This is a genomic window from Pseudomonas sp. NPDC089996 (assembly GCF_044748405.1).
Classification (GTDB): Bacteria; Pseudomonadota; Gammaproteobacteria; order Pseudomonadales; family Pseudomonadaceae; genus Aquipseudomonas.
In genome coordinates this window covers 1-113,325 of the sequence record NZ_JBIVGA010000005.1, presented here as the reverse complement: position 1 = coordinate 113,325, position 113,325 = coordinate 1, and the positions used below count along the sequence as shown (strand labels likewise).

The 113,325-nt window shown below is 63.6% G+C and carries 99 protein-coding genes and 1 pseudogene (1 of these 100 only partly in view); 49 read left to right on the top strand and 51 right to left on the bottom strand.

Features of this window, described 5'->3' with window-relative positions; translation table 11 throughout:
- Positions 1 to 1,488, bottom strand: the 5' portion of a protein-coding gene (locus tag ACIPW4_RS10640) for a glycosyl hydrolase family 5 (protein WP_400657435.1). The gene continues 1,113 nt to the left of window position 1, outside the view; only the first 1,488 of its 2,601 coding nucleotides appear in the window; it begins with the start codon at positions 1,486 to 1,488; its stop codon lies off the left edge, out of view.
- A gap of 4 nt (positions 1,489 to 1,492) precedes the next feature.
- Complete coding sequence (locus tag ACIPW4_RS10635; protein ID WP_400657433.1) at positions 1,493 to 3,019, bottom strand: O-antigen ligase family protein; 1,527 nt, start codon at positions 3,017 to 3,019, stop codon at positions 1,493 to 1,495.
- Positions 3,020 to 3,503: 484 nt separating this feature from the next.
- Here ACIPW4_RS10635 and ACIPW4_RS10630 point away from each other — a divergent pair, with 484 nt between their 5' ends.
- The 11 genes from ACIPW4_RS10630 to ACIPW4_RS10580 all read left to right on the top strand — a co-directional run bounded on the left by ACIPW4_RS10630 (position 3,504) and on the right by ACIPW4_RS10580 (position 15,622).
- The gene (locus ACIPW4_RS10630) at positions 3,504 to 4,970 is read left to right on the top strand and encodes an FAD-dependent oxidoreductase (protein ID WP_400657432.1); all 1,467 of its coding nucleotides are present in this window, start codon (positions 3,504 to 3,506) and stop codon (positions 4,968 to 4,970) included.
- 121 nt (positions 4,971 to 5,091) lie between these two features.
- Positions 5,092 to 5,709, top strand: a complete 618-nt coding sequence (locus ACIPW4_RS10625; protein WP_400657430.1) for an acyltransferase — start codon at positions 5,092 to 5,094, stop codon at positions 5,707 to 5,709.
- Positions 5,702 to 6,658: a glycosyltransferase family 2 protein gene (locus tag ACIPW4_RS10620; RefSeq protein ID WP_400657428.1), complete on the top strand. Its 957-nt coding sequence runs from the start codon at positions 5,702 to 5,704 to the stop codon at positions 6,656 to 6,658. Before ACIPW4_RS10625 ends, ACIPW4_RS10620 begins: the two co-directional genes overlap by 8 nt.
- A gap of 8 nt (positions 6,659 to 6,666) precedes the next feature.
- Positions 6,667 to 7,191, top strand: coding sequence for a serine O-acetyltransferase (locus tag ACIPW4_RS10615; protein ID WP_400657426.1), 525 nt, complete (start codon positions 6,667 to 6,669; stop codon positions 7,189 to 7,191).
- A gap of 28 nt (positions 7,192 to 7,219) precedes the next feature.
- Positions 7,220 to 8,197, top strand: coding sequence for a glycosyltransferase (locus tag ACIPW4_RS10610; protein WP_400657424.1), 978 nt, complete (start codon positions 7,220 to 7,222; stop codon positions 8,195 to 8,197).
- 7 nt (positions 8,198 to 8,204) lie between these two features.
- Entirely contained in the window at positions 8,205 to 9,152 is a 948-nt protein-coding gene (locus ACIPW4_RS10605) for a DUF535 family protein (protein ID WP_400657422.1), read from the top strand.
- Between the two features lie 22 nt (positions 9,153 to 9,174).
- Positions 9,175 to 10,377, top strand: a complete 1,203-nt coding sequence (locus ACIPW4_RS10600) for a glycosyltransferase (RefSeq protein ID WP_400657420.1) — start codon at positions 9,175 to 9,177, stop codon at positions 10,375 to 10,377.
- Positions 10,374 to 11,561 (top strand): glycosyltransferase family 2 protein, encoded by a 1,188-nt coding sequence (locus ACIPW4_RS10595; RefSeq protein ID WP_400657419.1) that lies wholly within the window; start codon positions 10,374 to 10,376, stop codon positions 11,559 to 11,561. The genes ACIPW4_RS10600 and ACIPW4_RS10595 overlap by 4 nt, the downstream gene beginning before the upstream one ends.
- Positions 11,561 to 12,322, top strand: coding sequence for a WecB/TagA/CpsF family glycosyltransferase (locus tag ACIPW4_RS10590; protein ID WP_400657417.1), 762 nt, complete (start codon positions 11,561 to 11,563; stop codon positions 12,320 to 12,322). The genes ACIPW4_RS10595 and ACIPW4_RS10590 overlap by 1 nt, the downstream gene beginning before the upstream one ends.
- 183 nt (positions 12,323 to 12,505) lie before the next feature.
- Positions 12,506 to 13,927, top strand: a complete 1,422-nt coding sequence (locus tag ACIPW4_RS10585) for an undecaprenyl-phosphate glucose phosphotransferase (protein WP_400657416.1) — start codon at positions 12,506 to 12,508, stop codon at positions 13,925 to 13,927.
- Positions 13,928 to 13,960: 33 nt separating this feature from the next.
- Entirely contained in the window at positions 13,961 to 15,622 is a 1,662-nt protein-coding gene (locus tag ACIPW4_RS10580; RefSeq protein ID WP_400657414.1) for a phosphoethanolamine transferase, read from the top strand.
- On the opposite strand, the gene ACIPW4_RS10575 is transcribed toward ACIPW4_RS10580, so the two are convergent.
- The gene (locus tag ACIPW4_RS10575; protein WP_400657412.1) at positions 15,623 to 16,567 is read right to left on the bottom strand and encodes a LysR substrate-binding domain-containing protein; all 945 of its coding nucleotides are present in this window, start codon (positions 16,565 to 16,567) and stop codon (positions 15,623 to 15,625) included.
- Positions 16,568 to 16,713: 146 nt separating this feature from the next.
- Between ACIPW4_RS10575 and ACIPW4_RS10570 the strand changes: the two genes are divergently transcribed.
- The 3 genes from ACIPW4_RS10570 (at position 16,714) to ACIPW4_RS10560 (ending at position 18,742) form a co-directional block, all read left to right on the top strand.
- On the top strand, positions 16,714 to 18,090 hold the full coding sequence (locus ACIPW4_RS10570; protein WP_400657411.1) for an L-serine ammonia-lyase: 1,377 nt from the start codon (positions 16,714 to 16,716) through the stop codon (positions 18,088 to 18,090).
- Positions 18,091 to 18,279: 189 nt separating this feature from the next.
- A complete protein-coding gene (locus ACIPW4_RS10565) occupies positions 18,280 to 18,456 on the top strand; it encodes a hypothetical protein (RefSeq protein ID WP_400657410.1) in 177 nt (58 codons plus the stop codon).
- On the top strand, positions 18,437 to 18,742 hold the full coding sequence (locus ACIPW4_RS10560) for a helix-turn-helix domain-containing protein (RefSeq protein WP_400657409.1): 306 nt from the start codon (positions 18,437 to 18,439) through the stop codon (positions 18,740 to 18,742). Before ACIPW4_RS10565 ends, ACIPW4_RS10560 begins: the two co-directional genes overlap by 20 nt.
- Positions 18,743 to 18,834: 92 nt before the next feature.
- On the opposite strand, the gene ACIPW4_RS10555 is transcribed toward ACIPW4_RS10560, so the two are convergent.
- The 3 genes from ACIPW4_RS10555 to ACIPW4_RS10545 form a co-directional block, all read right to left on the bottom strand.
- On the bottom strand, positions 18,835 to 20,130 hold the full coding sequence (locus ACIPW4_RS10555) for an NAD(P)/FAD-dependent oxidoreductase (RefSeq protein WP_400657408.1): 1,296 nt from the start codon (positions 20,128 to 20,130) through the stop codon (positions 18,835 to 18,837).
- A 14-nt stretch (positions 20,131 to 20,144) separates the two neighbouring features.
- Complete coding sequence (locus ACIPW4_RS10550) at positions 20,145 to 21,233, bottom strand: polyamine ABC transporter substrate-binding protein (protein ID WP_400657407.1); 1,089 nt, start codon at positions 21,231 to 21,233, stop codon at positions 20,145 to 20,147.
- Positions 21,234 to 21,302: 69 nt separating this feature from the next.
- Positions 21,303 to 22,661: a glutamine synthetase family protein gene (locus tag ACIPW4_RS10545; RefSeq protein ID WP_400657405.1), complete on the bottom strand. Its 1,359-nt coding sequence runs from the start codon at positions 22,659 to 22,661 to the stop codon at positions 21,303 to 21,305.
- Between the two features lie 152 nt (positions 22,662 to 22,813).
- Here ACIPW4_RS10545 and ACIPW4_RS10540 point away from each other — a divergent pair, with 152 nt between their 5' ends.
- Both ACIPW4_RS10540 and ACIPW4_RS10535 read left to right on the top strand, forming a co-directional pair.
- On the top strand, positions 22,814 to 23,713 hold the full coding sequence (locus tag ACIPW4_RS10540) for a helix-turn-helix domain-containing protein (RefSeq protein ID WP_400657404.1): 900 nt from the start codon (positions 22,814 to 22,816) through the stop codon (positions 23,711 to 23,713).
- Positions 23,714 to 23,895: 182 nt separating this feature from the next.
- The gene (locus ACIPW4_RS10535; protein WP_400657402.1) at positions 23,896 to 25,809 is read left to right on the top strand and encodes a hypothetical protein; all 1,914 of its coding nucleotides are present in this window, start codon (positions 23,896 to 23,898) and stop codon (positions 25,807 to 25,809) included.
- A 72-nt stretch (positions 25,810 to 25,881) separates the two neighbouring features.
- Here ACIPW4_RS10535 and ACIPW4_RS10530 read toward each other — a convergent pair whose 3' ends face one another.
- Positions 25,882 to 27,267: an aldehyde dehydrogenase family protein gene (locus ACIPW4_RS10530; protein WP_400657400.1), complete on the bottom strand. Its 1,386-nt coding sequence runs from the start codon at positions 27,265 to 27,267 to the stop codon at positions 25,882 to 25,884.
- A 107-nt stretch (positions 27,268 to 27,374) separates the two neighbouring features.
- Here ACIPW4_RS10530 and ACIPW4_RS10525 point away from each other — a divergent pair, with 107 nt between their 5' ends.
- The 4 genes from ACIPW4_RS10525 to ACIPW4_RS10510 all read left to right on the top strand — a co-directional run bounded on the left by ACIPW4_RS10525 (position 27,375) and on the right by ACIPW4_RS10510 (position 30,210).
- Complete coding sequence (locus tag ACIPW4_RS10525) at positions 27,375 to 28,241, top strand: LysR family transcriptional regulator (protein ID WP_400657961.1); 867 nt, start codon at positions 27,375 to 27,377, stop codon at positions 28,239 to 28,241.
- Between the two features lie 60 nt (positions 28,242 to 28,301).
- Positions 28,302 to 28,745, top strand: a complete 444-nt coding sequence (locus ACIPW4_RS10520; protein WP_400657398.1) for a carboxypeptidase regulatory-like domain-containing protein — start codon at positions 28,302 to 28,304, stop codon at positions 28,743 to 28,745.
- A 10-nt stretch (positions 28,746 to 28,755) separates the two neighbouring features.
- Positions 28,756 to 29,499, top strand: a complete 744-nt coding sequence (locus ACIPW4_RS10515; RefSeq protein ID WP_400657396.1) for a phytanoyl-CoA dioxygenase family protein — start codon at positions 28,756 to 28,758, stop codon at positions 29,497 to 29,499.
- Between the two features lie 189 nt (positions 29,500 to 29,688).
- Complete coding sequence (locus ACIPW4_RS10510; protein WP_400657394.1) at positions 29,689 to 30,210, top strand: acyloxyacyl hydrolase; 522 nt, start codon at positions 29,689 to 29,691, stop codon at positions 30,208 to 30,210.
- A 132-nt stretch (positions 30,211 to 30,342) separates the two neighbouring features.
- Here ACIPW4_RS10510 and ACIPW4_RS10505 read toward each other — a convergent pair whose 3' ends face one another.
- The 3 genes from ACIPW4_RS10505 to ACIPW4_RS10495 form a co-directional block, all read right to left on the bottom strand.
- Positions 30,343 to 32,478 (bottom strand): TonB-dependent siderophore receptor, encoded by a 2,136-nt coding sequence (locus tag ACIPW4_RS10505; protein ID WP_400657393.1) that lies wholly within the window; start codon positions 32,476 to 32,478, stop codon positions 30,343 to 30,345.
- A gap of 241 nt (positions 32,479 to 32,719) precedes the next feature.
- Positions 32,720 to 33,610 carry a universal stress protein gene (locus ACIPW4_RS10500; RefSeq protein ID WP_400657391.1) on the bottom strand — a complete coding sequence of 297 codons (891 nt, stop codon included), beginning with the start codon at positions 33,608 to 33,610 and terminating at the stop codon, positions 32,720 to 32,722.
- A gap of 151 nt (positions 33,611 to 33,761) precedes the next feature.
- Positions 33,762 to 34,670, bottom strand: coding sequence for an RHS repeat-associated core domain-containing protein (locus ACIPW4_RS10495; RefSeq protein ID WP_400657390.1), 909 nt, complete (start codon positions 34,668 to 34,670; stop codon positions 33,762 to 33,764).
- A 116-nt stretch (positions 34,671 to 34,786) separates the two neighbouring features.
- Between ACIPW4_RS10495 and ACIPW4_RS10490 the strand changes: the two are divergent.
- Positions 34,787 to 34,927: pseudogene (locus ACIPW4_RS10490) on the top strand (manganese efflux pump); the annotation flags it as partial.
- Between the two features lie 77 nt (positions 34,928 to 35,004).
- Positions 35,005 to 35,193 carry a hypothetical protein gene (locus ACIPW4_RS10485; RefSeq protein ID WP_400657973.1) on the top strand — a complete coding sequence of 63 codons (189 nt, stop codon included), beginning with the start codon at positions 35,005 to 35,007 and terminating at the stop codon, positions 35,191 to 35,193.
- Positions 35,194 to 35,293: 100 nt separating this feature from the next.
- On the opposite strand, the gene ACIPW4_RS10480 is transcribed toward ACIPW4_RS10485, so the two are convergent.
- Positions 35,294 to 36,643, bottom strand: coding sequence for a hypothetical protein (locus ACIPW4_RS10480; protein WP_400657388.1), 1,350 nt, complete (start codon positions 36,641 to 36,643; stop codon positions 35,294 to 35,296).
- Between the two features lie 560 nt (positions 36,644 to 37,203).
- On the opposite strand from ACIPW4_RS10480, the gene hisN reads away from it, so the two are divergent.
- Positions 37,204 to 37,995, top strand: a complete 792-nt coding sequence (gene hisN, locus ACIPW4_RS10475; RefSeq protein ID WP_400657386.1) for a histidinol-phosphatase — start codon at positions 37,204 to 37,206, stop codon at positions 37,993 to 37,995.
- Positions 37,996 to 38,104: 109 nt separating this feature from the next.
- On the top strand, positions 38,105 to 38,836 hold the full coding sequence (locus ACIPW4_RS10470; RefSeq protein WP_400657384.1) for a hypothetical protein: 732 nt from the start codon (positions 38,105 to 38,107) through the stop codon (positions 38,834 to 38,836).
- 65 nt (positions 38,837 to 38,901) lie between these two features.
- On the opposite strand, the gene ACIPW4_RS10465 is transcribed toward ACIPW4_RS10470, so the two are convergent.
- A complete protein-coding gene (locus ACIPW4_RS10465; RefSeq protein WP_400657383.1) occupies positions 38,902 to 39,882 on the bottom strand; it encodes a LysR family transcriptional regulator in 981 nt (326 codons plus the stop codon).
- A 360-nt stretch (positions 39,883 to 40,242) separates the two neighbouring features.
- Here ACIPW4_RS10465 and ACIPW4_RS10460 point away from each other — a divergent pair, with 360 nt between their 5' ends.
- The 5 genes from ACIPW4_RS10460 (at position 40,243) to ACIPW4_RS10440 (ending at position 45,971) form a co-directional block, all read left to right on the top strand.
- On the top strand, positions 40,243 to 41,403 hold the full coding sequence (locus tag ACIPW4_RS10460) for a glycine betaine/L-proline ABC transporter ATP-binding protein (protein ID WP_400657381.1): 1,161 nt from the start codon (positions 40,243 to 40,245) through the stop codon (positions 41,401 to 41,403).
- 23 nt (positions 41,404 to 41,426) lie between these two features.
- Positions 41,427 to 42,380, top strand: coding sequence for a glycine betaine/L-proline ABC transporter permease ProW (proW, locus tag ACIPW4_RS10455; RefSeq protein ID WP_400657378.1), 954 nt, complete (start codon positions 41,427 to 41,429; stop codon positions 42,378 to 42,380).
- Between the two features lie 65 nt (positions 42,381 to 42,445).
- Positions 42,446 to 43,474: a glycine betaine/L-proline ABC transporter substrate-binding protein ProX gene (proX, locus tag ACIPW4_RS10450; RefSeq protein ID WP_400657375.1), complete on the top strand. Its 1,029-nt coding sequence runs from the start codon at positions 42,446 to 42,448 to the stop codon at positions 43,472 to 43,474.
- A 144-nt stretch (positions 43,475 to 43,618) separates the two neighbouring features.
- Positions 43,619 to 44,674 (top strand): GlxA family transcriptional regulator, encoded by a 1,056-nt coding sequence (locus tag ACIPW4_RS10445; RefSeq protein ID WP_400657373.1) that lies wholly within the window; start codon positions 43,619 to 43,621, stop codon positions 44,672 to 44,674.
- Between the two features lie 340 nt (positions 44,675 to 45,014).
- Positions 45,015 to 45,971, top strand: a complete 957-nt coding sequence (locus ACIPW4_RS10440) for an AraC family transcriptional regulator (RefSeq protein ID WP_400657371.1) — start codon at positions 45,015 to 45,017, stop codon at positions 45,969 to 45,971.
- 6 nt (positions 45,972 to 45,977) lie between these two features.
- Here the strand turns inward: ACIPW4_RS10440 and ACIPW4_RS10435 are convergent, their stop codons facing one another.
- Both ACIPW4_RS10435 and ACIPW4_RS10430 read right to left on the bottom strand, forming a co-directional pair.
- Positions 45,978 to 47,129: an acyl-CoA dehydrogenase family protein gene (locus tag ACIPW4_RS10435; protein ID WP_400657370.1), complete on the bottom strand. Its 1,152-nt coding sequence runs from the start codon at positions 47,127 to 47,129 to the stop codon at positions 45,978 to 45,980.
- A gap of 16 nt (positions 47,130 to 47,145) precedes the next feature.
- On the bottom strand, positions 47,146 to 48,216 hold the full coding sequence (locus tag ACIPW4_RS10430) for an enoyl-CoA hydratase/isomerase family protein (protein WP_400657368.1): 1,071 nt from the start codon (positions 48,214 to 48,216) through the stop codon (positions 47,146 to 47,148).
- A 299-nt stretch (positions 48,217 to 48,515) separates the two neighbouring features.
- On the opposite strand from ACIPW4_RS10430, the gene mdcA reads away from it, so the two are divergent.
- From mdcA to madM, 9 genes are all read left to right on the top strand, one after another.
- Positions 48,516 to 50,177: a malonate decarboxylase subunit alpha gene (gene mdcA, locus ACIPW4_RS10425; protein ID WP_400657366.1), complete on the top strand. Its 1,662-nt coding sequence runs from the start codon at positions 48,516 to 48,518 to the stop codon at positions 50,175 to 50,177.
- A complete protein-coding gene (locus ACIPW4_RS10420; protein WP_400657364.1) occupies positions 50,177 to 51,133 on the top strand; it encodes a triphosphoribosyl-dephospho-CoA synthase in 957 nt (318 codons plus the stop codon). Before mdcA ends, ACIPW4_RS10420 begins: the two co-directional genes overlap by 1 nt.
- Before the next feature lies 1 nt (position 51,134).
- Positions 51,135 to 51,434 (top strand): malonate decarboxylase subunit delta, encoded by a 300-nt coding sequence (locus tag ACIPW4_RS10415; protein ID WP_400657363.1) that lies wholly within the window; start codon positions 51,135 to 51,137, stop codon positions 51,432 to 51,434.
- A complete protein-coding gene (locus ACIPW4_RS10410) occupies positions 51,427 to 52,275 on the top strand; it encodes a biotin-independent malonate decarboxylase subunit beta (RefSeq protein WP_400657362.1) in 849 nt (282 codons plus the stop codon). The genes ACIPW4_RS10415 and ACIPW4_RS10410 overlap by 8 nt, the downstream gene beginning before the upstream one ends.
- Positions 52,272 to 53,063, top strand: a complete 792-nt coding sequence (mdcE, locus tag ACIPW4_RS10405) for a biotin-independent malonate decarboxylase subunit gamma (RefSeq protein WP_400657361.1) — start codon at positions 52,272 to 52,274, stop codon at positions 53,061 to 53,063. The genes ACIPW4_RS10410 and mdcE overlap by 4 nt, the downstream gene beginning before the upstream one ends.
- 1 nt (position 53,064) lies before the next feature.
- Entirely contained in the window at positions 53,065 to 53,679 is a 615-nt protein-coding gene (locus tag ACIPW4_RS10400; protein ID WP_400657359.1) for a malonate decarboxylase holo-ACP synthase, read from the top strand.
- On the top strand, positions 53,676 to 54,593 hold the full coding sequence (gene mdcH, locus ACIPW4_RS10395; RefSeq protein WP_400657356.1) for a malonate decarboxylase subunit epsilon: 918 nt from the start codon (positions 53,676 to 53,678) through the stop codon (positions 54,591 to 54,593). The genes ACIPW4_RS10400 and mdcH overlap by 4 nt, the downstream gene beginning before the upstream one ends.
- Before the next feature lie 63 nt (positions 54,594 to 54,656).
- Positions 54,657 to 55,058 carry a malonate transporter subunit MadL gene (madL, locus tag ACIPW4_RS10390; RefSeq protein ID WP_400657355.1) on the top strand — a complete coding sequence of 134 codons (402 nt, stop codon included), beginning with the start codon at positions 54,657 to 54,659 and terminating at the stop codon, positions 55,056 to 55,058.
- A 5-nt stretch (positions 55,059 to 55,063) separates the two neighbouring features.
- Entirely contained in the window at positions 55,064 to 55,828 is a 765-nt protein-coding gene (gene madM, locus ACIPW4_RS10385) for a malonate transporter subunit MadM (protein ID WP_400657354.1), read from the top strand.
- 6 nt (positions 55,829 to 55,834) lie between these two features.
- On the opposite strand, the gene ACIPW4_RS10380 is transcribed toward madM, so the two are convergent.
- Both ACIPW4_RS10380 and fni read right to left on the bottom strand, forming a co-directional pair.
- Positions 55,835 to 56,749 (bottom strand): LysR substrate-binding domain-containing protein, encoded by a 915-nt coding sequence (locus ACIPW4_RS10380; RefSeq protein WP_400657352.1) that lies wholly within the window; start codon positions 56,747 to 56,749, stop codon positions 55,835 to 55,837.
- Between the two features lie 51 nt (positions 56,750 to 56,800).
- Complete coding sequence (gene fni / locus ACIPW4_RS10375) at positions 56,801 to 57,847, bottom strand: type 2 isopentenyl-diphosphate Delta-isomerase (RefSeq protein WP_400657349.1); 1,047 nt, start codon at positions 57,845 to 57,847, stop codon at positions 56,801 to 56,803.
- Between the two features lie 223 nt (positions 57,848 to 58,070).
- Here fni and ACIPW4_RS10370 point away from each other — a divergent pair, with 223 nt between their 5' ends.
- Both ACIPW4_RS10370 and ACIPW4_RS10365 read left to right on the top strand, forming a co-directional pair.
- On the top strand, positions 58,071 to 58,919 hold the full coding sequence (locus ACIPW4_RS10370; protein WP_400657347.1) for a LuxR C-terminal-related transcriptional regulator: 849 nt from the start codon (positions 58,071 to 58,073) through the stop codon (positions 58,917 to 58,919).
- A gap of 85 nt (positions 58,920 to 59,004) precedes the next feature.
- On the top strand, positions 59,005 to 60,399 hold the full coding sequence (locus tag ACIPW4_RS10365; RefSeq protein ID WP_400657345.1) for an aspartate aminotransferase family protein: 1,395 nt from the start codon (positions 59,005 to 59,007) through the stop codon (positions 60,397 to 60,399).
- An 86-nt stretch (positions 60,400 to 60,485) separates the two neighbouring features.
- On the opposite strand, the gene ACIPW4_RS10360 is transcribed toward ACIPW4_RS10365, so the two are convergent.
- From ACIPW4_RS10360 to ACIPW4_RS10350, 3 genes are all read right to left on the bottom strand, one after another.
- Entirely contained in the window at positions 60,486 to 62,486 is a 2,001-nt protein-coding gene (locus tag ACIPW4_RS10360; RefSeq protein WP_400657343.1) for a U32 family peptidase, read from the bottom strand.
- Positions 62,487 to 62,620: 134 nt separating this feature from the next.
- The gene (locus ACIPW4_RS10355; RefSeq protein WP_400657340.1) at positions 62,621 to 64,720 is read right to left on the bottom strand and encodes a TonB-dependent receptor family protein; all 2,100 of its coding nucleotides are present in this window, start codon (positions 64,718 to 64,720) and stop codon (positions 62,621 to 62,623) included.
- A 58-nt stretch (positions 64,721 to 64,778) separates the two neighbouring features.
- On the bottom strand, positions 64,779 to 65,144 hold the full coding sequence (locus ACIPW4_RS10350; protein WP_400657959.1) for a RidA family protein: 366 nt from the start codon (positions 65,142 to 65,144) through the stop codon (positions 64,779 to 64,781).
- Between the two features lie 134 nt (positions 65,145 to 65,278).
- On the opposite strand from ACIPW4_RS10350, the gene ACIPW4_RS10345 reads away from it, so the two are divergent.
- Entirely contained in the window at positions 65,279 to 65,974 is a 696-nt protein-coding gene (locus ACIPW4_RS10345) for a tRNA (adenine(22)-N(1))-methyltransferase (RefSeq protein WP_400657339.1), read from the top strand.
- Between the two features lies 1 nt (position 65,975).
- On the opposite strand, the gene ACIPW4_RS10340 is transcribed toward ACIPW4_RS10345, so the two are convergent.
- Positions 65,976 to 66,236, bottom strand: a complete 261-nt coding sequence (locus ACIPW4_RS10340) for a DUF2790 domain-containing protein (protein ID WP_400657337.1) — start codon at positions 66,234 to 66,236, stop codon at positions 65,976 to 65,978.
- A gap of 121 nt (positions 66,237 to 66,357) precedes the next feature.
- Here ACIPW4_RS10340 and ACIPW4_RS10335 point away from each other — a divergent pair, with 121 nt between their 5' ends.
- Positions 66,358 to 67,290: a LysR family transcriptional regulator gene (locus ACIPW4_RS10335; RefSeq protein WP_400657336.1), complete on the top strand. Its 933-nt coding sequence runs from the start codon at positions 66,358 to 66,360 to the stop codon at positions 67,288 to 67,290.
- 149 nt (positions 67,291 to 67,439) lie between these two features.
- On the opposite strand, the gene ACIPW4_RS10330 is transcribed toward ACIPW4_RS10335, so the two are convergent.
- The 3 genes from ACIPW4_RS10330 to ACIPW4_RS10320 form a co-directional block, all read right to left on the bottom strand.
- Positions 67,440 to 67,991: a YbhB/YbcL family Raf kinase inhibitor-like protein gene (locus ACIPW4_RS10330; protein ID WP_400657335.1), complete on the bottom strand. Its 552-nt coding sequence runs from the start codon at positions 67,989 to 67,991 to the stop codon at positions 67,440 to 67,442.
- 48 nt (positions 67,992 to 68,039) lie between these two features.
- Positions 68,040 to 68,339: a hypothetical protein gene (locus ACIPW4_RS10325; protein WP_400657332.1), complete on the bottom strand. Its 300-nt coding sequence runs from the start codon at positions 68,337 to 68,339 to the stop codon at positions 68,040 to 68,042.
- 112 nt (positions 68,340 to 68,451) lie between these two features.
- Positions 68,452 to 69,747, bottom strand: coding sequence for an MFS transporter (locus tag ACIPW4_RS10320; RefSeq protein WP_400657331.1), 1,296 nt, complete (start codon positions 69,745 to 69,747; stop codon positions 68,452 to 68,454).
- Between the two features lie 412 nt (positions 69,748 to 70,159).
- Here ACIPW4_RS10320 and ACIPW4_RS10315 point away from each other — a divergent pair, with 412 nt between their 5' ends.
- A complete protein-coding gene (locus tag ACIPW4_RS10315; protein WP_400657329.1) occupies positions 70,160 to 71,035 on the top strand; it encodes an AEC family transporter in 876 nt (291 codons plus the stop codon).
- Between the two features lie 16 nt (positions 71,036 to 71,051).
- Here ACIPW4_RS10315 and ACIPW4_RS10310 read toward each other — a convergent pair whose 3' ends face one another.
- From ACIPW4_RS10310 to ACIPW4_RS10175, 28 genes are all read right to left on the bottom strand, one after another.
- A complete protein-coding gene (locus tag ACIPW4_RS10310) occupies positions 71,052 to 71,684 on the bottom strand; it encodes a hypothetical protein (RefSeq protein WP_400657327.1) in 633 nt (210 codons plus the stop codon).
- 138 nt (positions 71,685 to 71,822) lie between these two features.
- Positions 71,823 to 73,154 (bottom strand): MFS transporter, encoded by a 1,332-nt coding sequence (locus ACIPW4_RS10305; protein ID WP_400657325.1) that lies wholly within the window; start codon positions 73,152 to 73,154, stop codon positions 71,823 to 71,825.
- An 85-nt stretch (positions 73,155 to 73,239) separates the two neighbouring features.
- The gene (locus tag ACIPW4_RS10300; protein ID WP_400657323.1) at positions 73,240 to 74,178 is read right to left on the bottom strand and encodes a hydroxymethylglutaryl-CoA lyase; all 939 of its coding nucleotides are present in this window, start codon (positions 74,176 to 74,178) and stop codon (positions 73,240 to 73,242) included.
- A complete protein-coding gene (locus ACIPW4_RS10295; RefSeq protein WP_400657320.1) occupies positions 74,175 to 75,368 on the bottom strand; it encodes a CaiB/BaiF CoA transferase family protein in 1,194 nt (397 codons plus the stop codon). Before ACIPW4_RS10295 ends, ACIPW4_RS10300 begins: the two co-directional genes overlap by 4 nt.
- A 228-nt stretch (positions 75,369 to 75,596) precedes the next feature.
- Complete coding sequence (locus tag ACIPW4_RS10290) at positions 75,597 to 76,502, bottom strand: LysR family transcriptional regulator (RefSeq protein ID WP_400657319.1); 906 nt, start codon at positions 76,500 to 76,502, stop codon at positions 75,597 to 75,599.
- 7 nt (positions 76,503 to 76,509) lie between these two features.
- Positions 76,510 to 77,643: an HlyD family secretion protein gene (locus ACIPW4_RS10285; RefSeq protein WP_400657318.1), complete on the bottom strand. Its 1,134-nt coding sequence runs from the start codon at positions 77,641 to 77,643 to the stop codon at positions 76,510 to 76,512.
- Complete coding sequence (locus ACIPW4_RS10280) at positions 77,640 to 79,289, bottom strand: MFS transporter (protein ID WP_400657317.1); 1,650 nt, start codon at positions 79,287 to 79,289, stop codon at positions 77,640 to 77,642. The genes ACIPW4_RS10285 and ACIPW4_RS10280 overlap by 4 nt, the downstream gene beginning before the upstream one ends.
- A 203-nt stretch (positions 79,290 to 79,492) precedes the next feature.
- Entirely contained in the window at positions 79,493 to 81,247 is a 1,755-nt protein-coding gene (locus ACIPW4_RS10275) for an L-lactate permease (protein WP_400657314.1), read from the bottom strand.
- Between the two features lie 201 nt (positions 81,248 to 81,448).
- Complete coding sequence (gene uvrA, locus ACIPW4_RS10270; RefSeq protein WP_400657312.1) at positions 81,449 to 83,956, bottom strand: excinuclease ABC subunit UvrA; 2,508 nt, start codon at positions 83,954 to 83,956, stop codon at positions 81,449 to 81,451.
- A gap of 187 nt (positions 83,957 to 84,143) precedes the next feature.
- Positions 84,144 to 85,232 (bottom strand): type VI secretion system protein TssA, encoded by a 1,089-nt coding sequence (gene tssA / locus ACIPW4_RS10265; protein ID WP_400657310.1) that lies wholly within the window; start codon positions 85,230 to 85,232, stop codon positions 84,144 to 84,146.
- A 95-nt stretch (positions 85,233 to 85,327) separates the two neighbouring features.
- Positions 85,328 to 85,846 carry a type VI secretion system tube protein Hcp gene (locus tag ACIPW4_RS10260; protein WP_016499518.1) on the bottom strand — a complete coding sequence of 173 codons (519 nt, stop codon included), beginning with the start codon at positions 85,844 to 85,846 and terminating at the stop codon, positions 85,328 to 85,330.
- A gap of 144 nt (positions 85,847 to 85,990) precedes the next feature.
- Positions 85,991 to 88,483, bottom strand: coding sequence for a type VI secretion system membrane subunit TssM (gene tssM / locus ACIPW4_RS10255; RefSeq protein WP_400657308.1), 2,493 nt, complete (start codon positions 88,481 to 88,483; stop codon positions 85,991 to 85,993).
- Positions 88,480 to 89,388: a type VI secretion system-associated protein TagF gene (tagF, locus tag ACIPW4_RS10250; RefSeq protein WP_400657306.1), complete on the bottom strand. Its 909-nt coding sequence runs from the start codon at positions 89,386 to 89,388 to the stop codon at positions 88,480 to 88,482. The genes tssM and tagF overlap by 4 nt, the downstream gene beginning before the upstream one ends.
- Entirely contained in the window at positions 89,385 to 93,185 is a 3,801-nt protein-coding gene (locus ACIPW4_RS10245) for a type VI secretion protein IcmF/TssM N-terminal domain-containing protein (RefSeq protein WP_400657304.1), read from the bottom strand. Before ACIPW4_RS10245 ends, tagF begins: the two co-directional genes overlap by 4 nt.
- A gap of 30 nt (positions 93,186 to 93,215) precedes the next feature.
- Positions 93,216 to 93,935, bottom strand: coding sequence for a type IVB secretion system protein IcmH/DotU (gene icmH, locus ACIPW4_RS10240; protein ID WP_400657301.1), 720 nt, complete (start codon positions 93,933 to 93,935; stop codon positions 93,216 to 93,218).
- On the bottom strand, positions 93,932 to 95,275 hold the full coding sequence (tssK, locus tag ACIPW4_RS10235) for a type VI secretion system baseplate subunit TssK (protein WP_400657298.1): 1,344 nt from the start codon (positions 95,273 to 95,275) through the stop codon (positions 93,932 to 93,934). Before tssK ends, icmH begins: the two co-directional genes overlap by 4 nt.
- Entirely contained in the window at positions 95,272 to 95,994 is a 723-nt protein-coding gene (tssJ, locus tag ACIPW4_RS10230) for a type VI secretion system lipoprotein TssJ (protein WP_400657296.1), read from the bottom strand. Before tssJ ends, tssK begins: the two co-directional genes overlap by 4 nt.
- Before the next feature lie 24 nt (positions 95,995 to 96,018).
- Positions 96,019 to 98,616 (bottom strand): type VI secretion system ATPase TssH, encoded by a 2,598-nt coding sequence (gene tssH / locus ACIPW4_RS10225; protein ID WP_400657293.1) that lies wholly within the window; start codon positions 98,614 to 98,616, stop codon positions 96,019 to 96,021.
- On the bottom strand, positions 98,613 to 99,683 hold the full coding sequence (gene tssG / locus ACIPW4_RS10220; RefSeq protein WP_400657290.1) for a type VI secretion system baseplate subunit TssG: 1,071 nt from the start codon (positions 99,681 to 99,683) through the stop codon (positions 98,613 to 98,615). The genes tssH and tssG overlap by 4 nt, the downstream gene beginning before the upstream one ends.
- Positions 99,647 to 101,467, bottom strand: a complete 1,821-nt coding sequence (tssF, locus tag ACIPW4_RS10215; protein ID WP_400657287.1) for a type VI secretion system baseplate subunit TssF — start codon at positions 101,465 to 101,467, stop codon at positions 99,647 to 99,649. The genes tssG and tssF overlap by 37 nt, the downstream gene beginning before the upstream one ends.
- Positions 101,467 to 101,949, bottom strand: a complete 483-nt coding sequence (gene tssE / locus ACIPW4_RS10210; protein ID WP_400657285.1) for a type VI secretion system baseplate subunit TssE — start codon at positions 101,947 to 101,949, stop codon at positions 101,467 to 101,469. The genes tssF and tssE overlap by 1 nt, the downstream gene beginning before the upstream one ends.
- A gap of 26 nt (positions 101,950 to 101,975) precedes the next feature.
- Positions 101,976 to 103,478 (bottom strand): type VI secretion system contractile sheath large subunit, encoded by a 1,503-nt coding sequence (tssC, locus tag ACIPW4_RS10205; protein ID WP_400657283.1) that lies wholly within the window; start codon positions 103,476 to 103,478, stop codon positions 101,976 to 101,978.
- Between the two features lie 14 nt (positions 103,479 to 103,492).
- Entirely contained in the window at positions 103,493 to 104,032 is a 540-nt protein-coding gene (tssB, locus tag ACIPW4_RS10200) for a type VI secretion system contractile sheath small subunit (protein ID WP_400657281.1), read from the bottom strand.
- A gap of 63 nt (positions 104,033 to 104,095) precedes the next feature.
- Positions 104,096 to 104,845 (bottom strand): hypothetical protein, encoded by a 750-nt coding sequence (locus tag ACIPW4_RS10195; protein ID WP_400657279.1) that lies wholly within the window; start codon positions 104,843 to 104,845, stop codon positions 104,096 to 104,098.
- 470 nt (positions 104,846 to 105,315) lie between these two features.
- Complete coding sequence (locus ACIPW4_RS10190; RefSeq protein ID WP_400657278.1) at positions 105,316 to 105,618, bottom strand: immunity protein Tsi6 family protein; 303 nt, start codon at positions 105,616 to 105,618, stop codon at positions 105,316 to 105,318.
- A gap of 25 nt (positions 105,619 to 105,643) precedes the next feature.
- The gene (locus tag ACIPW4_RS10185) at positions 105,644 to 105,907 is read right to left on the bottom strand and encodes a hypothetical protein (protein ID WP_400657276.1); all 264 of its coding nucleotides are present in this window, start codon (positions 105,905 to 105,907) and stop codon (positions 105,644 to 105,646) included.
- 75 nt (positions 105,908 to 105,982) lie between these two features.
- A complete protein-coding gene (locus ACIPW4_RS10180; RefSeq protein WP_400657275.1) occupies positions 105,983 to 106,300 on the bottom strand; it encodes a hypothetical protein in 318 nt (105 codons plus the stop codon).
- 30 nt (positions 106,301 to 106,330) lie between these two features.
- Positions 106,331 to 106,627, bottom strand: a complete 297-nt coding sequence (locus ACIPW4_RS10175; RefSeq protein WP_400657273.1) for an immunity protein Tsi6 family protein — start codon at positions 106,625 to 106,627, stop codon at positions 106,331 to 106,333.
- A 563-nt stretch (positions 106,628 to 107,190) separates the two neighbouring features.
- Between ACIPW4_RS10175 and ACIPW4_RS10170 the strand changes: the two genes are divergently transcribed.
- The 6 genes from ACIPW4_RS10170 to ACIPW4_RS10145 all read left to right on the top strand — a co-directional run.
- Complete coding sequence (locus tag ACIPW4_RS10170; protein WP_400657270.1) at positions 107,191 to 108,207, top strand: hypothetical protein; 1,017 nt, start codon at positions 107,191 to 107,193, stop codon at positions 108,205 to 108,207.
- Between the two features lie 5 nt (positions 108,208 to 108,212).
- Complete coding sequence (locus tag ACIPW4_RS10165) at positions 108,213 to 108,911, top strand: hypothetical protein (RefSeq protein WP_400657267.1); 699 nt, start codon at positions 108,213 to 108,215, stop codon at positions 108,909 to 108,911.
- Between the two features lie 33 nt (positions 108,912 to 108,944).
- Positions 108,945 to 110,801: a type VI secretion system tip protein TssI/VgrG gene (tssI, locus tag ACIPW4_RS10160; RefSeq protein ID WP_400657266.1), complete on the top strand. Its 1,857-nt coding sequence runs from the start codon at positions 108,945 to 108,947 to the stop codon at positions 110,799 to 110,801.
- Between the two features lie 10 nt (positions 110,802 to 110,811).
- Positions 110,812 to 111,396 (top strand): hypothetical protein, encoded by a 585-nt coding sequence (locus ACIPW4_RS10155; RefSeq protein ID WP_400657264.1) that lies wholly within the window; start codon positions 110,812 to 110,814, stop codon positions 111,394 to 111,396.
- Between the two features lie 35 nt (positions 111,397 to 111,431).
- Positions 111,432 to 111,899: a DcrB-related protein gene (locus tag ACIPW4_RS10150; RefSeq protein ID WP_400657262.1), complete on the top strand. Its 468-nt coding sequence runs from the start codon at positions 111,432 to 111,434 to the stop codon at positions 111,897 to 111,899.
- Between the two features lie 5 nt (positions 111,900 to 111,904).
- On the top strand, positions 111,905 to 113,325 hold a 1,421-nt coding region (locus ACIPW4_RS10145), incomplete at its 3' end, for a DUF6531 domain-containing protein (RefSeq protein ID WP_400657260.1).

The window sequence follows — 113,325 nt, the reverse complement described above, 5'->3', positions numbered from 1 at the left end:
GGCGTAGAAGCGCTGCTCCAGGTCGTTGAGAAACAGCTTCGAAGGGCCGTGTTCCCAGGCGCGCCAGGTCTTGTCCGCCGGCAAGTCGTGGCGCTGGGCGAAGGCTTTGGCCTGGTCCATGTAGAGCCGGCTGTGCTTGGGTACATTCTTGTCTGGCAGCAGCGCATTGCCGAAGTGATGGGTGACGTCGTTCTCGTTGGTAATCAGCACGGCAGCGATCGCCGGGTCGTCCTTGTAGGCGAGCCCGGTGTAGCTGTTAACGTGGGTCAGGTATTGCTCGGCAAAGCGCTTCATCGCCTGCTGCATGGTGACGTTGACGAACAGGTAGCCTTTCAGGTTGGCGACACCGTGGTCCTTGGGCAGCTCGTCGAACCCGTATATGTTGTCGGCGGCGGTGAGCGGACGCGATACATGCAGGTCGAGCCATACGTAGATACCCTCGTCCTTGAGGCTCTTGATCCACAGGTCGAGTTTCTTCAGCGATTCGGCGCTGAGCTGCTGGGTGTCCTTGATCTGCTGCAGGTCACCGAAGATGTTCGGCGTCACCCAGGGGGAATCGTGGTGGTGCAGGCGCACGAGGTTGAAGCCCAGGGCCGACAGGCGCCTGGCCTGTTGCCTGATTTCTTCGTCGGGGGTGCGGAACAGTGAATAAGCCGACAGGTTGGTGCCCCAGAAGCGCGCCGGGGTGCCGTCGGCGAACACCAGCTGTTCGCCCTCGGCCTTGACGAAGCCGCGCTTGCCGGCCGGTTTTTCCGGCGCGTTGAGGAACGACAGGTCTACCGGTGAGGTGCGCCAGTCGAGCTGGTCATCCGGCCATGTGCCGGGGTCGGTCATCCCGAAGCGTTCAGTGGCGGTCTGGCCGATGCTGATATCCCCGCTCACGCTCAGCTGCGCCTTGATCCGCTGTTGCCCGGCCTTGATCGGGTCGGTGTAGAAGAAGGTGCGTACCTGATCGGTGTTGCCACGTTCGAAATAGACCTTGGCCAACGGGGGATCGAAGCGCATTTCCACGTGCGGGCCCTTGGGTTTGTTGCCCCACGACCAGCCGCGATTGTCAGGCAGCAGCACTGGGTCGCCCATTTCCCCGGCAATCAGCGCAGGATCGAAGCGCCAGACGATACCGCCTCCCATCACGTCGCTCTGCCTGCTGTGCGCCTGCAGGTCGAAGTCCCAGGTAAGGGTTTGCGCCTGGGGCTTCTGGATGTCTGCCTTCAGGTCGAAGTCCAGCTCCTTGTTGCTGCCGGTCAAGGTGTAGCGGTAGGGCCCATCGACCTTGAGCGTCGGGTAGAACCCGGTCCAGCCCCAGTCCTCGCCCCAGAAGTCGAAGCTCGATACGAAGGCCGGGCCGCCGCCGCGGGTGAGCGTGGGCAGGCCGTTCTGTTCGTCGACACGCACGGTCCATTCGGATGCCCAGCTGCCCATGGGCAATGCCAGCAAACCGACCAGTAACGATGTGCGGGTCCATGTACACAGGGCGAAACTGGGCATCGAACTACCTCGGTTGAAGGTTGATGGAGGTCACCTGGCGGGTATCTGCCGCGGTCTGGCGGTGCATCATCTGGATATAGGCCACGCTGAGCCCGGCAATCGACCAGTACACGATCGGGATGACCGTGATGCTGCTGACGGTGAAAATGGTCACCAGGATTCCCAGCAAGGTCGCCAGCAACACCCGCCCCAGCAGGCGGTACGGGTCTGCGTTGTCACTGATGCCGCGCATCGCCTTGCGGATCCCCAGCAGGATGCAGGTGAAAAAGCCCAGGAACAGCCCCAGCCCCACCAGGCCAATGCGCAGGGCCAGGCCGACGTACGTGTTGACGATGTCGATGATGCCTTCGCCCTGGATCATCGATTGCATTTCCGGGGTGCTGCGGTAATCGAAGGAGCCGAACAGCGGGTTGCGCTGGATGACGATCCACGAGTTGTCCAGCAGGCGTTCGCGGTAGGTGATGTTCTCCGTGTCCACCTTGCCGATGAAGGGCAGCAGGTCGAGCACCTTGTCGCCACCGGGCATGACGCTCAGCAACGGTAGGCTCAGCACGCCGGCCAGGGCCAGCAACGACAGACGCGGCACGGCATGCCTGCCCAGCGCGATGAACACCACCACGATCACGCCGGCGCCTATCCAGGGGCCGCGAGAGAGCGGGGCGAACAGCCCGGCGGCCAGCAGCAGGGCGCCCAGATAACGGTGCAGCGGTTTTTGCACGAAATGCTGCACGAACAGGAACAGGCCGATGGCCACGGCCATCACGTAACCGAGCACGATGGCCTGCCCGGTGGTGACACTGGCCCGCAGCGAGCCGCCACGGCTCAGGTAGGCCTTCATGTCCCATTGCAGGCCCAGGGCATCGATCAGCGCGTTGTACAGAAGCCAGTGACGCACGTATTCGGCCACCCCGAGCAGCGCCAGCAGGAAGGCGGCAAGCACGAATGCAAGCAGGGCGTCCTTGAAGTCGCTGAGCTCACGCAAGCCACGGCTGGCCACGTAATAGGGCAGGAACACATCGATGTACAGGCTCAGCACCTGGCGCAGCGTATCGGTAACGGTGGTTTCGCGCAGCGCCAGCGCGCTGGTCAGCACCAGGCTGGCCAGCAGCAGCTTGTCGGGCAACAGGCGGCCGAAGCGAATGCTTTCGTTCTGCTTGCGCAGCACCAGGGCCGCAGGCAGCAGCACGCACAGGGTCAGGACGCGCTGGTGGTTGATGTCGAACAGGTAGTTGATCACGCCAAACCCGGGAATCTCGGTCATGGCGGGCGGGATCAGGAACAACAGCATGAAAAACAGCGCCAGCGGGTTGTGCTCGCGGCGCCTGGCGACCAGCAGGATGACCGTGGCGGCGCCGGCATACAGCCAGAAGCTGTGGGCAAAGAACGCCACCAGGGTCAGGATGAACCACAGGTTGCGACGTCGCTTGAATGCCGTCAGGGGGATCAGGTCCGTTGCCGGACGCCGGGCCATGAAGAAAACCACACTGGCCACAAGCACAATGACGACCAGGGCTCTTAAATGTTCAGGCATGGGTTGTAGGCACCTATCCCTCGGTGGGCTGGAAGAAGGCTAGCATCGTGGCTAAATGAAACTATAGTGACTTCTAGCCATTCGGTCGGAGATTGAAGTCATGCAGTCGATTGAAGTTGTGGCGATGCGAAGCTCCCGGTACAGGCGCGTGGCGCAAGTTGTGCCTATGATTGCGGTAGGGGCACTCTGTGCCGCATTGCCGACGCGCTTTTTCGATTGACCCTGATGGTCGCCCGACGAGGCCCGCAGCAGTGCGCGGGGCATAAGAAAATCAACGCAATGGGGCTTTGATCATGGGGACGCTGCAGTTTTGCACTCCGTTGCTGGGGCGCAGAGGCTTTCTTCGCAATTGTGTCTTGCTGGGTGCCGGGGCGGCGGTGTTCGGTGTCAGCGCCAAGGCGGCGCGCGCACCAGCGCCAGGCGGCGGCTTCGTCATCATCAATGGTTGGGTGTTGCCGGTGGGGCACTTCCAGGATGGGCGCTCATGATCAAGGATTACGACACCGACAAGACCCTGCGTGATACCTACGACTTCTGCATCATCGGCGCAGGCCCTGCCGGGATAACACTGGCCTTGCACCTGGCCGGGGCCGGGTGGAGTGTGGCGCTGCTCGAAGGTGGCGGGCGCGAATACACGCCGCGCTCGCAAGAGCTATACAAGTGCACCTCCACCGGCCTCGAGCTGTATCCCGGGGAAGCCCGGCTGCGCTACCTGGGCGGCACCTCCAATCACTGGATGGGCCGCTGCCGGCCCTTCACCGCTTCGGATTTTGCCGTGCCACCGCCGGTCGACATGCCCGGTTGGCCAATCACCTACGCGGAAATCGAGCGCTACCTGCCGGGTGCGATGGACATCGTCGATCTGCCACAGGGCGCGGAATTTCGTGCGGTGAACACAGGCCTGAACGGTGGTGAATTCGATGCCGACCGTTTCCTGCTCAGCCCGCCAACGCGCTTTGCGCAGAAGTACGCCACGGCGCTGGCCGAAACGCCTGGGCTGGAGGTGTTCATCAACTGCAACTGCGTGGACCTGCAGTTCGATCAGGCTGCGGGCCACCTCAAGGCTGTGCAGGTATCCGACTACGACGGCAAGCGCCAGCCTGTCACTGCGCGCAACTACATCCTCGCCATGGGGGCCATTGAAAACGCCAGGCAACTGCTCAATAGCCAGTCGCTGGCCCAGGCGGGGGTGGTGCGCGAGGACGGGCTGGTCGGCCGCTGCTTCATGGAACACCTGAATATCGAGATGGGCACGTTCATCCTGCGCAACGGTGAAGACAGCGAACCGCGCCAGTACTTCACCACCGATGCCTTCGTCGCCGAGTACCATGCAGGCAAGGGCAACGTACTGGCTTCTGTGCTGGACGATGTGCGCACTTACGGCCGTACGGCCGAGGTGAAGCACTTTCTGGAAAACCTCGCGTGTGACATGGGCGTGGCCAGCAAGATCGAGTTCGTTGCCAAGTTCAGCTGCCCGGGCGATGGCGTGATCACCACGCTGATCGAGCAGTTTCCCAATGTACAGAGCCGTATCTCGTTGCTGGACGAGCAGGATGAGTTGGGTGTGGCCAAGGTGAATGTCAACTGGGTACTGAGCGCCGACGACCGGCATACCATCAAGTGCATCGGCAGCGAGCTGGCCAAGCAGTTCGCCGAAATGGGCCTGGGTTACGTCAAGCTCAGCGATTACGTCTACGACACCAGCCTGCCGCTGAGGTTGTCACCCCACGCCCACCACATGGGCACCACGCGAATGGCGGCTACGGCGAAGGACGGGGTGGTCGACCGCAACTGCAAGGTGTTCGGCACCGAAAACCTCTATGTCGCGGGCAGCAGTGTCTTCGCCACCGGCGGGGCCTCGAACCCGACCATGCCGCTGCTGCAGTTCGCCTTGAGGCTGGCCGACCACCTCAACGAGAAGATGCGCGCGGCAACAGGGACGGCGGCTTGAACCGGTTGTATCGAAGTAGCGATGTGCAAGGGTTGAGTGCAACAGGGTCAGCACCTACAAGAACGAGACCCTGTTCGCCTCAGGGACAGTCCAGGATCGCTTGATTTGCGAGGCTTGCCATATGTTTGGATGGATACGCAGTGCAGTGGCGCATTATGCCAACACCACCGGGCGAGGCGTTACGGCCTACCTGAAACTTTGCAAGCCAACTCCGAGGCAGTGGGGTGAGTTCCAGTACCGATGGGGCAAGTTCTATTCCGTGGGCAACAACTTTCACATGAATGTCGGTTGCAACGTCACCGACCCTGCACTGGTACGCATCGGCAACAACGTCGGCCTGTCCGACTGCACGCTGATCGGTCATGACGGCGTGGTGGCGCTGATCGAGCTCTGCTACGGCGGGAAACTGGATTCGGTCGGCGTCATCGACGTCAAGGACAACAGTTTCATCGGCCACGGTGCGATCGTCATGCCGCGCGTGACCATCGGGCCTGATGCGGTGGTGGCTGCCGGTGCCGTGGTGACCAAGGACGTAGCGCCCGGGACGGTGGTCGGCGGTAACCCGGCCAAGTTCATCTGCACCACTGAAGACCTGATCAAGCGGGTCGAAGAACGTTGCAACGCCTACCCCTGGATAGACCTGATCAAGCAACGCAAAGGCTCCTTCGATCCGTCGCTGGAGTCAACCTTGGCGATGCACAGGCGTCGCTACTTCTTCGGGGACGGCAGCAATGGATAAGAAGCCTGTCGATGTGATGGTGGTCAACTTCAACACCGCGTCGTTGCTGCAGCCGATGTTCGATGCACTGCGCGCCGCCGGCGGAGAAGCCTTGGCCAGTTATCTGGTGGTGGACAATGCCTCGGTCGACGACTCGGTGGAGCGCCTGGGCAAGGTCTGCCCTGAAGCCCTGCTGCTGAGCAACAAGCTCAATGTCGGCTTTGGCCGTGCCAACAATCAGCTGCTGGCACACCTGCAGGGCAAGTATGCGCTGTTGCTCAACACCGACGCTTTCGTGGCGGTGGACAGCCTGCAGAAAACCGTCGACTACATGGAAGCGCACCCGGAGTGCGGCATTCTCGGTGTGCGCCTGGTGGGCCGTGACGGCGATCTGCAACCGAGCTGCCGTTATTTCCCGACACCGTTGAACGTATTCGTCAGCCGCACCGGCCTGGGGCGTTTCTTCCCGGGCCTGAAGATGGTCGACGAGATGGACTGGGACCACGCCTCGGTGCGTGAGTGTGACTGGCTGCCCGGATGCTTTTACCTGGTGCGCCGGGAAGTGCTCGACCAGGTGGGGCTGTTCGACCCGCGCTACTTCCTTTATTACGAGGAGGTGGACCATTGCAAGCGGGTGAAAGCGGCCGGCTGGAAAGTGGTGTACTTCCCCGACACCACCGTGGTGCACATTGGCGGTGAAAGCTCCAAGTCGGTAGCCGAGCTGGAAGCGGCGAGCCGGCAGATATCCGGTTACCAGATCGAGAGCGAACTGCTGTATTTCCGCAAGCACCACGGGACGGCGGGGCTGGCCTTGCACATGCTGCTGGTAAGCCTGGGCGACCTGGTGCTGGCGCTCAAGGCCTTGCTCAAAGGGCGCGGCCTGCCTGCGATCAAGGCATGCTGGCGGCATACCCGCGCGACCTGGTCGCTGTTGTTCAAAACCCAGTTTGCCAGCCAACCCACACGGTAGGTGCAACCATGTTCGACAACATCCGCGCCGACTTGCGCGCTCATGGTGGTGATTGGGGTGCCCAGGGGTTCTGGGTACTGGTGGTGTACCGCTTCGGTCGCTGGCGCTATGGCGTACGGCCGGCCTTGCTGCGCAAAGTGTGCTCCTTTGTCTACAAGGTGCTGTTCAAGTTCGTGCAGATCATCACCGGGGTCGAACTGCCCTGCGAAGTGGTGATTGGCCGCAACTTCGTCATCGACCACTTCGGTGGCATCGTCATCAGTGGCTATGCACGCTTTGGCGATGATTGCCGGATTCGCAACGGCGTGGTGGTGGGCCTGAAGAATGTCGACGAACCCATCGCACCGGTGTTCGGCAACAACGTGGATATCGGCGCGGGGGCCAAGGTGCTGGGCAATATACGCATCGGTAACAACGTGGCGATAGGCTCGAACGCGGTGGTGTTGATCGATGTGCCGGACGACTCCCTGGCTGTGGGGGTGCCCGCGACCATCAAGTCGCGCAAGCACAGCGAAGCGATGCAGTACACCTGACCCAGCCCGAAGCGGACGAGTGAAGCCCATGGTGACCGGTATTGGAGTGGTGGTGATCGGCCGCAATGAAGGGCAGCGCCTGGAGCGCTGCCTGATGTCCCTGGTGGGGCGCGCGGACCAGTTGGTGTACGTGGACTCTGGCTCCTCCGATGGCTCGGTGCAGCTGGCGAAGCGGCTTGGCGTGGAAGTGGTGGCGCTGGACATGACGCAACCCTTTACCGCTGCACGGGCACGTAACGAAGGCTTCGCCTGCCTGCAAGCCATCGTGCCGAGCATCCGCCATGTGCAGTTCGTCGATGGCGACTGTGAGGTCGATGGCGCCTGGCTGGGCAAGGCCCAGGCATTTCTCGACCAGCACCCGGACGTGGCGGTGGTCTGTGGGCGGCGCCGTGAGCGCTTCCCGCAGCGCTCGGTGTACAACCTGCTGTGCGATCTGGAATGGGACACGCCGGTGGGGGAAGCCAAGGCCTGCGGGGGCGATGCGCTGATGCGTGTCGATGCCTTCATGGCGGTGTCCGGTTATCGCCCGGACTTGATCGCCGGTGAAGAGCCAGAACTGTGCGTGCGCTTGCGTGCCGATGGCTGGAAGGTCTGGCGCCTGGCCGAAGAAATGACCCTGCACGATGCCGCCATGACCCGTTTCGGGCAATGGTGGCGGCGCAGCCTGCGGGCGGGCTATGCCTATGCCGAAGGTGCTTACCTGCACGGGCAGACGCCGGAACGCCATTGGCTGCGTGAGTCGCGGCGCGCCTGGCTATGGGGCCTGAACCTGCCGCTGGCGATCCTGGCGGTGAGCCTGTTGTCGGGCGGTTGGGGGCTGTTGTTGTTGCTGGTCTATCCGTTGCAGATCGTACGCCTGGCCCGCCGTGGTGGGCGTTCGACGCGCGAAAACTGGTGGCAGGCGGTGTTTCTGGTGCTGGGCAAGTTCCCTGAGATGCTCGGCCAGGCGAAGTTCCTGCTGAACAGGTATGCGGCCGGCAAGGCGCTGCTGATCGAGTACAAATGACATGTCGATGACGTTCAGATCGTTAGCCAAGAGTGTGCTCACCTTGCAGCCCGGCTATTCGCTGCGCGCGCTCAACAACAAGTTCAAGTTGACCGTGTCGATGGCCCGGGAATGGCCGGGCTTGCAGGCCTTCGCCCAGCGCATGTCGCGGGCACTGGGCAAGGACCGCTTCGAGCGGTTGGGCGTCGACTGCATCGGCGTCGTGCAGTGGCCCTACATCAGCAAGTGCTGGAGTGCGCCACAGCGGCTCGAAGCGGTGGCGTCGCACTATGAGGTGGTGGCGGCGCAGTGTGCCCCGTTGCTGCTGTTGCAGCGTGACGAGCACCGGCAGCTGTGCGACCTGTCGGCCTATTCCAGCGGTTGTAGCCTGGTGCTCGACCGGCCCATCTGGTTCAAGCGTGAGGGGGAGCTGGTGATCAACCTGTTCCAGGGCGAACTGCGCGTGGCCTCGCTCGCGTTCACCCTGTGCCGGGAAAAGGCGGGTCTGTGCCTGTACATCGGTGCAGTGCAGGGCATTCACAAGGGCGTGGACAGCGACACTTCGCTGACCATCTACCGCGACCTGACCAAGGACTTCGAAGGCTTGCGCCCCAGAAGCCTGTTGATCGAGGCGATCAAGTGCGTCGCTAGAACGCTGGGGGCCGAACGCATCTATGCGGTGGGGGATGAGTATCGGCACCATCGCCATCCCTATTTTGGCGCCGACAAGCACCAGGATCTGGCAGCCAACTACGATGTGATCTGGCAGGAAAACGGCGCCGAACCCTCGGACCGGGAGGACTTTTTCAACATCCCGCTGGCACCCGCGCAGCGCGCGGCAGAGGAAGTCGCGGCCAAGAAACGGGCGATGTATCGCAGGCGCCACGCGTTGCTGGATGACGTGTTTGGCCAGATACACACTGCCCTGGCCGGCAGCGCTGTGCAGCAGAGCGCGGCCGGCCTGGCCATTCAGTAAACGGACACAGATTCGGGGCACTATGCGCATTGCTTATTTCATCAATCAGTATCCCAAGGTCAGTCACAGTTTCATCCGCCGCGAAATACTGGCGCTGGAGCGCCAGGGCATCGAGGTTCAACGAATCGCTTTGCGTGGCTGGGATGCCGAACTGCACGACGCCGAAGACCTGGCCGAACGGGACAAGACCCGCTATGTGCTGCAGGAGGGGTTGCGGGGCTTGCTGAAGCCGCTTTACGAGGTGATACGGGCACAGCCCCGGCGGTTTCTTGCAGCCCTGAACCTGGCGCTTCGCCTGGGTTGGCGCGCTGATCGCCCGTGGCCCTACCACTTGGTCTACCTGGCCGAAGCGTGCAGGGTGGTGCAGTGGCTGCAGGCATCGGCTGCCGAGCATGTGCACGCGCATTTCGGCACCAATTCGACCGAGGTGGTCATGCTGGCCAATGCCCTGGGCGGGCCCGCCTACAGCTTCACCGTGCATGGGCCGGAAGAGTTCGACAAGGCGCAGCTTCTGCACCTGGGCGAGAAGGTGAGCCGGGCAGCATTCGTTGCCGCCGTCAGTTCGTACGGGCGCAGCCAGTTGTTCCGCTGGGTCGCACATGAACACTGGGGCAAGGTCAAGGTGGTGCATTGCGGCCTGGAGCGTGGCTTCCACGAAGGCGCTGCGCAGGCTCCCGCGCAGGCGCCCCGGCTGGTCTGCGTCGGGCGTCTGTGCGAGCAGAAGGGCCAGTTGCTGCTGATCGAGGCTGCACACGCCTTGGCGAGCCAAGGTGTGGCCTTCGAACTGGTACTGGCAGGCGACGGTGAACTGCGGGGCCCGATCGAGGCGCAGATCGCCCGGCACGGCTTGCAGGCGCAGGTGCGCATCACCGGCTGGATCAGCAGCGCGCAGGTGCGGGATGAAATCCTTGCCGCGCGGGCCCTGGTCTTGCCCAGCTTCGCCGAGGGCTTGCCGGTGGTCATCATGGAGGCCATGGCATTGCGGCGGCCAGTGCTTACCACCTACGTGGCCGGTATTCCCGAACTGGTACGCCAGGGGGAGAACGGCTGGCTGTTCCCGGCAGGTTCGGTCGAGGCGTTGACCGAGGCCATGCTCGACTGCCTGCAGCAACCGGTGCCGGCACTGCAGCGCATGGGCGAGGCCGCTTACCAGCGCGTGCTGCAGCGCCACGACATCGATACCGAGGCAGCCAGACTGATCGGCCATTTCCAGGTGCCGGCATGATGGCCCTGTTGGGCGGGTTGCTGGCGCTGGCGGCGGTGCTGCTCCTGTTGCCGACACTGGTGCTGTTCATCCAGGTGCTGCTGGCCTGCCTGCCTGCGCCTGCGCGGGTTGTCCGGCAAGGCGCTCATGTCCGGGTCGCGGTGCTGGTGCCCGCGCACAACGAGGCATCGCTGATCGCCTCCACGCTCGCCAGCATCAGGCCGCAACTGCGTGAAGGCGACGAACTGCTGGTGGTCGCGGACAACTGCACCGACCAGACCGCAAGCCTGGCCCGCGCGGCGGGCGCGCAGGTGGTCGAGCGCCAGGATCAGCAGCGGCGGGGCAAAGGCTATGCATTGGATTTCGGCGTACAACACCTGCGCCAGTCGCCCCCCGACGTACTGATAATCATCGATGCGGACTGCCAGGCAGGCGCGGGTGCGCTCGAGCGACTGGCGCGCTGTTGCGTCGACAATGCCCGGCCCGCGCAAGCGCTGTATCTGATGCATGCTCCGGCGGGAGCAGGGTTGAAAGTGCAGGTTGCGGCTTTTGCCTGGCGAGTGAAGAACCTGGTGCGCCCGCGTGGTTGGGCGCGGGCGGGCTTGCCCTGCCAGTTGATGGGCTCGGGCATGGCATTTGTCTGGCAAGACTTGTCGGACGTCAACCTGGCAACCGGCCATCTGGTCGAAGACCTGAAGCTGGGCCTGGAGTGTGCCGCACTCGGCAAACCGCCCCTGTTCTGCCCGGAGGCTGTAGTCAACAGTCACTTCCCCTCCAGCCAGGAAGGCCTGAACATCCAGCGCAAACGTTGGGAGCATGGTCACCTGGGGGTTGTGCTGGCCGAGGGGCCGAGGTTCCTGGGGCGCGCGCTGGTGCAACGCAACTGGCCGCTGTTGGGCATGGCCGCGGACCTGGTGGTGCCGCCGCTGGCGCTGTTGTCATTGCTGCTCATGGTGCTGTTCGCTGTCACTTGGTTGGCATTCTGGATTTTCGGCCTGCTGCTGCCTGCGCTGCTTGCCACCGTGGCGCTGGGCCTGTTGGGCACTGCCGTGCTGCTGGCGTGGCTGCGCTTTGCGCGGGAGCTGATCCCGTTTTCGGTACTGCTGTATGCGCCGTTCTATGCCGCCAGGAAGATTCCCCTGTATCTGGGGTTCCTGCTCAAGCGCCAGGTGGACTGGGTGCGTTCGAAACGGGATGACAGTTGATGGCAGATCAGGGCTGGCTGCAACGCTGGAAGACGATCATGGGCAGACTGCGGCTGGTACAGGATGCAGCAGACGAGCAACGGCTGCTGGCGTCGCTCTGTTCGGCGCAGCGCCCCACCGTGCTGGGCTTCGTCAACGCCCATGCCATGAACCTGGTCGCCGGCAAGCCGGATTACTGCCAGGCACTGGGGGCGGCCGACGTGCTGCTGCGCGACGGTGCCGGCATGGCAATACTGCTGCGGCGCCTCGGCTCGGCTCCCGGGCTCAACATGAATGGCACGGATTTCATCCCCAAGCTGTTGGCGGCCTTCAATGGCCGGCGCGTTGCGTTCTGGGGGACGCGCGAGCCGTTCCTGTCCGAGGCTGCCCAGCGCTGCGAAGTGCAGTATGGCGTGCACGCGGTATCATGGCACGATGGCTTTGCCGAGGTCGACACTTACCTCGACCTTGCCCGGCAACACCAGCCAGCATTGATCGTGCTGGGCATGGGGATGCCCAAGCAGGAACAGCTCGCGGTGCGGCTGGCCGCGCTCGACAACCCCTGCCTGATCGTCTGCGGCGGGGCCATCGTGGACTTTCTGGGGGGCAAGGTAACGCGAGCGCCTCACTGGGTGCGACGGCTGAACGGTGAGTGGGTCTTCAGGCTGCTGAAAGAGCCGAAGCGGCTGTTCACACGTTATGTGGTTGGCAATCCGTTGTTCCTGTTGCGAGCGCTGCGGTATGCCAGGGCACCTGTGCATGGGGTGCAGCGACGAAGCTGAGTGCTGCCTGTCGGGGAGGCCAATCTGCCCCGCCGCAAACGCAGGGTGCTGCTACAGTGATATCAAACGATGCGGGGCACCGTGTCGCACATTTTCAAAGGTTTTTCAGGTACCTGAGGTGAGTTTCCATCGCTTCGTTGTGATGGTCCGGCAATTGCCACACACAGTCAGTGAGGCCTTACGATGGTGTTCGAACCCAGAAGCAGTCGGTCGTTGCTCCAGCGAAGAAGTAGCGTCAGTAACGCCATCCAGGCGGGCCTCGACGGGATTGCCGTCACCAGTGTCGCGTGGTACCTGATCTACGACCAGTTCGGTTACATCACCTCGGACTATGTGATCATGCTCCTGCTGCTGATCGGTGCGCTGGCGGTCATTTATGACCACTATGCCATCTACCGGAGCAACGTGGGGCTTTCGGTCAAGGCTTTCAGGCTGTTCAAGGCCTGGTCGGCGACGTTCTGTTTCCTGGTGGTCATCGCCTTCCTGACCAAGCAGAGCGAAACCTACTCGCGCCTGCTGGTCGTCCAGTTGTTCGTGATCGGTTATATCGTCCAGTTGTTCCTGCACGTGGCCATGCGCGAGTTGCAGAAGCGCTTCACGGCCCATGCGCGGCTGGATAATGCGCTGATCATCGGCAATGGCGACCTGGCCAACTTCCTCTATCAGAAGATCAGCAACAACCCGTGGTTCGGCGAGCGGGTGATGGGCTGCATCTGGGTCGACCAGGAAGAGAATCAGGGGCGCGAGGGGCAGGATGCAAAACAGCGTCTGCCGGTGTTGGGCAGCATTGCCGACCTGGACGAGATCATTGCCCAACATGGCATCCGCACGGTGTACCTGGTAACACCCCTTGGGGGCTCGGCAGTCATTCAGGATGTGTACCTGAAGTTGCTCGACAAGTGCATTGCGGTCAACTGGGTACCGGATATCTTCTCGTTGCGCCTGATCAACCATAGCGTGCGTGAAATTGCCGGGATACCGGTGCTGACCTTGTCGGAAACGCCACTGACCGGCACCAGCCTGTTCCTGAAAAACCTCGAAGACCGCGTGCTGGCCGCGCTCATCTTGCTGTGCGCATCGCCGGTATTGCTGACGGTCGCGCTGATCATCAAGTTCGACAGCCCGGGGCCGGTGTTCTTCCGCCAGTCCCGCACAGGCTGGACCGGGGAATCGTTCCGTATCTGGAAGTTCCGCAGCATGCACGTGCATCAACCGGAAAACGGTGTGGTCGCACAGGCGCAGCGCAATGACCCGCGGCTGACCCGGGTCGGGGCATTCATTCGGCGCACCAGCCTCGATGAACTGCCGCAACTGTTCAATGTGCTGACCGGCGACATGTCGCTGGTCGGCCCGCGGCCCCATGCCTTGCAGCACGACACGCTGTATTCGCCGGACATCGTCGACTACTTCGCCCGCCACAACATCAAGCCCGGCATGACCGGCCTTGCGCAAGTGCGCGGGTACCGGGGCGAAACCAAGGACATCGAGCAGATGATCCAGCGGGTCAACTCGGATATCGAGTACATCAACAACTGGTCGTTGTGGCTCGACTTCGTGATCCTGGTGCGAACGGTGAATGCCTTCACTGGCAAGCAAGCTTATTGACGCCGACATTCGGCGTGGCTTTGGGGAGGGGGTATGAGCAACTTGTCAGCGGGGAGGGCAGGTGCTGCCAGGCTGTTGGCAGCCGAGTGGCCGTCGCTGGTGCTGTGGGGGTTTCTGTTTTCGCCGCTGTTCGCCAGGCTGCTGGCGGACTGCCAATGCGCGAAGATCGACCTGCTGGTGTTGTACACCTTTGCCATTTCATTTTTGTGGCTGCTGGCAATCCGCTTCGTATCCGCCAACCAGTTCAAGGTGCACCTGCTGCTGTTGCCTTTCTACCTGCTGGCGAGCATCGACCTGTTCGTGGTGCTGAACTTCGGTTCGCGCCTGACCGCGGCCTATTTGTTCATAGCCTTGACCAACTACAAGGAGGCGACGGACTTCTTCGCCACCTACTGGCGTTCGATCGCCGGCATCCTGGCCGTGTTCGCAGTGTGCTATGGCGCCGGGCTGGCCGGCTTGCACGGGCGTCGCCTGTACCGCAACAGGGCCATTTTTGCCCTGGCGCTCAGCGGCTTGCTGCTGGGCTATGGGGCTTACTTCTACAAGACCGTCAAGGTCAACTCGTTGGGTAAAGGTGCCGTGCTGGACCTGGTGGCGAAAGACCAGAGCACGCCAGTGGGCTACCTGTCGCAGATCGGCCTGACGGCGGCCTTGTATGTGGAGTCCAAGGGATATGTGAAACAGCGCCTGGAGTCGCAGGTGAAGATCACCAGCATTTCGGAGCAGGCCGACATCGAGACGCTGGTGTTCGTCATTGGCGAATCTTCGCGCCCGCACAACTGGTCGTTATACGGTTACCCCAACAGGACCACGCCCCACCTCGACCAGCAGCCGGGGTTGTTCAAGTTCAACCGCATGTGCACCACCGCGCCTTACACCTCGGTTGCCGTGCCTTCGCTGCTCAGCCTGGAGCCCATTCGCAACTGGGACCTGATCGCCTCGAACAAATCACTGGTGGGTATCCTCCGCGCCGCCGGTTACGACACCTACTGGCTGTCGTCGCAGGAGGTGGACAGCTTTGGCGGCATCATTCCGCAGATCGCCGCAGAAGCTCAATACCGTCAATACCTCGAGCGCAGCTATGACGGTGCGTTGATCCCGGTGGTGCAGAACGTGCTGGGCAAAGCCAATGGGCGGCGGCAGGCGATATTCATCCATATCAAGGGCAGCCACTTCGAGTATGCGCGGCGGTTCCCCAACGACTTTGCCCAGTTCAAGCCAGCCAGCGCTAGCCAGAAAGACCGGATCACCGCCGATTACGACAACTCGGTCCTGTATACCGACTGGTTGCTGTCGACGATCATGCAACAACTGACGGCGAGCCAGCGCAAAGCGCTGCTGGTTTTTTCATCGGACCACGGCGAGAACCTTCTGGATGACAGCCGCAACCTGCTGGGCCATGGCATGGGCAATGAATACGACCTGTCGACCTCGGCGTTTGTCTGGTCCACCGGCAACCTCTCGCCGGAGCAAGCGGGCAAACTTCAGAAGTTGAAAGCCAGGGAGGATCAGCAGGTCAGCATCGCCTCGCTGCCGCATACGCTGCTGAACATGACCGGGATCTCCATGCCCGGCTACGACAGTACGCAGGACTTGCTCAGCGATGACTTCAAGGCCTCGCAATGCCCGCATTTGCTGGGTACCGGCTATGTGCCTTCGTTCAACTTCGACATCAAGCACATCGCCGCCGAGTGATCAGGGGGTCAGCGCCAGTGGGTGCAAGGCCCGAAAGCCCTGGGCCTCTTCCACCAGCCAGTCATGCACTGCACGGGCGCCGGGCTGGTTCAACCCGCCCGGCGGGTAGTGCACCATGTAGCGCTTGTGATTGGCGATGGGGGCGCCGAACGGCACGATCAACGCCCCGCGTTCAAGCTCGTCATTGAGCAGTGTGCGCCGGGCGATGGCCACGCCGATGCCGGCGATCGCCGCTTCGATGGTCAGGTGGTTGCGGTTGAAGGTATGCCCACGGCGCACATCCAGCCCGGTGGCGCCGATACCCTCCAGGTAGAACTCCCATTCCGCGTACTCCGAGCTGCCGCGCCAGGCGGTGATGTCGTGCAGCAGCGGGTAGTGCGCCAGGTCTGCCGGGCCATGCAGCGGTGGGCGGCCACGCAGCAGCGCAGGGGAGCAGACCGGAAAGATCTGTTCGTCCAGCAACGGGGTCGACAGCATGCCGGGGTAACTGCCGTCGTTGAGGTCGATGGCCAGGTCGAAGTCACCAGGGTGCAGGGCCTGGGCGCTGTCTTCGGCCACCAGGCACAGCTCGATGTCCGGGTAGCGCTGCTGAAAGCGCGGCAGGCGGGGCGTAAGCCACTTGGCCAGAAACGAAGGAATCGAGCGCAGGCGCAAGGTGCCGCGGATTTCCCCGGCATCCAGGCGCAGCAGTTCGGCCTCGATGCTGCCGTAGGCCTCGGTCACGGTCTGCGCCAGGCGCTGGCCCTCGGCGCTCAGTTCGACACCCCGCGCCCGGCGCAGGAACAGTTTGTAGCCCAGGCGCTCTTCCAGCTGGCGCATCTGCTGGCTCACCGCGCCGGGGGTGATGTGCAGTTCTTCGGCGCAGCGGGTGAACGACAGGTGCCGCGCCGCACAGGAAAAGACATGCAGCCAGACGAACATCTGGCCATTGAGTTGTCGCCGCATCGTTTAGTACCGCTAAAGCCTTGCTTAGGAAGTTTCGTTGGTCATCTGCCGATGAGCACGGCAGTATCGCGCAAATTCGCAGTACCGTTCAATTTTCTCAGATAACCGTGCGGCAGCTTTTAGCGCCGGCACGGTCAGGCATTAGCATGGCTATCAGTGTTTTCGACCTTTTCAAGATTGGCATCGGCCCGTCCAGTTCCCATACCGTAGGCCCTATGCGGGCGGCAGCGAGCTTTTCCCAGGCATTGCGCGAGCAGGGCGTGCTGACGCAGGTGCAGCGTGTCGAAGTGCGCCTGTACGGTTCGCTTTCCGCCACCGGGGTAGGCCATGCCACCGATCGCGCCTGCCTGCTCGGCCTGATGGGGCAGTGGCCGGATCGCATCGACCCGGCCACCATCGAACCGCGCATCCATCAGTTGCTGCAGGAGCAGTGCCTCATGCTCGATGGCAGCCATCCGCTGCAGTTCGAATACGCCCGCGACATGCTGTTGCTGGACGAGAGCCTGCCCTATCACCCCAATGCCATGACCCTGGAGGCCGTGGGCGGGCAGGGCAGTCTGTTGCAGCAGACCTACTATTCCATCGGTGGCGGCTTCATTGTCGAGCAGGCCGAGATCGACACACCGCACACCGAGGCCAATGCCGTTCACCTGCCGTACGAGTTTTCCAGCGGGGCCGAATTGCTTGCCCTGTGCAAGGCCAATCAGTTGAGCGTTGCCCAACTGATGCTGGCCAACGAATGCGCCTGGCGCCCGGAAGCCGAGGTGCGCGAAGGCCTGCTGCGGATCTGGGCGGCGATGCGCGATTGCGTCGCCAACGGCCTGCGCAACGAAGGCATCCTGCCCGGTGGGCTCAGCGTCAAGCGCCGAGCCGCACGGCTGCACCGCAGCCTGCAGGAAGCCGGGCAGCCCAATGTGATCGGATCGACCTTGAGCGCCATGGAGTGGGTCAACCTGTTCGCCCTGGCGGTCAATGAAGAGAATGCCGCCGGCGGGCGTATGGTCACCGCGCCCACCAATGGTGCTGCCGGCATCATCCCGGCCGTTTTGCACTACTACATGAAGTTCAACCCCAGCGCCTGCGACGACGATGTGGTGGCGTTTCTGCTGGCTGCTGCTGCCGTCGGCATCCTGTGCAAGAAGAATGCGTCGATCTCCGGTGCTGAAGTCGGCTGCCAGGGCGAAGTCGGCTCGGCGTGCTCGATGGCCGCCGCGGGCCTGGCCGAAGTGCTGGGCGCCACACCGCCGCAACTGGAAAACGCCGCCGAAATCGCCCTGGAGCATAACCTCGGGCTGACCTGCGACCCGGTCGGCGGGCTGGTCCAGGTGCCGTGCATCGAGCGCAATGCGATTGCGGCGGTGAAGGCGATCAATGCGGTGCAGATGGCCCTGCGTGGTGACGGCGAACACTTCATCTCGCTCGACCGGGTGATCCGCACCATGCGCGATACCGGTGCCGACATGCATGCCAACTACAAAGAGACTTCGCGCGGCGGCCTGGCGGTGGCGTTCGTCGAATGTTGACCGGGGTTTCGCCGGCAAGCTGACTGGCCAGCCAACGGCCTGGGCCACCGGCTCCTGTCAATGGCCGGGCTGACGCGGGCAGTGCGGAGTGTTGATATTTCCTACCTTACATCTCGAATGTGCTACCTATGCAATTGCTGTAGATGTTGGAAAGCTATGCCCGTAACGGGTATGGTTAGGAGACCGCTCATGGAGATGCTCAAGCGCAAGGACTCCAAGAGCGACAAGGCCAACATCACGCTGGAAGAACAAAAGGCGTTGCGCTTTGCCGGGAAGGTTTTTCTGGATCTGTGCCCGGTTGCCTTGAGGCTGGCATTGCAATCAGGAGTTTTGATGGAGGTCTGTTGTGAGCAGCAAATTGATTGAATCGTTGCGTGAAGATTTAACCACGCTTCATGAGGCAGGGGCTGTTGGCAAGGTCACGCTGCGGGATTTCGAGATGCTGTGTCCTGCCCCCGTGCGCGATTTCAGTGCGCTGGATATTCGCCACCTGCGAGAAACGCTGAATTTCAGTCAGCCTGTGTTCGCCTTGCATCTGCATACCAGCGCCTCTACGGTACGCAAATGGGAACAGGGTGAAACGCGTCCGGCAGGCCCTGCCTTGAAGTTGCTAAATGTCATTGCAAGCAAGGGCTTACAGGCAATTCTTTAAGTTGTTTATGCGGTTTTAAGCTTTATGATTAAAAGCCTATAAATCAGACAGTTAGAAGATTTTGTTAATCTGATTTATAGGCCTGCGCCCGCTTACCCAAACGCTTCCCGCAAGCGATACCACAACATACCCAATGCCAGTAACGGCGAACGCAGCGCCTTGCCGCCAGGGAATGTCAGGTGTGGCACTGCGCTGAATACATCCAGCCCCTGGCTCTGCCGCTGCGCGATCCCTTCGGCCAACAGCTTCGCCGTCCAGTGGGTGACATTCAGCCCATGCCCGGAATAGCCCTGGGCATAAAACACGTTCGGGTGCTGGCTCAGCCGCCCCACCTGCGGGAAGCGGTTGGCAGTGATGCCGATCATGCCGCCCCACTGGAAGTCGATGCGCACCTCGGCCAGTTGCGGGAACACTTTGAGCACCTTCGGCCGCATGTAGGCCGCGATGTCCTTGGGGTCGCGCCCGGAATAGTGGCAGGCGCCGCCGAACAGCAGGCGGCGGTCGGCGGTGAGGCGGTAGTAATCAAGGCCGACTTTCTGGTCACACAGGGCCATGTTGTGCGGGATCAGCCGGCTGGCCAGCGCCTCAGGCAGCGGCTCGGTGGCCACCACATAGCTGCCGGCTGGCAGCACCTTGCCGCTCAGCCGTGGCTCCAGCTCGTCGAGGTGCGCGTTGCAGCCCAGTACCAGGCTTTGCGCCCGCACCTTGCCCCGTGCCGTGTGCAGGGTCACCGTGGGGCCATGCTCGATCCGCAGCACCGGGCTCTGCTCGAAGATGCGCACCCCCAGCCCCTGGGCCACGCGCGCCTCGCCCTGGACCAGGTCGAGCGGGTGCAGATGACCCGAGCCCATGTCCACCAGGCCGCCGGCATACTGGTCGCTGGCGACGATCCCGTGCATGGCCTCTGGCCCGATCAGGCGAGTTTCGTGGCGGTAGCCAAGCCTGGCCAGCGCTTCTTGTTCATCCCTGAACGCAGCGAACTGCGCCGGCGTATTGGCCAGCTCGCAAAAGCCCCAGCGCAGGTCGCAGGCAATTGCGTATTGTTCGATGCGCCGTGCCACCAGGGCCACCGACTCGATGCCGGCCTGCTCCAGGTAGCGCACACCGTCCTGGCCGACGTAGCGGGCAAAGCCGCTGACATCATGGCCGATGCCGCGAATCAGCTGGCCGCCGTTGCGCCCGCTGGCGCCCCAGCCGATGCGCCGGCCTTCCAGCAGCACCACGTCGAGCCCGCGTTCGGCCAGTTCCAGCGCGGTATTGACCCCGGTCAGGCCGCCACCGACCACGCACACGTCAGCCGTCAGTTCGCCGTCGAGGCAGGGATAGGGCGCCGCGTTACGTGCCGTGGCGGCGTAGTACGACGCAGTATGTTGGGTATCGAAAGGCATGGCGCGTTCTCGGCTCAGCGGTTGGACTTGATCTTGCTCCAGGAGCGGGTCATGACGCGCATGATCTTCGGGCTCGGGGTACTGGAGATGTACAGCTTGTCCAGCACCGCCTGGGGTGGGTAGATCTCGGGGTTGTCGACCAGCGATGGGTCCATGTAGGCCTGGGCATCCGGGTTGGCGTTGGCGTAACCCACCGTGGCGCTGACTTTGGCGATCACTTTGGGGTCGAGCAGGTAGTTGATGAAAGCCAGGGCCTGTTCGGGGTTGTTGGCGTCCTTGGGGATCGCCAGCAGGTCGAACCACAGGTTGCTGCCTTCCTTGGGGATGCTGTAGGCGATCTTGACCCCGTTTTTCGCCTCCACGGCGCGGTTGGCTGCCTGGAACACATCGCCGGAATAGCCGAAGGCCACGCAGATATCGCCGTTGGCCAGGTCCGAGACGTATTTGGAGGAGTGGAAGTAGGTGATGTACGGGCGCAGTTCCAGCAGGCGGGCTTCTGCCTTGGCATAGTCCGCAGTCTTTTCGCTGCGCGGGTCCAGGCCCAGGTAGTTGAGCATTGCCGGGAACAGCTCGTCGGGCGAGTCCATGAAGGCCACGCCGCATTGCTTGAGCTTCTTCAGGTTCTCCGGTTCGAACAGGGTCGCCCAGGAGTCGATATGGTCGATGCCCAGCGCAGCCTTGACCTTTTCCACGTTATAGCCGATGCCGTTGGTGCCCCACAGGTAGGGCACCGCATATTGGTTGCCTGGGTCGTTCTGCTCGAGCTGCTTGAGCAGCTTCGGGTCCAGGTGCTGCCAGTTCGGCAGCTTGCTGCGGTCCAGCGGCAGGAACGCACCGGCCTGGGCCTGGCGAGCCAGGAAGTGGTTCGAAGGCACCACCACGTCGTAGCCTGTGCGGCCGGCGAGCAGCTTGCCCTCCAGGGTTTCGTTGGAGTCGAACACGTCATACACGACCTTGATCCCGCTGCTGGCCTGGAAGTCGGCCAGGGTCGTGTCACCGATGTAGTCGGTCCAGTTGTAGACGCTCACACTGGGCGTGGCCTGGGCGGCAGCGCCGAACAGCAGGGCGAATGTGGCGGGGATCAGGGCTTGCAGATGACGCATGTGGACACCTCGTTGGTCTTGTTTTTCGAGTGGGGTGCAAAAGGGGGCGCGCCTGGCGCCCCAGGGTAATCACACGCTCAGCAGCAGGAACTCACGCTCCCAGGAGCTGATCACCCGCTTGAAGTTCTCGTGCTCGGCGCGCTTGACCGCCACGTAGCCCTGAACGAACTGCTTGCCCAGGTATTGCTGCACGGTCTCGCAATCTTCCATATGCTGCAGCGCGTCCTCGATGGTGATCGGCAGCCGCAGGTTGCGCCGTTCATAGGCACGGCCCTGTACCGGCGCGCTTGGCTCGATCCTCTCGACCATGCCCAGGTAACCGCACAACAGGCTGGCGGCGATTGCCAGGTAAGGGTTGGCATCGGCGCCCGGCAGGCGGTTCTCGACGCGCATGGCATCGGGGCTGGAGGTGGGTACGCGCAGGCCGGCGGTGCGGTTTTCCTCGCCCCACTCGACGTTCACCGGTGCCGAGGTGTCCGGCAGGAAGCGGCGGAACGAGTTGACGTTCGGCGCAAACATCGGCAACAGCTTGGGGATGTACTTCTGCAGGCCACCGATGTGGTGCAGGAACAGCTCGCTCATGCTGCCATCGTCATTGGCGAACACCGGCTTGCCGGTGGCGATGTCGACCACGCTCTGGTGCAGGTGCATGGCGCTGCCCGGCTCGTCGGTGATCGGCTTGGCCATGAAGGTGGCGGTGACGTTGTGCTTGAGCGCGGCTTCACGCATGGTGCGCTTGAACACGGTGATCTGGTCGGCCAGGTCCAGCGCGTCGCCGTGGCGGAAGTTGATCTCCATCTGCGCCGGGCCGTCTTCATGGATCAGCGTGTCCAGGTCCAGGCCTTGCAGTTCACACCAGTCATAGACGTCTTCGAACAGCGGGTCGAATTCGTTGGCGGCGTCGATCGAGAACGACTGGCGCCCGCTTTCGGCGCGGCCCGAGCGGCCCAGCGGCACTTGCAGGGGCAGGTCGGGGTCTTCGCAGCGCTTGGTCAGGTAGAACTCCATTTCCGGCGCGACGATCGGCTGCCAGCCCTGGTCGGCATAGAGCTTGAGCACCTTCTTCAACACGTTGCGCGGCGACAGCTCGATCGGGTTGCCCTGCTTGTCGAAGGTGTCGTGGATGACGATGGCGGTAGGCTCGATCGCCCACGGAATCTGGTAGACCGCCGTCGGGTCGGGGCGGCAGATCATGTCGATGTCGGCCGCATCGAGCAGGTTGTAGTAGATGTCGTCATCGACGTAGTCGCCGGTAACGGTTTGCAGCAGCACGCTCTCTGGCAGGCGCATGCCGCGTTCGTGGAGGAATTTGGCGGTCGGTGCGATCTTGCCGCGGGCGATGCCGGTCAGGTCGCTGATCACGCATTCGACTTCGGTGATGCGGTGTTCTTTCAGCCAGGTGGACAGCTGATCGAAAGGGGCGTTCATACAGACCTCTTGGTTGGGTTTTTATGTGCGCGGTAAGTGCCGGTGACTTCCCAGGTGGCGCGCTGGAGACTATCTTGCTCGCAGGCCCGCGAAGCCATCTATCCACTTTCTTCGGCAATGAATGCACCAAAAGAGTGCAAATAGGATAAAGCGTGACAACGCCCCATGCCTTGCAGGTGCAGGCTTTCCACACCTCGGATGTCACCGAACAGGTGCGCGCCACCCCCGGCTGGCAGCAGCAATACCGGCAGATGTCGCCAGGGCATTTCAGCGGCCAGCTGCGCTGCCTGGGGCTCGATGGCGTGGAGGTGTACGAAGAGCGCCTGAATACCCGGGTCGAGCAGTTCTTCCGTGCGCCGAGCGGTTCGTTGGCGTTCTGTTTCGACCAGAGCGAGAACAGCCTGTACCTGCTTAACGAACAGAGCCGCAACATCTGGATCACGCCAGAGAACTACCAGGAGGTGGCGGTGGTGTTCGACCAGGCCTTCCTCGCCAGCCATGGCCTGGACCCGCAGCGGCTCGACGGCCTGTTCATGGTGCCGCTGGGCAGCGGGCAGAATGCCTTGTTCGGCAGCTGGCTGAGCGCCACCTTGACCCGCCTTGGCCAGGCTGACTGCCCGCTGCAAGGGCAGGCTCTGGCCGAGCAGTTACTGGAGGACTGCCTGTTCATCCTCGACAACGCCTGCCAGCGCTTGCAGGGCGGAGCGCTGGGGCGTCGCGGCGAGGAGCGGGCGATCATGCAGCGGGTCAGCGAGTGGGCGGCAGACTGCCCGGAAGAAACCCTCAATCTGGTGGAGCTGGCCGACGTGGCCGGCGTGTCGCTGCGCCAGCTGCAGCAGGCGTTCAAGGCGTTCACCGGGATGCCGCCGGCGCACTGGCTGCGGTTGCGCCGGCTCAACGGCGCGCGGCGGGATTTGTTGCGCGGTGGTGAGGTGACCGTGGCCGAGGTGGCCATGCGTTGGTCGTTCTGGCATTTGGGAAGGTTTTCAGAGAGTTACCGGCAGTTGTTCAAGGAGTTTCCGAGTGAGACACTCAAGCGGCGCAGGGGTTGAATAGTGAACTGCCTGTACTGGCCTCTTCGCGGGTAAACCCGCTCCCACAGAGAGACCACACGCATTGAGCGCAGTGCAGTACCTGTGGGAGCGGGTTCACCCGCGAAGAGGCCAGTACAGACAACCCAGCATTCCCATTGGAAAATTGCTATCGTGCCCGGCAGTTTCCACCCGAGGTCCCGATGTTCTACCTGCCTTTGCCCAGCGACCAGGCCGACCGCCTGGCCAGCGCGCTCACCGCCACCGACTTTTTCCCCAGCGCCAGCCTGCTGGAGGCGGCCGCCGTGCTGTTCGTGCAGAACCTGCCGCGCCAGCCGGCCAGCGCTTCGGCGGACGCGCAGGAACGCCGCTTCGCCGAGATCGTGCGCATCGCCAATGAGGTCGAGGGCGCCGCCCCGGGGCGCTTCCAGGGCCAGGTAGCACAGCATTTCGACCGCGAGGCGTTTGCCATGGGGCTGGGCATGCTGGGCGAGAACGGCGTCGGCCTGGTATCGGCCGAAACCGAGTACCAGGCCGACGAGTGCCTGGACGCCGATGGCCAGTGGAACTTCCAGTTCGCTGACACCTACCGCCAGCGCGTGACGCCGCTGCATCCGGTGTACCTGCCATCGCTGGCCAGCGACCTGCTGCTCAGCGACCAGCAAAACCGCTTGCTGCGCGAGTTTCTTAGCGGCGTCGACGAATCGGTTGCCGTGCAAGGTTTCGCCGGTACCGGCAAGACGTTCCTGATCCACCAGTTCGCACGCCTGCTCGACCCCCAGCGCACGCTCTTGCTGGCCCTCACCGAAGGCCAGCTGCGGGCATTGAAGGCTCGGGTCAAGGATGCCCAGGCCTACACCGCGTTGACCTTCGGCCAGCTTGCCGACGAAATCCTCAACCGTGACCTCACCAGCAACGGCTGGCGGCTGCGCGACCCGTACCGCACCAAGTTGTCCTGGCGTCCGCAGGAGGCGCAGGTGGTGCGCTGGCTGAACATCCCCGACATCGGCCCGCTCGCTGCATGCGATGTGGTGGCCCTGTGCATCAAGGCCGTGCGCAGCTTCTGTCGCAGCGGTGACAGTCAGCTGCAACTGCATCACTTACCCTGGGCCGGGCCGGGGACCACGCCGCTGGACCAGGAAGTGCTGCTGGAAAAGGCCCGCCTGTACTGGCAAGAGCTGATTCGCCCCTCGGCGCGCGAGATCCAGCTGCCGGTGCGCGACTACCACCGGGTCAAGTTGTTGTCGTTGACTGCCGAGGTGATCGACAGCCGCTACAGCCACGTCATCGTCGACGAAGCCCATGAACTGTCTGCGCCAATGCTCGCGGTGCTCGACCGCAGCCCGCAGTCGGTCATCGCCCTGGGCGACGATCTGCAGAACCTCAATGGCCTCAGCCCGCACCATGGCCATTTCATCCGCCAGCGCTACATCGACCATTCGCTGCGCGCCGGCCCGGCCATGGACGGCGTGCTGAACCCCTTGATTCAGGCGCACCCGGCGGCCATTCAGGCAGCCTTCAGCGGCAGTGCCGAGCATTACACCCGGGTGAGCTTCTTCGACACGGTGGCGGTGCCCGAGCAACCGACCGCCTTGATCGTCGATGATGAATGGGGCCTGTTCGGCTGGTTCCAGCGCCTGACCCACCAAGGGGTACCCTTCGTGCTGCTGCAAAGTGCGCGCAAGGACTTCGAACTGTTTGTCGAGGATTGCATCGAGCTGTACCGCTTCGGCACCCGGGCACGCCACCCGATGCTGTTCCGTTACCCTAGCTGGCAGGCGCTGGAACAGGACAAGGGCGACGACAAGGCTTTTGTCGCCGTGGCCGGCATGCTGCGCAAAGGGTATACCGCCGAGCATTTTGCCAAGGCCAAGAGCCGCTACCGCTGGGACAAGGCGCCGAAGCTGTTTCTTGGGCGGGTGCGCGATGTGAAGAACATGGAATTCGCCCGGGTGATGGTGTCGCCGGAGCTGATGGTGGCGCCGACCACGGCGGGCAACCGCAACGAGCGGGCGCGGATGCTGGCGGGGTTGTATACCGCCTGTTCGCGGGCGCGGCATGAGCTGATCGTGCCGGGGGGGATGCTGGACTGGGTCAAGGACCAGGTCCGGGATTGAAGATTTGGGGCCGCGTTGCGGCCCTTCGCGGGCGTGCCCGCGAAGGGCTGCAAAGCAGCCCCAGTTGATGAATCAGTTGCGATCCAGCCACACGGTCTGGGCATTGGTAAACTCGCGCACACCAAAGTGCGACAGCTCACGCCCGAAACCACTCTTCTTCACCCCGCCAAACGCCACACGGGGGTCGGAGGCGCAGTAGCCGTTGATGAACACGCCACCGGTATCCAGCGCTGCGGTCATGCGCTCGGCCAGCGCATAGTCGGCAGTGTAAATGGTCGACGCCAGGCCGAACTCACTATCGTTGGCCAGCTCCACTGCATGGTCGGCATCACGTGCAGTGATGATCGCCGCTACCGGCCCGAACAGTTCCTGCTTGAAGGCGGTCATGTCCGGCGTGACGTTGGCGAACACGGTCGGTGCGTAGAAGTTGCCCACGCCTTCGACCTTGTTGCCGCCCAGCAGCAGGGTGGCGCCTTCGGCGAGCGTCGCCTGCACCTGGCCGTCCAGCTCGTCGCGCAGGTCGTAACGGGCCATCGGGCCGATGTAGGTATCATCTTCCAGCGGGTTGCCGAGCTTCAGCTTGCGCGTGGCTTCGACGAACTTGCGGGTGAATGCCTCGACAACGCTCTCTTCAATGATCAGGCGCTTGGCAGCGGCGCAGACCTGGCCGGTGTTCTGGTAGCGGCCAATCACGGCGGCCTGCACGGCAGCGTCCAGGTCGGCATCGGCCAGCACGATGAACGGGTCGGAACCGCCCAGTTCAAGCACGCATTTCTTCAGCGCCGCACCCGCCTGGGCGCCGATGGCCATGCCGGCGCGCACGCTGCCGGTCAGGGTCACGGCGGCGATGCGCACGTCGTTGATGGCGCGGGTGACACCTTCCGGGGTGACGTTCAGCACCTCGAACACGCCTTGGGGAATACCGGCGTCCTTGAACAGCTCACCCAGCAGGTAGGCGCTGCCCATCACGTTCGGCGCGTGCTTGAGCACGTAGGTGTTGCCCGCCAGAATCGCCGGTACCGCACCGCGCAGCACCTGCCAGACCGGGAAGTTCCACGGCATTACCGCGAGAATGGGGCCCAGCGGGCGGTATTCGATGCGGGCCTTTTCGACCTGGGTCGGCTCGGCGGCAAGCATCGCCGGGCCGTGCTCGGCATACCAGCGGCACAGGCCGACGCACTTGCCGACTTCACCCCGGGCCTGGGCGATCGGCTTGCCGATTTCGCGGCTGATCATCTGCGCGAAGGCTTCGGCCTTGGCTTCGAGGGTGCTGGCCAGGGCGAGCAGGTATTCGCTGCGCTGACCCAGCGACACCTGGCGCCACTGGCTGTAGCCAGCCTTGGCACGTTGCAGCGCCGCTTCCAGTGCGGCGTCGGTGTCGAACGGGTAGGCGCCGATCTGCTCGCCGCTGAAGGGGTCGACGGAGATGGCGTGGGTCAGGCTGCTGATCGCACTCATGGCTGGAGACTCTCGTTGTTGTTAATCAGTGACGCCAGACTAGTGGGCTATGGCTTTAATGAAAACTGAATAATAATGAGCGAAACATTCACGTTTGGAGAATGACCGTGGACCTGGTGCAACTGGAGATCTTCAAGGCAGTGGCAGAACAGGGCAGCATCAGTGCCGCCGCCCAGCATATCCATCGGGTGCCGTCGAACCTGACCACGCGCATCAAGCAGCTGGAAGAAGATCTCGGCGTCGAGCTGTTCATCCGCGAAAAAAGCCGCCTGCGCCTGTCACCGGCCGGCTGGAACTTTCTTGAATACACCCGACGCATTCTTGACCTAGTACACGAGGCGCGGCTGACCGTGGCCGGCGAGGACCCCCAGGGCACCTTCGCCCTGGGGTCGCTGGAGAGCACGGCGGCGGTGCGCATTCCGGCCCTGCTGGCCGCCTACAACCAACGCTACCCCAAGGTCGACCTCGACCTGTCCACCGGGCCTTCCGGCACCATGCTCGAAGGTGTGTTGGCGGGGCGCCTGGTGGCGGCCTTCGTCGATGGCCCGGTGCTGCACCCCACGCTCGAAGGCATGCCGGTGTTCGAGGAGGAGATGGTGATCATCTCGCCGCTCAACCACACCCCTGTTACCCGTGCCCAGGACGTCAACGGCGCGAGCATCTACGCCTTCCGAGCCAACTGCTCGTACCGCCACCACTTCGAGAACTGGTTCGTCCAGGACCAGGCGGTGCCGGGCAAGATCCACGAAATGGAGTCGTACCATGGCATGCTCGCCTGCGTCAGCGCCGGCGCCGGGCTGGCCATGCTGCCGCGCAGCATGCTCGACAACATGCCCGGCTGCAGCACGGTCTGCGCCTGGCCGATGCAGGAACAGTTCCGCTACCTCAAGACCTGGCTGGTGTGGCGTCGTGGCACCGTTTCGCGCAGCCTGAGCATGTTCGTGAAACTCCTCGAAGAGCGCCGAGCGGCGTGAACGTCCGCATTTGAGAGGGTCAAACGTCAGGTAAGCCATCTCCTTGAGGAGGAGCTGACCATGCGTAACCATCACTATGCTTTGGGCGCGACATTGCTGATCACGCTGGCGATGCCGTGGACCCTGGCCGCAGCGGCGGACCTGAACGCGCCCATCGACATGCAAGCCGTGCAGTTGCAGCCCCAGGAGCAGAACGGCATCCGCTACCTGGAGGGCGGCATCGGCCAGGACGAAGCCAATGCCATGCGCAACACCAAAGGCTACGACCTGCATGTCGAGCTCTCGACCGGGCCGGATGGCAAGTTCCAGAGCGGCGCCACGGTCGATATCCAGAATGCACAGGGCAAGTCGCTGTTGAGCGTGCAGGACGCCGGCCCATTGCTTTATGTGCAACTGCCGCCGGGCCAGTACAAGGTCATCGGCCAGGCAAACGGCACCACCGTCCAGCAACAGGTGAGCGTCAGCGGCAAGGCACCGGTCACGGCCAACCTGAACTGGCGGTGAGCGCTGGCTGATGAACATCGATGGCCAGCTGCAGCATTTGCACGTGCAAGGCTACGTGTGGCTCCCAGGCGTACTCGAACCACTGCGCATCGCCTTGTTGCGCTGCGCCATCGATGACCTGCAGCCCATTCACTGGGATTACCAGGGGCTGCTGGAACATTACAAATGCGTCTTCAATCGCAACCCGTTATGGCTGCCGTTTCTCGACCTGCCGCCCGTGATCGAATTGGCCGAAGCGGTGCTTGGCGAGGATTGCCATGTCATCGGCCAGACAGCCTGGCGCAGCCACCCAGGCTACCCCGGCATGGCATTGCATCTGGATCACCTGCCACTGGCGCTGCCGCCTTGGCTACGTGAGCGCAGCGATTTCAGCCTGCCTGCGCACATCCTCACCGCGCAGCTGTATCTCAGCGACATCGACCTCGACGTAGGCCCCACCTGGATCGTGCCCGGTAGCCACCGCGCTGCGCGCCCTCCGCAGCCCGGCGAACAGCGATGGCGGAACCACGAGGCGCAGCCGGTGCTGTGCCAGGCGGGTGATGTGCTGGTGTTTCGCAGCGATGTCTGGCACAGCGGCGGGGCCAACTGCAGCACGCGTGTGCGAGACATGCTGCAGGTGCATTACGGCCGGCGCATGGTGGCGCAGAAGTTTTCCCCGTACCTGCGCTGGCAGTTCAACCCGCAGGTGCTCGAGCAGGCGACACCTCGTCAGCGCCGCCTGCTGGGTGAGCATGACGAAGCCGAATACGACTGAATCAGACAATAGTGGCAATTGACTTTCAACTTTCTGATTATCTGGACAATAATCAGAAAAGTATTACGTCGTGTGACCGGCTGGATGCACCGATCACCGGAAAAGTCGAGGGGCTCAAGCCCCCATCTGCCTGCAGACGTTGCCCGTCGGCAACGATTTGCTCGTGTTGACCATCAGGAGAAGTCATTGATGAATACCCGTTTCGCCAGCACGCTGGCTGCCGCCGTATTGGCCCTTGCCGGTGCGAACCTGGCCCAGGCCGCGCAGGTTTCCGGTGCCGTGGGGGCCACCGGTCAGGGCGATATGACCTACCGTATCGGCCTGTCGTTCGACTGGGACAAGAAGTGGCTGGAAAGCGATATTGGCTACGTGACCGGCTATTGGGATGCCGGTTACACCTACTGGGAAGGAGGCGACGCCAGCGGAGCTCACTCGCTGTCATTCAGCCCGGTGTTCACCTATGAATTCAACGGTTTCACCTACACCCCCTACCTCGAAGCGGGCATTGGCCTGGCAGTGTTCTCCAAGACCGACGTGGGCGACCAGCGCATGGGGTCGGCGTTCAACTTCGAAGACCGCATCGGCTTTGGCCTGAAGCTGCCGGGTGAGCAGAAGGTTGGCGTGCGTGCAATCCACTACTCCAACGCTGGCATCAAGCAACCCAACGATGGGATCGAGTCGTACTCGCTGTTCTACAGCAAAGGCTTCTGATGTCGGGGGCCGCTTCGCGCCCTTTCGCGACACAAGGCCGCTCCTACAAGTACAGCGCAGACCTCACGGATGGCGCCGTAATTGTAGGAGCGGCCTTGTGTCGCGAAAGGGGCGCGAAGCGGCCCCAGCATTCTAGAAGGTGTAGGCAACCCCAGCCTGAACCGTGCGTGGCGCCCCCGGGTACACGTAGGTATTGAACGCCCCTTCGTCATACCCCTTGTTGAACACGTTCTTCACGTCCAGATTCAAGCGCACATGCTCGTTGACCTTGTAGAAGCTCAGCAGGTCGACCACGCTGTAGCGCTCCATGGTGTAGGTGCTCGCCGCCGTCTGCCCGGCCCGGTCATCCACGTACTTCACGCCAACCCCTAGCCCCAGCCCCTTGGCCAGCCCGTCCTGGAACTCGTAGGTGTTGAGCAGGCTGAAGCTGTTGCGCGGTATGTTCGCCAGGCGCGTCCCGGTGGGGATCGTGTTGTCCTTGGTCACCTCGGCGTCGACGTAGGCGTAGCCGCCGATCATCCGCCATTCCGAGGTCAGGTTGCCGGCGATATTGATATCCAGGCCGCGGCTGCGCACTTCACCGGCCGGGACACTGTAGGTGCCGCTCGGGTCGTTCGGGTCGCGGGTCAGCACGTTTTCCTTGACGATGTGGTAGATCGCCGCGTCCACGCTCAACTGGCGGTCCAGCGCTTCCCACTTCACGCCCAGCTCGTATGACTTGCCTTTTTCCGGGTCGAAGCCAGTGCCTTGCAGGCTGGCACCGCTGTTGGGCTTGAACGAGCGCGCGGTGTTGGCGTAGACGGCAACGGTGTCGGTCAGGTCGTAGATCAGGCCGAAGCGCGGGGTGACACCGTTCTCGCCTTTGTTGAAATCACCGGCGTTGTTCAGCTTGTTGTCGTAGTCATGCTCGAAGCGTTCGAAGCGTACGCCGGCCAGCACCTTGAGGCGTTCGGTCACTGCCACCTGATCCTGGATGAATGCAGCCCAGGTCTGAAGGTTTTCCTTGTCCCAGGTGGTGGTGCGGGTCAGGGCAGGGCGTGGCTGGCCCAGCACCGGGTCGAAAATGTCGATCGGGTAGGCGCCGCTACCCGCAGCCGAACGCTGGATGATCGAGTTGTAGTCGTAGTCTTCGTATTCGATGCCGGTGAGCAGGGTATGAGCCCAGCCGCCGGTGTCGAAGTGGCCGGTCAGGTTGAGCTGGTAGTCGCGGTCGGTCCACTCCAGCTTGCGGTAGTTGAAGTTGCGCCCCAGGGTGCGGCCATCGGCCTGCAGGCCATTGGCTTCCACGGCGTTGCCCTTGAGCGAGCCGTCCAGCCATTGCATGCCGCCGCCCAGGGTCCAGTTGTCGTTGAGCAGGTGCTCGAAGCGCAACTGGGCCATATCGTTGTCGTTGTGCAGCAGGTTGTCGCTGCCTTTTTCCCAGATGTTGGTGTCGCGCGAGGCTGTGCCGATTTGGCCAGGCAGGCGGGTCAGGCCACGGTCCAGCGGGTGGTTGTTGCGCATGAAGTCGCCCTCGAAGATCACCTTCGTGGCGTCGTTGACCTGCCAGCTGATCACCGGCGCGACGTCGTAGCGTTCGCTTTCCACATCGTCGCGGAAGCTGTCGCCGCCTTCTCCCAGCACATTCAGGCGATACGCCAGCGAGCCGTCGCTGTTGAGCGGGCCCGTAGCGTCAAGGGTGGCGCGGTGCATGCCCTGGTCGTCGAACTGGCTGCCCAGGGTCACCTTGGGCTCGACCAGTGGCTGCTTGCTGACCACGTTGAAGGTGCCGCCGGGGTCGCCACGGCCATACAGGCTGGTGGCCGGGCCGCGGATCACTTCCAGGCGCTCGACGGTGTTGGCATCGGGTGCGTTGGGGTAGCCGCGGTTGATCGGGAAGCCGTTGCGGTAGAACTCACCGGTGGTGAAGCCGCGCACGGTGAAAGTAGTCAGGCCCTGGCCGCCGAAGTTATTGGCGCGGCCGACGCCACCGGCATAGTCCAGGCCGTCCTGCAGGCGAGTGGCACCGGTGTCTTCGAGCACATCCTTGGGCACCACGCTGATCGACTGCGGCGTCTCGTGCAGGGCCGTGTCGGTGCGTGTGGCACTGGCCGATCGGTTGGCCTTGTAGCCCTGCACCGGGCCATCGGCGCGCTCGCTGTCGGCGCTGCTGGTGATGTTCAGGGCCTGGAGTTCGATCTGGCCGCTGTCGCTGAGCGACTCGGACTCGGCAAAGGCCAGCGGGGAGATAGCGTGGAGCACACAAAGCGAAACGAACGTGCGACGCATCGACGGTACGATCCTGGAGTAGGGCGCTGATGGGGAGTGTGGGAAGCGTCGGAAAAATACTACGAATCATTATCAGATGCATTATTTTTATATGGCACTGGTGTGCCAGATACCATGTGCTTTGCAGGCGCGGCCTCTTCGCGGGTAAACCCGCTCCCACAGGAGCCTCGCAGCCTTCAAGCTGGTGGTATACCTGTGGGAGCGGGCTTGCCCAAAGAGGCCAGTCCAGGCAATCCGGATCTCAGCGAGAGCCCTTGATGGCCAGCACATTGCACAACGGATGCTCCAGCACATGCGCCGTGGTCCCACCCAGAAACGTCTGCATCGCATCATGCCGATGGCTGCCCATCACGATCACATCCACCCGGCTGTGGCTGACGAACTGGGCAATCGCACGGATCGCCGGTCCCTCGACGAAATGCCGGCGCTCCAGCGCAATCTGGTGATGGTCGCCCAGCCTATTGAACGCCGCACGCTGCGCCGTGCGTACGCTGCCATCGAACCCAGGCATGGTCACAGTGCCGGCCCCAAAGTCGGCGATATGCGTCCTCGCCGCATCGCACACATGCAGCAGGTGCAATTCGGCGTTGCACTGCAGTGCCAGGGCATGGGCGCTGTGGATCACCTGATCGTCCAGATGCTCGCCTACCCCGTGGCAGTTGAGGTCTACCGCCGCCGCGATCTGCCGGGGCAGTGGCAGGCGGATATCGCTGACCAGGTGCACGGCCACCGGGCTTTCCTTGAGCAGTTGCCAGTCCAGCGGCGTGACCAGCAGGCGCTTGAGCACCGGTTCGTGCTGCACATCCTTGACAAGCAGGTCGCAACCCAACTGCTCGATACGTTCCAGCACGCTGCCCAGCGGGTCGCGGGTCAGCAGCAGTTCGGTGGAGACATCGAGCCCGGCATTGCCCAGTTGCTCGGCCTCGTCGGCCAGCCACTGACGGTTGTCGCCGAGCAACCGCTCACGCTCGTGGCCGTCGCTCATCAGGCCGAACGTGTCGACATCGTCGACGAATACATTGATATCCAGCAGGGCGCCACTGGACTCGGCCAGCGCCGCCGCGCGTTGCAGCGCCGGGCTATGGCGCATTTGCGGGCCGAGCATGACGAACACACGCTTGAACTGGCTCATCGCACACCTCCACGTGTAGCAGCCCCCACCAATAAAAGAACTGCAACGACCTTCCCAGTGGGCTCAAGGCACGGGGCAGTCACGCAATAATTCTAGTGGTTGGGCGCCATGACAGATCTGAAATCGGATGAGCAGTTGGGACTGACTGACTTCACTGTTTACGAAGTGTTCTCATTGCATGATCGAGTTTACCCAGGAAGTCTTCCGTCGCCTCAAAAATCATGAAGGCTTCTGCGGTATCTTCAAGCGTTTTGTGGCGCTTGAAAAAAGATTGCATCCACTCTTTTTCTCTGAAAGACAGATCGAGTACCTCGGTTTGATAATGCCGAAACCCGGAGATTTTTATTTGCTTCTTGGTAAGCGGGATCAAAGGCAGTTGTTCTCTGGCTTGTGCATAAAGCTCGATGTTTTGGAAAAGGTCGACTTCTCCTTTTGGTAGGCTAATGCTTGCGGAGTATGGCGTGAGCTTCGCGCGTAGAGTTGATCCTTTGGCGAGATCCGTATTTGAACGTTTCGCCACCAGCCTTTTTGGCGGATAACTCGCCGAGGTAAAGCGCCATGGGATTTTATTTCCACTGCCCCACATGACATCATGGCCGCGAATGAATAACCGACGCACCCGCCCCGAAGGGTCCGAGTAGTTTACCGGATCGCCTCTGCAATAGGCGTAGCTATTAGGGCCTGCGGTGGTTGAGAAGGGTGAAGACTCATCCGGAGAATAAAATCTCATGCTGCCGGGGTTATAGATGCGACGCTGTCCGAGCAGATACAAGCCACCGGCCGGCCCATGATGTTCACCGTTGTAGCCCGTTAGGATGTGTATCGGAACGAGGGCATTCAGGCCATAAGGTGTATAAGCAATATCAAATGATTCGCGTTCGGTGCGTGCCGTGAGGGGGGAACAGTGAGAGTCGATAGCAAAGAGAAGGGGGGTGATCAGTTCGCTGTGTAATTCAGCAAGGGTGAATTGAAAGTGCCGAAACGCGGTTCGAGAGCACTGACCGTACACGGTATTCTTCAAAAGCATGCTGGCGAAAAAGTAGAGAGTTTTACTGTTCACTTTAGGGGGCCTGACAGTCATAGGGTATAAATGGTTTCTCCTTCATGACATTGTGGCAACTAGCAAAAATATTAGGTGACACGCTTTGCCAAGGTCGTCAGAGAGCGACCCTGTGCATGGCTCAGCGCACTGGCCTGATCTTTGGCGTGATCGAAGCGATAACCCCCGTCATCGGCTGGCCGCTGGGCCAGGCCGCCAGCCAGTATGTCCAGCAGTGGGACCACTGGATCGCCTTTACCCTGTTGTTGTTGCTTGGCGCGCTGAGCGGCATCCGCGCCCGAGGACCTAACCGAGCTTTTGTAAAAACTTCGGGTCGCTCGCCACGCGGCGCCTGGTGGCCAGCCCGGGGATGTTCCGCGAGGCGTTCAAGATGGCCTGGATCGTGCTGGTCTCGCACCGCATGCGCACCTTGCTGACCATGCTCGGCATCGTCACCTCGGTGGCGTCCATCTCGGCCATCGGTGAAGGCGCCAAGGGCTATGTGGTCAAGGACAGAGCCGGCGAGGAATGCGGCGCGGCTTGATCCGATCGAGGCGTTGGCGCGGGACTGATTCGATCCTGGCAGAGCAGCCCTGAACCTTACAGGGCTGCTCTGCCAGCGTGCTACTGGTTGAATGCTGGCCTCAAGCAAATAGCTTGGCGACCCGTTCGAGATAGGGTTGAGAAAAGGCCGTTGGGAACTCAGATAGAACCCGGATGGCATCTTGCTCAAGGAACAGAGCATTGGCAGTGCGCAAGTCGCGGCCGTAATCGAAATAGCCACCGGTGCCGAACGCCTGATCGAGTTGGCCATTGGCGTGCAAGCGCACAACATTCATTTCTTGATTCGACGCCTTGAATTGAGCGCCCGCCAAAACGATCCGGCTTTGCGCATCAGTATGCACCTCAACCATTGCCAGACCAGATTCCGGCTCGCGTTGCAACTCAAGCGCCTGGCCGCCATTGAACGTGACGTCGCGTTTGCCATCACTGGTGTAGCAGAAAACGTTGGTTGGGTTACGGTTTGGAGTCCATACCGCCCGAGTGATGATTAGTCGCTCGTTACTGGCCTCGAACCCTGTGACCAGTAGATCGACATACCCGAACAAATCGATTTCACCTTGGCCATCAGCAAATTGGAGGTCGAGCGAACCATCGCGCTTGTACCGCAACACGACCACGCGCGCTTGCGCGTTGCGAGCCAGCAGGAAGAAGCTGCCGTCTGCTTGGAAAACGCCGTGTAACATATGCACGGATGTGTTGTTCTTGTCTTTGAGATTGATGCAAGATTGCTGGATCCCCGTGTGCAGGTCGAATGACGCGATCCAGACGTCCTCGCTGATAATGTTCGCGAATTCATCTTCAAGTGTCTGCGGGTAGAGCACTTGGATATTACCGCCAATCACCGCAATGGGCCTACGATACCGGGAGATAAAGGGCATCACCGTTCGACTGATGGCCGGTGCCCCAGCTGGCTTCGGCGATTTTCTGCATTTTGTAGAGTCTGAGGTTGGGATCGGAGTCCACGGCTCGCCTGGTTCCAGCCAAGTGATACCGTTTTTGCCAAAGTTGGGCACCGCCTTGAAGGAGCTGCCATAGCGAGCCACGCTGACTGTCGAGAGCGATTGATAAGTTGTATAGTCATAATAAGATGGCTGGCCCAGTGCCAGGTATTCTTGTTGTTCATCGATGATGGCTGACGTCAGCGATAAGTATTGATGGCTTGAGGCGGGCGCCTCTTCATTTATGACGACTTTGACATGGCCGGTGTCCTCGTCCCACGTCCCATCCTTCAGCACTTTGGTAAACATCAAACTTGCCTCGGGGCCTGAGCCTGCACTATGACCACAAAAAGCAAGGCCACCATCGCCGAGTGTATCCAGTGCGATTACCTGAAGGGACTCAATATCGGGGTTCCGGCCTTTTTCAGGGGGAACGGTGGCAAGGCCGCCATTTCCAAATTCAGGGTCGAGCGTTCCAGGTTGACGTGTCATGGCTTAGTCCTACCGCAGAATGAGGCCCCATCCTAGATACCGTCACAACTTTGAGAAACTAGCAGAAATGGCAGGTAATCTCGCGGGGTGATCTTGCTCCAACGGGATGCAATCGTGTGGCGGCGGCCTGGCGACGCGGGAGGCCGATACTGTTCTTCAACCTTAGGCCTCGGCATACATCCAGCGCCTCTGGCGCTTGAGGTTCGACCGACACCTGGCGAATCTGCATGGCATCGATAGTCAGGTGAGCCTGGATCATGTTGTACAGCATGCGCGGAAACTGCCGGCTGCCGGAGCTGGCAGTGACTTTGCCGACCTGTGAGTAGAGCAAGTGCGAATTCATCGCGTCATGGATGAGGTCCGGTGGTGTGGATCCCGTGTGGTTGCTGGCCAGTGTCCTGGGCCTGCCGCGGGAGGTGCATGGTATCCTGGTGCAACAATTGAGTGACCGTTAAATGAAGCGGCATTGGCAATATGATGTCGCCTAATGGCAAGCGTCTACTGCCACGCGGCTTGTCGGGTATGATGCAGCCCCGACATTTCCCACGAGGCCTGCCCCCATGTCCCTGAGCGCTGAACAGATCGGCGAATTCCAAGCCTTCGCCGAACAGCTGGCCGATGCCGCTGCGCTGGCGATCAAGCCGTATTTCCGTGCCAGCCTGGAAGTCGAGGACAAGGGCGGGCGCCTGTACGACCCGGTGACCGTCGCCGACAAGGCGGCCGAAGATGCCATGCGTGGGCTGATCCAGGCGCGTTACCCGGCGCATGGCATTCTCGGTGAAGAGGCTGGCGTGGCGGTGGGCAGCAGCCCGTTGACCTGGGTGCTCGATCCGATTGACGGCACTCGGGCCTTCATCACCGGCCTGCCGCTGTGGGGCACGCTGATCGCCCTGAATGACGGCACCCGCCCGGTAGTGGGGGTGATGAACCAGCCATTCACCGGCGAACGTTTCGTCGGTACCCCGGCCGGCGCCTGGCGCAGCGGCACGCCGTTGAAGACCCGTGCTTGCGCTGACCTGGCGGCAGCCACGTTGATGTGCACCACGCCGGACATGTTCGACACCGCCGAGCGCAAGGCGGCCTTCGAAGCGGTGGCCAGCAAGGCGCGGCTGATGCGTTACGGCGGTGATTGCTATGCGTACTGCATGCTGGCCTCGGGCTTTGTCGACGTGATCGTCGAAGCGAGCCTGCAGCCGTATGACGTGCAGGCGCTGATGCCGATCATCGAAGGGGCGGGCGGGGTGATCACCGCCTGGGATGGCAGCAGTGCGCAGCATGGCGGCTGTGTGGTGGCCTGTGGTGACCCGGCGCTGCATGCGCAGGTGGTGGAGATACTGCGCCACGCCATGTAATCCGCTCAACGGATTGAGCGGGCACCGCACTTTTTCCGCATTTCGGGCTCTATGCTTGGCCAGGCCGTACCGATCCTCGGAACGGCCGCCGAATCCCGACCCGGTGCCGATGGTTGCAAGCAATCCCCGATTTTTCCCACGTCTGCTGCTGGCAGGCGCCCTGATTGGCCTGGCCGGCTGCAGCCAGCAGCAGGGTCACGACATCGTCAGCCAGTTCGGCGACGGCAAGCCCAGCGAGCTGTTTCAGACCAGCGTCGACCGCATGGCCACGCTTTCCATGCGCGACAATTTGCAGAGCCTGTATCTGTTGATGAACAAGCTGTACCTGCGCAACCCCAACCAGGTGAAGATGTCCGGCTTCCTGGACGCCGCCACCGCCGAGCGGCAGATCCGCATCGCCATCGAGCAGCGCCAGCCCCTGCCGCAACTGGGCAACCGCCGCGACCTTGCCGCCTTGAGCTATGCCCTGAGCCCGGAATTTCGCGGCGACCGGGTCGGCGCCTTCATCTATGCGATTGGCAGCATGCTGATCACCGCCCACGGCGGGCGTACCGAGTTCTACATGACCGATGCCATCGACCCGCTGTTCGTCAACAACGCGGCGCGCAACATCGAGAAGGCGACCTGGATGCTCAGCCAGCGCCAGGATGCCAACGGGGTATTGTTGCTGTTCTCCAACGAGATATCGGAGGAGGGCAGCAACCTGAGTTTTGCCGTGGAGTTCGGCAAGATCGTGGCGCGCCTGGATTTGCTGGCGGAGCTGCTGGATGAGCGCTATCGGCGGATTGGGCTGAATTATGCGCAGAGTTTGTTGTTGATGAATTTTTTGCCGGTGCAGTAGGTTTCGGGGCCTAAGTGCTCGCCACAAGCTTTGCAGCGCCTGCAAGACTGAAGGCGAAAATCCCATCAGGCGCCGCGCAACGCCTCCAGCAACGGCTGAAACTCCTGCAGCAACCACTCGCGCAAGCGCCGACAACTGGAGTCATGCTCCTTCTCTTCGTTGAACGCGAGGAAATGGAACGTGTCCTTGAGCACCAACTCCTGCTCCACCGGCCGCACCAGCAAACCCTGGGCCACCAGTGGCGTGATCAGGTGATGCCACCCCAGCACCACCCCCTGGTTGTTCAGCGCCAGTTGCACCAGCACGTTGTAGTCGTTGGCATTGAAAAAGTGCGGCGCGGTGCTGGCGCGGCTCTTCAGGTCGACATCGTGCAACGCCAGCCAGACGTTCCAGTCGACGTGCTCGGCCACCTGCGAGCGGCCATAGGGGGTGAGGTTGAGCAACGTGCCGTCGCGCAAGCCTTCCAGCGTGCGCAACTCGGGGTGCGTAGCCAGGTAATGCGGTGTGCACACCGGGTAGATCACATCATGGTTCAGTGGGTGCGAGCTGTAGCCCGCCTGCACCTTGCCCAGCTTGGTGATGTAGATGTCCGGGCGCACGCCGGGCTCCATCGACAGGAAGTTCTGCGTGGTCACCAGGTTGATATCGATGTCCGGGTGCTCGTCGAGGAAGCGGGGCATGCGCGGCCCCATCCATAACGCGGCAAACGCCGGCGAGCAGCACAGGGTGACCACATGCCGGGTGTTGGTGTTGCTGCGGATGCGTTCGGCGGCCTGGGAGATGTTGACGAACGACAACTGCACCGCATCGAAGAAGATCGAGCCGGCCACGGTGAGCTCCACCGCCCGGCCCACACGGGTGAACAGTTCGGCGCCGAGGTAGGTTTCCAGCTCGCGGATCTGCCGGCTGACCGCGGCCTGGGTCACGCAGAGGGCCTCGGCTGCACGGGTGAAGTTCTGGTACCTGGCAGCAGCGACGAAGACTTTCACGGCGCGCAGCGACGGCATCTTGATCAGCGTCTGATCGGGTTCGGAGTGTCTGACCATGGTCGTGGGGCAAGGTCCTTCGCTTAGCCAGGTGGGTCACTCTAGCCTGTCAAAGGCCCGGCGGTAAATGCGCGGGCGCTCTGGCACCGTGCGCGCAGGCCGATTGATAACTTCAGGTAATGGTTAGCGCCATGCAAATGTCGTTGGACCAGCTCTGGATCAGGGCCTAACGTAAAACACACGGCGCGGCATTCGCGACAGCGATGTCGAATAATTTTTGAAGCAGGACATTCTGCGTGCCGGTTTTGACTCACGTTCGAATTTGAACGGACTGCCAAGCGTACTCGCACTGATCTCTACCCGCCTTATTGAAAGTGCGAAGTTCAAAGATTGGTTAATAAGCATAATAAAGAGGGTCGTATGAGCCATGCCGATGAGATTCTTTCGGTAAAAAACATCTTCAAGGTATTCGGGCCCAACCCCGACATGGCCATGGAGATGCTCCGCAAGGGCGCCGACAAGAACGAAATCTTCAGCAAGACCGGCCACGTCGTCGGCGTGTTCGATGCAAGCTTTTCCGTCAAGCGTGGCGAGATCTTCGTCATCATGGGGCTGTCCGGTTCGGGCAAGTCGACCATGGTGCGGCTGTTCAACCGCCTGATCGAACCCACCTCCGGCAGCATCCACCTCAACGGCAAGGAAATCACCGGGCTCTCCGACAAGGCCCTGCTCGACGTGCGCCGCAAGGAAATGGGCATGGTGTTCCAGTCCTTCGCCCTGATGCCGCACATGAGCGTGCTGGAAAACACCGCGTTCGGCCTGGAGATTGCCGGCGTGTCCGAGGCCGAGCGCCACAGCCGCGCCCGGGATGCGCTGAGCCAGGTGGGCCTGGCCGGCCACGAGAACAGCTACCCCCACCAGCTTTCCGGCGGCATGCAGCAGCGCGTGGGCCTGGCCCGGGCGTTGGCCAACGACCCGACGATCCTGCTGATGGACGAGGCGTTCTCCGCCCTCGACCCGCTGATCCGCAGCGAGATGCAGGGCGAGCTGATGCGCCTGCAGGCCGAGCAGCAGCGCACCATCATCTTCATTTCCCACGACATCGAAGAAGCCATCCGCATCGGCCATCGCATCGCGATCATGGAAGGCGGGCGGGTGGTGCAGATCGGCACCCCGCAAGAGCTGATCAACCAACCGGCGAACGATTACGTGCGCACCTTCTTCAAGAGCTTCGACAGCTCGCGGGTGCTCAAGGCCGGGGATGTGGCCAGGTTCGACCCGGCAGTGGTGTGCAAGGTCAACGGCAAGGCGCCGAGCTTCCAGGCGGGCGTGCCGTTCGGCTATCTGGTGGATGACCGTGGCCTGCTGCTCGGGGTGGTCGACACCGACGCTACCGGTGCCACTGCCAGTGACCGCTACAGCTTGCACGAGCAGCGACCGGTCTATGTCGACACGCCGCTGCACGAGGTGCTCGGCATCGCCGCCGACCTGCCATACCCGGTGCCGGTGCTCGACCGCGAGGGTGCCTTCAAGGGCACGCTGTCGAAAAACGAGCTGCTGCAGACCTTGAGCCGCAACTAATACAAGAAAAGGGGTACGCCCTCATGTCCGAATTCAGCCTTCTCGATCCGTTCCAGGCCGCGACCATTCCGTTGGGCGACTGGGTCACCGCAACCCTCAACTTCCTGGTGCACAACTTCCGCGAAGTGTTCCGCGCCATCCGCTGGCCGATCGACCAGGTGCTCAACGGCATCGAGTTCACCTTGCAGAGCATCCCGCCCACCATCGGCATCATTCTCTCGTCGCTGCTCGGTTGGCAGCTGGCGGGCAAGCGCATGGCGCTGTTGTGCTTCATCACCCTGACCTTGCTCGGCCTGATCGGGGTCTGGTCCGAGTCGATGACCACCTTGGCGCTGGTACTGACGTCGGTGTTCTTCTGCGCGGTGATCGGTATTCCGCTGGGCATTGTCTGCGCCCGCAGCAACCGCCTGGAAAGCGTCATCCGGCCATTGCTCGACGCCATGCAGACCCTGCCGGCGTTCGTTTACCTGGTGCCGGTGGTGATGTTGTTCGGTATCGGTAACGTACCGGGTGTACTGGTGACCATTGTCTTCGCCTTGCCGCCGCTGGTGCGCCTGACCAACCTCGGCATCCGCCAGGTCCCGGAAGACAAGATCGAAGCCGCCCGCGCCTTTGGCTGCACGCCACGGCAGATGTTGACCCGCGTGCAATTGCCGCTGGCCACCTCGACCATCATGGCCGGCCTCAACCAGACCCTGATGCTGTCGCTGTCGATGGTGGTGATCGCCTCGATGATCTCGGTGGGCGGCCTGGGCCAGATGGTGTTGCGCGGCATCGGCCGCCTGGACATGGGCCTGGCGACCGTCGGCGGTGTCGGCCTGGTGCTGCTGGCGATCTTCCTCGACCGCCTGACCCAGGCCATGGGCGCGCGCAGCAGCGCCGACCCGAGCCTGCGCTGGTACCACACCGGCCCGGTAGGCGTGGTCATGCGCCTGTGCGGCGCGGCGCAACCCCAAGGGCGGCGCAAGACCGCCTGAGCATTACCCTGGATACATTCGATCTGCCGCACTTGAAGATAAAAATCAGAAAAAGGTAAGCGACGATGCACGAATCCAAGTTCTCCCGCAGCATCCTCAAATGCGCCACGGCGCTGACCCTGGTGGCCGCCGCATTGGGCGCCCAGGCTTCGGCCGACAAACCGGGCGAGGGCGTCAAGGTGACGCCGATCTTCCCCTCTATCGCTGAAGAGCGCTTCCGTGGCGAAGTCGCCATGGAGGGCCTGCGCGAGCTGGGCTACAAGGTTCAGGAGCCGAAGGAGACCGAGTACGGCGTGATGATGGTGGCCCTGGCCAACGGCGATGCGGACTTCACCGTGCACCTGTGGGAGAAACTGCACGACAAGTTCTACCAGCAGGCCGGGGGCGACGATGTGATGGTCAAGACCGGCAACATTCTGCCGGGCGTCGCCCAGGGCTACCTGATCGACAAGAAGACCGCCGACCAATACAACATCAAGTACATCACCGACCTGAAGAAACCCGAGATCGCCAAGCTGTTCGACACCGATGGCGACGGCAAGGCCGACATGACCGGCTGCAACCCGGGCTGGGGCTGCGAACTGGTGATCGCCCACCACATGAAGGCCTACGACCTGGGCAAGAGCGTGACCGTCAACCAGGGTTCGTACTTCGCGCTGATGGCCGACACCATTACCCGCTACAAGGAAGGCAAGCCGATCCTGTACTTCACCTGGGTGCCGCAGTGGATCGCCAGCGTGCTGGTCGAGGGCAAGGATGTGGTCTGGCTGGAAGTGCCGAAAACCGACCTGCCGGACGGCAACAATGATGTCGATACCATGTACCACGGCAAGAACCTTGGCTTCGCCATCGACAAGGTGGTGGCGGTGTTGAACAAGGAGTTCGCCGAGGAGAACCCGGCGGCCACCAAGTTCCTCTCGCTGGTACAGATCAGTACTGATGACGAGAGCAACCAGAACCTGAAGATGCAGAAGGGCGAGAAGAAGCCTGCCGACATCACCCGTCACGCCAAGGAATGGGTGGCCGCGCATCGTCAGCAGTTCGATGAGTGGCTGCAGGCTTCCCGCGCCGCCGCTACCCAGGCCAGCAAGTAATCCTGTTACAGCGGTGTTGTAGCATTCGCGGGCATGCCCGCTCCCACAGGGGGATTGCGCCAGCTCCAGGCTTGCGCGGTTCCTGTGGGAGCGGGCGTGCCCGCGAAGAATCCACCGCGATCCATCCGCGTTTGAGTCACCGCCATGAGCCATTTCGAAAGCATCCTCAAGAACACCAACCTGGCCCACCTCGACCCGGCCGGCCGCACCTCACTGGGCCTGCCGTGCCGTCGCGTGGCCTTCGTCCTGCGCGAGCACTTCTCGATGATGGCCTTCACCGCCGCCATGGACAGCCTGGTCACCGCCAACCTGATGAGCGCCACGCCGCTGTTCGACATTCAGGTGGTGGGCGAAGGCGCGCAGGTGATGAGCGACCTCGGCATTGCGCTGCCGGTCAATACCACGCTTGCCGAGCTGGATGTACACGGCCTCGACAGCCTGCTGGTGTGCGGGGGGTTCCGTGTGCGCCTGGAGGCCTCGGCGCTGCTGCGCAGCAAACTGCGCCAGGCCGATTCACTGGGCTGCCAGCTTGGTGGTTTGTGGAATGGTGCCTACTTCCTGGCCGAAGCCGGGCTGCTCAACGATCATGACTGCGCCTTCCACCCGGATGGCCGGGCGATGATGAGCGAGTTGTTCCCCAAGGTACGCGTCAGCCGCCAGACGCACATGCTCGACAGCCGGCGGATGAGCTGCGCCGGAGCCAGCAGTGCGCTGGACATGATGCTGGCGCTGCTCGAGTTCAAAGGTGGCGAGACGCTGCGCCGAGCGGTGGAGCAGATGCTGGCGTGTGACCGTTCGCGGCTGTTGAGCGATGTGTCGGCGACCGCGCCGGAAGTCGACCCGAGCCTGCCTCGCGGGGTACGCCTGGCGCTGGAGCTCATGCATGCCAACATCGAAGACCCGATAGGCATCGACGAGATCGCCGAACATGCCGGGTTGTCGCGGCGACATCTGGAACGCCTGTTCCGCCGCCATGTGCAGGCGACGCCGCCGCGCTATTATCTGGAGCTGCGCCTGACCCATGCACGGCAGTTGCTGCAGCACACCAGCAAGTCGCTGACCGAGGTGGCGGTGGCCAGCGGGTTCGTCAGTTTTCCGCATTTCTACCGGCGCTTTCGCGAGCTGTTCGCCATCGCACCGCGGCAGTTCCGGGCGCGCAGCCAGGGCTGGGCGGGGCGTGAGGCCCTGGCGGTTATTTGAAAGCACAGCTGGCGCGATCTCTGTAGGAGCGGCCTTGCGTCGCGAAAGGGCTGCGAAGCGGCCCCAGGATTTCAGCGTCGCCTTCGAAAACCGGGGGCTGCTTCGCAGCCCTTTCGCGACGCAAGGCCGCTCCTACAGGGCTTGCGCAGCGTTCGATTATCGCGCATTGCTGATAGGCCCACTGTTCGCTATCCGCCCACCCAATCCGAACATCTCATTGCCCAATCCCCGCCTTTTTGCTTAGTGTGTCACTGCAGCAACCGTGAACGACCGCAACCACCGGCCCAAGGGCCAGTAGGAAGCGGCGCCCAGAACAATAACGATACCGAGTGCCTTGCCTATGGAAAGCCGCCTGCTGAGCGAACGCAGTAGCGTGTTCCATCACGCCGACCCTTACGCGGTGTCCGACTACGTCAACCAGCACGTCGGCCAGCACTGCATCGGCCTGGCGCGCACCACCCACCCGCAAGCCAGCCTCAGCCACCGCAAGTTCGCCGAGCTCGACCTGTGCCGCATCAGCTATGGCGGCAGCGTGCGGGTCACCTCGCCGGCGCTGGAAAGCATCTACCACCTGCAAGTACTGCTCAACGGCAACTGCCTGTGGCGCGGCCACCAGCGCGAGCACCACCTGGTACCGGGCGAGCTGCTGCTGATCAACCCGGACGACCCGGTCGACCTGACCTATTCCGAAGACTGCGAAAAATTCATCCTCAAGGTGCCGACCCGGCTGCTCGATAGCATCTGCGACGAGCAGCGCTGGCAGCGCCCGGAGGGCGGCGTGCGGTTCTTGCGCAACCACTACCGGCTGGAAGAGCTGGACGGCTTCGTCAACCTGCTGGCCATGGTTTGCCACGAAGCCGAGGTCAGTGATTCGCTGCCGCGCGTGCAAGGCCATTACAGCCAGATCGTCGCCAGCAAGCTGATGACCCTGATGAGCTCCAATATTCGCCGCGAAAGCCTGGGTTCGCCGGGTGGCAGCCTGGAGCGGATCCTCGATCACATCGAACGCAATCTCAAGCTGGAACTGCCCGCCGAGACACTTGCCGAGCAGGCCTGCATGAGCGTGCGTTCACTGTATGCGCTGTTCGATCGCCAACTGGGCATCACGCCCAAGCAGTATGTGCGCCAGCGCAAGCTGGACCGGGTGCATGCGTGCCTGAGCGACGGCAGCTGTGCGGTGCGCAGCGTGACTGAACTGGCCATGGATTATGGCTTCATGCACCTGGGGCGGTTTTCCGAGGTGTATCGCCAGCAGTTTGGCGAGCTGCCTTCGGAAACCTTCAGGCAGCGCCATTGACCGGGGTTACAGGGGGTAGTGCTTGAGTTCACGTGCAATCAGCATGCGCTGGATCTCGCTCGACCCCTCGTAGATTTGCGTGATCCGCGCATCGCGGTAGTAACGCTCGACCGGGTAGTCCTCCAGATAGCCATACCCGCCATGCACCTGGATCGCCATGGAACAGACCCGCTCGGCCATTTCCGAGGCGAACAGCTTGGCCTGGGAGGCTTCCGACAGGCACGGCTTGCCCGCCGTACGCAGCCGAGCAGCATGCAGAATCAGCAAACGGGCAGCATTCATCTGCACCTGCATGTCGGCCAGCAGGTTGGCGATGCTCTGATGCTCGTTGATCGGCTTGCCGAACTGGATGCGGTCACGCGAGTACACCAGCGCCGCTTCGAACGCAGCTCGGGCGATGCCCAGGGCCTGGGCGGCAATGCCGATGCGCCCGCCTTCGAGGTTGGACAGGGCAATGGCCAGGCCCTTGCCGCGCTCACCGAGGATATTCGCCGCCGGAATGCGGCAGGTGTCGAAGGTCACCGCACAGGTGTCGGAGGCGCGGATACCCATCTTGTGTTCGCTGCGGTCGACCTTGAAGCCAGGGTTGTCGGTGGGCACCAGGAACGCTGAAAGGCCCTTCTTGCCCAGCTCCGGGTCGGTGACGGCGAAGACGATGGCCAGGCCCGCGCGGCGGGCGTTGCTGACGAACTGCTTGGCCCCGTTGATCACCCATTCGCCATCGATCAGTTCGGCGCGGGTGCGCAGGTTGTGCGCTTCGGAACCTGCCTGCGGTTCGGTCAGGCAGAAGCAGCCGATCACCTCGCCAGTGGCCAGGCGCGGCAGCCAGGCCTGCTTTTGTTCAGGCGTGCCGTAGGCGAGCAGGGGGCCGCAGCCGACCGAGTTGTGAATGCTCATCATCGCGCCGGTGGCGCCGCAGCCGGCGGCGATTTCCTCGACGGCCAGGGCATAGGCGACGTAGTCGGTGTAGCTGCCGCCGAAGTCTTCCGGCACGACCATGCCGAGCAGGCCCAGCTCGCCCATCTTGCGCACCACGCCATCGTCGATCCAGCCGGCCTTTTCCCAGGCCTGGGCATGCGGGGCGATTTCGCCGCGGGCGAAGTCCCGGGCCATGTCGCGGATCATGATCTGTTCTTCGCTCAGTTCCAGGTCTTGCATCTGCGTACTCCCGGGCTCACAGGCCTTCGAAGAATTGGTCGACCCGCTGGCGTGACAGCCCCGCCAGGGTCGGCGGGTTCCAGCGTGGCTGCTTGTCCTTGTCGATGATCAGGGCGCGCACGCCCTCGATGATGTCGCCGTACTGGAACCACTGGCGGTCGATGTGCAGCTCCATGGCGAAGCAGTCTTCCAGTGCCAGGTGGCGACCGCGACGCAGCATCTCCAGGGTAACTGCCATGGCGAGCGGCGAGCGGCTTTCCAGCTGGTCGGCGGTGGCGACCGCCCAAGGGTGGCTGTCGCCGATGGTCACGGCGCGCAGCTGCTCGATGATCGCTGCCAGGTCGGGCTGGGCGAAGAAGTGGTCGATGACCGGGCGCAGCTTTTCCAGCGGCGCATCGTCCAGTACCTGGCTGCCGAGCCTGGCCAGCAGGTTCTGCAGGTCTTTGAGCGGGTGGGGGCCGAAGCGCAGCTGGTCGAGGCCTGCATCGAGGGCGGCGAGCCTGTCGCTGGCCAGGTACCAGTCGGCCAGCCCGCAGTACAGGGCGTCGGCGGCCTGGATCTGGGCGCCGCTGACGCCCAGGTAGGTGCCCAGTTCGCCCGGAATGCGTGACAGGAAATAACTGCCGCCGACGTCCGGGAAGTAGCCGATGCCGACCTCGGGCATGCCCAGGCGGCTGCGTTCGGTGACGATGCGCAAATCGCAGCCCTGGGCCAGGCCCATGCCGCCACCGAGGGTGAAGCCGTCCATCAGCACCAGCACCGGCTTACGGTAGCGGTGGATGGCGAGGTCCAGGGCGTATTCCTCGACGAAGAAGTCTTCGTGCAGGGTTTCGCCAGCCTTGTAGCTGTCGTGCAACGAGCGGATATCGCCGCCGGCACAGAAGCCCTTGGGGCCTTCGCCGCGCAATACCACGGCCTGCACCTGTGGGTCTTCGGCCCATTGGTCGAAGTGCTGGCGCAGGCTGCGAACCATGTCCAGGGTCAGGGCGTTGAGGCCGGCAGGGCGGTTGAGGGTGAGGTGGCCAATCTGGTTGCGGACCTCGGCCAGTACATGGGCCGTTGCCGAGGTATGAGCATGCGCGGTCATCGCGTTCTCCCTGCTTTGTTATTGATTTTCCAAGTGAAGTCTGGCGTGCGCTGGAGGGTCTGTGGATCCTGGCAGGCGAATTTGCCTTGTGCAATGGACAAATGTGCAGGGGGATCGTGCGTTTTTGCCAGATGCAATGTAAAGCTTGAGGCCCCCTTCGCGGGTAAACCCGCGAAGAGGCCAGCGGACCCAACCTCAATCGTTAACTTGATCGTAACGATCAGCTTCCCACCTTGATTGATCCTTGAATCCGCCTCGCCCTAATGTGCCCCCACGACAGCGAACCCGTGGAGTCACCAATGACCATAACCAAGAATCCACCGCCGCAATGGTCCAGGCGGCGCGCCGAGAAGCAGCGCCGCCTGGACCGCGTCCGTCATCTGGCCGACGGTGTGGTGCTGCCCACCGAGCGGATCGTCGAAGCCCTCGAGCTACTGATCGCCCCCGGCGACCGGGTGGTGCTCGAAGGCAACAACCAGAAGCAGGCCGACTTCCTCTCGCGCTCGCTGGCCAAGGCCGACCCTGAGCGCCTGCACGATCTGCACATGATCATGCCCAGCGTCAGCCGCGCCGAGCACCTGGACCTGTTCGAACGCGGCATCGCCCGCAAGCTCGATTTCTCCTTCGCCGGCCCGCAGAGCCTGCGCATCGGCCAGCTGCTGGAAGATGGCCTGCTCGAGGTCGGTGCCATCCACACCTACATCGAGTTGTACTCGCGCCTGCTGGTCGACCTGATCCCCAATGTCACGCTGGTCGCCGGCTTCATGGCCGACCGCGAAGGCAACCTGTACACCGGCCCCAGCACCGAAGACACCCCGGCGCTGGTCGAACCTGCCGCCTTCAGCGACGGCCTGGTGATCGCCCAGGTCAACCAGTTGGTGGATCGCGTCGACGACCTGCCGCGCGTGGACATTCCGGCGTCCTGGGTCGATTTCGTGGTAGTCGCCGACAAACCTTTCTATATCGAACCGCTGTTCACCCGCGATCCACGCCACATCAAACCGGTGCACGTGCTGATGGCGATGATGGCGATTCGCGGCATCTACGAGAAACACCAGGTGCAGTCGCTGAACCACGGCATCGGTTTCAATACCGCCGCCATCGAGCTGATCCTGCCGACCTACGGGGAATCGCTGGGCCTGAAGGGCAAGATCTGCCGCAACTGGACGCTCAACCCGCACCCGACCCTGATCCCGGCCATCGAGACCGGCTGGGTCGAAAGCGTGCATTGCTTCGGCACCGAACTGGGCATGGAGGACTACATCGCCCAGCGCCCGGACGTGTTCTTCACCGGCCGCGACGGCTCGCTGCGCTCCAACCGCATGATGTGCCAGCTGGCCGGGCAGTACGCGGTCGACCTGTTCATTGGTGCCACCTTGCAGGTCGATGGCGACGGCCATTCCTCGACCGTCACCCGCGGTCGCCTGGCAGGTTTCGGCGGGGCGCCGAACATGGGCCACGACCCCCGCGGCCGGCGCCACGCGACCCCGGCCTGGCTCGACATGACCGTGCCCGAAACGATGCTTGAGCGTGGCCGCAAGCTGGTGGTGCAGATGGTCGAGACCTATCAGGAAGGCGGTAAACCCACCTTCGTCGAAACCCTCGATGCCGTGGAGGTGGCGAAGAAGGCCGGCATGCCTCTGGCGCCGGTGATGATCTATGGTGACGACGTCACCCACCTGCTCACCGAAGAAGGCATCGCCTATCTGTACAAGGCGCGCAGCCTGGAGGAGCGCCAGCAGATGATCGCCGCCGTGGCCGGCGTCACCGCCATCGGCCAGCGCCACGACCCCAGGAACACCCTGCGCATGCGTCAGCAAGGCCTGATCGCCTTGCCCGAGGACTTGGGCATTCGCCGCACCGACGCCAGCCGCGAGCTGTTGGCTGCGCGCAGCATCGCCGACCTGGTCGAATGGTCCGGCGGCCTCTACAACCCGCCTGCACGGTTCAGGAGCTGGTGATGACTGCGCATGACTTGAAACCGCATCTGTCTCTTCGCGGGCACGCCCGCTCCCACAGGTCCGGTGCCGTACCTGAAAGCAGCACGATGCCTGTAGGAGCGGGCTTGTCCGCGAAGAGGCCAGCCCAGGAAATAGAGATTTCACTGGCTGAACAGCTCGCCGATTTGGCAGTTGAAGCCCTCATCGACGAAGCCGACCTGTCCCCAAAACCCGGCCTGGTCGACCGCCGCAGCAGTGGCGCCCACACCGACATGACACTGGCCCTGATGCACGCCTCTGCGCTGGCCCTGTGGCCATGCCTGCGGCAGATGGCCGAAGCCGCCCAGGCATACAGCGAAATCGGCCTGCCACTGCGGGCTGAATTGGGCCGCATCGGCCGCGAAGGCGAGGTCGCCATGCTGGCCACCACTGGCGGCATCAACACCCATCGCGGGGCCATCTGGGCGCTGGGCCTGCTGGTCGCGGCCCAGGCGCTGGATCCCCAGGCCGAACCCATGGCCGTGGCCGCCCGTGCCGGCCGCATTGCTTTGATCGAAGACCCGGCAGCACCGGTGCAACCCAGCCACGGCAGCGAAGTTCGCCAGCGCTACGGCGCCAGCGGTGCCCGCGAACAGGCCCAGCAAGGTTTCCCCGCCGTGCTCGAACACGGCCTGCCACAACTGCGTCGCAGCCGCGCCGCCGGGGCCAGCGAAAGCCAGGCCCGGCTGGATGCCCTGCTGGCGATCATGACCGCGCTCAGCGACACCTGCGTGCTCTGGCGCGCCGGCCCGCAAGGCCTCAAAGCCCTGCAATCAGGCGCTCGTGCGGTGCTCGATGCCGGTGGCAGTGCCTCCCTCGACGGCCGCCGTCAACTGCGCCAGCTGGATGCCCAATTGCTGCAACTGAACGCCTCACCGGGCGGCGCCGCCGATCTGTTGGCCGCCTGCCTGTTCCTCGACAAAGCCGGGAGCCTGTGAAATGGAAACCCTGACCTTTCAATACCCCGCCGCCGAGCCTGGTCGCGGCCGCACCTTGGTCGGCTGCGTCAGCTCCGGCGACCTGGAAGTCCTGATCGAGCCCGGCAGCGCAGGGCGCCTGGAGATTCAGGTAGTCACCTCGGTCAACGGCAGCAGCGCTCGCTGGGAGCAACTGTTCCAGCGCCTGTTCGATGGCCGCACGCTGCCCGCCGTGAAGATCGACATCCACGACTTCGGCGCTACCCCTGGCGTGGTGCGCCTGCGCCTGGAGCAAGGTTTCGAGGAGATTGCCCATGACTGACACCGCCCGCCTGCTGCAAAGCCGCAGCTTCGTCGAACTTGGCGCCCGCCAGCGTGCCCGCGCCTTGCTCGATGCCGGCAGCTTCCGTGAACTGCTCGGTCCGTTCGACCGCCTGATGTCGCCGTGGCTGCCGCGCCAGGGCATCGTGCCCCAGGCCGACGACGGCGTGGTCATCGGCAAAGGCCTGCTGGCAGGCCGCAATACGGTAATCGCCGCCATCGAAGGCGGCTTCCAGGGTGGCAGCATGGGCGAGGTGGGCGGTGCCAAGATCGCCGGCGCCCTGGAGCTGGCCATCGAGGACAACCGCAACGGCCTCCCCACCTGCGCCGTGCTGCTGCTGGAAACCGGAGGCGTACGCCTGCAGGAGGCCAACCTTGGCCTGGCGGCCATCGCCGAAATCCAGGCGGCGATCGTCGAACTGCGTACCCATCAACCGGTGATCGGCCTGATCGCGGGCTCCGTCGGCTGCTTCGGTGGCATGTCCATCGCGGCCGGGCTGTGCAGCCACCTGCTGGTCACCCGCGAAGCGCGCCTGGGCCTGAATGGCCCGCAAGTGATCGAGCAGGAGGCCGGTATCGCCGAGTACGATGCCAAGGACCGCCCGTTCATCTGGAGCCTGACCGGGGGCGAGCAACGCCACGCCAGCGGCCTGGTGGACGCTTATGTGGCAGATGATGCCGAGCGCATCCGCCAGCAACTGCTGCAACTGCTGGACACCCCATCGGCCAACCGTGCCGGCCGCCACGCCTGGTACCTGGAGCGCCTGGCCAGCCTGGGCGCCGACTGCGCGCAACTGGACGCCGCTGCCGTGCGCGCCCTCTACCAAGGAGATGCCCAATGAACCGTGCCCTGAACTGGCTGCCGGGCCTGGCCGGTGGCGAACCACTGCCAGGCTATCCCGCCTCGCTGCAGGTGATCGATGGCGAACTGGACAACCGCCTGGCGCGCTTCATTGCCGTGGTACCCGACGCGCGCAACCCGTTCACGCGGGCGCGTGCCGGCGAAGTCGGCCTGCTCGAAGGCTGGGGCCTGGCCAAGGCCGTGAGCGAGGCGGTCGAACTGGACCGCGAAGGCGAGAAGCGGGCCATCGTCGCGGTCATCGACGTGCCGAGCCAGGCCTATGGCCGCCGCGAGGAGGCCCTGGGTATCCACCAGGCACTGGCCGGTGCGGTGCAGGCTTACGCCCAGGCGCGCCTGGCCGGGCACCCGGTGATCGGCCTGCTGGTCGGCAAGGCCATGTCCGGCGCCTTCCTGGCCCACGGTTACCAGGCGCAACGGCTGATCGCCCTGGATGACAGCGGGGTGATGGTACATGCCATGGGCAAAGCGGCTGCGGCGCGGATTACCTTGCGCAGTGTCGAACAACTGGAGGCACTGGCCGCCGAGGTGCCGCCCATGGCCTACGACCTCGCCAGTTACGCCTCGCTGGGCTTGCTCTGGCGGCGTCTGCAGGTCGAGAGCGCCGACACGCCGAGTGCCGCCGACATTGCCCAGGTACGCGCCTGCCTGGGCGAGGCCGTGCGCGATATCGGCCATTCGACCGACCTGAAGTCACGCCTGGACGGTGAAAACCGCAGTGCCTCCCGTGACGTGCGCGCACGCCTGCGCAGCCAGTGGCAGGAGGCGTGAGATGAACCTGCCGCAGCCACACGACCTGCTCTGGGGCATGCCCCTGGCCGACCTGCCTGCCGATGCGCCTGCCTGGGCCATTCAGGCGTTGGCAGCCGGGCAGCCCGTGGTGGTGCGCCGTGCCGCCTGTGCCAGCGGCTGGGTGGCGGTAGGCGTGCGCGGGCAAGGGCGGGAGCAGCGCCTGGGTGTGCAGATGCGCTTGGCTGATATCCAGCGGCAATCGAGCCCCGAGTCACTGCGCTGGCACGGGGACAGCCCCTGGCCTGCCCTGCAGGCGCTGGCCTCGGTGGCCCCGGTGCTCGATGCGTATGGGCTGGCCTGGGGCCCCACGGGCGGTGTGGGGTATCAACTGGCGACGGGCTGCGACGTGGTGCACGGGGCCAGCGACCTTGACCTGGTGCTGCGCGCGCCACTGCCCATCCCCCGCGCGAAGGCCCGGGAGCTGCTCGACATCCTCGATTGCGGCCCGTGCCGTATCGATGTGCAACTGGAAACCCCGGAAGGTGCCGTAGCGCTGCGGGAGTGGGCAGGCGTGGCGCGCCGGGTCCTGCTCAAGTCAGCGCTTGGCGCACGCCTGGTAGCTGACCCTTGGGGCGCGCTGGAGTGTGCCGCGTGAGCAGCCTGTTCGCTTTCCCTGGCCAGGGCGCGCAACAGCCAGGCATGCTGCAGCGTCTGCCTGATGGCGCCTCGCTGCTGGTGCAGGAGGCCAGCGATGTCCTGGGCGAACAGGCGCTGGCCCTCGACAGTGCACAGGCCCTGCAATCGACCCGAGCCGTGCAGCTCTGCCTGCTGCTGGCCGGGGTGGCCTGGGCGCGCTGGCTGCTGCAGCGCAGCCCGGCACCGGATTATGTTGCCGGCCTGTCCATCGGCGCTTATCCCGCCGCTGTGGCGGCCGGGGCACTGACGTTCGCCGATGCGGTACGCCTGGTGGCGCTGCGTGGCGAGTTGATGCAGCGAGCCTACCCGGAGGGTTACGGCATGACCGCCCTCAGCGGCCTCGACTTGAGCGATGTCGAACGCTTGCTGGCCGACGTGGGCGGCGAGGTGTACCTGGCCAACCTCAACAGCGACAACCAGGTCGTCATCGCCGGCAGCGACAGGGCCATGGCCGAGGTTGCCAGCCGCGCCCGCAGCCGTGGCCAGGGCGTGGCCCGGCGCCTGGCAGTGAGCGTGCCGTCCCACTGCAGGTTGCTGGACGGCCCGGCCGCCGAACTGGCGGCTGCCTTCGCCAGCGTCGAGCTGCGCCGCCCGCGCATCACCTACCTCAGTGGCAGCAGTGCACGGCCGATTCACGATCCGCAACGCCTGCGCGATGACCTGGCCGGCAACATGGCCCGTGTGGTCGACTGGCGTGCTACGTTGCGCAACGCCTACGAACGTGGCGTGCGGCTGCACGTGGAAGTGCCGCCGGGCAGCGTGCTCAGCGGCCTGGCAAAAGCCATTTTCGAACAGGGCCGAGTCGTTGCTTTGGAACAGACGCGAGCCGATACGGTGGACGCCTTGCTGCGTCAGGAGGTTGACCGAAGCTGAAGATGACCGTGTTTTTCGAAGAACAACAACAAGCAACTTCGACCCAACGCGAGGACAACAATAATGATTATCTACGGTGTGGCCTTTCTGGCCTTGTGTACCCTTGTCGGCCTGTTCGTCGGCGAGCTGCTGGGCAAGCTGCTGGGGGTTCCTGCCAATGTCGGCGGCGTCGGCATCGCCATGCTGCTGCTGATTTTCATCGGCAGCTATCTCAACAAACGCGGCCTGACCGATGCCAAGTCGGCACAGGGCGTGGAGTTCTGGAGCGCCATCTACATCCCCATCGTGGTCGCCATGGCCGCCCAGCAGAACGTGCTCGGTGCGCTGTCTGGCGGGCCGATGGCGATCCTGGCCGGCGTCGTGGCGGTGGTCGCGAGTTTTGCCATGGTGCCTTTGCTCGACCGTATTGGCAAAAAGAAGCCTGAAGCGGCTGCCGATGAACCTCTGACTGCCTCGCAACGGTGACCGCCATGTACGAATCGATGATGAAAGTGATCAGCGGCTACGGCCTGGTCAGCGGGTTTGCGGTGATCGGCGTGACCATGTGGTTTTCCTACTGGCTGTCGAAAACACTCACCCGTGGGCGCCTGCACGGCTCGGCAATTGCCATCTTTCTGGGCCTGGTGCTTTCTTACGTTGGGGGCTCGTTGACAGGTGGGCAGAAGGGCCTGGTGGACATACCGCTGTTGTCGGGGATCGGTTTGCTCGGCGGCGCGATGCTGCGCGACTTCGCCATTGTCGCAACGGCATTCGGGGTGAACATCGAGGAACTCAAGCGCGCCGGCCTGTCGGGCGTGATATCGCTGTTCTTCGGGATCGGCGTCTCCTTCGTTGCAGGCGTCGGGGTCGCGCTGGCCTTCGGTTATACCGATGCGGTGAGCCTGACCACCATTGGTGCGGGGGCGGTTACCTATATCGTCGGCCCGGTCACCGGTGCGGCCATTGGCGCCAGTTCCGAAGTGATGGCGCTGTCGATCGCCGCTGGCCTGGTCAAGGCCATTCTGGTCATGGTGGTGACGCCCTTCGTGGCGCCGCTGATCGGTTTGAACAATCCGCGCACGGCGGTGATTTTCGGCGGCCTGATGGGCACCTCCAGTGGTGTTGCCGGCGGCCTGGCGGCCACCGACCCGAAACTGGTGCCCTATGGCTGCCTGACGGCGGCGTTCTACACCGCGCTGGGCTGCCTGCTGGGCCCGTCACTGCTGTTCTTCATCATGCGCGCGGTCGCTGCGTGACAGGTATCAGCCCAGGCCGGCACTGTACATGCGGCACTCCGCCAACAGTGCCAGCAGGTTGGGCTCACGCTCGCGAGCCTTGAGGAACACCACGCCGATGTGTTGCTGCAGCCGGTAACGCGGTTGCAGCGCGATCAGCTTCACGCGGTTCTCGTACACCGCCGCGATTCGCCCTGGCAGCAGGGCGAAGCCTACTCCCGAACTGACCATGCTCAGCAGCGTGAAGATATCGTTCACCTGCATCGCCACCTTCGGCTCGAACCCCGCCTGCTGGAACACCCGTGCGCCATCGCGGTGGGTGGCAAAGCCCTGGGTCAGGGTGATGAAGGTGGAGTCGGCCAGGTCCGCCAGGTCCACTTCCTGTTGCCCGGCGAAGGGTGAATCGGTCGGCACGGCGAGGAAGATGTCGTCGGAGAACAATGGCAGCTGCTCGCAGGCCGGGTCCGCCACGCTTTCGTCCAGTGACACCAGGATCGCTTCCAGCTCATGGTTTTTCAGGCGTTGCAGCAGGTCGACGTTCGAGCCCAGGGTCAGGTCGATGTTCAGTTCGCTACGCCGCAGCTTCAGGCCCATCACCAGCTTCGGCACGGTCTTGACGGTGAGCGAATACAGCGCGCCGAGGCGAAAGCGTTCGGCATAGAAACCCGCTGCCTCGCGGGTCTGGCGTACCATCTGCTCGGCGTCCTGGATCAGCTGACGGGCTTTCTTTTCCAGCACGTAGGCGCTTTCCAGCGGGATCAGCTGGCGGCCTTCGTGCTTGAACAGCGGGCAGCGCAGGGCGCTTTCCAGGGAATGGATGGCCCGGTGCACGCTGACCGCACTGGTGGCCAGCTCGGCGGCGGCGCGGCCGAGGTTGCCGCTGCGCATGAAGGCGAGGAAGGTCTCGAGCTTTTTCAGGGTCAGTTCTTCGTCGATCAGCATGCAGAGGGGCCAGCGTGAAGGGAGGTGCTGATCATGCCACAGCGCGGCGCCTCATGGCGGCGGCAGGTGCGACGGCAGCAGGCGCGCCCGGCGCAATTGCGCAAGGTTGCGTGAGCCGGTGCAGAAGCAGGCGATGCGCAGCTGGCGCAGCAGAATATCGAAATGCTCCACCACCGCCTGGGTAGAGATCATCGCCGCACTCAGCACATTGGCGGCCTGGCCTACCAGGTCGGCGCCGAGGCGAATGGCCTTGGCGGCATCGACGCCGTTGGCCACACCGCCCGAGGCGATCAGGCCGATTTCCGGCACGGCGCGGCGCACCGCCAGCAGGCAGTGTGCGGTCGGGATACCCCAGTCGGCGAATGCCAGGGCCACCTCGCGCCCGGCGGGGCTGCCGGCGCGCTCGGCTTCCACCGCTGCCCAGCTGGTGCCGCCGGCACCGGCGACATCGATCATGGCTACGCCGACATCCCACAGCCTGCGCGCGACGCTGGGTGAAATCCCGGCACCGACTTCCTTGACGATGACCGGGGTGGGCAGGTGCCGGGTCAAGGTCTCGATACGTTCGAGTACGCCGCGCCAGTCGCGGTCGCCTTCGGGCTGCACGGCTTCCTGCAGGGGGTTGAGGTGGATGATCAGGGCATTGGCCTGGAGGGTGTCGACCGCACGGCGCGCCAGGTCGAGGCCGTCGGATTCTCGTAGCTGGGCGGCGCCGAGGTTGGCCAGCAGTGGTATGTCGGGGGCCAGGCGTCGCAGGTCTTCGGTCAGGCCCTGGTCCTGGCCGCTGCGCAGGCTGACGCGCTGCGAGCCCACGCCCATGGGGATGCCCAGTGTCTGGGCGGCTTCGGCCAGGTGCTGGTTGATGAAGCGTGCACGTTCGGCGCCGCCGGTCATGGAGCTGATCAGTAGCGGGGCGTTCAGGGTACAGCCGAACAGCTTGGTGGTGAGGTCGATGTCGTCCAGGGCCATTTCCGGGAGTGCGCAGTGTTCGAAGCGCAGGGCTGACCAGCCGGCGTCCACGGCATGTGCGGTGGGGGAGGCGGCGAGCACGATGTCGAGGTGGTCGTCCTTGCGTTGGCTCAGGGGGTTTTTCTTCATGCCGGCTCCATTTTGAGTGGGGGCAGGTGTAAGGGGCGTCTTTCTCCTATAGCTAAGCTGACAATTGGTACGGCATCAGGTTGCAGAGGGGCGCAGAGGGGGCCGCCGACAGGCGCTGCAGATCCCAAGGCAAGCCCCATGGCTCACCCCGAAGGGTGATGGTCTACACCCAAGCCCCATGCCAGAATCCCAACCACAACAACCCCGGCATGGGACCACGACAATGAGCAAAGACCGGCTGAAATCGCCCGACTGGTACGTGCAGATGGCCCGTGTCGTCGACGCCCAGGGCTCGCCGGGCTTCGTCGAGGCGCTGTTCGCCGCCCTCAAGCTGATTGCCCCGTGCCAGGCCATCACCGTGTTCCTCTACCCCCGCAAAGGCCTGCCCTCGGCCCTGTTCGAAAAAGACGAAGAAGGCCCCTGGCTGCCGGAAGGCAACATCCACAAGTACCTCGAAGGCTACTACCTGCTGTGCCCGTTCTACCGTGCCTGCATGGACGGCATCGCCCCGGGTTGCTACCGCCTCAGCGACGTCGCCCCCGACCACTTCAAGCGCAGCGAGTACTACCTGGCGTTCTACCAGCACGCCCACCTGGAAGACGAACTCAACTTCATCGTGCCGCTCGACGAGCACCTGACCATCGCCGTGGCCCTGGCCAGCACCCGGCGCCTGGACCGTCAGCAGGTCAGTGACCTCAAGTGCGTGGCGCCGTGGGTGGTGGCCACGGTGCGGCGGCAGTGGAGCCACCTGGATGTCGACGCCATCGGCGGGCGATTCGAGAGCGCCCTGGGCCGGCAGATCAACGCCGCGCTGAACAATTTCGGCTCCTCCTTGCTCACCGAGCGCGAGTGCCGCATCGCCCAGTACCTGCTGCGCGGCCACTCGACCCGCTCCCTGGCCGAGCGCCTGGGCATCAGCGAGGACACGGTCAAGACCCACCGCAAGAACCTCTACACCAAGCTCGACATCGCCAAGCAGTCTGAGCTGTTCTCGCTGTTCATCGACTCACTGGCCCAGGCCCAGGAAGGCCTGAGCAAGGACCCGCTGGAAAGCTACTTGCGAAGGCGCTGAACGCGCCGTTTCCCCTGAAACGATTTTTACTGTCAGCGGCCTGGCAGGGCCAACTGCACGCCGCGTTTTACCCTGGAGAACAATAATGAACGCACCGTTCCAAGCCAAGCTGCACACCCAGCGCGACACCCGTGACTACCAGGCCGGCGACGCCGCTCACCATATTCACGCCTTCCTCGACCAGAAAGCGCTCAACGCCGAGGGCCCGCGCGTGATGGTCGGTGGCGAGCGGCTGCACCTGTGGGACAGCGACGGCAAGCGTTACCTAGACGGCATGTCGGGCTTGTGGTGCACCCAGCTCGGCTACGGCCGCAAGGACCTGACTGCCGCTGCCGCTGCGCAGATGGACCAGCTGGCCTACTACAACATGTTCTTCCACACCACCCACCCAGCGGTGATCGAGCTGTCCGAACTGCTGTTCAGCCTGCTGCCGGGCCACTACAGCCATGCCATCTACACCAACTCCGGTTCCGAGGCCAACGAGGTGCTGGTCCGCACCGTGCGTCGCTACTGGCAAGTGGTCGGTCAGCCGAGCAAGAAGATCATGATCGGCCGCTGGAACGGCTACCACGGCTCGACCCTGGCCGCCACCGCGCTGGGCGGCATGAAGTTCATGCACGAGATGGGCGGCATGATCCCGGATGTGGCGCACATCGACGAGCCCTACTGGTACGCCGCAGGTGGCGACCTGAACCCGGCGGAGTTCGGCCGCCGCTGCGCCCTGCAGCTGGAAGAGAAGATCCTCGAACTGGGTGCCGAGAACGTCGCCGGCTTCATCGCCGAGCCGTTCCAGGGCGCTGGCGGCATGATCTTCCCGCCGGAAAGCTACTGGCCGGAAATCCAGCGCATCTGCCGCCAGTACGACGTGCTGTTGTGCGCCGATGAAGTGATCGGTGGCTTTGGCCGCACTGGCGAGTGGTTCGCCCACGAATACTTCGGCTTCGAGCCGGACACGCTGTCGATCGCCAAGGGCCTGACCTCGGGTTATGTGCCCATGGGCGGCCTGGTGCTGAGCAAGCGCATTGCCGAGGCACTGGTCGAGCGCGGCGGGGTGTTTGCCCACGGCCTGACCTATTCCGGGCACCCGGTGGCGGCGGCGGTTGCCATCGCCAACCTCAAGGCGCTGCGCGATGAAGGCATCGTGCGTCAGGTCAAGGAAGACACCGGGCCGTACCTGCAGCGCATCCTGCGCGAGGTGTTCGCCAACCACCCGTTGATTGGCCAGGTGCAGGGCGCGGGGCTGGTGGCGGCGTTGCAGTTCGCCGAGGACAAGGGCAGCCGCAAGCGCTATGCCAATGAAAACGACCTGGCCTGGCAGTGCCGGACTTATGGCTTCGAGGAAGGGGTGATCATTCGGTCGACCCTGGGGCGGATGATCATGGCGCCGGCCCTGGTGGCCAACCACGGCGAGCTGGATGAGCTGGTGGAGAAGACCCGGATTGCGGTGGATCGCACGGCGCGCGGGTTGGGATTGTTGTAAGGGTTGAGATCGCTGGGGCCGCTTTGCGGCCCTTTCGCGACACAAGGCCGCTCCTACAGGATATTTGCGGCCTCACAGGCTGACGATCAATGCATCCCGCGTGGGATGGTCTTGAGCAGGTCTTCCGGGCTGATGTGTCCCACTACCTGAGCCACTGCGCTACCCGGTGTCGGCAGGTCGATGATGTGGTTCTTCATCTTGCCGATCACATGCATCTCGCACGGCTTGCAGTCGAACTTCAGGGTCAGCACTTCATCGCCCTGGATCAGCTGCATCGGCGCCACCTTGGTACGCACGCCGGTCACACCCTTGGCCTGCTTGGGGCACAGGTTGAACGAGAAGCGCAGGCAGTGCTTGGTGATCATCACCGGCACTTCGCCGTGCTCCTCATGGGCTTCGTACGCCGCGTCGATCAGCTGCACGCCATGGCGGTGGTAGAAGTCGCGGGCCTTCTGGTTGTAGACGTTGGCCAGGAACGACAGGTGCGACTCGGGGTATACCGGTGGCGGCGTGGTCTCGGCCTTGCGCCCGCCACGCGGGTGCGCCTGCACACGGGCTGCGGTCAGGGCCTCGATGGCTTCACGGCGCAGGGCCTTGAGCTGCGAGTTGGGGATGAAGAACGCCTGCGGCGCATCCAGTTCGATGCTATTGGCGTGGTACATCGTGGTGCCCAGCTGGCCGAGCAGGTCATGCAGCTGCTCCAGAGCCTGCTGCGGCTTGTTGGCGGCGCCGAACGGGCCGTCCAGGGCCACCTGCACGCTGACGCCTTCCTCGCTGCTGACGGTCAGCATCAGGCGCTGCTCGCGCAGCACTGCGTGCCATTCCACGCCCACGCGGCGCTCCGACGAAGTGCGCTGCAGGGCCTGCTGCCAGTTATGGTCGAGGTTGCGCGACAGCGGGTGGTTCGGCCGCAGCTTGTACAGGCCCTCGGGCATCTCGTTGGGCTCGACGCGGTAGCGGTAGCGCTTCTGGCCGTCTTCCTCGAACTCGCCACGGGGCTCGGCGATGTTGGCGCGGAAACCCACCACCTCACGCTTGACCAGCACGTTGAGACCGTCGCCGTTGGTCAACGGCACTTCGGTGACCACTTGCAGGTCACGCTTGCCGACTTTTTCAACCACGCCGACTGCCAGGCCGGTGAAGGTCGGCGAGTCGAAGGCGCCAATGTCCACTTTGCGGTCGGTGACGAAGTAGTCGGTGCTGCCGCGGTGGAAGGTCTTGTCCGGGTCGGGCAGGAAGAAGTGCTCAGTGCGGCCGCTGGAAGCGCGGGCCAGTTCCGGGCGGCCTTCGAGGATGGCGTCGAGCTCCTTGCGGTAGTGGGCGGTGATGTTCTTCACATAGCCCATGTCCTTGTAGCGGCCCTCGATCTTGAACGAACGCACGCCGGCATCGACCAGGTCGGCCAGGTTGGCGGTCTGGTTGTTGTCCTTCATCGACAGCAGGTGCTTCTCGAACGCCACCACACGGCCCTGGTCGTCTTTCAGGGTGTACGGCAGGCGGCAGGCCTGGGAGCAGTCACCGCGGTTGGCACTGCGCCCGGTCTGGGCGTGGGAGATGTTGCACTGGCCGGAGAAGGCCACGCACAGTGCGCCGTGGATGAAGAACTCGATGGCCGCATCGGTTTCGCTGGCGATGGTGCGGATCTGCTGCAGGTTCAGCTCGCGGGCCAGTACCAGCTGGGAGAAACCGGCCTGGTCGAGGAACTTTGCCCGCTCCAGGGTGCGGATGTCGGTCTGGGTGCTGGCATGCAGCTCGATCGGCGGGATGTCCAGCTCCATCACCCCCAGGTCCTGCACGATCAGCGCATCGACGCCGGCGTCGTAGAGCTGGTGGATCAGCTTGCGCGCCGGTTCCAGCTCGTTGTCGTGGAGGATGGTGTTGATGGTGGTGAACACGCGTGCATGGTAGCGACGGGCGAACTCGACCAGTTCGGCGATATCACTGACGTCGTTGCAGGCGTTGTGGCGCGCGCCGAAGCTCGGGCCGCCGATGTAGATGGCATCAGCGCCGTGCAGGATCGCCTCGCGGGCGATGGCCACGTCACGGGCAGGGCTGAGCAGTTCCAGGTGATTCTTTGGAAGGGACATGTCGTTATAGGTTCGGGCTGTCACGGTAGGGCGGCATTGTAGCGGTGAAATGGGCGGGTGGCATCTTTGAGTGCCGAGAGGTGTGCAGGCCTTACCGGCCCTTTCGCGGGTGAACCCGCGAAGGGCCGCCAAGGTCAGAACTGGTATTCGACCCCGGCCCCGGCATACCAGGACCTGCCCGGCGCCGCCTCGTAATAGCGCCCATTGCCATCGCCGACAATCACCGAGCCCACGTACTGGCGGTCCAGCAAGTTGTCCAGGCGCACCAGCTGGTGGAACGTCCACGGCCCGACATGCTGCTCGAACCGCGTGCGCCAGTTGAACACCGCATAACCCGGCGCCGCATGCTGGTCATTGGTGTCTTCGACATACACCTTGCTCCGGTACTGCCCCTCGAGCCCCATGCTGATGCCGTCGCGCGGCTTCCACACCAGTTCGCCGAACAGGCTGCTGCGCGGCACGCCGGGCAGCTGGTTGCCCTTGTCGATGGTCGTGCTGCCCTGGGTGAAGGCCTCGTCATAGGTGGCATCGAGCAGGGTATAGGCCAGGTTGGCCTGCCATTGCGGGTTCAGCTCGCGTTGCACGCTCAGCTCGAAGCCGCGGCGCAGGGTCTTGCCGGCATTGCGGTAGCTGGTGCGGCCATCGGTCGAGGCCGCGACCACGATCTCGTCCCTGGTGCGGATCTCGAAGATCGCGGCATTGATCCGCGTGCGCTCATCCGGGCGCCACTTCAGGCCCAGTTCGTACTGGGTGCTGGTGGCCGGTTCCAGGCCGAAGTTGAAGCCCTCCAGTGCCCCGGGGGCATAGGCCATTTCGGCCTGAGTCGGGGTTTCGAAGGCCTTGCCGGCGCTGATGTAGCCGTGCAGGTCGGGGGTGAAGGCATACATGACCGACAAGGTCGGCGTGGTGCGCTGGTACGTCTTCGAGCCGCTGGCATCGCCGTTGGCCAGGAAGCGGTCGTCGACTTCCATCTCCATGCTGCTGTGGCGCAGGCCGGCATCCACGGTCCAGCGGTCCAGTTCCCAGTGCGCCTGCACGTACGGGTCAAGGCTGGTGGCGGTGTCTTTTTCATCCCGGCGCAGCTCGCCTTTCACGCCCAGGGTGTCGCCGCTGAAGTTCTGGAAGCCGCGGCGGTCGTCGCGGCTGCGGTCGTAGTCGGCCCCGAAGGTCAGGGTCAGGTTGCCGGGGGCGGCGCTGATGGGCTGGATCCAGCGCAGGGTCCCGCCGTGGAACTCGCGGTCGAAGTCGACCACGCCGCCGCCCCGGTTGTTCGCGGGCGTGCCCTTGGGGATCGACAGGTACTGGATGACGCTGCGCTTGCCGGCGTACAGGTTGAACTGCAGGGTTGCCTCGCCGAAGTAGCGCTCGTAGTTCATGCCCACCTGCTGGTGATGGATGCTCTTGCGCGTGTTGTACTCCTCGGCGCGCGCCGCCACCGAGCGCGGGTCGTGCTTGTAGGCGTCCCAGGTCTGGCCGAGCGGGTCTTGCGTGCCGTTCTGCTCCAGGGTGCTGAAGATCAGCGCCAGGCGGCTGTCGGCGTCCGGCTTGACGTGCACCTTGGCGAAGGTCTGGTCGCGGCGGGCGGCGCTGTGGTCGCGGTAGCCGTCGGTGTCCATGCGCGAGGCATCCACCAGGAAGCCGGCTTGCTCGCTGCCGCCTTCGCTGTAGACGTGATTCTTGTTGAAACCATCGCTGCCAAACGTGGTTTCGGCGCCGACCTTGGGCGGCCCGGAGCCGTCGCGGGAGAACATCTGGATCACGCCACCGGCATTGCTGCCGTAGATGGCCGAGGCCGGACCACGCAGTACTTCGATACGGTCGGCCACATCCAGGTTCAACGAGGCCGCCTGACCCTGGCCATCCGGGGTGCTGGCGGGGATGCCGTCACTGAGCAGCTTGATGCCACGGATGCCGAAGGCCGAGCGGGCGCCATAGCCACGCGAGGAAATCTGCAGGTCCTGGGCGTAGTTCTGGCGGTTCTGCACCACCAGGCCAGGTACGCGGTTGAGCGCTTCGGACAGGTTGACGCCCAGCTGGCCATCGGCGATCTGCTGGCGGTCGACGGTGTCGATGGAGTAGGGCAGATCGAAGCTCGGGTTGGGCGCGTAGGTGCCGGTGACTACCAGCGGTTCCAGCAGGTTGAAGGTGGTGGGTTCGGCTTGTACCAATGGGCACAGGCCGAGGCCGGGCAGCAAGGCGATCAGGGCCTTGCGGCGAAAAGGGGGGGATTGCATGCAGCGTCCTGCTTTGAAAACTGGGTAAAGGGGGCTGCTTCGCAGCCCCGGGGGCGGGTTAGCGCTTGGCTGCCATGGCAGTGACTTCGACGCGCATTTCGGGGTAGGCCAGTGCAGCCACACCCACGGCGGCACGCACTGGCCATGGCTTGCTGAAGAAGCGCTGGTACACCTCGTTGAAGGCGCCACGGTCGGCCATGTCGGTCAGGTAGATAGTCAGATGCATGACCCGGTCCATGCCGCTGCCGGCCTTTTCCAGCGCGTCTTTCAGGGCCTGCAGGGTGCTCTCGCTCTGCTGGGTGATATCGGCATCGAGATCGGTCGGGATCTGCGTGGTCACCAGGATACCGTTGTACTCCGCGACGTCGGAGGAAATGGACTCGGCGTCGGAATCTGGTGTGTAGATAAGATCTGCCATGGGTATTCGCCTTGCAACGGAGGGAAAGCGGCAAGCCTACGCGAGCCTGTCGCAAGGGTCGAGCCGGTGGGCGCTCAAGCATTGAAATGCAGCGCCCCGGCAGTCAGAATCGCCGCCGATTGTCGAGCAAGGGGCTGGAGTTGAACCAACAGACATTATCGAGGCGCCTGGAACGTGTGGCCGCACATGTACCGCAGGGTGCGCGCCTGGCCGATATCGGCTCGGACCACGGCTACCTGCCGGTGGCCCTGGCGCTGCGCGGCGTGATCGCGGCGGGGCTGGCCGGCGAGGTGGCGCAGACGCCTTATGAATCGGCCCAGCGCAACGTGCGCCGCAATGGCCTGACCGACGTCGTTACCGTGCGCCTGGCCGACGGCCTGGAGGCCATCGAGCCCGGTGATCGCATCACCGCCATCAGCCTGTGCGGCATGGGGGGCAAGACCATGTGCGAGATTCTCGAGCGTGGCAAGGCGCGCCTGAACGGCATCGAGCGCCTGATCCTGCAGCCTAATGGCGACGAGCGCGAGCTGCGCGGTTGGCTGATGCACAACGGCTACCGGATCGTCAGCGAAGAATTGCTGCGGGAAAACCGTTTCGACTACGAGATCATCGTGGCCGAACCCGACGGGGCGGTGGCCTACAGTGCCGAAGAGCTGTATTTCGGCCCCGTGCTGATGCGCGAGAAATGCCCGGCATTCCTGACCAAGTGGCAGCGCATGCTGCGTCAGAAGCAGCAGAGCCTGGCCAACTTCGAGCGTGCCCGCGATGCCATCCCGCAGGAGAAGCGGCATGACTTCGCCCGGCAGATCGGCTGGATCAACGCGGTACTGGCCTGATTCACTGCTGCGAGCAGTTGCCCATTTCGCGGTAGTCGACTTCGCGCTTCTGGCCCTGATGATCGACGTACACCATGTGCGCGGTGCCCACCTGGCAGTCGGCGGCGTTGCTGGCCGGGGTAATCGAGATGACCTTGGCCACATCCAGCGGCATGCCGTACTCATAATTGCTGCTGGCCGGTTGGCTGGCGGGCGCATCGGCGAAGGCGCCGAACGAGGCCAGGGCGGCAGAGAGGGCGACAACAGCAAGTGAACGTTTCATGGCAGGCTCCTTTTTCGTTTTACCCATGATGCATTCGTTGGTGATTCTCAATAAATGGGATAAGTCGTGATAGATTCCTGCCTGGAACGTACGAATAAGATCGATCAAGGAGCCAGGCCCCATGGACATGCTGCACGCCATGCGTACCTTTACCCGAGTGGTGGAGTGCGGCAGCTTCGCCGCAGCCGCCAATGCACTCGACATCTCTGCGGCGCAGGTGTCGCGGATTGTCGCGGAGCTTGAGAACCAGCTGCAGACACGGCTGCTGCACCGCACCACCCGGCGCCTACGCATGAGCGAGGCAGGCGAGCGGTTTCTCGAACGGGCGCGGCAGATCATGGCGCTGACCGACGAGGCCATGGACGAAGCCCGCGGCGCCCACCTCACCCCGCGTGGCCGTCTGAGGCTGCACTGTCCGCATGGCTTGGGCATGCTGCTGATGCCATTGGTGGCCGGTTACAACGCCATCTGCCCTGACGTGGTGATCGAGCTGACCCTGTCTCAGCGCAATCCCGATCCGCTGGCCGAGGGGCACGATGTGGTGATCACCGTGGATGAGGCGTTGCCCGATTCGCAGCTGATCGCCGTGCCGCTGGGCAACATTTTCAGTATCCCTTGCGCCGCGCCAAGCTACCTTGAGGCCCATGGTGTGCCCGAGCAGCCGGCAGACCTGCACGAACACCGATGCCTGCGCATGGCGTATCCGATGTACGAAGGGGACTGGGTGTTCGCGCAGGGGATCGACAACTGTGTCATCGCCCCGCGCGACAGTTTTCTGACCAACGTCGCCGACGCCATGCTGGTAGCCAGCGAACTGGGGATGGGCATCGGCCTGCTACCGTTCTACACCGCCAGCCAGGCCATCGAGCAGGGGCGCCTGCGGCGGTTACTGGCGCCTTATCGGCTGCGGGAGAATGCCTTGTATGCGATCTATCCGTCCAGGCATTACCTGGATGCCAAGGTGCGGACCTGGATCGATTACCTCAAGGAACAGCTGCCGGATGTATTCGAGAGGCATGCGAAGATCGTCGATGACGCGCGGTACTGGCGCTGACAGCGCGGTCCATGTAGGAGCGGCCTTGTGTCGCGAAAGGGCTGCAGAGCAGCCCCAGCATTCGCTGCCTCGACGCTGAACTCCTGGGGCTGCTCCGCAGCCCTTTCGCGACACAAGGCCGCTCCCACAGTGATTGCACGTTTCGGCAATCAGTGCCCGTAACGGCCCACCAGGCTCTGCGCCCCTAACGCATGCCCCTGCAGCAATTCCATCAAGCCGGTGCGGTCCAGCCCTTCGGGCAGGGTACCCAAGGGCAAGTCAGTGGCAATCAGAGTCAGTGCATAGTGATGCGGTTTGTCCCCCGCTGGCGGGCAAGGCCCGCGGTAGGTCAAGGTACCGCGAGAATTGCGCCCAACCATGAGCGCCTGGGTTGTCTGCCCAGCCATGCCCTCATCCAACCCATCGAGCGCCGGGTCGATGTTGTAGGCAATCCAGTGCACCACACCCAGCCCCTTGCCGCCGTCCGGGTCGAACATCACCAAGGCCAGCGACTGCGTGCCGTCGGGCAGGTTCTTCCAACTCAGCTGTGGCGTTCGCTCCTCGCCGGCGCCACAGGCGGGGTCAGGCCCGACCTGCTGCAAGGCGATGACACCGCCGTCGGTAAATGAGGACGAGCTGATCGACAGTGCGGCGGAATCGCCACCGGCAGCCAGGGCAGTGCAGGGCAGCAAGGCGGCGAGTAGCCAGGGTCTAGGGTTCATGGCGATTCCTTGGCAGGACTGTGCGCCCCAGTGTAGACCCGCTGCGGGTCAGCGGCTGTCCTGGTCTTCAGCGGTACCGCCGGTGTGGCCGGCGCCTGAGCCCGTGGCTTCACCAGTGCTGTTGGAACCACCCGCGGCGCCATCGGCGGCGTCGCTGCCGGTATTGCTGCTGTCGTTGTCCTGGCCACTGCCTGGGCTGTTGACGCTGCTGTCTTCACCTGCGGTCTTGCCGCCTTGCTGGTCGGTTTGCGGCTTGCTGTCGGTGTTGGTCGGCTCGGTGGCGGCGTAGCTGGCGGTAGAGGCGACCCCGAGGGCGAGGGCGAACAACAGCGGTTGAATGCGGATCATGGCAAGTCTCCTGGGCGGATGATCTGTCATTCGTTTGGCTGGCGGAGGATGGCAGGGTGCCGCTTGGGCGACGGACGGTCAAAAAACAAGGGCCGCATGGCGGCCCCTGGTGTCACTTAGTTTCGGCGTGCGCTGCCGGGGCAGGCGCAACAGGCTCCAGCGGCGGATGCTCCTGCGCCGCATGCATCAGGTCTTCGGTCACCCGCAGCTCGGCGCCGGTCGGCGAGAAGGTGGTCGACGCCGTGAACGGTGCCGGGTGCTCCGCAGCCGGGCGCTTGCCGCGGCGCCAGAGGAAAAAGCACACCATGCCCAGGTTGACCACGGCAAAGGCCCAGAACAGCCCCACTTCGCCAAATTCGGTCATGGCCGGCGAAATGGCCAGCGGCGCCATGGCCGACCCCAGCGAGTTGATCAGCAGCAGGCCCTGGATCATCGGCACCAGGGCGTCGGATGGCGCCCGGTCGGCCGCATGGCTGACCGCTACCGGGTACAGCGCGAACACACCGCCACCGAGCAGGAACAGCATGGCCGGCAGCAGGGCCGAATCCGAAGGCAGGAACACCGTGACCAGCGACAGCACCAGGCACAGCGCGGCCAGGGCGATCAGCACATCCTGGCGGTCCCTGCGGTCGGACCAACGCCCCACCGGGTATTGCAACAGCATGGCGCCGAGGATGACCCAGGCCATCATGTTGCCGACTTCACCGACATCCAGGCCGATGCGCTGCAGGTACAGCGGCAGCAGCGCGTAGATACCGGCAATGACCACACCGGAGCCGAAGCAGCCGACCAGCCCCGACGGGGCCACACCCAGCAGTTGCCGTGGTTTGAGCGGCTCGACCTGGTCGAGCAGCGGCGACACCCGAGGCAGGATCACGATCGGCAGCACCGACAGCGCGGCAAGCATGCCGGCCAGCATGAACGGCGCCGTGTCGCCCAGGTGGGTGATTTCGCCAAGGCCGGCCTGGGCGATCACGCCCGCGCCGTAGAAGGCAATCATGTACAGCGCCAGCAGGCGCCCGCGGATCTTCGCGTCACCGGCCAGCAGCAGCCAGCTTTCGATCACCAGGAACACGCCGACGGCCGCCCAGCCATTGATCAGGCGCAGCACCGACCACCAGGTGGCATCGTAGAACAGCCCCTGCAGCAGGATGGTTGCGGCGATCAGCGAGGCGAAGCTGGTGTAGGCGCGGATATGGCCGATGCGCAGGATCAGCCGGTCGTTGAAGATCGCGCCGAGGGTCAGGCCGATGAAGTAGGTCGACGAGACGATACCGATGGTCGTCGCCGATTCGCCGGCAGCGTCCAGGCGCAGGGTGGTAAGGGAAGACATGAAGCCGTTGCCCAGGGCAATGATGAACAGCCCGAGCAGGGGCGCCAGCGCCATGGCCAGCAAACGCGGAGACATACATACCTCAAGTTGGAGTGGCGATTTGGGAACGCCTCTTCGAACGCGCACGCCAAACAGGCCCATCAAGGGCCGAAGGTATGCACGGATGTGCCTGGGCTGGATGCGACCTGGGCAAGACTCAACCGCTGGACCCTGTAAGAGCTGGGCCGGGCGGGTTCGGTTGAGCCTATTTCACATGGGCTTCATGTGTTCAGGCCTGGACTCTGTCGTTGCTGCCGGTTGCCACCGTTCAAGGCGACGGGCGAAAAGGAAGCGCGATTCTACGGGTTGTGATCGATTTGCCCAAGAGGCTAAGGGCTGCGACGAGACGCCGCAGGTCGGGATGCGACAGCATTGTGCTCGGATCCGACATCCCGGGGTCGCTGGCATGCGGCATAATCGGCATTCCCACCCACGGAAGGCCCGCCCCATGCTCGCGTCGCTGTTCGCCGTTCTCGCCCCGGTCTTCATCGTCGCCGGCATTGGTTACGCCTGGGCCCGCAAGGGCCTCGATTACCCCACCGAATTCATCGCCCGCATGGTCATGACCGTCGGCACCCCGTCGCTGGTGTTGTCGACCCTGAGCCGCACCGAACTGGACGCCGCGGCGTTCACCAGCATGGCCCTGGCCTGCCTGTTGTGCACCGCAGGCATGGCCGTGGCCGGGCTGCTGGTGTGCCGTGCCTCGGGCCAGCACTGGCGGGTGCTGATGCCGGCATTCATGTTCCCCAACACCGGCAACATGGGCCTGCCGATCAGCTTGTATGCCTTCGGCGAACACGGCCTGGCGCTGGCCGTGGCGTTCTTCCTGACCTTGTCGATCGTGCAGTTCACCCTGGGCATGGCCATTTCCGGCACGGTCGCCTCGTTCAAGGCACTGTTGCGCAACCCGATCGTCATCAGCCTGGCCGGTGCCATGCCGATCATCTTCCTCGACTTCGAGCTGCCGCGCTGGCTGGCCAATACCGCCGACCTGCTGGGGGGCATGTCGATCCCTTTGATGCTGCTGACCCTGGGCGTGTCGCTGGCCAGTATCCGCCCGCAACATATCGGCGGCGGCCTGGTGCTCGGCGGTGTGCGCATCGTCTTGGGGGGGGCGGTGGGTTGGGCAGTGGGCGCCGCCCTGGGCATGGAGGCGATGGAGCGGGCGGTGCTTATGGTGCAGTCGGCGATGCCGGTGGCGGTGTTCAATTACCTGATGGCGGTGAGGGCCAACCGGCAGCCGGAGCAGGTGGCCAACCTGGTGATGTGCTCGACAGTGCTGTCGTTCGTCTGGCTGCCGGTGGTGCTGGCCTGGTGGATGTAGGCCAGCACGGCCCGCGTCATTTGTCGAACAGGCGCTCGTGCACCCAGCCCTTGTTGGTCAGCACCATCACCCGCTTTTCCCTGGCCGGGGTGTCGTTGGTCGCTACGGCTTTGCCCAGGTCCCGGATGCCGGCCTTGATCTGGTCATCGCTGGCCCAGGCCGGCAAGCCGGTGATCTTGTAGGCATAGGTCACATCGGAAATCGTGTGCCCCATCATCTGCCCCGGCTCACTGAACTGCTCGATCGCCGTCACCTCGGCCTTGCCGAAGCACAGCCCGCCACGGGTCTGGCCGTCGAGCATCTTCTGGGCATCGGCCTTGTAGTACTTGCGGCCTTCGTCGGTCAGGTCATAGGCGTAGTAGATGTCGGTACGGGCCGGTTGCCACAGGCGCTCGGGCACTTCGACGCGGGAGATTTCCTGCTCGCTGACGATCCCTACCGTGGCCAGGGCGTGCAGGGCCTTGTTGGTGCCGGTGACGTCGAAGTCCTGGGTCTTGGTGGGGAAGTCGGTGACCACGAAACAGTGCGGATACTGCGTGTCGAGGTAGGCCTGGGCCGCTTTGTGGAAATTGGCCTCGCTGGCGTCGTTGGTGTCCGAGCAGCCGGCCAGGGTGGCCAGCAGTGCCAGCGGTACGAGCTTCCTGTACATGAGCGAGCGTCCTTGGATTGCGAAGATAAACCGGTGGGCAGGCATTAGAACCTACGGGTTAGAGCGGCGCAATCGTGGCAGGACGGCATCTCGACAGGGTTCACAAAAGCGGGGGCCGCAGCGCTGCGGCCCCACCGCTCAACGGTTCGGCACATCCCGTGTGCGCAGTTTTTCTGGCAGGGCGAACAGCACCAGCAGTGCCGTCACCACGCAGGCCCCGGCAATCAGGTACAGCGCCGGGGTGGTGGTACCGGTCAGGTCACGGATGCGTCCCACCAGCACCGGGCTGACGATCCCGCCCAGCTGCCCCAGGGTGTTGATCAGGGCAATGCCCCCGGCCGCACCGGCGCCAGCGCCTGCCAGCAGCTTGGGCGGCAACGCCCAGAAGCTCGGGATCGACGCCACCACGCCCGCACCCAGCAGGCCCAGGGATACCAGCAGCAACGGCGTGTTGTCATCGAACAGCCCGGCGCACAGGAAGCCCAGCGCGCCCAGCGCGATCAGGCCGGCGGTGAACCAGCGCCGCTCGCCCGTGGCATCCGACAGGCGCCCGCACACGACCATGGCAATGGCGCCGCAGATGTAGGGGATGGCCGTCAGCAGGCCGATCATCGACGGGTTTTCGGTGCCAGCGCTGCGGATCAGCTGCGGTGCCCAGAAGTTCAGGCCATAGGAAGCGATCTGGATCAGGAAGTAGATCAGCCCCAGGGTCAGGAAGCCCGGAATGCGGATGGCCTGCAGCAACGAGCCTTGGCCATGGGCGGCCTGGGGCGGGTCGATGCGCGAAAGCAGCAGTTGCTTTTCTGCCGGGTTCAGCCAGCCGGCATCCTCGATACGGTCCTTGAGCCGGGTCAGCACCAGCAGGCCAAGGGCCACGCACGGCAGGCCGCCAAGCAGGAACAGCCAGTGCCAGCCACGCATCTGCAAGGCACCGTCGAGGTGGCCGAGGATCAGGCCGGAGAAGGGTGCGCCGAACAACCCGGCGAAGGCCGAAGCCAGGAACAGCAGCGAGGTGATCCGGCCCCGGTAGTGGCGAGGGAACCACAGCGTCAGGTAGTACAGCACGCCCGGGGCGAAGCCGGCTTCCATGGCACCGATGATGAAGCGCAGGGTGTAGAACTGCCATTCGTTGGTCACGAACACCATCGCCGCCGTGGCCAGGCCCCAGGAAATCATGATGCGGGCAATCCAGCGGCGAGCGCCGACCTTGTACAGCATCAGGTTGCTGGGCACCTCGAACAGCACATAGCCGACCACGAACAGGCTCGCGCCCAGGCCGTAGGCGGTGTCGCTGAAGCCCAGGTCGGTCTGCAGCTGGAACTTGGCGAAGCTGATGTTGATGCGGTCGAAGAAGGCGAACAGGTAGCAGACCATGATCAGTGGCATGAGCCGCCAGGCGACCTTGCGCACCAGGGCTTTTTCACTGTCGGCGGCGCCATCGGCAGCCGTATGCAGGGCGGAAAGACTCATTGTGTGTTCTCCAGTCGGGCCGCCGCGTGGGCGGCCCTGTTGTTCTTGTTGTCTGGTGGGGCGTGCCCCGGGTTGACGCGCAGTATCAGGTAGGCATGCCGGCAGGCAGCGGGTGCAGGTCGCAGTTGCGCCCGGCCTTGGCCAGCTGGCCGGGTACTTCATGGCCGAGCAGGGCAGGCAGGCCCCGCGCCAGGCCTATCAGGCCCTCGAGGTCGATACCGGTGGGGATGCCGGTTTCGGCACATAGGTTGGCCAGGTCTTCGCTGCAGATGTTGCCCGAGGCGCCCGGGGCGAACGGGCAGCCACCCAGCCCGCCGAGGGCGGCGTCGAAGCGTCGCGCGCCGGCTTCGTAGGCAGCCAGCACATTGCACAGGCCCAGGCCACGGGTGTTGTGGAAATGCAGGGTGAGCATGCTCGCCGGCAGCCGCTCCAGGCTGCGGCGGACCAGGCGTTCGACCTGGCGCGGGTTGGCCATGCCGGTGGTGTCGGCCAGGGTGACGCCGTGCACGCCCAGTTCCAGATAGGCATCGAGCAGGCGCAACACCAGGTCTTCATCGATGCGCCCCTCGAACGGGCAACCGAACGCCGTCGCCACCGTGGCATTGAGGCTGATCGGGCGCCCATGCACGGCCTGGACGATATCGCCGAAGCCCGCCAGCGACTGCTCGCGGCGCATGCGCATGTTGGCCAGGTTGTGCGACTGGCTGGCCGAGAGCACCAGGTTCAGTTCGTCTGCCCCGGCCGCCAGGGCGCGTTCGGCGCCCTTGAGGTTGGGGACCAATGCCACATACACCACCCCGGGCTGGCGCTGGATACCGCGGAACACCTCGTCACCGTCGCGCAATGCCGGAATCGCCTTGGGCGAGACGAACGAGCCGGCTTCGATGCGGCTGAAGCCCAGGCGGGAAAGGCCGTCGACCAGGGCGATCTTGTCTGCGGTGGCGACCCAGGTCGGTTCGATCTGAAGGCCGTCGCGCGGGGCGACTTCCTGGATGATCAGCTGTTCGGGGCTGGCCGGGATCATTGCACCACCCCCTGGCTGCGCAGGCGCGCGATGTCTGCTGCGGCCATGCCCAGGCCTGCGAGCACGGCGTCGGTGTGCTCGCCCAGCGCCGGCCCTTGCCAGTCGACCCGCCCCGGCGTGGCCGAGAGCTTGGGCACGATGCCTGGCATGCGCACAGGCGTGCCGTCGGGCAACCGGCTGTCGAGCAGCATGTCGCGCGCCTGGTAATGCGGGTCGTTGACGATATCGGCGACGGAATAGATGCGCCCGGCCGGGACTTCGGCCACTTCCAGCGCCGCCAGCACGGCGTCGATGGAATGCTGGCGGGTCCACTGTTCGATGGCATCGTCGAGCAGCGCGGCCTGGGCGGCACGGCCGTCGTTGTGGGCGAACTCGGCCGCCTCGCCCAGCTCTGGCCGGCCGATCGCCTGCATCAGGCGGCGGAAGATCGGGTCGCTGTTGCCGGCGATCACCACGAAGGCGCCATCGGCGGTGCGGTAGGTGTTCGACGGCGCGATACCGGGCAGCGCGCCACCGCTGCGCTCACGCACATGGCCAAGCAGGTCGTATTCGGGGATCAGGCTTTCCATCAGGTTGAACACGCTTTCCACCAGCGACACATCGACCACCTGGCCGACGCCGCCATTGGCGCGCACATTGAACAGCGACAGCAGCGCCCCCATCACCGCGTGCAGCGAAGCCAGCGAGTCGCCCAGGCTGACCCCGGCACGCGCCGGTGCGGCAGCGGGCTCGCCGGTGGTGTAGCGGATGCCGCCCATGGCCTCGCCGATGGCGCCGAAGCCCGGGCGGTCGCGGTAGGGGCCGCTCTGGCCGTAGCCGGAGATGCGCACCAGGGTCAGGCGCGGGTTGAGCGCATGCAGCACGTCCCAGCCCAGGCCGAGCTTTTCCAGGGCGCCGGGGCGCAGGTTTTCGATGAGGACGTCGGTGTCCTGCAGCAGTTGTTTGACGATGCCCAGGCCTTCGGCAGCCTTGAGGTCCAGTGCCAGGGACTTCTTGTTGCGTGATTGCAGGTACCACCAGAGCGAAGTGCCGTCATGCAGCTTTCGCCACTTGCGAAGGGGGTCGCCCTGGCCCAGGGCTTCGATCTTGATCACTTCGGCGCCGAATTCGCCGAGCAGGCGGGCGGCAAAGGGGGCGGCGATCAGCGTGCCGATTTCCAGCACCCGGATGCCTTCGAGAGGAGCAGGCATGTTGCGTACCTCATTGTTCTTGGACTTTGAGGTGGAGCCTAGGGCTGTCAGGAGCAGGGCACCAATCCTGTGTCGGCAACTACCGTTCGCGAAACGCGAATGGTCTGCGTCTTTCCTGTAGCGGCCCTTTCGCGGGCTTGCCCGCTCCCACAGGATTACCTAAACCTCAAGGGCAGTGAAAATACTTGTGGGAGCGGGCAAGCCCGCGAAGAGGCCGGCACAGGAAAACTACTTTCCTCGAAGCTGCTCGAACAACATCCGGCTCACCGGCGACAACGCCTCCAGCTCCCGCGCCACCAGCAGCAATTCGCGCTCGGCCCAGTCATCGCTCAACGCCACGGCCCGCAACCCCAGCGCCCCGCCAAACAACTCGAAGGCCTTGCGTGGCAGAATGCCCACGCCCATGTCGGCCTGCACCATGCGGCACACGGCATCGAAGCTTGGCACATGAATGCGCAGGCGCAGCACCTTGCCGGCCCGGCGTGCGGCCTCTACGGTGCGCATGTTGATCGAGCTGGCCGAGTGCAGGCCGACGAAGTCGTTGTCCAGGGTTTCGGCAAAGGCCACCTGCGCCTGTTCGGCCAGCGCATGCCCCTGGCGTACCACCAGCACCAGCTGGTCGCGCTTGTAGCGCACGGCATGCAGGCCGCGGGTGTCGCTGTCGGCGGAACAGATGCCCAGGTCGGCGACACCGTCGAGCAGGCCCTGGACCACGCCATTGCTCGGGCGCTCCTCCAGGTCCACCTTGATTTGCGCATGTTCGGCACTGAATGCCGCAAGGTCCTCGGGCAGGAACTGGATGATCGCCGACAGGTTGGCCAGCATCCGCACGTAACCGCGCACGCCCTGCAGGTGCTCGCCCAGCTCCAGGCCGATCTTCTCCAGGTTGAACAACATGCGCCGGGCATGATGCAACAGGGTTTCGCCGGCCGGGGTGAGCTGCATGCCCCGGGCCTGGCGCAGGAACAGCGGCGTACCCAGCGCGCCCTCCAGCTCGTTGAGGCGCTTGCTGGCCGCTGACAATGCGATCGCCTCGCGCGTGGCGGCGCGGGTCAGGCTGCCTTCTTCGTGGATGGCCACGAACAGCTGCAGGGTGACCAGGTCCAGGCGGCGGATCAGGTTGTTCAGCTGCATGGGGGTATCATTCCTCGTCGCGGGTATCGATGCTCACCACCACCGACATGCCCGGGCGCAGGCGTGCAGCGCCAGGCTGGTCGGGGTCGACGGTGATACGCACCGGGATGCGCTGGGCAATCTTCACGAAGTTGCCGGTGGCATTGTCGGCTTGCAACAGGGCGAACTCGGAGCCGGTGGCCGGGGAGATCTGCTGCACATGACCGTAAAGCTTGAGGTGGTTCAGGGCATCCACGGTAAAGCTCACCGGCTGGCCGATGCGCACGTCGGCCATCTGCGTTTCCTTCATGTTGGCGATCACCCACAGGGTGTCGGGCACCAGTGCCATCAGCTGAGCGCCAGAGTTGACGTAGGCCCCCAGGCGCGTGCCGATCTGCCCCAGCTGGCCGTCACGCGGGGCGGTGACGCGGGTGTTGTCGAGGTCGATACGGGCAAGCGCCACGGCGGCCTTGGCGTTTTCCACCGACGCCTCCAGCGCGGCGCGGTTGACGATCACCGTCTCGCGGTCCTGGCGGGCGATGGCCAGCGCGGCCTTGGCCTGGGCCAGGTTCGCCACGGCGGCGGCCTGGCTGGCGCGGGCCAGGTCAAAATCGCTGCGTGACACCGAGCCGTCGCTGACCAGGGCCTGGCTACGGCGCAGGTCGGCACGGGCCTTGTCGGCCTGCGCCGAGGCATCGCCGATTGCCGCCTGGCGCTGGGCGATGGTGGCTTCGGCACTGTTGCGCTGTTGCAGGTTGTTGGCCAGCGCCGCCTGCTGCTGTTGCAACTGGGCGATGGCCTGGGCCAGGCGCTGCTTGTAGATCCGATCGTCCAGCTGCACCAGCAGGTCGCCAGCCTTGACGAACTGGAAGTCATGCACCGGCACGTCGACGATGTAGCCACTGAGCTGCGGCCCGATGATCGTCACCTGGCCGCGCACCAGGGCATTTTCGGTGCTTTCGATGGCGCTGCTGAACGGCGGCAGGTTCCAGGCATAGAGCACCAGCAGGATGCCGGCCAGGGCCACGCAGGCAAAGCTGATCGACGACAGGATGCGCACCCGCCGCGTGCGCACCGGGCTGGTCGGTTCGCTGGGCGGCGCGCTGCCTTCCGGTGTTTCGGCAAGGGCGGTGGTGGTCGTGGTGCGGGTTTGTTCGGTCATCGGCTGGCGGTACCGCTGGTGGAGTCGGGTGAAGCGGCCTGGCGGGCGACATACCACAGCCAGGTGCCGCGAAGGGTAATCCAGATCATGGTCAGCACGGCGATGCTGCCGATCAGCACGAACACGTCGTTGTAGGCCATCACGTTGGCCTCGCGGGTGGCGGCGCTGGCCAGCACGCGCAAGCCGGCCTCGCTGCGCAGCGCCGGGTCGGCGAGAATCCCTGCATAACCGCCACCGCCGCTTTGCACGCGGGCGTTGACCAAGGGTTCGAGGTAGCTGAGGCGGTCCATCAGGTGGCTGGAATGAAACTTCTCGCGCCAGGTCTGGAAGGTGCCCAGCAGCGCCGCGCCGATCAGGCCGCCGAGGTTGTTGCAGATGCCGAACAGCACCGAGAAGCTCACCAGGTTGCGTGGGTTGGCACGCACGTGGCTGATGCCCAGGGCCATCGACGGGCCAAGGAAGAACGTGCTGCCAAAGGCCAGCAGGAACTGGCTGAGGTACATTTGCTGCGGGCGCGTGAGGTTGCTCGAGCTGCTGTCCATGAACGCCCCGGTGGCCATCGCCAGCAGCGAGATGAACAAGGGGATCACCAGGTGCTTCGGATCGATGGTCAGGGCGCTGCTGGCCAGGCCCGCCACGGCACCGAGCAGCATGATCCAGTACAGCGAGCGCATCTGCTCGCTGCCCATGTTCAGCACTTGCAGAAAGCCCACGGCGCCGGTGGACTGCTCGGAGGTGACCATGCGAATCAGGATCACGCACAAGCCCAGGCGGATGATTGCGCCGCTGCCCAGCCAGCGCGTCATCAGCAGCGGGTTCTGGCGGTTGTGCTCGATGGCCAGGCCGGTGAAGATCAAGGCAATGGAACACGCCAGGGCGACACCGATCCACGGCGCCTCCAGCCACCAGTCGATGCGCCCCAGCGACAGCGCGGCGCAGAGCAGGCCGACGCCACTGGCCATCAGGGTGAAGGTGAGGAAGTCCAGCGGCTCGAAGGTCTTGAAGCGGTCACCGGGCGGCAGCTTGAGCAGCAGTACGCAGCCCAGTGCGGTCAGCGCCAGGCCCAGTTCGAACAGGTACAGGCCGCGCCACTCGGCGATCTGCAGCAAGTCTTCGGAGAAGATCCGCGCCAGCGGCAGGGCCAGTTGCGAGGCGCCAAGGCCCAGCACCATGGCCTTGATCCGCCAGCGTTCGGGGAACGCCTGGATCATGTAGTACAGGCCCAGCGAACTGAGCGCCGCGCCGACCATGCCGTGGGCGGCGCGCACGGCGATGGCCGAGTGCAGGTCGTTGACCAGCAGGTGGGCGAAGGTGACCAGGGCATACAGCACCAGAAACACCTCGGTGAAGGCGCGCAGGCCGAACTGCTGGCGGAACTTGACCAGCAGCAGGTTGATCGACACGTTGGTCATCACATAGGCCGCCGGCAGCCAGGCCATCTCCGCGCTGGTCGCACCCAGCGCGCCCTGCAGGAACACCAGGTTGGCGGTGACCAGTGCGTTGCCCAGGCCACCGGTAATCGCCACCAGCAGGCCGACCACGCCGAACGCCAGGCGCTTGGCCGGCGAGTGCAGGGGCGTGGAAGGGGAGCCGGGGAGGCTGGGCTTCTCGTGCGGGAGCCACTGGCGCGGGGTGTATTTGTCCATGGGGCTGACTGTACTTCACGGCGCTTGGCTTTGACACCGTCAATGTGGGAGCGGCCTTGCGTCGCGAAAGGGCCGCGTAGCGGCCCCAGGATTTCAGCCTCCAGGCAGAAATTGTCGGGGCTGCTGCGCAGCCCTTTCGCGACGCAAGGCCGCTCCCACATGGATCGCACCAACTTCAAGGCATGAGCAACGAAACACTGGATTCAGTGCCCGACCACCATCGCCGTGAACGGCGCCACATAGGCCTGCAAGGTCACCAGTCCACCCACCAGCACCGCCAGCACGATCGAGTGGAAGAACACATAACGCAGGATCTCCCCCTCATGCCCATACCAGCGGGTGGCGGTGGAGGCCACGACGATCGACTGCGCATCGACCATCTTGCCCATCACCCCGCCCGAACTGTTGGCCGCCGCCATCAGCACCGGGCTCAGCCCCAGCTGTTCTGCGGTGACCCGTTGCAGCCCGCCGAACAGCACGTTGGAGGCGGTGTCCGAGCCGGTCAGCGCCACCCCGAGCCAGCCGAGCAGGGTGCCGAACATGGGGTAGAAGATGCCGGTGGCGGCGAACGCCAGGCCCATGGTCGCATCCAGCCCTGAATAGCGCGTGAGGAAGCCCAGCGCAAGCATGGCGACGATGGTGATCAGCGAATAGCGCACCACCCACAGTGTGCGCAGGTATTGCCGCCCCAGTTCCAGTGGCGAATAGCCCATCAGCAGCCCGCCGAGGATGGCTGCCAGGAAGATGCCGCTGCCGGTGGCGGTGAACCAGGTGAACTTGTACTGGGCGTCTTCTTTCTTCGGCGTGGGCACCACGGGTGGCACCTTCTCGATCTGCTGGTGGATCGAGTCGAAGGTGAACACCGGGGCGAACACCGGGTTGCCTTCGCGCAGCGGCTTGCCCTGCGGGTCGAGCATCGCCGCGCCGCTGGCGGGGTCCAGCGCCGGGCGGGTGTCGAACAGGTTCTTGAAGCTTGCCGTGCCCCAGGCGAACACGAACACGGTGAGGATGATCCACGGCAACCAGGCCTTGAACACGCTGCGCTGGTCGCGCTGGGCGAAGGTGGTTGCGGCGCCCGTTTTGCCGTCGTCTTCGATCCTGGAGTTGTCGACCCGCCCGGTGAGCGCCGCCGAGGTGTGCACGGTGGCCGGCTTCCACACCCGCAGGAAGCCGGTCAGGCAGGCCATGGAGATCAGCGCCGCAATCACGTCCACCAGCATCGGCCCGTGGAAGTTCGACACCAGGAACTGCGGCACCGCGAACGAGACACCGGCCACCAGGATCGCCGGCCACACCTCGAGCATCTTGCGCCAGCCGGCAAAGGCCCAGATCAGCCAGAACGGCACGATCACCGAGAAGAACGGCAGTTGCCGGCCGACCATGGCCGACAGCTCCATTTCATCCAGCCCGGTGACCTTGGCCAGGGTGATGATCGGTGTGCCCAGTGCACCGAATGCCACCGGCGCGGTATTGGCGATCAGCGCCAGCCCCGAAGCGGCCAGCGGCGAGAAGCCCAGGCCGATCAGGATCGCCCCGGTCACCGCTACCGGTGTGCCAAAGCCCGCTGCGCCCTCGAAGAAGGCGCCGAAGCAGAAGGCGATCAGCAGCAGCTGCAGGCGGCGGTCGTCGGTAATGCGTGCCAGCGAATCCTGCAGCACCTTGAATGAACCGTTTTCGGTGGTCAGCCGGTGCAGAAAGATGATGTTCAGCACGATCCAGCCGATCGGCAGCAGGCCGTTGGCCGCACCGTATAGCGCAGCGGAGCCTGCCATGTTGGCTGGCATGCCGAAAGCGAAGATCGAGATCAGCAGTGCCGAACCCAGGGCGAGCAGGGCGGCGATGTGCGCTTTGATATGGAAGAAGGCCAGCGCTGCCAGCATCACCACGACCGGTACGGCGGCCATGAGGGTGGAGAGCCAGGGGCTTGCGAACGGATCGTAGATTTGCTGCCAGACCATTTGCCACCTCGTTTGTTGTTATTTGAGGTATCGCGATTTTTGGGCAGACGGCATGCCGGGATGCCAGGGGGAGTATAGGAAGGATTTTTACCTGTGCCGGCCTCTTCGCGGGCACGCCCGCTCCCACAGGATCCCCACAGGCTTCGAGCAAGTGATATCCCTGTGGGAGCGGGCGTGCCCGCGAAGAGGCCAGCACAGGCGCTACAAGGCTCGGGCCAGAAACTCGGCAGTGCGGCTAGCTTCACAACCAGCCACCTCATCAGGTGTCCCGCTGACCACCACCCGGCCGCCAGCATCCCCAGCCCCCGGCCCGATATCGATCACCCAGTCGCTCTGCGCCACCACGCGCATGTCATGCTCGACCACCACCACACTGTGCCCGGCCTCGACCAGCCGGTTGAGCTGCACCAGCAAGCGGTCGATATCTTGCGGATGCAGCCCGTTGGTGGGTTCGTCCAGCACATACAAGGTCGCGCCACGGGCCACGCGCTGCAGCTCGGTGGCCAGCTTGATCCGCTGCGCCTCACCACCGGACAGCTCGGTGGCCGGCTGGCCCAGGCGCAGGTAGCCCAGGCCGATATCCTGCAGTACCTGCAGGCAGCGCCGCGCCGGCGGTTGCTCGGCAAACACCGACAGCGCCTGCTCGACCGTCAGCTGCAGCACCTGGGCGATGTTCATGCCTTGCCAGGTCACCGCCAGTGTCTCGGGGTTATAGCGTGCGCCATGGCAGGTCGGGCAGGGCGCGTACACACTGGGCATGAACAGCAACTCGACGCTGACGAAACCTTCACCCTCGCAGTTTTCACAACGCCCCTTGGCCACGTTGAACGAGAAACGCCCGGCATCGAAACCGCAGGCCTTGGCTTGGTCGGTGGCAGCGAACAGCTTGCGCACATGGTCAAACAGACCGGTGTACGTCGCCAAGTTGGAGCGCGGCGTGCGGCCGATCGGCTTCTGGTCAACTTGCACCAGCCGCTTGATGCTATCGAGCCCCGCACCGACGCGCCCTGTGCTGAACTGTTCGGGTTCATCTTCAAGGCTTTGCTCTTCAGGTTCGGCCTTTTGCTCAGAATGACCAAGGTGGGCACCTACCAGCTCCAATAGCGCCTGGCTGACCAGGCTCGACTTGCCCGACCCGGAGATTCCGGTGACCGAAGTGAAACACCCCAGCGGGAAGCGGGCGCTGAGGTTGTCGAGGTTGTTGCGGGTAATCCCTTCCAGCACCAGCCAGTCGTGCGGTTGGCGTGGTGTGCGCGCTTGAGGCTGCTGCTCGGCGAACAGGTAGGCGGCAGTACGCGATGCCTCGACCTGCGCCAGGCCGCCCGGTGGGCCGCTGTAGAGCACCTGCCCGCCGTGCTCGCCGGCCGCGGGGCCGACGTCCACCAGCCAGTCGGCGCGGCGCATGGTGTCCAGGTCGTGCTCGACCACATACACCGAGTTGCCCGCCTGCTTGAGCCGCTGCAAGGCCTCGAACAGCGCCTCGCTGTCAGCCGGGTGCAGGCCGGCCGAGGGTTCGTCGAGCACATAGATCACCCCGAACAGCTGCGAATTGAGCTGGGTGGCCAGGCGCAGGCGTTGCAGCTCGCCGAACGACAGCGTCGGTGTACTGCGCTCCAGTGCCAGGTAGCCCAGGCCCAGGTCGATCAGGGTGTCGATGCGCTCCAGCAGTTCGTTGGCGATGCGTTGCGCGGCCAGGCGTTTTTCCAGGGTCAGGTTGTCGTCGTGCTGCTCCAGGTAACCCGGCGCGGCGACCTGGCGGAATACCTCGGCCAGGGCCTGCAACGGCAGCCGCGACAGCTCGCCGATGTCGCGACCGGCAAAGGTCACGTCCAGCGCCGCACGCTTGAGTCGTTTGCCCTGGCACGATGGGCACGGGCTGGGGCGCATGTACTGCGAGACGCGCTTGCGCATCTGCGCGCTCTGCGAGTGCATGAAGGTATGCAGCACGTAGCGCCGGGCACCGCTGAAGGTGCCCTGGTAGCTGGGTTCGAGCTTGCGCTTGAGCGCGGCGCGGGTCTGCGAAGGTGTCAGGCCGGCGTACACCGGCACGGTGGGTGTTTCCTCGGTGTAGAGTATCCAGTCGCGTTGCGCCTGTGGCAAGTCGCGCCAGGGGATGTCGACGTCATAGCCCATTGTGACCAGGATGTCGCGCAGGTTCTGCCCCTGCCAGGCCATCGGCCAGGCCGCCACGGCGCGCTCGCGGATGGTCAGCGACGGGTCGGGGACCATGGTCGCTTCGGTCACTTCATAGACCCGCCCCAGCCCCTGGCACTCCGCGCAAGCGCCTTGCGGGGTGTTGGGCGAGAAGTCCTCGGCGTACAGCATCGGCTGCCCGGCCGGGTAGCTGCCGGCGCGGGAGTAGAGCATGCGGATCGAGCTGGACAGGGTGGTGACACTGCCCACCGACGAGCGCGCGCTGGGTGTGCCGCGTTGCTGCTGCAGGGCCACGGCCGGGGGCAGGCCTTCGATGGCGTCGACGTCCGGCACGCCGACCTGGTCGATCAGGCGCCTGGCATAGGGCGCGACCGATTCGAAGTAGCGGCGTTGGGCTTCGGCATAGAGGGTGGAGAAGGCCAGCGAGGACTTGCCCGAGCCGGACACCCCGGTGAACACCACCAGCGCGTCGCGGGGGATGTCGACGTCGACGTTCTTGAGGTTGTGCTCGCGGGCGCCACGGACGCGGATGAAGCCGGTGGGGGTGTGCGGCATGGGGCGGTCCTTGGCAGTGAAGAACGCTCAAGGTAGCAGTATTTGCAGGGGCGTGGCCCCTGTAGGAGCGGCCTTGTGTCGCGAAAGGGCTGCAAAGCAGCCCCGGCGTTGTGGTGGGCTGGAGATTCTGGGGCCGCTTTGCGGCCCTTTCGCGACACAAGGCCGCTCCTACAAAGACCGGGTTGCTTCAGGACTTCTCGCGGGTCCCCAGCACATCGCGGATGTTGTCCACCACGTTGCTGTCCTTGATCACATCGCTCAACCAGCCTTCCAGCGGCATGTTGCCCCACTTGATGGCGCGTTCGATCAGGTAGGGCACCGGGCTTTGCGGCTCGCTCTGCTTGAAGAACTGGGCGATGCCGGCAAGCATGGTGAAGGCCTCGTCACGGGTCAGGGGCGTGGTGCGCATGGGCGCAGCGGCCTGGACGGGTGTGTTCATCGGTTCACCTGCTTCGCTGATGGGGGCAACGGTGGCGACGGGGTCTGCCACTGGCACGACGACGGGGTGCAGTTCGACACCGCGGTCCTTGAGCAGTTTCTCGGCCAGCTGGCTGGCCCGCGACAGCATGTCGGCAAGGCTGGCGAAGCTGGGGGCCTCTACGCCGAACAGGCGGTCGGCACTGGCCTGCAGACGGTTGCAGGCCTGCAGGCTGGCGGCAATCTGCAGGGCCTTGGCGCGCAGGTGCTCGGTGTCGCTGAGGGCGACCGAACGCTGGAAGATCTCGGCGTTGATCTTGCCCTCGTTCAGCGCGGTCTGCATCGCCTTGGGGTTCTGCAAGGCCAGGTTTTCTACATGGCGTGATTCGTCATAGCGCAGCACGCCGAAATTCTGCCCCTGGGTGATGGGCAAGCCACCGGCAATGTCGGTGAGCGTGGTCTTGAGCCAGGACAGGCGCGCGGCGCGTTCGTCCAGGCCGTCTTCGAGTGACGGGTAGGCGCTGTCCCAGAACCCATCGAGAATGCGCTCGGTCAGCTCGAGGCCGAAGCTGATGCCTTCGAAATGCTCCCGTTGCGCCAGGCCTTCGCTGAGCCAGGCGACCAGCATCAGGTCCTTGCTCTGTTGCGCCAGCCCCTGGGCCGAAAGGTGGATGACCTGTTCCCAGTCTGCGGTCTTCAGGTCGGTCTGCCAGTCGCCCTGGGTCAGGTAGTCAGGGTCTGCCCGGCGGGCCTCCTTGATCTGGTCGAACAAGGCGGAGAAGCTCAAGTCTTCGCCACTGCCACCGTCGATCGGTGCGGCCAGCTCGGCCAGCGAAAGGTCGTTGAGGATTTCAGGCATAAAACACTCGGATCAGAGGAGGGGAGCGGCGTGCCGGGCAAACCGGCACGCTGCAAGACACAGGCCGCTTGCGCGGCCCATGGGCAAGCCGCAGCTTAGGCGAACACTTTGTTCGCGGTGCGGTCCCAGCCACCGACGATGTTGCCGCCAGCCTGGCCGTCGGTGCGGTTCTGCTGGGTGTAGGTGGTCTTGATGCGAGCGAAGTTGAAGCTGATCTCTTCGATCGGCAGGTCGCTCACGGCCTTGTCTTCACCGCCCTGGTTGCCACCGGCGACGAACTTGACCGACGACACCACGACTTCTTCCATGTCGATGGTCAGGTAGGTGACCTTGTCACCCCCGGCACGGTTGACGTTCAGCTTCAGCTTGGCGATGTGCTTGCCAGTGCAGCAGTGCTCGAACAGCTTGGCCGAAGCCTTGTCGACGGCCTTGCGGATCTTGAAGTCGCTCAGGGCAACACGCTCGGAGGACGCACCGCCCGAGGAGCTGGCGGTAGCCGAGGTGGCCTGGGTGGCGCCGTACTCGTAGCCCAGCACTTCGATCCAGTCCTTGTGCTTGTCGTCCAGTACTTCGCCTGGGATGCCGTCGATTTGGATATACGCGTCAAAAGCCATTGTGAAACTCTCCATTAACATCATTTGAAGGGTTGCTCATGCACCCCTTGGTTTTGACCTCGCCGAACACGTCGGCAGAGGTAGCTTTCCGCCAACCGGGCCTCCTCCTGTGAGGCCCGGTTGGCCGGTTCTTGCGGCGCGGCCTCAGTTGAGCCCGCGCACTTCGATTTCTACCCGGCGGTTGGGCTCCAGGCACTTGATCAGCTGCACCCGTGGCTGCTGCATGTCGCAGTTGACCAGCGGTTTGCGGCTGCCTTCGCCCTGGGCGACCACCAGTTCGGCGGGCACGCCCTTGCCGACCAGGTAGGTGCGGATGGTCTGCGCTCGTTGCCTGGAGACCTGCAAGTTGCCCTGGCTGTCACCGAGCTGGTCGGCGTGGCCGGAGATCACGATCTTGCCGATGTTGGGCGTGTTCAGCAGTTTGCCGGCGATCGCGCTCAGCTGGTTCTGGCCCTCGTTCTTCAGGCTCTGGAAGTCGGCGCGGCCGAAGGCGAACAGCGTGTCGGACTCCAGCGTGATGGTCTCGATGGAGCGCAGCGACTGGGCGCGCAGGCTGTCGATGTAGTTGCGCGAGCTGGACATCAGGAAGGCGTTGTCGAGGATGCGCGGTACATCCGGCTCACGGATCTGGTCGCTGTAGAAGGTGATCTGGCGGCTGGCGTACAGGTAGTCCTGGTTGCCGCCCTCGCTGCCGGCCGCAGCCATGCTCTTGCCGGTGTGGCGGGCAATGGCCGGGTACCAGTAGTCCGGCAGGCGCGCCTTGAGGAACGCCGGGTCGGCCTTCTCGCGCTGCGCCGGGGAGAGCATCACGTAGGTGTCCAGTGTCGCCTTGCCGAAGTCGGCGATCGACTGGGCACGGTTGTCATGCGGCAAGGCTTCGGCCTCGACGCTGTCGATGCCGCGCACCGGCTGCAGCTCGCGGCTGTTGCGCTGGTAGACCTTGAGCGTGGTCAGCAGGTACAGGGTACGGGTCAGGTTGTCTGCCGTGGGCTTGAGCATCACGTTCTGCAGGGTGGCGAAGTAGCGAGTGCGCAGCACTGGCTCGACCTCGTAGCCCTGGTACAGGCCCAGGCGCATGCCCAGTGGCACGCCCTGCTCGTGGTGCTGCTGGTAGTAGTGCGCGGTCCAGAAGCGCAGGCGGTCGAGGCTGCGCCACGCGGTGTACTGGCCGCTGGTGGCCTTGTCCTCGGCCTTGGCCTGGGCCAGTTCGTCGGCGATGCTGGCCAGGGTGGCGCGGTTGTTCAGGTACGACCAGCCCCACAGGCTGCACAGCACCAGCCCGGCAAGGCTGGCAGCGGCCACCCAGGCGCCCTTGCGCCGGCGTTCGCGATGGTTGCTGGTGTACAGCGCCACCAGATGCTGGTCGGGAATGATCACCTTGCGGAACAGGCTGTTGATGAACAGCGGCGCGGGGTGGCTGCCAGCACCGGCGGCGTCTGCGTCATGTTCCAGGGCGAAACGTTCGGCCACATGCTGGCCGTGGCTACCCCATTGGGCTTCGTCAGCCTCCAGCGCGGTGGTGAAGTAGAAGCCACGGAGCATCTCGGCGTTCTGATAAGGATTGGCGCGCAGCAGGCTGTCGACGAACTGCTGCAGGCGCGGCTTGAGCGCCGCCAGCTCCAGCGGGAAACGGTAGGCGGCGTTGTTCTGCAGGGTCACCTGGATGTCCTGCTGTACCAGCTGCTGGCTTGCCACCTGTTGCCAGTAACCGGTCAATTCGTCCATCGCCTTGCCGAAGCGCTGGCCCCAGTCGGCTTGCTCGTAGCCTTTGTGCGAGAAGGTCTTGCCCATCACTTCACCGCGCGCCGCTTCGTCCAGCTGGCGGTAGAACGGGGTAAAGCCAGGGATCAGGTCGCACTTGGTGAATACCAGGTAGATCGGCAGGCGCACTTCCAGCAGGGCACAGCTTTCCTGGATGCGCTCGCGCAGGCGCTTGGCCACCCGTTCCTGGTCTTCGGCCGAGCCGTGCAGGATATCGGCGATGCTGACGCTGACGATCAGGCCATTGAGCGGGCGGCGCTGGCGATGCTGGCGTAGCAGCTGCAGGAAGCCGCGCCACTTGCCGGCTTCTTCGGGGCTGTTCATGTAGCGCCCGGCGGTGTCCAGCAGTACTGCTTCGGAGCTGAAGAACCAGTCGCAGTTGCGCGTGCCGCCCAGGCCCGATACCCGTGCGCCCTCGCGCTCGGCGTAGGGGAAGTTCAGCCCCGACTGCAGGATCATGGTGCTCTTGCCTGCGGCCGGCTGGCCGATCACCAGGTACCAGGGCAGGGCGTACAGCGCATCCTTGGCGGCAGTGCCGCGCGGCTTGTTGCTGTGCAGGCGCTCGATGCTCTGCAGCAGGCGTTCGCGCAGCAGGCTGATTTCCTCACGGTCGGCCGGGGCGGCGTTGAGCACGGCCTGGTCGGCGTCGTCGCGCAGCAACCCTTCGAGGTTGTGGTGCTGGCCGGCGCCGCGGTATAGCAGCAATACATAGCCCGCCGACAGCAGCAGGAACACGCCGATGCCCGCCAGCAGGCTGTGCAACGAGGCGAAGCCCAGGGCACGGCCGATGGCCCAGACCAGGAAAATCGCCAGGAAGAACGCCATCCCCAGCAGATAGGGTTGGTAACGCAGGCAGTAATACTTGATCTTGTTCATACAGGCGTCGTATCCAGCGCATCGACGAACTGGTCGATGACGTGTTCAAGAGGGCGGTCGTGATCGTGGTTGCGCGGCGCCGCTGCCAGCGGGCCGAGCAGTTCCAGGTGCAGCTGCGCCTCTGCGCAGCCACTGAGCAGGCGATAAGCGCTGCTGGCGTGGCGCGAAGGGAAGCAGTACAGCCGCGGGTGCATGAAGTCGTCGGCCAGCAGGCTTACTGCCGGTACGTTCGGGTACCCGCTCATGCGGGTGAGCCAGGTCAGCCAGAGGTCGGCCGTGGGGTTTTTCAAGCCGCGTTCGGCTGGCAATGGCAGTTCGATGCCGCCTTCGAAGTCGCCGTGCAGCGCTGGCCAGCAGGCCTGCAGCCGGGCCAACGCGGTGGCGCCATCGAAACCTGGCCATGATCCGTGCAGGGCGCGGGCGACGTCGGCAAAGCTGAAGTCGTGGAGGAACTTGGCGTGCACCCGGCGGAACAGGTCCAGGTCTTGTGCCTGCAGCGGGCGCAAGGCCTTTATCCGCTCGAACAGGCTGGCACGCTCGGCACCTTGTACCGCCTGGTGCAGCAACGGCTTGATCTGTGCGCTGAACAGCTCGCCCAGCGTGAACGGGTTGAGCAAGGCCGCACCGTCCTCGCCCTTGAGCAGCTGGAAGATGAAGAACGGGTAGCGCCGCTGGCTGGCATCGCGCGAACTCAGCAGGCCACCCAGCAGCCAGTTGCCGTTGCGCGCACGGTAGTTGAAGAAACACATCGGCAGAGCGTCGAACAACGCCTGCCAGTCGTCACGGTGGCGCATGGCCGCCAGCGACGACTGCAACCAGGCGTCGAACTCGCAGACTTCCTCCGCCGCGCCATGCAGGCTGACAAAGTCCGCGCTCGACGGCAACTTGCCGAAGCAACCGATCATTGCGCGCCCCTGCCGTTGAGGGCGCTGAGGGCCTTGACGTCACCCAGGTCGGTCAGCTTGACCCCACCGAAGTTGCGCACTACCAGGCTCACGCGGCCGTTGGCGGTGCTCCAGCTGAAGCGCTGCTGAATGCCGTCGAGGTCTTCGACCCGGGCGCTTTCGTTCATGCGCAGCAGGCCCCAGCGCCCCGGGAAGTCGAACACGGTGACCCGCGCGCCGCTCAGGGTGACGACGTCCAGGCGGGCGCCCGGGGCATTGCTGGTGCCCGGCCAGGCAAAGCGGTTCCAGCTGCTGCGGCCGTTGCGGTAGTGCTGCTCCTGGCCATCGAGGGTGAACACGATGTCGGTGAAGCTGGCCGACGGTTCCAGCATGATCTCGAAGCCGTTGTCGCGGTCCGACAGGCTGGCGATCACCTGGCCCACGGAACTGGCCTTGTCGATGCTGTTGAGCATGCCCGGGTTGACCAGCGCCGGCCCCTTGCCGTCGCCGGCACCCAGGCCCTCGCCACCGGCCAGGTTGCCGATTTCATTGCGCTTGAAGGCCGGCAGCAGGCCGCTGTCGGGGTCGACGAAGCGCTGCAGGTCTTTCACCGACGCTTCGTTGCGGCTGCCGCCGGCAATCGGGTAGCGGTGCGCCATGACCTGTTCCCAAGGCTTGGCGATCTGCTGCGCCCAGGCCTTGGCGATCTGCTGGCCGGCCGGGTCGCGCAGGGTCGCCCAGGCGTACTGGATCGGCAGGCTGAACAGCCCCTGCAGCGAGCGCGACAAACCGTCCTGGCTGGTGTCGACGCTGCTTTCCACGTAGTTGCGTACGGTGGTGACTTCGCTCGGCTGGCCTTCCAATGTTTCGCTGATCAGCTGCTTGCTGCTCTTGCCGACATCCTGCGAGCGCTGGATGTTGTTCATGCGCACCTTGAGCTTGCGCAGCGCGGCCAGGTAGCGGTCCATGATGGTGCTGTCGGCACCTTCGGCATTGTTCTCGGCGAACACCCGCGCCACCGGCTCGAAACGCTTGGCCAGGCTGCCGTCGTCGACTGCCGGCAGCACCGGGGCGAGGTTGGCGGGTACGGCGTCCTTGGTGTCGAGCAGGCCGCTGACCTTGCTCCAGAAGCCGTCCTCGCGGGCGCCACCAGGAGACGGGATGGCGTGTTTGACCGGCAGGTCCCACTGGGTGTTGTCGTTGACCGCCGCCAGCAGGTTCTTCACCGGCGAGTTCTGCACGTCGCTGAGCAGGCCCAGTTGCTGGGTGGCCGAAGCCAGGTCGGCGAAGTGGCGCACACCGACGCTGCTGACCATCTTGTACCAGGCCTGGGTGTAGTCGCGCTTGTAGCGGGTCATGAACTCGCGGACGAAGTTGGCCTTCTGCACAATGGCATCGCCGCCTTCGCCGTCCAGTACCCAGTCCGACTCGTTGCGCAGGTTGCCCGACACCAGCTTGATCAGCTCGGGCTTGACGAAGGTGTCCCAGCCCTGGCGGGTGTAGATCGCCGGCACGCCTGCTGAGCCGTACAGCAATGCGCGGCCCGGCTGCGGCACCAGGTCGTTAAGGCTCAGGGCCGGGAACTGGCGGCTCGATTCGAGCTGCAGGCGCAGGTATTCGCGATCGACCAGGGAACTGGAGATCATGAACGCCTTGAGGTTTTCCCGGGTTTCACTGATCAGCTGCTCGTTGCGCGGCAACGATGGCGCCTGGCCCTGTTCCAGCAGTTGCACGTACAGCGGGGCGTTCTCGTCGATCACGCCGGCATCGGCCGGGGTGCCTTCACCGGCCGCACTGGCCCAGGCCTGGGGCAGGCTGGCGGCGACGAAGGCCGGGTCCGGATGGGCCTGCGGGTCGGTCAGCAGCAGGTACAGCTTGAGGGTGTTGTAGGCATCGATGATCGACGCCACCTGCTGCTCGTCGAGGCGCCCGAGCATCTCTTCGGACAGCGAGAGGCCACCGGTGGTGGCGGACAGCTCGGCCGCATCGCTGGTGGTCGCCAGGTTGACCTTGGCGGCATAGGCGCCGACGCGGGTATTGCCAAGCGCGGCCTGGGCCCTGGCGGCAACGGCCGGTGCCAATGGCTTGCCATTGCGCTTCTTCTGCGGTGCCGGGGTGAATTCCAGCTGCTGGTTGATGCCGCTGGCGAAGGTATTGAAGGCACGCATCTGCACTTGCAGGCTGCGGGCGATCGGCTCCAGCGCCTGGCTGCGCAGTTGCGCCAGGTAGGCAGTGCGGGTGACTTCGTGGACTGCCTCGCCATGGTACAGGCCGGCGCCCAGTTGCAGCGGCACACCCTGCAGGCGGTGGGCCTCGACGGTGGCCATCTGTTCGCGCAGCACTTCCAGGCCCTTGCCGGCGGCCAGCAACTGCTCGCGGTCTTCGGCCTGCTCGATCTGCGCCAGCTGCCCGCGCAGGCTGTCCAGCCATTGGCGGTTGTTGGCGAACGACAGTGCTTGCCAGCCAATGAACAGCACGCCAGCGGCTGCAGCCAGGCCCAGCAGCAGCGGGCTGAAGCCAGCCTGGCGGCCCAGGCGTGACTGGTACAGGGTCAGGTCGCGGTCGGGGAAGATCACCCGGCGGAAGGTATCGGTGATGAAATAGCTGCGGTTGCCCACGGCGGTGACGGCGGTTTCAGTGCCGTCATCGTAGGCGGCCTTCAGCGCGAACTCGTCGGCGATGGCATCTTCGTAAACCTGCCCCAGGTGCTGGTTGGTCTGCAATGCACTGGTGAAGTACAGGCCGCGCAGCAGCAGCGGGGCGCCAGCGCGGTGGTCATGGGTGAAATGTTCGAGGAATTGTCCGAGGATACCGCTCAGTTCGGCGAAATACTGCGGGAAATTCAACAGAGTACTGTCGGCCTCGGCGCCGAGGGCGATCATCTGTGCGTCGACATGCTGGCGAACATGGGCCTGCAGGCTTTTCAGACGTGCTCGCAGCACAGCGTGCAGGCCATTGCTGCGGATTTCCGACAGGCCGAAGGTCATGCCCAGAGGCTGCTGGCGTTCGTGCAGGTCGAGGCCGTCGAAGGCCTGGCTGAAGCCCGGCAACTGGTCGGTCTTGCTCAGCATCAGGTAGATCGGCGGGTTGGCGTCCAGGCACTCGGCGTACTCTTCGACCCGAGCCGACAGCTGGGCGGCCAGGACCTTGCGCTCTTCGGCGTTGGCTGCCAGCAGTTCGGGCAGGCTGACCACCAGCACCAAGCCATTTATTGCGGCCTTGCCGCGCTGCTTGCGCAGTGTGCGCAGGAAGGCCGAGAACTCGCTGGCCGACTGGTCGTCGCGCAGATAGCGGCCGGCGGTGTCGATCATCACCGCGTCGGGGCTGAAGTACCAGTCGCAGTGCTGGGTGCCGCTTTCACTGTCGTTGGCCGTGGCGATGCTCGCCGACAGGCCCGAATGGGTCAACAGCGAGGTCTTGCCGGCGGCCGACATGCCGATCACCAGGTACCAGGGCAGGTCGGACAGTGCCGCCTTGCCGCCGCCGCCGGCGGAACGGTCGGTGCGCAGCATGGCGATGGCGTGCTTGAGGCGCTCGCGCAGCACTTGCTGGTCGCGGAACTCGCCGGTGGCATTCCACGAGCGGTCGACCTCGATCTGCAGCATGTTCTCCAGGTTGTGCTCGGCGCGGATGCGCCGGTACTGGCGCAGCACGATCACCAGCAGGAAGCAGGCGCTGATGATCGCCAGCGCTTCGGGCAAGTGATGGCGCAGCCACGGCAGCAGCGGCGCGACCAGCCAGCAGACCAACAGGCTCGCCAGCCACAGCAGTGGCAGGAGAATCCAGAAACTTTTCAACAGACGCAGTAATGTTTTCATGTCTTCCTGACTCGGCTACCTGAGGTGTGCTCAGGCACTGAACAGCTGGCGGATTTGTTCGGAAAGGGCGAGGACGTCCTTGTCCAGCAACCAGTCGAGCGTCAGGTACACGGCGACGCAGACCAGCGCGATCAACGCCAGGTACACCCACAGCGGCACTTCATGGCGCAGCATCTGCGACACCTGGTCGGGCAGTGCCCAGTCCGGCGACAGGGCCTTGGGTGGCTTGCGGTAGCGGGCGATGTCCTGGCCCAGGGTGTTGGCCAGGTAGCGCAGCTGGTCCTTCTGATGGCCAAGGCTGAACTTGCCTTCGAAGCCCAGCGCCAGGCACAGGTGGTACACCTCCAGCACGTCGATGTGCTGCTTGACGTCGGCTCGCAGCGCGTCGACTTTCTCGAAAAAGCCCTCACCGGCCAGGTGCACGCCGAAGTAGCGGAATTGCAGCGGCTGGAGTTCGAAGTGCTGGCGCAGCTCGTTTTCACCCGAGCGCAGCACGCTTTCGTCGAGAAACGCGCACAGGGCGTACTGGGTGTCCTTGACCTGTTCGACGCTGTAGTTGGCGGCGCGGGCATCACGTTCGAGGTTGGCGAAGAAGCGCTCGACGCTGCCTTCGAAGGCCTGCACCGAGGTGACCTGGCGCCCACGGCGCACGATCAGCGCCATGCTGATGAAGTCCTGGACCAGGTCCTTGAGCGTCGGTTTGTCGCTGGCGGCCGCGACGGCGCCCTGTTGCAGTACGGCTTCGGTCATTTGAGCACCGCCATCAGTTCAAGCTTGAGGTTGGTAAAGGCGCTGGGCGCGTAGAAGCAGATGGTCTGGGCGTTCATCATTCGCTCATACACCTGGCCGTGCGGCTCGATGGCGAAGTACTGGTTGTCCAGGCGCACCGGGATCGCGTTGGGCAGCCGTGCGGCATGGTTGAGGGTGACGCCGGGCATGGCGCTGTTGACCACAACTTCGATGTCCTCTGGCGAGCCGACCTTGAATGCCCGCGGCACCAGCTCCAGCAGGCTGGCGCCAGGCATGTCGGCCTGCACCGATACATAGAAGTCGGCTTCGGCCAGGCGCGGGTCGTGCAGCTGGCCTTGCCAGTGCGACGCCTTGGTCTGGGTCAGCTTGATGACGACGCACTGGTTGGGCACCACGTTGTCGAGCATCACCCGGATCATCTCGTCGAGCTTGACCAGCGACGCGGCCGGGTCGTGGTGGTCGTACTCGGGAATGTCGCTGAGCTGGGTATCGAGGCTGAAGGTCAGCAGGCCGCCGGCCAGGTCGGCCATGAACAGGTACAGGCGCTCCGGGTGCAGGCGTGGGTGGGCCAGCAGGTGGGCCAGCTGCGGGTGGGCGCGGTTGACCGTGTTCAGCAACCAGAACAGGGTGACATCGCTGGAGCCGAACTCGGCGATCTGGTCGGCACGTTCGCGGCGCCGGCCGGACAACGCCTTGCTCTTGGACTGCAGGGCGCCAAGCAAACGCTTGGCGATGCCGGCCAGGGTCTCGTGGCTGCCCAGGTGCAGGGTCGGGTGGACGAAATGCGGGTCGAGGTTGAAGCCGCCCATGCTGTTGCGCGCAAGCTTGGCCAGCGGGCAGTGGCTATAGCCGTCGAGGCTGTCACCGTCGACCAGCAGCACCACGTTCAGGCGCAGGCTGGTGATTTCGTTTTCCAGTTCGCCTTCGTTGAGGTCGGGCAAGGTGTCGAACTGCTTGCGAAAACGCCGGGAAGCCTTGTGTTGCTGGCCGTCCTCGACGTAGTTGAGGCCGAACGGCTCGGGCAGCTTGAGCGCGGCATGGACCTTCAGCTCGCTGGCCTTGAGCAGGTCCTTGAGGTCGCGTGCGGCCGGCAGCGGGTCGTGCTGCGGTGCGTCGTACAGGCTGCCGTCGGGGAACACCAGCTTCAGGCGCTTGAGCTGCAGCGAACCGTAGGCCAAGGCATCCTCGTCCACCTGCAACGCCTGCACGCCCCAATGGAAGGGGGTGCCGCGCAGGGTCGCCTCGGCCAGCTGGTGCTGGTGGAACTCATCCTGGTACTGGAAGTGCTGGGGCAGCAGGAACATGCCTTCCGACCACATCACCCGGCTCTGCTTGCTCATCTGACGCTATCCATTAAAGAATTGAGGGTTTTGTCTGCGGCGTTCTGCGCCGACTGGCCGGCCACATCGGTGGCTTTGTCGAGTACCGCGTCCTGCACCTTGTCGGTGAAGGACGGTGCGGCGTCGTTGGCCTTTTGCGCGGCTGCCAGCTGGTCGGCGGTCGGCGGTTTGTTCAATATGTCGACGCCTCGCGTGGCGCTGATTTCGGTCTTGTCCACCAGCACCCGCAGGCCATCGGAGGAGAACCAGATACCGTCCTTGCGCAGCGAATCGGCGTCGAACGCGACTTTCCAGCGGGCGTCTTGCTCGTCACGGAAGAACGCCGCCACGCCGACGTAGCGTGCGCTCTTGGCCAGCGGCCATTGGTCGATCTGGCCGATGCCTGGCAGCAAGGTGATTTCGCGGGCTTCTACCAGGGTGCTGCCGAGGGCCTTGTCCGGGGCGTCCCACAGGGTCTCGGCATCGGTGGCGGCGAAGCGTTCGAGGTCGGTCAGCTGGTACACACGCATCACCACCGAAAGCGGTTTGCCTTCGACATCGGGGTTGAGCTGGTTGCCGCCGTCGGAGGTGAGAATGACCTTTTCGCTGTCGGCCAGCATGTCGGCCGCCCAGCTGTCATCCATGCGCTTGCCGATACGGTCGGTGACCCCGCAGCCAGCCAGCGCCAGCAGTAGGGCGGCGGTGGTCAGGCGCTTGAGGGTGGTGTGCTTGTGTTGCATGGCGGCTAAACCTCCTTGTACGGGTCAGGCCAGGCGATAGGCGAAATCGCCATCGCTGCCCAGCTCGATCACCAGGCGCTCGATCGGCGCGTCCTGGGCCATGCGCTCGAGCACGCGCTGGGCGAGCTCGGGCATCAGGGTCTGGGACAGGATGTTGTCGATGTTGCGCGCACCGCTGTCGACCTCGGTGCAACGCGCGGCGATGGCCTTGACCAGCGCCTGGTCGTAGCTGAGCTCGGCCTGGTGGTTGCGGGCGAAGCGCTTGGCGATACGGTCGAGCTTGAGGGCGACGATGCGCTCGAGGATCTGGTCCTGCACCGGGTAGAACGGCACGATGCTCAGGCGGCCGAGGAAGGCTGGCTTGAACACCCGGTTGAGTTCGTCGCGCAGGCCGTCGACGATGGCTTCGGGCGTCGGTAGCTCGCTGGCATTCAGGCAGGTCTGCATGATGCGTTCGGTGCCAGTGTTGGAGGTGAGGATGATCACAGTGTTGCGGAAGTTGATCTCGCGGCCTTCGCCGTCATCCAGCACGCCCTTGTCGAACACCTGGAAGAACAGTTCGAGCACGTCGGGGTGGGCCTTTTCCACCTCGTCGAGCAACACCACGCTGTACGGCTTGCGGCGCACGGCCTCGGTCAGCACGCCGCCTTCGCCGTAACCGACGTAGCCGGGTGGCGAGCCCTTGAGGCTCGACACGGTGTGCGCCTCCTGGTACTCGGACATGTTGATGGTGATCAGGTTGCGTTCGCCGCCGTACAGGGTGTCGGCCAGGGCCAGCGCGGTCTCGGTCTTGCCGACGCCGCTGGGGCCGAGCAGCAGGAACACGCCGATCGGCTTGTTCGGGTCTTCCATGCGTGCGCGGGAAATCTTGATGCGCTTGCCGATCTCGTGCAGGGCGTGGTCCTGGCCCAGCACGCGCTCGCCCAGCAGGGCCGGCAGGCGCTGCACGGTGTCGATCTCGTCACGCAGCATCTTGCCCAGCGGGATGCCGGTCCAGCCGCTGATGACCTGGGCGATGGCGCCGCTGTCGACCAGGGCATGCACCAGCGGCTGGTCGCCTTGCACCTGGGCCAGCTCGGCGCGCAGGGCGTTGAGCTGCGCGGCATCGGCATCGTTGGCGGCGTCCAGTGCCTTGAGCTGTTCGACCAGCGCCAGCTCCTGCTGCCACTGCTCGTTCAGCTTCTGTTCGTGCTGCTGCTCATGCTGCAGGGCCGCCTGCAGCTCGCCCAGGCGGCGGGTGTGGTCGTGGCCTTTGCCGGCTTCGTGGCCGAGCACGGCGATTTCGGCCTGCAGGTTGTCGATCTGCCGGCGGCAGTCTTCCAGGGCGCCGGGCTGCGACGATTGCGCCAGGGCAATGCGCGCGCAGGCGGTGTCGAGCACGCTGACGGCCTTGTCGGGCAGCTGGCGGCCGGTGATGTAGCGGTTGGACAGGCGCACCGCCTGCACCAGCGCTTCGTCCATCACCGCCACCTTGTGGTGCTCGCGCATCTTGCCGAGCAGGCCACGGAGCATGTGGATGGCCTTGTCTTCGTCAGGCTCTTCGACCTTGACCACCTGGAAGCGGCGGGCGAGGGCGGCGTCCTTCTCGAAGTACTTCTTGTATTCGGCCCAGGTGGTGGCGGCGATGGTGCGCAGCTCGCCCCGGGCCAGGGCCGGCTTGAGCAGGTTGGCGGCGTCGTTCTGCCCGGCCTGGCCACCGGAGCCGATCAGGGTGTGGGCTTCGTCGATGAACAGGATGATCGGGTGCAGGCTGCGCTTGACCTCTTCGATCACCGCCTTGAGGCGGTTCTCGAACTCGCCCTTGACCCCGGCACCGGCCTGCAGCAGGCCCAGGTCGAGGGTGTGCAGGGCAACGTCCTTGAGCACCGCCGGTACGTCGCCCTGGGCGATGCGCAGGGCCAGGCCTTCGACCACAGCGGTTTTGCCCACGCCGGCCTCACCGGTGAGGATCGGGTTGTTCTGGCGGCGACGGGTGAGGATGTCGACCATCTGCCGCACCTCGAACTCGCGGCCCAGCACCGGGTCGATGCGGCCTTCGCGGGCGCTCTGGGTGAGGTTGACGGTGTACTGGTCCAGCGCCGGGGTCTTGCCACCGGCCTTGGCCGTGCCGGCCACCGGAGCTGCCGGGCTGGCCAGGGCGCTGGCCTGTTTCGATTCGGCGCTGCCTTCGACCAGGGCGGCGAGGTTCAGGCGCAGGTCGTCGGCGTTGATCTTCTCCAGCTCCGGCGCCGAGGCGACCACCACGCGGCGCAGTTCGGCGTCGTCCAGCAACGCCTGCAGCAGGTGGCCGCTGCGCACCTGGCCGACGCCGTACTCGATCGAGGCCAGCAGCCAGGCCTGTTCGATCATACGGGTGATGTGCGGCGACAGCGCCGGGGTACGGGTGTTGCCTTTCTTGAAGGTGCCCAGGGCGGTGACCAGCTGCGCCTGCAGGCGCTCGGCAACCACCTCGTAGTGGCGCAGGATCGGCGCCAGGTCGCTGTCGCCGTTGTCGAGCAACTGCAGCAGCAGGTGCTCCACCTCGACGTCGTAGTGGTGCTCCGACAGGCACAGGGCCGCCGCGCTTTCAGTGGCCGTGCGGCTGGTTTCGTTGAGCTTGGCGAACAGAGACTTCAGGTTCACAAGGCGACCCCATCGTAAGGAATGTGGAAGACGGCGCAACGCGAAGGCTCCGCGTCACGGCCAGGGCGTTTGAGCCAGCCCAGCCAGCCCAGCGCGACATTGCCGCTGCGGCCGAGCTGGGCGCGTGGTACGGCCTCGCGCTTGAGGCGCGGGGCGATTTCGAAGTCCAGCTCGGCACCTATATAGAAGCGCACCAGTTCGACCAGCTTGCGGTAGCACGCGGTGCCCGGCTGGAAGCGCTGGTAATCCGCCAGGCCCAGCGGGCCCAGTTCGATGCGGATGCACGACTGATAGTCCCAGACCCGGTTGCCGGCGACGGCGCTGTGGCCCAGTTGCGCGTTCTTGCGCCCCAGCTGGGTGCATTGCTCGGGTTCCAGGTTCAGCCAGCGCCCGGCAAACTGCTTGACCTTGACCGGCAGCGAGAAATAGAAGCCGAGCATCACTTCAAGGTTGAGTGCGTTGCGCGGCTTCTGGCTGAGCAGGCCGGCAAAGTAGCTGAACAGCTCGCGGCGCAGCGCCGACGGGTGCTCTTCGAACCTGAGCGTTTGCGCACGCGGACCCAGGCCGACCAGGTTTAGCAGGTAGCCATCGAAGCCCGAGGCGCCGTTGCGCTCGTGTTCGATATGGAATTTGTACTTCTGCCAGGCCTCGTAGAACAGCGTGGTCATGCGGTGCGAGAAGATGTCGAGAAACGCATGGGCGGCATCGTCGCGGTACTGCACGTGGCGTTCGAGCAGCAGCTCGGTGTACGGGCGCGGCAGCACGCCCGACGGCCCGACCAGACCCATGAAGGTGACCTGCACCTCGGACAGCGGCAGGCCGGCCGGCGACACTTTGCCTTCGCGCTCGAAGTGCAGGTCGCTGACTTCGCTGGCCGGGAACGCCAGCGACAGCTGGGTGCGAAAACGCAGCGGGTCTTCGTGCGGCCGGGTTGCCAGGTCCATGCGCCCGGTACGGCTGTAGTGCAGGCGGAGCAGGCGCACCAATTGAAAGAATTCGAATCGGTGCGGCTCGGCTCGGGCCTGATCGATCAGACCAGGGGCTGATCGCCAGTACGTGCTGGCCATTGGACGACTCTCTTTTCTCGTTGTTGGGTACGCAGGGTCAGGCGGGTGAAGCTATTCATCGAGCAGTACTGGCCGAAGAAGTGGTCCAGCACCATGCCGAACAGGAACACGCCGCTGCCGGTGAACTGGCTTTCGTCCAGGGTCAGGGTGATGCCCACGCCACGCACGAAGTTCGGCCGTGGGTGGCCGATGCGTTCGACCACCGGCTCGCTGCTGACGGCCTTGATGCCGTTGATCTGTTTGCGAATGGCCGAGACGTTGCGGTAGTTGTACAGCGACAACAGCTCGAGCAGCACCTCGCGGCCCTGGCCGACCAGCGACAGGTGGTTCAGCGACAGGTGCGCGATCAGCCGCCAGGTCAGGCCCTTGCCCAGCGGCACGCGCACGGTGGCGGTGGGCTTGCGCAGGCAGCGGATGTCGGTGATCACCGAGTTGGAGGCGATCTTGAACTCGCCGCGGTCGCCGCCGAACGGCAGCATCAGCGGCACGTCGCGGTTGCTGCAGGTCAGGCCGATGCTCAGGGTGTCGCTGCTGCCATCGATCAGTTCCAGGTCGCGATCCACCACGCGGATGCTCATGGCCGTGGCATCGCCCTGGTTGCGACGGCGGGCGATCCAGAAGCTGGTGTGGGGGGCTTGCTCGCCGCGCGGCTCGAAGAACGGCTGGCAGGTGGCGACCTGGTCGATGCCGCCGATCTTGCGCACCCGTCGCACGCGGTCGATCGACACCACTTCGGCGGCATTGTGCAGCCGGGTGTTGGGGATGACCGGGTATTCGTGCTGGGTGTGGGTCAGCTTGACCGGCTCGGCCTGCTGGCGGAACAGGTTGATGATCGGCGTGCAGTTGAGCTTGAAGTTGTTGCGCCCGATGTTCTGGCTCAGCCGCGCCAGGCGCTCGCCGAGGTCGTAGTCGGAGAAGTAGAAGTTGATCTCGACCTGCTCGATCGCCTTGCCCTGCAGGATGCGGGCAAAGCCACTGAGGTCGAAGAACATGAATTTGTCGGGGAAGGTGAAGTACTCGTGCAGCAGACGGTAGCCCAGGAACGAGCGCTCGGAGTAGTCCACCAGGCCTTCGTCGCGGGCATAGCCCACGGCCTTCAGCGCGTCGGCCGGCAGGGCGACTTCGCGGGTGCGGCCTTCGTCCTGGAAGCTCAAGGTCGCCTTGGCCAGGTTGTTGAACAGCAGTTCGTACAGGTGCAGCATCAACGTCGCTTCGCCGTCCAGGAAGAACCGCAGACGGTCGACCTCCATCTGGCCGAACAGTGCATTGCTGGTGGCCTGCAGGCGGATGCGCAGGCGCGCCACCAGGTCGGCACTGTGGCCGTTGAACGCCGAACGCTCCATTTCCGCGAACGACGCCTGTTGCACACTGATGGGCCACAGCTCCACCGGGTAGCAGCTGCGGAACTTGCACACCATGCCGTCAGCGGCATTGGCTTGCATTTCGGTGTGGCGTGCCACGCGGTAGGCTTCGGTGACCTTCTCGTGCTTGCCCAGGCTCAGCTCGGCGATCGACATCGACGGGGTAGGGCGCAGGTAATGCGGGTACAGCACCTCGAGGAAGGATTCGACGATTTCAGGAAACTCGTCATCGAGCTTCTTGTGCACCCGCGCAGACAGGAACGAGAACGCCTCGATCAGGCGCTCGGTGTGCGGGTCTTCGCAGTTGTCGCCCTCGATCAGCAGCCGCGAGGCGATCTTCGGGTACTGCGCGGCAAACTCCTGGCCGAGGAAGCGTAGGTGCGACAGTTCCTTTTCGTAGTAGGGCAGCAGTTCGTCGAGCATCAGTTGAGGTTCTGCACTTTGTATTCCTGGGTGTTGACCTGCAGCACGGCGTCGAACGACACCTGGCGGCTGATGTCCTGCAGACGCAGCACGGCGTCCACCCGGAAGGTCAACATGCGGTGGCCGTTTTCCTGGGCCAGCAGTTGCACCCGTACCTGGCGGAAGCGCCGGTCGCCGGTGCTGATCGCCCGCTCCAGCTGTTGCTGGATAAGCCGGCGATCATGGGGGTCGAGCACGCTGCGGCTGATGAAATCGGGCATGCCGTATTCAAGGATGGAACCCCGCAGCTGCTTGAAGCCGGCAAGCTCTTCGGCGACCAGGGACTGACGCGTGTTCACCAGCACCTCGAGGTCACGCACGATGCTGGCCTTGTACTCGGCTAGCGACGAGGTGCGCTGCACGGCCGCTTCGGCCGACTGGTACGGACGGTCGTCCAGCAGTCGGTCGAGCAGCGAGGGCAGCAGGCGGGCCTGGTTACTCATGTGTCATCCCTGTACACAGCGGCCGGTCAGCCGCGGGCGCCTTGCGGCAGTTCGGCGACCAGGCGCAGCGAGGCGGTCAGTTCGTCGAGCTGGTAGTGCGGGCGCAGGTAGGTCACGGCCTTGTATACGCCTGGCTTGCCGGGCACTTCGAACACCTCGGCGCGGGCTTCGCGCAGCGGGAACTTGGCCTTGGCCTCCTGGCTGGCGGTGTCGTCGAGCAGCACGTAGCTGGCCAGCCACTGGTTGAGGAAGCGCTCCACGTCCATGCGCGAGGCGAAGCTGCCGATCTTGTCGCGCATGATCGCCTTCATGTAGTGGGCGATGCGCGAGGTGGCGAAGATGTACTGCAGCTGCGCCGACAGGCGGGCGTTGGCGTTGGCGATGTCGGTGTTGTACTGCTTCTGCTTCTGCGCCGACTGGGTGCCGAAGAAGGCGGCATAGTCGGTGCCCTTGCAGTGCACCAGCGGGATGAAGCCCAGGTCCGACAGCTCTTTCTCGCGGCGGTCGGTGATGGCGATCTCGGTCGGGCACTTGAGGGCGATTTCGCCGTCGTCGGTCTTGAAGGTGTGGGTCGGCAGGCCTTCGACCAGGCCGCCGCCTTCCACACCACGAATCGCCACGCACCAGCCGTAGCGCGAGAAGGCATCGGTGACGCGGGTGCCGAGCGCGTAGGCGGCGTTCATCCACAGGTACTTGTTGTGGTCGCGGCCGTCGACGCTTTCGACGAAGTTGAATTCTTCCACCGGCGTGGTATCGGGGCCATACGGCAGGCGGCCGAGCACGTGGGGCAGGGTGAGGCCGACGTAGCGCGAGTCTTCCGAAGCGCGGAACGACTTCCACTTGGCGTATTCGACGGTGTCGAAGATCTTCGCCAGGTCACGCGGGCCGGACATCTCGGTGAACGAGTCCCAGCCGAACAGCTCTGGCGAGGCCGCCGAGATGAACGGCGCGTGGGCAGCAGCGGCCACGTGCGAGATCTCTTCGAGCAGGTACATGTCTTCGGGGCTGCGCTTGAACTCGTAGTCGCCGATCAGCATGCCGAACGGAGCGCCACCGAAGGTGCCGTACTCTTCTTCGTAGACCTTCTTGAACAGCGCGCTCTGGTCGAATTCGCTGGCGGCCTTGAGGTCGCGCACCAGGTCTTTCTTCGAGGCGTTGAGCAGGTGGATCTTCAGCGTGGTGCTGGTCTCGGTCTGGTCGACCTGGTACTTCAGGCCGCGCCAGGAGGCTTCCAGCTGCTGGAACTCACGGGCGTGCATGATCTCGTTCATCTGCTCGGAGAGCATCGAGTCGATTTCGGCGATGCGCGCGTCGAGCACGGCGATCAGGTCCTTGCTCGGGGTCATTTCGCCCTCGAGCACCTGGTTCACCAGTTCGCCGATCAGGTCGCGAGTGCGGTCGCGCTCGGTGTCGGAGCGGGCCACGCGGCTTTGCGAAATGATGCTGTCGAGCAGCGATGGCTGCGGGGCGAAGTTTTCTACTTCGACCAGGTCGCCGGCCTGTTGCGGTGCGGTTTGCTTGTCGGTCATGTTCGGGCTCCTGCTCAGGCGCGATCGTCGCTGGACGGGTTTTTCACTTCGGCTTCACGGCCGAATTCCTGGCCCAGGGTCTTGAGCTTTTCGGTGTTCTGCAGCACGTCCATCAGCAGCTCTTCGAGCTTGTCGTTGCCGCCCATCTTGTTGCGCAGGTCGGCCAGCTTGTTGCGCACTTCCAGCAGCTTGCGCAGCGGCTCGACCTGCTTGACCACGTTCTGTGGCTCGAAGTCTTCCAGGCTGTTGAAGTTCAGCTCGACACCGAGCTGGGTGCCGTTCTTGGCCAGGGTGTTGTCGACGCGGTAGGTCAGGCGTGGCTTGATGCCCTTGAGCACGCCGTTGAAGTTGTCGCGGTCGATGAAGACGAACTTGCGGTCCTTGAGCTTGGGCAGCGGCTCCAGCGGGTTGCCGGAGAAGTCGCCCAGCACGCCAACGACGAAGGGCAGCTCCTTTTTCTCGATGGCATCGCCGATGTCCACGTCGTAGGTGATATGGACCCGAGGTGCGCGAACGCGGTCGAGTTTGTGCTGGGTGCTTTCCTTCTTCGCCATCGTGTTCTCCAGTGCGAGCAATTCGCTGCGAAATCGTTTGCGCGGCCCGTTGCCGGGGGCGCGTTACAGTCCTTCGATCGTCAGCAGCAGGCGCTGACGGATGTCGTCGTTCATTTCCAGAATCTTGTCGCGCCCCACCAGCTCTTCGAAGCTGGTGTTGCCGGCAATTTGCGTGCTGCTGCGGATGACCGAGTCGTCGGGAAGTTCCGAGCGCACCGGCGAGCTGATGACGCAGAACGGCAGGTCGCCAAAGCCCTTCAGGCGCTCGAAGCTCAGGCCGTAGCGCAGGCCTTCGAACAGCCGGCCCAGGCCTGGCGATTTGCTCAGGCAGTAGAACAGCACCAGGTAGTGCACCACGAAGCGGTACAGCTCGGCGCTGCTGCGGTTGGGGTCTTTGATGACGTTGCGAAACTGCGCCAGGTCGAACGCGTGGAAGCCCACTACCCAGCGCGTCGGGCTGGTGATGCGGATGACCTGGCCGCTCTGTTCGAGGACCTTGTCGTATTCCAGCGGGAACAGTTCGGGGGTGGTGCTGATCAGGTTCAGCGGCACTTCCAGCTCGCTGACCAGCTGGAAAGGCGCGGCCGAGCCGATGCGCTCGTAGAGCTCGATCAACGACTGGAAGTGGCCCTGGGTTTCGCGCCCGCTGCTGCGCTGGGCGCCTTGCAGGTACTCGCCAAACAGGTTTTGCGGACGGATCAGCGGTGCCACGGTGGCAAGGTAATCCGCCGCCTGCGCTTTCAGCGCATCGGAGATCGCCCGCGTCTGGCTACGCAGCTTGATCAGTGCTTCGACATCGAATGTCTGTGTCATCGGTACATCGTCCATGAGCCTGCTTGATCGTCCTGAAACGCCAATGGCGTGGACCTGAAAATCGCGCCTCTCGGCTGCGGCAATTTGAGTGCTGGCACATGAATATCGTGTTGCCAGCAATGCCGAGTAGGGCACCCCGCCGGGGAAGAAGTTCCGGCGAGGGGCGCGATTTTTTCCCTGTTTTGTGATGCGGCGCAATGATGGCGCCATGATATTGGCGGGCGGTTTCGAGCACTGGAAATGGGGCTTAGGCCCGCAAAATCAGGGGGCGGGAGTGTCAAGAAAGCGGTAAAAAATCGCGTAAAAAGAATTTTTCAAAAAGTGACCTGGGTCGCATTTTTCTGGCTGCGCAGTGAGCGTCAGATTGCGATCACGGTGAAATTCAATGATGGCATTGCGACGGAATATGCCGCGCTGAGGTGGTTTCGGGCGGGCATTTTCGGGGAGCGTGAGCGTCGATTGCCACGCGATCACTTTTCCCCAGGCAAGCGAATTTTCAGGCCGTTGGCCGATTGTTCTGCAATGTAGTAAACGTGAGACAAAGCCTCTGCGAGCGCTTCGTCTGTGGATTCGAATTCTTTGGAAGCAAGGGCTCCAATCGTGAGCCTGTGCAGTTTTGACTTATCCTTTTCACTGCCCTCGAACACAGCCCTGATGTATTCCAACTGGTGGATTACAGTCGCGTAAACCGGAAAACCAGGGGCACGGTTTTGGCGGTCGACCGTCAGCACGAGCGCTTTGTCTACATACTCGAGTGGTGTGGTTGGTTGCATTGCTCCGACCTTAGGTGTTTGACCGCTAGATAGCGGAGCCACGATTTTTTCCAGGCTTGATGATCAGCAAGTCATCACATTCTCTTTCGCGGCATCTGTCGACAAATGTCAGCGCGGCATCAAGGTCATTCATGAAGGCCTCAAAGGTAGTTTCAGTGATTGCATAACATTCTTCATAGTCAACCATGCCGTTGCTGACGGGGAACGAAACGTAATACTGGCCAGAGTCTTCTACAATGCCGATGGAGAACATGTGCTGACGGCTGATGAATAGGTCTTTGAAATTCATGTTCAGTCGGTCATCCCTGGTCATGTGCCCGTGCGGCACGGGCCACGGGCCGCACGATAAAGCCGTGCCTGCACGTTAATCCTCGCTTGGCTCCTCACCCATGCTCGCCTTGAGCCGCCTCAGGGCGGGCGATTCGCCACCTATCAGCTCAATCCGAAACATTGCGAAGACCCGCTCGAGCTCGGCGTATTGCTGCAAGCCTAGTTCGCAAAACAAATACGCACCTGGGATGTCATGCCATTGCTTGGGCGACTGGATCAGTTGCTGATCTGCCAAATCCAGTAGCGGTTCCAGTTCCCTGCGCAGCTGGCTGACGGCAGGGTTGTGCGGCTCGAGGCTGTCAAGGATGGCTCGCAGTAGCAGCGATTTGCGTTTCAAGCGATCAGTGTTCACTGGAATGCGATCGTCGTGGCGTATCGGTTGTCAGTCGGGAAGCTGGATTTTCAGGCCGCGGGCGGACTGAATCGCTACATAGTAGGCGTCCTTCAACGCTCTGGCCAGTTCAGGGTCATTTTCCTCGAACTCTTTCGATGCGATGGCGCCCATGCTCAGCTGGTGGAGTTTGGATTTATCGGGCTCGCGCCCTTCGAAAACAGCTTTTATGTAATCGAGTTGATTGAGCAGCATCCCGTAGTGCGGATTGTGTGGGCAGGCCGTATTTCGCTGCAGGGTGAGATCGATTGCCTTTTGCACGCAGCCGATAGGGGTCGTGGGTTTCATGGCGTACCTGGTGTAATTAGTTTAAATAATTCGTGTTGCTCTGAAGCCACTGGTCTTGCGTTAAGGGGTTAGGAGGGTACAGGGTGTCGATGGGCGTAGTAAGTTATTGCGGTCGTCCGTCAATTTTAACGCATATGCTTTGATCTTCGATGCTAGTGCTGCGTTAGAAAGGGTTTTAACTAGTATTCTCCCTTTCACAGTGATGGCCAAGTGATGTCATATGTTGCAATTCGTGACTTCTTTCGGGGTTGACAGAGTGGAGCTGCTCGTAGTCTCCTGCGCTCTTTCGGGGCTTGCTCAGTCGAAAATGTGATGAAGTTGGCATTTATCTAGGTCTCGTACTGAACTTTCACGGCGGAGACCTGTCGCAGCGGAGGTCTGGCTGTTCGCCACCTCATTGACATCACATGCCCGTGGCTGGTGTGGTTGCTGGCCTTTTCAACATGGAGTATCAATGGCATGGAGCTCTATCCAGTATCTGACCCTTTGTCTTGCGTGTTGATTTACGTGAATTTGGCGTGCGACCCAGGATCGGCTACCTCATCGCGGGTAGGGGGGCGAGAATGAGTCAGGGTATCTATCCCTGTACTGCTGCTGACCCCATGGGACAGGGGCCGCAAGATGGCCTGCTTGGAAGTGGCGAGCTTCCTTGGCCCAGTACAGTAGCCGCAAGGGCTTTCCCTTCTACGATGAATATCGGCGGCAGATATACCGCTGACGATCTGGACGCGGCAGAATTTCTGATTGCTGAATTGAGTGCAGAACCAAGCGATTTGAGCGCCGAAGAAGCAGAAGACTATGCACTGAAGCTTGCTGAACTGTTGGTTAAGATGACCAAGACGGCTCGCGTGAGTGCAGACAAGCTCTTGGCATTGAAGAAAAAAGCTGAGGCTATCCCGGTCGTTGGATCGGTTTTGTTTTCTACGAGTAACTTGCCTGGTACGCTGGCCGGTGTCGCTGGTGCCATGCACGCTGGATCAATGGGTACGAAAGTAGAAAACCTTCTGGAACTTACGCCTGCAACAAAAAAACAACTGAAAAAATGGGCTGCGTCACGCGGAAGACCAGGTAGTGTTTCGCCTCGTCGTGCGTTCGGTGGTCGAATAAAGTTGGTCTGGGTTGGTGGAAATTTATTTTTTGAAATCCCTGCGAACGCTAAAGCCAATATCTATAGGGTCAATGGTAAGCTGGTCAATGATTCTATCAGGCTGGCAGCCTATGACACGGCCAGAGAAATGCGGAAGTTAGCACATGTTGATAATGCCGGCTATGGCAGCAAAGGTGTGGGGAAATTTTTATCGAGTTGGAAGGTGGGTGCGGCATTGTCGTTTGGTCCACAATTGGCTATAGATTTAAGTAGTGCTACCAGTGTTCACGACTTTCTAAGTAAAACTGCCCATAACCAGCCAGCCAATGCGGCTGCGTTTGCCAGTGGTTGGGTTATTGGAATGATAGGTGGGCCCGCTGTTGTAGTGATTGTTGCTTCGCTTGTTGTCGGTGCAACGATCCAATTCGTTCTGAGTGATGAAGCTACGGGCTGGGGCACCGACTTCGGCGATTACCTGATGGGAAAAGATTGAATTAAATGTTTACGACCGAACGTTTTTTTGCGCGGATCTGGGCCTTCTGGTTTTTGATGCTCATGATTTCAGCACTCACGCTGGGTGTGGCTCCGAAGATCGTGTTCGTGCCCATGGCTGTAGCGTCATTACTGACCTTTTGCTGGTGCGTGAAGTGCGCCTATCGCTCGGAAAGATTTACTGATTTTGCATCGTTGCGTCTCTGCTTTAGCTTGTCTGCTGTACCGCTGTTTGCCTTTGTTCTGTCAATGGCGATCACCTACAAGCAGGCAAAGATGGAAGGAATGGTGGCGCTTGCGATCAGTCTGATCCCCCTCATTCTTACTGCAGCGGCTTTCGCACTGGCCTATCGGCGCAGAAGCAAAACCAGTGCATTCCTGTTGCGCGGTGAACGTGTCGAAATTCACGAGCCGGAGCAAGCTAATTCCTGGGTTGTGGGCGGGCTAGGAGCGGGACTGAGTAGTCTGCTGTATCCAATGATAAAAAATTATAATGGCGCAATGGCCGCTGTGCTGTGTGTGATGGTATTCATTTCCCTTTACCTGGTTTTCTATCACCGTAACAATATCGCTTCGTTGAGGGCGTTGAAAGAACGCGAGCACCGTGAGGCACGCCAATATACATTTTTTGAAATTGAATATGTGCGTGCGCTACGCGAGGCATCATGGTTGGCTCGGCTTTTCAAGCTTAAATGTCAACAGTGAACAGGATTAACTACCATTTATCAAGGAAGCGCCATGTTGACGGACCTGATCTCACTCCTAAACCCACAGAATCGACGGCTGTTCAAGCTCAATACGTTTGCGCAAGACAGTGAAGGCGATCTGCTGCTTGAGCATTTTTCAGGGAGTGAAGGGCTGTCACAACTCTATCAGATGGATTTGGCGTTACTCAGTCACCGCAGCGATGTCAAGCTCAAGTCTTTGATCGGCAGGCCTGCCACCCTTGAGATAGAACTTTCTGACGGTGGTGTTCGCTATATCAATGGGTATGTAAACCGCTTCAGCACCCAAGGTAGCGATGGTGGCTTCGTACGTTATTCGGCCATGCTAGGACCTTGGCTTTGGATGTTGACGTGCCGCTTTGATTCACGCATCTTCCAGGACAAAACGGTACAGGACGTCGTTAGCGAGGTGTTTTCAGGTTTTGGCACCTTGGCAAAGTACGAATTTCGCCTGAGCAAGTCGTTGAAACCCTATAGCTATATTACTCAATATCGTGAAAGCGACTTCAATTTCATCCAGCGATTGCTGGAAAATGAGGGGCTGTTCTATTACTTCGAACACACCGCCGATACGCATGTCATGGTCATCACTGACGACTCCAGCACGCTGTTGCCACTGCCCGAGCAGCCGCAGATTCGTTTTCATTCCGCATCCGTGACAGAAACGGCTGACTCCATTACTCAATGGCATGCCTCTCGTCAACTGCAGTCCGGTAAGATCGCCGTTCGAACCTTCGACTACCGTCAACCGCGCAATTTCCTTCCGGTGTCCATGCACAGTCTCAATGAGCAAGGGGATGTCGACAAATTCGAAATATACGATTTCCCTGGTCAATATACTCATGCGACCAACGAAGCCGGCGAAGATCTCGTGCGCAATCGCATCGAAGCGCTTGAGCTGATCGGTAAGACATTTTATGGCTATAGCAACTGCCGGGCCATGAAGCCAGGTTACACATTCGAGCTGACCCAGCATTATGTTCATGATTCAGGCGATGTCGAAGACCGGCAGTTTCTGTTGCTGAGCGTAGAGCATCGCGGCAGTAACAACTACATGACGGGTGATCAGGCTGGCTACGACAATAAATTTGTCTGCGTGCGTAGGAAAATTGCATTCCGCCCCCAGCTAAGCACCCGCAAGCCCATAATCAACGGCCCTCAGACAGCCATCGTCGTAGGGCCGCCCGGCGAAGAAATTTTCACCGACGAACTGGGGCGGGTGAAGCTCCAGTTTCACTGGGACAGGCTTGGCCAGTTCAACGACCAGAGCTCCTGCTGGGTACGCGTCGCCCAATCCGGTGCCAGTGGCGGCTTCGGCAGTATCCAGATCCCACGCGTGGGTGACGAAGTGGTGGTGGTGTTCCTCGACGGCAACCCCGACCGGCCGCTGATCATGGGCAGCCTGTACAACAGCACCAACACCCCGCCATGGTCGCTGCCGGCGAACAAGACCCAGAGCGGCTTCCTCACCCGGTCGATGAAGGGCGACGGCGGTACCGCCAACTTCTTCCGCTTCGAGGACAAGGCCGGCGCCGAGCAGATCATCATGCATGCCGAGCGCAACATGGATACCGAGATCGAGCTGGATGAGACCCATGATGTGGGAAACAACCGCGCGATCACTGTGGGTGGCACGCACACCGAAACGGTGAAGAAAGACACCGTGGTGCAAGTGACCGAAGGCTCCTACACGCTCAAGGTCGACAACCAGTTCATCCAGGTGGCAGCCAAGCAGCACATCATCCTGCAGGTCGGCGACAGCAGTATCACCCTGACCCCGGAAGGCATCGAGATCAAGGGCAAGGTCATCACCAGCACCAGTACCGACATCACCAAGATCACGGGTGCCCCGGTGCGCATCAACGACTGAGGCCAGGCCCATGTACAAACCCTCGATCTATGACCGAATCTCCGCCCGGCGCGAAGCGCTCGAGGAGGAGGCACGCCTGGCCAAGCTGGCGGAGGCCGCCAAGGCGCTCGAACCTGTGCCAGAACCCGAACCGATACCGGTGGCGCTGCAGGACGTGGCCAGCGGTTTTACCTTTGGTGGGTTCAACCTGCAGTTTCCGGCCGGTTTTCGCTTTCGAGACATTCAGACGACCCTTGAGCATGAGGGTATGCCGATCACTCTGAATATCCGCCGTCGCGACGTCGGCGCGAGGCAGACCCTGGAGCAACTGTTCGATGAGGCGATTCAGGCCCTGCGTGAGCTGAACCCGCAGCTGCGGCTGATCCGTCAGCGTGACGGCCTTGTGGCGGGTAACCCGGCCAAGGCGCTGGATTTTCACTTCAATGCCGGCCATGAACCCCGTCACGGCCGACTGGTTGGGGCGCTTGTCCCCGCCGAAGGCCGCGACACGGCACAGTGGCTGGATATCTCCTGCGCGATCGACCCGAGCAAGCCGGGCCTGAGCCAGTGGCTGGCCGAATTTGACCGCATGCTCGATGGCCTCGCGCTGCGCTGACACCCTCTCTATTTGCTACCAGGAATTTTCATCGCATGGACTACGAGTTGCAGGAAGGCGGCATCGCACTGCCAGCAGGTTTCGAGGACCGCACGGTCAATATGTTCGTCCTCGGCGCGAGTGTCCCGGCACCGCTGAGCATCACCATCTCGCGTGACACCTTGCTGCCCGGTGAGGTATTGCAGGCCTATGTCGACCGCCAGATCAAGATGCTCACCTCCAAACTGCGCGGCTACACCCGCATGGGCAGCAAGGCCGTCTCGCTCTCGGCGACCGCGCCTGTCGCCGGCATCCAGATCGACGCCTATTACATGAACCAGGGCCGCCCGCTTTACCAGCGCCAGGCCGCCTTCATCATCAGCCCCGGACGTGCCCTGATCTTCTCCACCACCGCACAAGCTGACTTCAGTGCCCAGCAGAACCAGGACTGGGACAACCTGCTGGCCAGCTTCACCCCGCGCAACCCGGTCGATACAAGCGCCGAGTCCGGCGAGCGGGAGTAAACCTCATGTTCGAAGCGGCCAGGTTCGGCGACGAAATATCGCACACCAGTGCGCTGGGGGGCTTCCTGATCGGAGCCGCCCTGGGTATTGCGCTGGTGGCCACGGTGGCCATCGCCACCTTCACTTGCGGGTTCGGTGTGGCCTTGTTGGCCGGCCTTGCAGCCGGTATCGGAGGCAGCTTGCTGACCGCCGCCGGAGAGGCGATAGGCAGTATGTTCTCGTCCCCCTCAGGGACGATAATCACTGCCTCACCCAACGTCTTCATCAACAGCCGCAAGGCCGCCCGCGTCGAGAAAAGCATCGGCGCCTGCGACAAGCACCCGGGGCCGGTGCAGATCGCCGAAGGCTCGACCAACGTCTTCATCAACAGCGTCGCCGCTGCGCGCAAAGGCGATAAGCTGACCTGCGGCGCGACCATTTCCGGTGGCTCGGATAACGTCATCGTGGGTGGCGGTACCTATCGCTACTTGCCGGTGGACGACGAAATCCCGCAATGGCTGCGCACCACCGTGGACGTGCTGATGGCCATTGCCGGTGCCGCCGGCGGTATCGCGCAACTGATCAAGGCTGGCACCCAGGCCGGCATGAAAGCCGTCATGCCGTGCGCCCTGAAGTTCACCGCGGGCTTCGTTGCCGGTGAGGTCGCCAGCCGCTACGTAGTCGAACCGGTGGCGCGCAGGGCTATTGGTGGCCTGGTCGGCAACCCGGTCGACCTCACCACCGGCCGCAAACTGATCCCCGATGAAATCGACTTCAGCCTGCCCGGGCTGATGCCGATCGAATGGTCGCGCTTCTACGCCAGCGACCTCACCGTCGACAGCGTGCTCGGCCGCGGCTGGTTGCTGCCTTGGGAGCAGAGCCTGCGTCGACAGGGTTCGTTCATCTACCTCACCGACAACCAGGGGCGCGAAGTCCCGTTCGTGACCTTGCAACCCGGTGAGCGCATCTACAACCCGCACGAGCAGGTGTACTTGGTCTGCACCGAAGGCGGTCATTACCTGCTGCAGACGCTCGACAACCTGTTCTTCTACTTCGGCGAAGTGCCCGACAACAGCGCTGAAATCCCGCTGCAACGCATCGAAAACGCCCTCGGTCACTTCCTGCACTTCACCCGCACCCCCGACGGCACCCTGACCGACATCAGCGCCACCGGTGGCACCCGCGTACACCTGCACTACGATCACCCGCTGGGCCGCCTGACCGACATCAAGCGCGTGGTCGACAACCAGGCCGTCGAAACACTGACCCAGTACCGCTACGACGAACACGGCCAGCTCAGTGCGGTGATCAACCGCAACGGCGACACCGTGCGCAGCTTCAGCTACGCCGACGGCCTGATGGTGACCCACAGCAACGCCCTGGGCCTGGGCTGCCACTACCGCTGGGAAACCCTTGGCGGCCAGCCGCGCGTAGTCGAGCACTGGAC

What these genes read in the sequence shown, in the direction of transcription:
- ACIPW4_RS10635 (WP_400657433.1), bottom strand. Translation starts at nt 3,019, where the DNA reads ATGCCTGAACATTTAAGAGCCCTGGTCGTCATTGTGCTTGTGGCCAGT.
- ACIPW4_RS10630 (WP_400657432.1), top strand. Translation starts at nt 3,504, where the DNA reads ATGATCAAGGATTACGACACCGACAAGACCCTGCGTGATACCTACGAC.
- ACIPW4_RS10625 (WP_400657430.1), top strand. Translation starts at nt 5,092, where the DNA reads ATGTTTGGATGGATACGCAGTGCAGTGGCGCATTATGCCAACACCACC.
- ACIPW4_RS10620 (WP_400657428.1), top strand. Translation starts at nt 5,702, where the DNA reads ATGGATAAGAAGCCTGTCGATGTGATGGTGGTCAACTTCAACACCGCG.
- ACIPW4_RS10615 (WP_400657426.1), top strand. Translation starts at nt 6,667, where the DNA reads ATGTTCGACAACATCCGCGCCGACTTGCGCGCTCATGGTGGTGATTGG.
- ACIPW4_RS10610 (WP_400657424.1), top strand. Translation starts at nt 7,220, where the DNA reads ATGGTGACCGGTATTGGAGTGGTGGTGATCGGCCGCAATGAAGGGCAG.
- ACIPW4_RS10605 (WP_400657422.1), top strand. Translation starts at nt 8,205, where the DNA reads ATGACGTTCAGATCGTTAGCCAAGAGTGTGCTCACCTTGCAGCCCGGC.
- ACIPW4_RS10600 (WP_400657420.1), top strand. Translation starts at nt 9,175, where the DNA reads ATGCGCATTGCTTATTTCATCAATCAGTATCCCAAGGTCAGTCACAGT.
- ACIPW4_RS10595 (WP_400657419.1), top strand. Translation starts at nt 10,374, where the DNA reads ATGATGGCCCTGTTGGGCGGGTTGCTGGCGCTGGCGGCGGTGCTGCTC.
- ACIPW4_RS10590 (WP_400657417.1), top strand. Translation starts at nt 11,561, where the DNA reads ATGGCAGATCAGGGCTGGCTGCAACGCTGGAAGACGATCATGGGCAGA.
- ACIPW4_RS10585 (WP_400657416.1), top strand. Translation starts at nt 12,506, where the DNA reads ATGGTGTTCGAACCCAGAAGCAGTCGGTCGTTGCTCCAGCGAAGAAGT.
- ACIPW4_RS10580 (WP_400657414.1), top strand. Translation starts at nt 13,961, where the DNA reads ATGAGCAACTTGTCAGCGGGGAGGGCAGGTGCTGCCAGGCTGTTGGCA.
- ACIPW4_RS10575 (WP_400657412.1), bottom strand. Translation starts at nt 16,567, where the DNA reads ATGCGGCGACAACTCAATGGCCAGATGTTCGTCTGGCTGCATGTCTTT.
- ACIPW4_RS10570 (WP_400657411.1), top strand. Translation starts at nt 16,714, where the DNA reads ATGGCTATCAGTGTTTTCGACCTTTTCAAGATTGGCATCGGCCCGTCC.
- ACIPW4_RS10565 (WP_400657410.1), top strand. Translation starts at nt 18,280, where the DNA reads ATGGAGATGCTCAAGCGCAAGGACTCCAAGAGCGACAAGGCCAACATC.
- ACIPW4_RS10555 (WP_400657408.1), bottom strand. Translation starts at nt 20,130, where the DNA reads ATGCCTTTCGATACCCAACATACTGCGTCGTACTACGCCGCCACGGCA.
- ACIPW4_RS10550 (WP_400657407.1), bottom strand. Translation starts at nt 21,233, where the DNA reads ATGCGTCATCTGCAAGCCCTGATCCCCGCCACATTCGCCCTGCTGTTC.
- ACIPW4_RS10545 (WP_400657405.1), bottom strand. Translation starts at nt 22,661, where the DNA reads ATGAACGCCCCTTTCGATCAGCTGTCCACCTGGCTGAAAGAACACCGC.
- ACIPW4_RS10535 (WP_400657402.1), top strand. Translation starts at nt 23,896, where the DNA reads ATGTTCTACCTGCCTTTGCCCAGCGACCAGGCCGACCGCCTGGCCAGC.
- ACIPW4_RS10530 (WP_400657400.1), bottom strand. Translation starts at nt 27,267, where the DNA reads ATGAGTGCGATCAGCAGCCTGACCCACGCCATCTCCGTCGACCCCTTC.
- ACIPW4_RS10520 (WP_400657398.1), top strand. Translation starts at nt 28,302, where the DNA reads ATGCGTAACCATCACTATGCTTTGGGCGCGACATTGCTGATCACGCTG.
- ACIPW4_RS10515 (WP_400657396.1), top strand. Translation starts at nt 28,756, where the DNA reads ATGAACATCGATGGCCAGCTGCAGCATTTGCACGTGCAAGGCTACGTG.
- ACIPW4_RS10510 (WP_400657394.1), top strand. Translation starts at nt 29,689, where the DNA reads ATGAATACCCGTTTCGCCAGCACGCTGGCTGCCGCCGTATTGGCCCTT.
- ACIPW4_RS10505 (WP_400657393.1), bottom strand. Translation starts at nt 32,478, where the DNA reads ATGCGTCGCACGTTCGTTTCGCTTTGTGTGCTCCACGCTATCTCCCCG.
- ACIPW4_RS10500 (WP_400657391.1), bottom strand. Translation starts at nt 33,610, where the DNA reads ATGAGCCAGTTCAAGCGTGTGTTCGTCATGCTCGGCCCGCAAATGCGC.
- ACIPW4_RS10480 (WP_400657388.1), bottom strand. Translation starts at nt 36,643, where the DNA reads ATGACACGTCAACCTGGAACGCTCGACCCTGAATTTGGAAATGGCGGC.
- hisN (WP_400657386.1), top strand. Translation starts at nt 37,204, where the DNA reads ATGTCCCTGAGCGCTGAACAGATCGGCGAATTCCAAGCCTTCGCCGAA.
- ACIPW4_RS10470 (WP_400657384.1), top strand. Translation starts at nt 38,105, where the DNA reads ATGGTTGCAAGCAATCCCCGATTTTTCCCACGTCTGCTGCTGGCAGGC.
- ACIPW4_RS10465 (WP_400657383.1), bottom strand. Translation starts at nt 39,882, where the DNA reads ATGGTCAGACACTCCGAACCCGATCAGACGCTGATCAAGATGCCGTCG.
- ACIPW4_RS10460 (WP_400657381.1), top strand. Translation starts at nt 40,243, where the DNA reads ATGAGCCATGCCGATGAGATTCTTTCGGTAAAAAACATCTTCAAGGTA.
- proW (WP_400657378.1), top strand. Translation starts at nt 41,427, where the DNA reads ATGTCCGAATTCAGCCTTCTCGATCCGTTCCAGGCCGCGACCATTCCG.
- proX (WP_400657375.1), top strand. Translation starts at nt 42,446, where the DNA reads ATGCACGAATCCAAGTTCTCCCGCAGCATCCTCAAATGCGCCACGGCG.
- ACIPW4_RS10445 (WP_400657373.1), top strand. Translation starts at nt 43,619, where the DNA reads ATGAGCCATTTCGAAAGCATCCTCAAGAACACCAACCTGGCCCACCTC.
- ACIPW4_RS10440 (WP_400657371.1), top strand. Translation starts at nt 45,015, where the DNA reads ATGGAAAGCCGCCTGCTGAGCGAACGCAGTAGCGTGTTCCATCACGCC.
- ACIPW4_RS10435 (WP_400657370.1), bottom strand. Translation starts at nt 47,129, where the DNA reads ATGCAAGACCTGGAACTGAGCGAAGAACAGATCATGATCCGCGACATG.
- ACIPW4_RS10430 (WP_400657368.1), bottom strand. Translation starts at nt 48,216, where the DNA reads ATGACCGCGCATGCTCATACCTCGGCAACGGCCCATGTACTGGCCGAG.
- mdcA (WP_400657366.1), top strand. Translation starts at nt 48,516, where the DNA reads ATGACCATAACCAAGAATCCACCGCCGCAATGGTCCAGGCGGCGCGCC.
- ACIPW4_RS10420 (WP_400657364.1), top strand. Translation starts at nt 50,177, where the DNA reads ATGACTGCGCATGACTTGAAACCGCATCTGTCTCTTCGCGGGCACGCC.
- ACIPW4_RS10415 (WP_400657363.1), top strand. Translation starts at nt 51,135, where the DNA reads ATGGAAACCCTGACCTTTCAATACCCCGCCGCCGAGCCTGGTCGCGGC.
- ACIPW4_RS10410 (WP_400657362.1), top strand. Translation starts at nt 51,427, where the DNA reads ATGACTGACACCGCCCGCCTGCTGCAAAGCCGCAGCTTCGTCGAACTT.
- mdcE (WP_400657361.1), top strand. Translation starts at nt 52,272, where the DNA reads ATGAACCGTGCCCTGAACTGGCTGCCGGGCCTGGCCGGTGGCGAACCA.
- ACIPW4_RS10400 (WP_400657359.1), top strand. Translation starts at nt 53,065, where the DNA reads ATGAACCTGCCGCAGCCACACGACCTGCTCTGGGGCATGCCCCTGGCC.
- madL (WP_400657355.1), top strand. Translation starts at nt 54,657, where the DNA reads ATGATTATCTACGGTGTGGCCTTTCTGGCCTTGTGTACCCTTGTCGGC.
- madM (WP_400657354.1), top strand. Translation starts at nt 55,064, where the DNA reads ATGTACGAATCGATGATGAAAGTGATCAGCGGCTACGGCCTGGTCAGC.
- ACIPW4_RS10380 (WP_400657352.1), bottom strand. Translation starts at nt 56,749, where the DNA reads ATGCTGATCGACGAAGAACTGACCCTGAAAAAGCTCGAGACCTTCCTC.
- fni (WP_400657349.1), bottom strand. Translation starts at nt 57,847, where the DNA reads ATGAAGAAAAACCCCCTGAGCCAACGCAAGGACGACCACCTCGACATC.
- ACIPW4_RS10370 (WP_400657347.1), top strand. Translation starts at nt 58,071, where the DNA reads ATGAGCAAAGACCGGCTGAAATCGCCCGACTGGTACGTGCAGATGGCC.
- ACIPW4_RS10365 (WP_400657345.1), top strand. Translation starts at nt 59,005, where the DNA reads ATGAACGCACCGTTCCAAGCCAAGCTGCACACCCAGCGCGACACCCGT.
- ACIPW4_RS10360 (WP_400657343.1), bottom strand. Translation starts at nt 62,486, where the DNA reads ATGTCCCTTCCAAAGAATCACCTGGAACTGCTCAGCCCTGCCCGTGAC.
- ACIPW4_RS10355 (WP_400657340.1), bottom strand. Translation starts at nt 64,720, where the DNA reads ATGCAATCCCCCCCTTTTCGCCGCAAGGCCCTGATCGCCTTGCTGCCC.
- ACIPW4_RS10340 (WP_400657337.1), bottom strand. Translation starts at nt 66,236, where the DNA reads ATGAAACGTTCACTTGCTGTTGTCGCCCTCTCTGCCGCCCTGGCCTCG.
- ACIPW4_RS10335 (WP_400657336.1), top strand. Translation starts at nt 66,358, where the DNA reads ATGGACATGCTGCACGCCATGCGTACCTTTACCCGAGTGGTGGAGTGC.
- ACIPW4_RS10330 (WP_400657335.1), bottom strand. Translation starts at nt 67,991, where the DNA reads ATGAACCCTAGACCCTGGCTACTCGCCGCCTTGCTGCCCTGCACTGCC.
- ACIPW4_RS10325 (WP_400657332.1), bottom strand. Translation starts at nt 68,339, where the DNA reads ATGATCCGCATTCAACCGCTGTTGTTCGCCCTCGCCCTCGGGGTCGCC.
- ACIPW4_RS10320 (WP_400657331.1), bottom strand. Translation starts at nt 69,747, where the DNA reads ATGTCTCCGCGTTTGCTGGCCATGGCGCTGGCGCCCCTGCTCGGGCTG.
- ACIPW4_RS10315 (WP_400657329.1), top strand. Translation starts at nt 70,160, where the DNA reads ATGCTCGCGTCGCTGTTCGCCGTTCTCGCCCCGGTCTTCATCGTCGCC.
- ACIPW4_RS10310 (WP_400657327.1), bottom strand. Translation starts at nt 71,684, where the DNA reads ATGTACAGGAAGCTCGTACCGCTGGCACTGCTGGCCACCCTGGCCGGC.
- ACIPW4_RS10305 (WP_400657325.1), bottom strand. Translation starts at nt 73,154, where the DNA reads ATGAGTCTTTCCGCCCTGCATACGGCTGCCGATGGCGCCGCCGACAGT.
- ACIPW4_RS10300 (WP_400657323.1), bottom strand. Translation starts at nt 74,178, where the DNA reads ATGATCCCGGCCAGCCCCGAACAGCTGATCATCCAGGAAGTCGCCCCG.
- ACIPW4_RS10295 (WP_400657320.1), bottom strand. Translation starts at nt 75,368, where the DNA reads ATGCCTGCTCCTCTCGAAGGCATCCGGGTGCTGGAAATCGGCACGCTG.
- ACIPW4_RS10290 (WP_400657319.1), bottom strand. Translation starts at nt 76,502, where the DNA reads ATGCAGCTGAACAACCTGATCCGCCGCCTGGACCTGGTCACCCTGCAG.
- ACIPW4_RS10285 (WP_400657318.1), bottom strand. Translation starts at nt 77,643, where the DNA reads ATGACCGAACAAACCCGCACCACGACCACCACCGCCCTTGCCGAAACA.
- ACIPW4_RS10280 (WP_400657317.1), bottom strand. Translation starts at nt 79,289, where the DNA reads ATGGACAAATACACCCCGCGCCAGTGGCTCCCGCACGAGAAGCCCAGC.
- ACIPW4_RS10275 (WP_400657314.1), bottom strand. Translation starts at nt 81,247, where the DNA reads ATGGTCTGGCAGCAAATCTACGATCCGTTCGCAAGCCCCTGGCTCTCC.
- uvrA (WP_400657312.1), bottom strand. Translation starts at nt 83,956, where the DNA reads ATGCCGCACACCCCCACCGGCTTCATCCGCGTCCGTGGCGCCCGCGAG.
- tssA (WP_400657310.1), bottom strand. Translation starts at nt 85,232, where the DNA reads ATGCCTGAAATCCTCAACGACCTTTCGCTGGCCGAGCTGGCCGCACCG.
- ACIPW4_RS10260 (WP_016499518.1), bottom strand. Translation starts at nt 85,846, where the DNA reads ATGGCTTTTGACGCGTATATCCAAATCGACGGCATCCCAGGCGAAGTA.
- tssM (WP_400657308.1), bottom strand. Translation starts at nt 88,483, where the DNA reads ATGAACAAGATCAAGTATTACTGCCTGCGTTACCAACCCTATCTGCTG.
- tagF (WP_400657306.1), bottom strand. Translation starts at nt 89,388, where the DNA reads ATGATCGGTTGCTTCGGCAAGTTGCCGTCGAGCGCGGACTTTGTCAGC.
- ACIPW4_RS10245 (WP_400657304.1), bottom strand. Translation starts at nt 93,185, where the DNA reads ATGAAAACATTACTGCGTCTGTTGAAAAGTTTCTGGATTCTCCTGCCA.
- icmH (WP_400657301.1), bottom strand. Translation starts at nt 93,935, where the DNA reads ATGACCGAAGCCGTACTGCAACAGGGCGCCGTCGCGGCCGCCAGCGAC.
- tssK (WP_400657298.1), bottom strand. Translation starts at nt 95,275, where the DNA reads ATGAGCAAGCAGAGCCGGGTGATGTGGTCGGAAGGCATGTTCCTGCTG.
- tssJ (WP_400657296.1), bottom strand. Translation starts at nt 95,994, where the DNA reads ATGCAACACAAGCACACCACCCTCAAGCGCCTGACCACCGCCGCCCTA.
- tssG (WP_400657290.1), bottom strand. Translation starts at nt 99,683, where the DNA reads ATGGCCAGCACGTACTGGCGATCAGCCCCTGGTCTGATCGATCAGGCC.
- tssF (WP_400657287.1), bottom strand. Translation starts at nt 101,467, where the DNA reads ATGCTCGACGAACTGCTGCCCTACTACGAAAAGGAACTGTCGCACCTA.
- tssE (WP_400657285.1), bottom strand. Translation starts at nt 101,949, where the DNA reads ATGAGTAACCAGGCCCGCCTGCTGCCCTCGCTGCTCGACCGACTGCTG.
- tssC (WP_400657283.1), bottom strand. Translation starts at nt 103,478, where the DNA reads ATGACCGACAAGCAAACCGCACCGCAACAGGCCGGCGACCTGGTCGAA.
- tssB (WP_400657281.1), bottom strand. Translation starts at nt 104,032, where the DNA reads ATGGCGAAGAAGGAAAGCACCCAGCACAAACTCGACCGCGTTCGCGCA.
- ACIPW4_RS10195 (WP_400657279.1), bottom strand. Translation starts at nt 104,845, where the DNA reads ATGACACAGACATTCGATGTCGAAGCACTGATCAAGCTGCGTAGCCAG.
- ACIPW4_RS10190 (WP_400657278.1), bottom strand. Translation starts at nt 105,618, where the DNA reads ATGCAACCAACCACACCACTCGAGTATGTAGACAAAGCGCTCGTGCTG.
- ACIPW4_RS10185 (WP_400657276.1), bottom strand. Translation starts at nt 105,907, where the DNA reads ATGAATTTCAAAGACCTATTCATCAGCCGTCAGCACATGTTCTCCATC.
- ACIPW4_RS10175 (WP_400657273.1), bottom strand. Translation starts at nt 106,627, where the DNA reads ATGAAACCCACGACCCCTATCGGCTGCGTGCAAAAGGCAATCGATCTC.
- ACIPW4_RS10170 (WP_400657270.1), top strand. Translation starts at nt 107,191, where the DNA reads ATGAGTCAGGGTATCTATCCCTGTACTGCTGCTGACCCCATGGGACAG.
- ACIPW4_RS10165 (WP_400657267.1), top strand. Translation starts at nt 108,213, where the DNA reads ATGTTTACGACCGAACGTTTTTTTGCGCGGATCTGGGCCTTCTGGTTT.
- tssI (WP_400657266.1), top strand. Translation starts at nt 108,945, where the DNA reads ATGTTGACGGACCTGATCTCACTCCTAAACCCACAGAATCGACGGCTG.
- ACIPW4_RS10155 (WP_400657264.1), top strand. Translation starts at nt 110,812, where the DNA reads ATGTACAAACCCTCGATCTATGACCGAATCTCCGCCCGGCGCGAAGCG.
- ACIPW4_RS10150 (WP_400657262.1), top strand. Translation starts at nt 111,432, where the DNA reads ATGGACTACGAGTTGCAGGAAGGCGGCATCGCACTGCCAGCAGGTTTC.